Source organism: Lysinibacillus sp. NPDC097287 (assembly GCF_044761695.1).
Lineage (GTDB): Bacteria > Bacillota > Bacilli > Bacillales_A > Planococcaceae > Lysinibacillus.
This window is the reverse complement of the sequence record NZ_JBIWCX010000016.1, coordinates 1-95,983: the sequence shown is the minus strand read 5'-3', so window position 1 is coordinate 95,983 and position 95,983 is coordinate 1. Positions and strand designations below refer to the sequence as shown.

Sequence of the window (95,983 nt, the reverse complement as noted above, 5' to 3'; positions counted from 1 at the left end):
CTTTAGCGCCGATGGTAGTTGGGGGCTTCCCCCTGTGAGAGTAGGACGTCGCTAGGCACATGAAAAACAGTCAACTATATGTTGGCTGTTTTTTTTATTGTTTTAAACTAATAATTGAAGAAATTATAAGTACAAAGGTGAAGTAGAGATTCAAGAATTTCAATATACGTTGAAAATGCTCTAAAGCTAGCATATAGAGATTTCAGATATTATTCTTCCAAAGAATTTGTAGAAGACTTAAATAATCTGCCAGTAGCCTTAAAATGAAAGATGGTAAATGAGTGGAGAATTGCGTTCCACTCATTTTTATTAAGAAAAATTATCAGAATGTATTCTTGAATGATGGAGAAACACTTCGATTTGCTATACAGATCTATATTCATTTAATATGTCTTGCTAGTTGTATTAGTATTTTTCAAAAGAAATATAAGGCCTGCTTTAATAGTATTATTTTTAAAACTCCAATATAGTTCGGAGATTGTTAATATATGATTGGCTTATTGGCAGCTCTGTCCCATTCTTTAGGACGACAAGGAAATTAGAAGACAAGTCCCTTTTTATTTTTTTTATGAAGTGAATGTTAATAATGTAGGATCGATGAATACGAACATAGATGTTTGGTAATCGTGTTTGTAGTTCCTTTAATGTAATTGTTGTTTTATATTGTTCACCATTTACATAAAACCACGTACGTTTTTGAAGACTCTCTATATAAGATATGTCATTGACAGGAACCGGCGTCCAGTCTTCGTTTTGTTTGCCCGTTAGAAATTGATAAGGCTCTTGTTTCGGTTTAATAAAATTTGGTGGAAGTACTACAACTAAGGCAGCAGGCTGCTTAGCAATTTCAATAGGATAGCCTATGCCATAGTAAGGTGCATCAAATAGTGAGTTATCCATAATGGCATCTGTCTTACTACGTGTTGTTAAAACCTTTTGCGCAATACTATTCTCCTTTACACTTTCCCCCACAGCAAGCTTTATCTGATGATGACCTGAAGAAAAGAAAATGTACGCATCTTTAATGGCAATGGCTATTGATGCTGTTGCTGGAATCCAATCTTCTAAAATAATTTTGTACTGTAACAGTGCTTCTTTTTCTAAATCTTTATTATTGGTTTCCATAATCCAACTCCCCTTAAAATTGAATGTATTACCATTATTCATCCTGTCTATTCTTATTTCGTCATTATTTTCCAGTGTTTTATCTAAAAATAATGAAAATTTAGAATATCTGTTATATATTAATTTACAACAAATAAACCTGTTATGGAACAGCGGCTTAGAAAAGTTTTTTAACAGAGTATATTTAACACAATTGGGAAGGTGGAAATTTAAATGTCAACACGTCAAGAAAAGATTCAAGCTTTAGAAAAACAATGGGCTGAAAACCCACGCTGGGCGGGTATTGAACGCGCTTATACTGCAGAAGAGGTAGTTAAATTACAAGGTTCTGTAGTAATTGAACAAACTTTAGCAACTAAAGGTGCAACTCGACTTTGGAATTCTTTACACACTGAAGATTTCATCAATGCACTAGGTGCTTTAACTGGTAACCAAGCGGTTCAACAAGTAAAAGCTGGATTACAAGCAATCTACCTATCAGGATGGCAAGTAGCTGCTGATGCAAACCTTTCTGGTCAAATGTACCCTGACCAATCATTATACCCAGCAAACTCTGTACCAGCTGTAGTTAAACGCATTAACCAAGCGTTACAACGTGCAGACCAAATCGATCACACTGAAGGTCGTGATGATAACTTTGACTGGTTCGCGCCAATCGTAGCGGATGCTGAAGCTGGTTTCGGTGGTCCACTTAACGTATTCGAACTTGTTAAAGGTATGATTGAAGCTGGAGCTGCTGGTGTTCACTTAGAAGACCAATTAGCTTCTGAGAAAAAATGTGGTCACTTAGGTGGTAAAGTATTACTACCAACTCAAAACGCTGTTCGTAACTTAATCGCTGCTCGTCTTGCAACAGACGTAATGGGCGTTGATACAGTATTAATTGCACGTACAGACGCTGATGCTGCTGATATGGTAACATCTGATATCGACCCACGTGATGCTGATTTCATCACTGGTGAACGTACGCCTGAAGGTTTCTACCGCACTAAACCAGGTATTGAGCAAGCAATCGCTCGCGGTCTAGCATACGCTCCATACGCGGATTTAATCTGGTGTGAAACTTCTAAGCCATCACTTGAGGAAGCTCGTCAATTCGCAGCTGCAATTCACGCTGAATTCCCAGGAAAAATGCTTGCTTACAACTGCTCACCTTCATTCAACTGGAAAGCTAACCTTTCAGAAAATGAAATCGCTGAGTACCAACGTGAACTTGGTAAGTTAGGATACAAGTTCCAATTCGTAACATTAGCTGGATTCCATGCATTAAACCACGCTATGTTCGAGCTTGCGCATGACTACAAAGATAACGGTATGGCTGCATACTCTAAATTACAACAAGCTGAATTTGCTTCAGAATCAAAAGGCTACACAGCTACTCGTCACCAACGCGAAGTTGGTACTGGTTACTTCGATGACGTATCACAAATTATCTCTGGTGGTACATCTTCTACAACAGCAATGGCTGGTTCTACTGAAACAGAACAATTCGTATAAGTCTTTAATTAGTTAGTACGTCACTTCCTAAATTCATAATCATAGATCAGTCTCCTCCGCCCCTCCTAAGCGGGGGATGACTGCACTTAAAATCACATAGGGTGGGGGATTATACTTATGGAACAAGCAACAACAGGTAAACTTAAAATTGTTGGTGAACAAAACGAGCAAACAAAAGAAGTATTAACAGCGGAAGCCCTTGAGTTTGTTCTTGCCCTGCATGAAAAGTTTGATGCGCGCCGCAGAGAACTTTTAGAAGCTCGTCAAGTACGTCAAAAACGTCTTGATGAAGGTGAGAAACTAGACTTCTTATCAGAAACAAAAGATATTCGTGAGGGAGATTGGACAATTGCGCCACTTCCTGCAGATTTACAAGACCGTCGTGTAGAAATTACAGGACCGGTTGACCGCAAAATGGTCATTAACGCATTGAACTCGGGTGCGAAAATGTTCATGGCTTGCTTTGAGGATGCATCTGCTCCGACTTGGGAGAACATGATCAGCGGTCAAATTAATATGCGTGATGCTATTAATAAGACGATTGAATTTACGCAAGAGTCGAATGGCAAAACGTATGCATTAAACGAAGAAACGGCTGTGCTTTTAGTACGTCCACGTGGTTTACATTTACTTGAGAAACATGTACTTGTAAACGGAGAGCCGATTTCTGGTAGCTTCTTTGACTTTGGTCTTTACCTTTTCCATAATGCGAAAAATGCATTAGCAAAAGGTACGGGTCCATACTTCTACTTACCGAAGCTTGAAAGTCATTTAGAGGCACGTCTGTGGAATGATGTGTTTATCTTTGCACAAGATTATATTGGTATTCCACAAGGTACGATTAAGGCGACAGTTTTAATCGAAACGATTTTAGCAGCATTTGAAATGGATGAAATTTTATATGAACTACGCGAGCATTCGGCTGGTCTGAACTGCGGACGTTGGGATTATATTTTCAGCTATATCAAGCGTCTACGCAATCAACCAGACGTAATCTTACCTGACCGTGGTCAAGTAACGATGACTGTACCATTTATGCGTGCCTATACGTCTTTATGTATTCAAACATGCCACAAACGCAATGCACCTGCGATGGGTGGTATGGCAGCGCAAATTCCGGTTAAAGGTGATGACGAAGCGAATGCTGTAGCATTTGCGAAAGTTGCTGAAGATAAGCGTCGTGAGGCAACAGATGGTCATGATGGTACTTGGGTAGCACATCCAGGCATGGTTGCAACAGCTATGGAGCAGTTTGATGCGATTATGAAAACACCAAACCAAATCGATAAAAAGCGTGAAGATGTAAATGTTTCTGCGGCAGACTTAGTTGCTGTACCAGAAGGCACAATCACGCTTGAAGGTTTACGCTTAAACTGTAGTGTTGGAGTTCAGTATATTGCTTCTTGGTTACGAGGCAATGGGGCTGCTCCGATTCATAACTTGATGGAGGATGCTGCTACGGCAGAAATCTCTCGTACACAAGTATGGCAATGGATTCGTCATCCAAAAGGCATTTTAGATGATGGCCGTGGTATCACACTAGCATTCGTGCTAGAAATCTTGGAAGAAGAACTTGTGAAAATTAAAGAGGCTGTTGGGGAACAAGCTTATAATGGTGGTCGCTACGATGAAGCTGCTGAACTGTTTAAATCTTTAATTTCGCAAGATGAGTTCGTGGAATTCTTAACACTTCCAGGCTATGAAAGATTAAACTAATTGTTTAAAATCTACTAATTTACATGTCTAACTTTCCATGATTACAGTGGACTGACCTCGAATGCAGTCCACCTTATTCCACCAATGTAACGAGCGGGGTCTGTTCCCCCGTTCCTTACTGAAAGAAATGAGCGCAGTTTTAAAAAGGGGTCTACTTATATAGCATAAGTAAGAGATATTAAAGGGGTGAAAGATGTCTTGTGAGCTCAGATGGGGAGCTTGCAGGGCATCTTTTATATTTTGTAAGAAGTATTTAGAAATACATAAATGGATAGAAAAGTATTACATAAGAAAGTGGGAATAGTGAAGCGCGTCTTATTGCGTACGGATGTGCATTACGTATGGTACTTAATTATTACTGCAGTAGCTGTTATTGGTCCAGTGGAGTTAGCAATTTTAGTTTAATAGGCAAGATACGATTCGTCATTAGGCGGCTCGTTTTTTAATATGCATTCATCCTGTTTTTTTGTTATACTCAATATATAACAAATGTGGAGCTGATAAAGATGTTGATTCAAATAGAGCCGCAATCGGATGTACCGATTTATGAGCAGGTAACGAGACAAATTATTGAAGGTATTGCAAGAGGTGAGATGAAGCCAGGTGATATGCTACCATCTGTGCGTAGTTTGGCAGCAGATCTAGGCGTCAACATGCATACGGTGAATAAAAGTTATCATGAGCTTGAAGCAAAAGGTATTTTAACGATTCGTGCCAAGTCCGGCGCGATTATTCGCTCGGCGGAGGAACGTGCACTAACACCTGAACAGTTGAAGCAAATTGAAAAAAATTTAAAGCCTGTTGTTGCAGAAGGAATGGTGCTCGGCGCAACAGCAGATCAAATTGAGCACATGATGAAAAAGGTTTTTGCTGATTTACAGGTGCTAGCTGAAGGGATGTAAAGAACGATGCTACTAGGGATTTTTACTGTTATGTACATCTTTATATTGGCTCTACAAGTTTCTATACCGTATTTAGTGCGCGAGACGATTGTTTTTGGTGTGACTGTACCTGAACAAAATGTGAAGCATCCTGAGCTTAAGAGGGTGAAAAGGTATTATACTCAAACAGTAGGAAGCATTGGTTTTATGTTAATCATCATCATGCTTGTTGCGAGTTGGACAATGGAATTTTCGGAACAGGCACAAGGGATTTTACTAATTTCCTTTTTATTTGCTATTCTTGCGGTAAGTATGGCCATGTATTGGGTGAATCATCAAAAGGTTATGAAGCTGAAAAAAAGTGAACAGTGGGGCATGAATTTAAAGCAAGTGCGTGCAGTAGATTTAACAGCACGTAATCGTGATGAAATGTTGCCTTGGCCGTTTTTTATAGCACCAATGGGTGTAACAGCATTTCTAATAGTCTTTACCTTGTTGAATTATGAACGTATGCCAGAAAATATTGCAGTACACTGGGGGCCAAGTGGGGCTGCGGATGATTGGGTAGAAAAAACATATTTCACATCAATTGCACTGCTTGCAGTAATGCTGATGATTCAATGTATGATGTGGGGAATTGTAGATTCAATAAAACGTTCAGCCATTAAATTGTCTGTCAATCATAAAGAAGAGTCCTTAGAAAGTCAGCTGAAAACACGTAAATTTGCTAGTTGGAGTGTGCTGTTACTAAGCTATAGTCTAACTGGGTTATTGTCGGTACTACAGCTAAGCAATATTTATCCGGCGATGGCTGAAGGGAAGAAACTACTACCACTGTTTATTGCCTTTTTGGTGTTAGTACTTGGCGGGACGCTTGTTTTTATGTGGAAAATGCGTGAGTGGCGACTTGATTATACAGATAGTGTGGAATCTAAGGTGACCGATGTCGATGAAGATCGTTATTGGATTGGTGGGTTAATCTATATAAATCGCGAGGACCCGTCCATCTTTGTAGAAAAGAGATTTGGTGTGGGTTGGACGATGAATTTTGCCAATCCGCGTGGCTATATTGTGATTTTCTTACCATTAGTTATATTACTGTTGATTTCCATTTTTTCATTATAAAATGAAAGGGTTACTACATAGCATAGTAACCCTTTTTTGAATGGAGGGAAAAGAAAATGAAAATTTTAGTTGTGGATGATGATGTGCATATTTTGCAATTAGTAAATATTTATTTAACACGTGAAGGCTATCAAGTTATGCAAGCAGAGAATGGAGAACGGGCATTGCAATTACTTAAAAAGGACATCCCAGATTTAGCAGTTGTAGATGTGATGATGCCGGGGATGGATGGCTTTACGTTAACTGAGATACTCAGCCAAGATTATGACATTCCAGTATTATTGCTAACTGCAAAAGGGGAGCTCGAGGATAAAGAGCGTGGCTTTTTAGCGGGCTCAGATGATTATGTTGTGAAGCCATTTGAACCCAAAGAGCTACTATTCCGTATTGCGGCTATTTTACGTAGGCTTGATAAAACCAATCAAGTGACGATGCAGGTTGGAAAGTTAACGATTGATCGAAGAAGTTTTGAGGTCATGATAGGTGAAAATACGCTGGTGTTGCCGTTAAAGGAATTTGAGCTATTAGCACTTTTAGCGTCTCGTCCGAATCAGGTATTTACACGTGCAATGATAATGGAGCAAGTATGGGGCTATGATTATGATGGAGATGAACAAACGTTAAATACACATGTGAAGCGGGTACGCGAGCGTTTGCATCGTTATGATACGGGTGTCGAAATTACGACAGTACGGGGTGTAGGCTACAAACTTGAGGTTAAGATATGATGAAAACCTTATACAGTAAATTTGTTGTTACAACAATACTAATTATGATTGGAAGCCTATGTATTGGTTTTTTATTGACAAATACGTATTATCACCAAGTGATAAAAGAGCAAAATGATGCGAAAAATGTGGGGATCGCCAAAGATATTGCTGGATATATTGAGAGGGCTGCGCCAAACGACTTAGATAGTTATTTAATGACGTTGGGTGAAATCGGTTATCAAATTTATGTGTCAACTGGCAAGGATGAGCAGTATTATGGCGGTGAATATCGCGATAAAACATTATCAAAAAGTGTTGTTCAGCATGTACTAGATGGAGAAATTTATCACGGTATGAGAGATTTTCCGAAAGAGACATTTGTAACAGGCTTTTTTGCTAATGAGCTCATTAATACGATTGGTGTACCGTTTGTGTATGAGGGAGAGCAGTATGCACTGTTCATCAGACCGGATATTCGCTTATTATTTTCAGAGGTACATACGATTTTAGGTGGACTGGTTTTAGTGATGGCGATTATTAGTTTGTTGTCGATGTTGTTATTTGCGAAGGCGTTAATTCGTCCGATTACACAGTTAACCGAGGCGACACATCAATTAGCACATGAGAGATTTGATACACCTCTTGAAATTGACCGAGCGGATGAAATCGGGCAACTTGCCAATAGCTTTAATGTAATGACGAAAAAATTGCAGGAGAATGATGTGATTCGTAAAGAATTTATTAGCAATGTTTCGCATGATTTTCAGTCACCTTTATTGAATATTCAAGGGTATGTCGATTTGCTAAAGAACCCACAGTTATCCGAGCAGGAGCGGGCGGAATACACGAGGATTATTGAGATGGAGACGAAGCGAATGTCTACATTGACGAAGCAGCTGCTCCTACTTACGTCTCTCGACCAATCGACACGCCTACTCAAACGTGAGCCGTTTAGTCTAGACGAGCAATTAAAGGATACAGTGCGCAAATATCGCTGGCAATTAGAAGAAGCGGATGTGCAGTTGTCGTATCAGTTAGCGCCTGTGACGTTTAATGGAGATGCTAGTTTATTGCAAAATGTGTGGGATAATTTACTGACGAATGCAATTAAATATAATGTAGAGGGCGGGGAGATTCGACTTCACTTGCAAGAGCAGTCATCTTATGTGGAAGTACTGATAGCAGATAGCGGTATTGGCATAACAGAGGATCAACTATTAAAGGTGTTTGATCGATTTTACCGTGCAGATGAATCGAGAACAAAGCAAGGGACAGGACTTGGGCTTGCTATCGTAAAAAAGATTGCCGAATTGCACGATGGAGAGGTGCAACTAAAGAGTACGATCGGTTTAGGTACGACGGTAGTGATTCGATTACCAAAATTTTAATGAGCAGTTCATATAAAGTTCATATTCACACTATAGACTACTAAGTAAACAGTTGAAGAAACTTAGGGGGGTACTATAGTATGGAACAAAAATGGAGTCTGCGCCTTATTCGATTAGCGGCGATTTTTGGGTTAATCGGTACGTATTTAGGATCACATATGTCGGGGTCAGGTAGTTATGAATATCGACCACTTCACGCACACATTTTACTGGTCGGGTGGTTAAGCATGTTCGCATGGGGGATTTTCTACCGAGTATTCAAAGTGAAATCACAAAAATTAGTTACTGCACATGGCTGGACAGCTATTCTAGGTGTATTAGGTTTAACGATTGGTATGTGGTTATATAATTTAAATCCATTCAATTTAAATGAAACGTTTACAATGATTTTCTTCATCGTAGGGGGAACAACATTATTAATTAGTTTTGCTTTATTTATAGTTGTGACATTTATGGTTAATCAAAAAGAAGAAGCAAAAAATTAAGTAAAACCGCGTCAGTCTAACTAGACTTTGACGCGGTTTTATTAATTTGTTTCTTCTAGGGATTTTTTTAGCCAGCGTGTAGCTTCGTTATAATCTTGTGCGACACCCTGGCCTTTTTTATAGAGCATTCCAAGTTGGTATTGTGCTTTTTTATGGTTTTGTTTGGCGGCTAGGCGATATAATTTTGCTGCTTTTGCAAAATCTTTTGGCACACCTTGCCCGTTTATATGCATTTGTGCGAGTTGGAATTGTGCCTTTGCATGCCCTTTTTCTACGGCTTGTTCAATCCATTTTGCAGCTTCGTTATAGTCTTGTTCGACGCCTTTGCCTTTGTCGTATAGATTACCGAGTTGATATTGAGCGCCAGAATGACCTTGAATGGCAGCTAGTCGATAACAACGGCGGGCTTCTTCTAAATCTTGTGCTATACCCAGTCCCTGTTCATATAAAAGTCCGAGCTGATATTCTGCATGTAAATGTGACTGGTCAGTAGCGGCACGCCACCATTTCACAGCTTTACTATAACTTTGTGGGATACCAGCTCCAGTTGCGTAAAGTAAACCAAGCTCATATTGTGCTTCTGGTAAACCTTTTGCAGCGGCTTTCTCAAAAAAAGCTAGAGCTTTTTCAGATTGTTCGAGCTGAAGTGCATATAATAGTCCAAGTTCATAACCCGCACTAATATGCCCATTGTTAGCTGCAAGTGTCAGCCATTTTTCTGCCCGTTCTTTGTTTTTTTCTTGTGCATAAAGTACGCCAAGGCAATACTGAGCGTTCGTGTGCCCTTCATGGGCGGCTAATTTAAACCATTTCATTGCTTCTTCGGTATCTTGCGGTAAGCCTTTTCCACTGTTATAAAGCATAGCTAGCTGAAATTCTGCATTCGTATGGCTTTGCAGTGCTGCAAGATGAAACCATTTCACTGCATCTTCAAATCTCTGTGTGACTCCGCGCCCCTTCAAATACATATAGCCAAGGTTGTATTGTGCACTTGCATCACCAGCAGTTGCTGCTTTTTCAAAATAGGCTATTGCTTGCTCATAGCTTTGCGGTACCCCATTACCGTTATGATAAAGGAATCCGAGGTTGTTTTGCGCACTAGTATTGCCTTGATTTGACGCGAAAATATACCATTTAGCTGCTTCTGCAAAATTAACCGGCATTCCGAGACCCTGGTTGTAAAGCACACCAAGATTATATTGTGCATCTGCATTCCCTAAGTCTGCTGCTATTTTATAGTAGTGAGCTGCTTCTTTGTAATTCTGTACAACGCCATGCCCAAGATGATACAGCACACCTAAGCTATACAAAGCATTGGCATCATTTTGAGCAGCGGATTTTTCATACCACTTTATTGCTTCAGCATAGTCTTTCTTTACTCCACGTCCATGATTATAAAGTACGCCTAAATTGTATTGCGCACTCGCATTGCCTTTTGCAGCCGCTAATTCAAACCAACTAGCTGCTCGTTCATAATCTTCAGTAGGCTGATCATCATGCAAGAGTACATTAATAGCAAAAGGTGGCATTATATCCTCAATGGAAGAATGATTTTTGGCTGCTACAGATGCTTTAAAGCTACGATCATAGCGTTTGATAAACCACTCGACAATATCGCTCACATAATCAAGTACGATTTTAGCGGCCTTTGCTTCAACAACATCATTATTCGCGCCGCTTGTCATTTTACGTACAAGATTCATCAATAAATAAATGCGACGCGGATGAATTCTTGCCATAAAGTCTTTGTTATTAAGTAACGTACGGATATTTTTTAATCTTGGCTCAGTACGCATTTCAATTTTATATAATTCAAACAAAATATCTTCTAGTACAAGACGACTTTTTTGCAAGCTGATAGCAGGTTTTGAAATTGCATATGAACTAGCTTCTTGTAGATTCTCGGCTAGGCAATTGAAGGATAATGTGTGTAATTTAATGCATTGCTCACGTAGTATTTCGTATTGAATGACGATGGTACTCACTCCTTTTCTATCGGCTATCATAGAAACCGTCTCTTTTTATCATATATCGGGATAATATAGAGAATATTGATATTTTAGAATGGGGTATCTATTTGATATAGATACTGTCTATAGAAACGTTTATTGAATTGCTTACATAAGATGATAATATTTACATAGGGAGTATAAAGAAGTTTGGGGGCTTGAGTGATGAACAAAATTGCTGCGATTATTCCGGCTTTAAATCCACAACAGTCATTTGTGCTTTTTGTGCAAAAGCTATTTATGTTAGATATTGAGCGAATTGTTATTGTAAATGATGGCAGTGATGATAAGTACGATACGATTTTTGAAGAGTTGGCAATGCTTGAGAATTGCCATGTTATACATCATGATCGAAACTACGGCAAAGGGTATACTTTAAAGACAGCTTTTACATATATGCTAGCACATAGGGAGAACTATCAAGGAGTTATAACCTTAGGAGCACATGGGCAGCATACATTGCAGGACGTGAAATTAGTGCTTACGATGACAAAAGTATTCTCTGAGGGCATTGTGCTAGGTGTACGAAATTTTCATTCACCAGATTGTACATTTTCGACGTATTGGGGCAATTGGGCGACAAGTTTATTTTTTGAAGCATTATTTCACCGTAAGCTATTGGATACGCAAACAGGCTTACGATATATATCGATGAAAGAATTGCCTTGGCTGCTTGAAGTGAAGGGGGATCATTTTGATTATGATACAAACATGCTTGTTGCAGCACTCAAGCGAAAATGTCCCATCTTTGAAGTGGAAATAGGTACGTTACGTTTGAAGAAAAATTCAGTAATTCATTATGATGAAATTACTAATGCGAGGGAAATTATTACACAGATGCTCACAGATTATTTACAGCCATGGAAAAAGCAACGTTAAATCCATGTCCTTATGATAATATGTTAGGATAAATATAATTGTTGGATAACTGGATTTAGTGATTATTTCAGTGGAGGAGTCAAAGGAATGGAATATACAGACCAAGTGAAAAATCGAGTTAAGAGAATGGAAGGTCAACTTCGTGGTATTTTGAAAATGATGGAAGAAGAAAAAGACTGTAAAGCGGTCATTACACAATTATCGGCTGTCCGTTCAGCAGTTGACCGTACAGTTGGCGTGATTGTTAGTAATAACCTGCTGGAATGTGTACAAAAGGCAGAAGGAGACGGCGAAAAAATGAATGAGGTTATTCAAGAAGCCGTTAATTTAGTTGTGAAAAGTCGCTAATGATATTGATTATAGATGGAGATAGAAACTCACTGAAATCAGTGGGTTTTTTTGTTTCTGTATTGTGTTGAACAATACTCTATTTATGATGTTATATATTCTGCATTAGGTCTTATAGCCTTTTTATAATCTTTAATGATATAGAAAAAAGTCTTGAGTAGTGACCTTGACTTATAGCTTTAAAGATACAAATTTTCTATAATTATACATATGAGGGTGGTACGGAAAATAAAAGGAGTGTTTAATATGAAAAAATGGCTATTAAGTAGTGCTGCGTTACTAATGTTAAGCCCAACAGTTGCATATGGACACGGCACAGATTCATATGCAAATGAAGGTACATCGAAAGTTGCTTACAATGTGGTAGCTAGCTCAGCAATTACATCATGGGAGCAAGTAGCAAACGAAATAGCGAAACAAATGAATACATTCGCGACTGATATTAACTTATCCTACAAGGGTTCAATGGATAATTTTAGTGACAATGCGCTAGCGGCATTTGATAAAGCAAAACAACAGGCAGTGTACGCAGGCGAGCATATAGAGAGTACGTCCGTTTCGACTGACTCAGTAGGCAATATCAAACTTAAAATAAAATATTTAACCAATAAAGCACAAGAAGAGATTGTACAAAAGAAAGTAGACCAAGTACTAGCGAACATTATTACTCCTTCAATGACAACATTCGAAAAGGTGAAGGTTGTGAATGATTATATTGTGTCAAACGCAAAATATGGAGAAAGTACAAAGTCGAGTCCTCATAGTGCTCATGCACTGTTAATGGAAGGACAAGCAGTATGTCAGGGTTATGCATTATTAACTTATAAAATGCTCAATCAGATTGGTGTGGACGTGCAATACGTTGTTGGTTTTGTTAATGGGAACGAGGCACATGCCTGGAATTTAGTGAAGATTGACGGCAAGTGGTATCATCTGGATACGACTTGGAATGACCCACTACCAAACCGTGTAGGTGCATCTTCATACGATTATTTCCTAGTGACAGATACACAACTGAAAAAAGATCATACATGGGTGACATCCGATTATCCTGCAGCAACGAGTACTACCTACAGTTATATGCAAAATGTTCATTATGCGCATCAAATTAATAACTCGTTATATTTTAGTAATAAAGCCGATAATAATAAATTATATAAGCTAGATTTAGGGACTGGAAAAAAAGTTAAACTAGCAGATACACGTGTACTTTATATTGTTGGTGCAGGTGACGCAATTTACTACAGCGATTTCGGCAATGGCGGTTATTTAACTAAAATGAATATTAAAACGTTAAAAACAGAGGTGCTAGTAAAAAATGCAGTAACTGATTTAATGATAAAAGGAGAAAACTTGGTCTATAAAATTGCCTCTAAAGAACAAAAAATTAAAATTGACGTACCAACAAAATCTAGTGCAACACAAAAGAAATAGCTTGTATTATAAAAGTTCATAAAGATTTCTTAGCACAAAGGAGCCTCCGATGGATTTCTTTGTGCTTCTTTTGTATATAATGAAGAGAAGTGTAACAACGTCCCTAGGTGGTGTTGTTGCAAATGTAGAAAAGAAAAGTTTGTAGGGGTGAGGGATTTGTGGAAAAGGCTAGCGCTAATACTTATTATCGTTATTTTTATTGAACCGATTTATACTGTTGGAAAGTCGTCAGTTCAAAAAATTATAGATTGGGCAGGTCGTGAAGAAGTTGCTACGGTATTAACATCTACAAAAGAAAAAATCGCAGATGTAACTGCTGCTTTTTCTGAAGATGCCTCGATTGAAATAGCAACTCCAACAGAAAATATGGATGCCGTTGCGCAATTGCCAGCTTCTAATGCTCCAGTAATAGCTCCAGTTGCAAAGATTACTGTGACGAATGAAAAAGAGTTAGCAGATGCGATGTATTCATACTTTAGTAGTTTTTCACCTACGTTTGAAATTCAATATACAGGTAGTACCAAACGCATAGAGAAAATTATAGAAGAAGCATATGATGAAGCACTTAAACGGGATGGTTATGTATACGGTCATATTAGTGAACATGCCATTCGTTATGAATATAATAAAAAAACAGCGAAGATTTATGGTGAACAAACCTATTTAATGACACCTGAACAGGCAAATTATGTGGAGATGAATGTTCAAGATGTTTTAGCGTCCATTGTGACTAGTTCGATGTCAGATGTAGAAAAAGTAAAGGCTGTCAACGACTACATTGTGTCACATACAGCTTATACAGATGAAACTAAGTCTAGCCCTCACAGTGCTTATACAGTATTAGCTGAACGAGGTGGAGTTTGTCAGGGCTATGCATTACTTGCACATTCAATGCTACAAAAGCTTGGTATTGAGACGCAGTATATTGTTGGTTATGTTGGTGAGGTTGGACATGCATGGAATTTAGTGAAGCTAGGCGGTCAGTGGTATCACTTAGATACGACATGGAATGACCCATTGCCGGATCGTAAAGGTGCAGTGCGTTATCAGTACTTTTTAGTGGATGATCGTACAATGGCTCAGGATCATTCATGGATTGCTTCAGATTATCCGAAGGCAACAAGTACGAAATATAGCTATTATCATGATATTGATTTCCCAGCACAGGTTGACCAACAGTTATTTTACAGTAACGAGGCTGACAATAATAAGTTATATGTACTTGATATGAATACTGGCAAGTCCAAACGTGTGACAGGCTCACGAGCACAGTACATTGTATATGCAAATGGTTGGATCTATTTCAGTAATTACTCGCGAGGAGCTTACTTGTCAAAAATACGTCCAGATGGAACCGGTGAGGAAATTTTAAATCGCGAAGATACGAAAGATTTATATGTGAAGGACGGCTATTTATATTTCACAACGAACGAACTGAAGAAAATGGCGTTACAATAACATAGAAAGTGGTTGTACTACAAATGGAGGTAACTCAAGATTCTTGAGTTACCTCCATTTGTGTGCGTTTAATAATATAATCAATAGGCGCTTGCTGGCATAGAGAGATGCGGATTTTCGGATACATTGATGTCATTTCCTTTGTGAATGTATGAAGGATAAATGGATTATGCTTGATGGCGCCTCCGTTGCAGTACAGCGTAAATACATCACCGTTATAACCTATTTTCTTTAAGACTGCACATGCTAGTAAAACTAATTCATGTGCTGCCCTAGTGGAAATTTGTATGGCACAGGCGTCATTTTTGGATGTTGCTTCGGCTAAGAATGACCCCATTTTTGCTAAATGTGCGTTTGTATATGAGGGACGGAATAACCATGTTGCAAGCTCTGTCGCATGCTGTATATGTAAATAGTTGAACACAGCATTTTTTAACAGCGTTGGTTCGCCTCGTCCGTCTTCCATTTTAAAAATGGCCTTTACGACTTCCTGACCTAGCCAGTAACCACTACCTTCGTCCCCAGCTCGATGTCCCCACCCACCAGAACGTACAATTTTCTGTTTGCCATCACTCGCGAAGGCAATTGCACCAGTTCCAGCAATAAGTAGTGCGCCAGCTTGTCCAGCAGTAACACCATGTAATGTAGCTTCCGCATCATTTTCTATTATAAGGGTATTAATATCTAGTTGATGAGCAACGATTGCCTCGTTGACAATTGTTTCTACGATTTCGTAGTCTCTCGCCGAATCGATCCCTGCCATCGCAAAAGTAGCCGCTGTAATTTTCTGCGTGGTTTGCTGTTGTAAAAAATCGCGAACTTGTGATAATAAGGCTTGTAATATTTCTAGCGCATTATCAACGCCAATTGCTTGGTAGTTTGATCCACCTGCAGTTTTTATAAATTGTATTTCACCAGAGTCTGCATGTGCGACTGCACATGCAGTTTTAGTTGCGCCACCATCAATAATAAGTAGCCATTCTGTCATTGGTTCCACTCCTCAATAAAAGAAGTCAGTTGCTTTTCAGCATCTTTAATAGTGGATTCCTTTTGGTTGATCCATTCATAAAAACCATGTGCGTTCTCTTTAGCTCGATCAAGGGATGCCTGCATTGTAGCTGGGGCAGGACCGCCAAGCAATGTTCGGATACCGACAAAAAACTCTGGTTTTAAGGCATTATAGAAATCCTCTTCAGAAATCACTAAAGTTTTGCCGGTTACAAGTTTGGACTGCGTATTTGCTAGACCCCATGTAAGGCTTGCTAATGATTCTTCACCATGTGCAAGTAATACTTTGATGCACTTACTCACAATACTATGAGCTTGACGGAAGGAAATACCTTCAGAGCGGACTAACGTATCGGCAAGTTCAGTTACATTTGCAAAGCTATTCTCTGCGCGACTCAGTAGCTTTTTCTTATTTACATCCATAGTAACAACAAGCGAGCCAAATAGTTTATAGATACCAATTAGACGGTCAATAGCCCGCCATAAATAAGGTTGCATATCGTCCTCTGTGTCTACGATATCGCCAAATGGTGTATTATGTACCATTTGCAATACTGTGCTTGCATCGCCGACAACTGAAGATAACAACGAGCGTGTATGCTCGATGGAAACAGGATTGCGCTTTTGTGGCATGATAGAACTTATTTGCACATAAGGACTTGCTAATACAAATGCATTGAATTCTTGCGTCGCCCACAATAAGAAGTCCTGTGATGTACGTCCAAGATTTAATGCTGCAAGCTGCACCATACTTGCAGCTTCAGCAATGTAATCAGCCCCCGCAACGGCATCCCAAGCATTTTCGATAATATCATCAAAGGCCAATAAATCACGCATACGTTCACGGCTAATGTTAAAGCCTGTTGTCGTCAATGCTGCTGCCCCCATACTGCTACGGTTAACTGTTTTGTATACATGTTGCATCCGTTCAAAGTCGCGATCAATTTGGTCAATAACTGCTTTTAAATAGTGAGCAAAAGTTGTTGGCTGTGCTTGCTGTGTATGCGTATAGCCAATCATAATTGTATCAATATGTTCCTCAGCTGCTGCTACTAAATCATCTCGTAATTTAAGTAGCTCACGCATAAGCTCTAATAATTTTTTTCGTAAAGTTATTCTATAAATGGCAATGCCCATATCATTACGACTTCTACCAATATGAAGATTTCCAGCAACATCGCCAGCAAGTTCTATTAATTTATTTTCTATGCGGAAAAATAAATCTTCATATTGTGGACTGTAATCTTGTATACGATAATAGTTCAAATCAAGTTTCTTCAATGCTACGCCAATTTGAGTGGCTTCTTCTTTTGTTACAAGACTTTGTTCTTCTAACATTTTTAGATGTGCAATATTAATCTGTAGCATGATTGTTAAAAAGTTTTTCTTTGCTTCATCGTAGGCAGGCTGTAATACAACCTTTCGATAAATATTTGAAGGGAAAATCATCCCATCCTCTTGTTGTGTCTTGTTGCGGAAATCTTCAAACATATGATAGCCTCCTATAGATTGACAGTTAAATGGCTGAGCCAGCACTGCCTTTTGATAACTTTTCAGAGATAATAAGTACAATTAAAATTAAACAAATTTGTAAAACGCCGTAAGCACAGGCTGTTCCAAATTTAAAGGCATATAATTTTTGAAATATTGCTACAGACAGTGGAATGGTAGAAGTACTATAAATAAGAATGGACGCAACGAATTCACCTAAGCTTTGGACAAGTGCTAATAACGTACCTGCTAAAATCCCGGTAAACGTCAGCGGTATAACGATACGTCTGAATGTATACCACCAAGTAGCGCCTAAGCTTCGTGATGCCTCTTCGATGGACTGATCTAGTTGGACAAGTGATGCTGAGGTCGAACGGAAAATAAGTGGTAAATGTCTAATAAAGTAAGCTAACGGTAAAATCCAAAACGTTCCGATTAACACTTGGTTGAAAGCAAAAATATTCTCAGTGCTGAAGGCGGCGATTAAATTTACTGCTACTACAGTTCCTGGTAATGCCCAAGGCACCATGATTAAAATATCGAGTAATGTTTTACCTTTAAAATTCAAACGCACCATTGCATAAGCTGCTGCGACCCCGAAAATAATATTGCCAAACGTTGCGACAACGCCCATTTGAATGGAGTTCCAAATTGGTCGCCAGGTGCGTTCATCGGTAAACAATGCAATATAATGATCGAGTGTATAATCAGTAGGCAATATTTGTGTTTTCCAAGCGCCATCCACCGAAAAGGAAATTAAAATGAGCACTAGAATTGGTAATATTAAAATTAATGTGCCGATGAAAGAAGCAACAGTTGCGACAATTTTCATCCATTTTGAAGATACTTCCGAGCGATGAACGCTGATGCCCTTACTCAGATTTTGATAGTTACGGCGATTTTGGTACCAACGCATAATGATTAAAAATGAGATAGAAACAAAGGATAGTATCATCGATTGTGTCGATGCCATCTCTAAGTTACCATTTGTGCGAGATAAATAGATTTGCATCGTCATCGTACGCTCTACACCAAACATTAACGGAGCTGTGTACGATGCCATTGACACCATGAATACAAGTAGGGCTGAGGCAATAATAGAAGGTGTAAGCATTGGCAAAATAACCTTTGTCCATACACGAATACGCCCTGCACCTAAGCTAGTCGCTGCTTCTTCTAAAGAGGGATCGAGCCCTTTAATGGCAGCGGAAGCGGTTAAGTAGAAGTATGTGTACATGGTGAATGTATGTACGACGATGACTCCCCATATACCTTTAAGTGAAAAAGGTACTTGGTCTAGTCCGAATAAATGCTGAATAGCACGCGGGAAAATACCGCTTTCCCCGTATAAAAATGTAAAAGATAATACACCGACAAGGGGAGGGAGAGCCATTGGCACTAACACTAAAATTGATAGTAAACGTCTGCCAGGAAAATCATATCGTTCTAATAAAAATGCCATTGTCACCCCGACGATTGCACAGGTAAGGACACTAATGACGGAAATATAAATACTAGTCCAAAGTGCTTCTAAATTGGCAGGGCTAGCGAGATCGAAAAATTTTTTATAATTATAAAGTGCATCGTCTCCAGAAAAACTTTGTATAAACGTTTGATAGAAGGGGTAAATCACATAGGCAAACAAGACTAAGAATAAAGGTGAGATTAAGATATAAACAAACCACTTTGATTGGGTTAATCGTGTCCAGACATTTTCTTGATAAGAATTCACAGGTGGTTTTTCCATGTTGGTTCCCTCCTATTCTCCTAAAAAGTACAGTGATTCACTGGCAATATTCAAGGTAATGTCTTCGCCAATACTTTTTATCTGCCCATAAGTATTGATAATCATGACTTTTAACGAAAAACCTACACAATCTACGATGTAGTTCACACTGATACCTGTAAATTCGACAAATGAAATTTTTCCTGTAAGCGTGTTATCACCAGTACCTTGGTTAATGGACTCAGGACGAATGGAAAGAAATACTTTGTCACCAATCATATGCGTTAGTGTAGGGGAGCTATTGTGTTTTAGCCCAGTAAATACTAAGTCATTCGTTGTTTTTACACGAATGTCTTCGCCATTTATGGCTTCAATAGTCGCTTCAATCAGGTTCGTCTCACCGATAAAATCTGCGACAAAACGATTTAAAGGACGATTATAAATTTCTTGAGGTGTGCCAATTTGTTTGACGTATCCATTTTCCATGACCATAATACGGTCAGACATAGCCATAGCTTCCATTTGATCGTGTGTTACATAGATGGTTGTCACTCCAAGCTCTGATTGAATGCGTTTAATTTCAATACGTGTCTCTTCACGCAATTTAGCATCTAGATTGGATAGGGGCTCATCGAGTAATAAAATATCTGGCTCAATGACAAGTGCACGTGCTAATGCCACACGTTGCTGTTGACCACCCGATAGCTCATTAATTTTACGGCTACCGTATTCCGTCAAATGCACAAGCCCGCGAATACGGTCAACTTTTTGCTTTATTTCGGATTTAGACAGTTTGCGCACTTGTAAACCAAAGGCGATATTTTCGTCTACAGTCATATGTGGAAAAAGTGCATAGTTTTGAAATACCATACCGATATTTCGCCTATTTGGTTGGAGCAAAGTCACATCCCGATTATCAAAGTGAATTTTCCCTTCGGTAGGGTAGTAAAAACCAGCAATCATACGAAGCGTTGTTGTTTTCCCGCAGCCACTTGGACCAAGGAAAGTGAAAAATTCGCCAGCTTTAATATCCAGATTTAAATCTTTCACACCATGCACTTGCCCAAATTGTTTAGAAATATTTTTCATTTTGACACTTTTCATATGAAATGCTCCTTTCTGGCTGATACCTAGTTGTATAGGAAACCTCGAGTAAAAAAATCACTCGAGGTTAAAAAATGTTAATTATACAAATATTATTTACCTCGACCTTTTACGTTTGTATCCCAGTACTCCATCCACTCAGCCTCTTTTTCAGACATAAGCTGCCAATCAATATCAAACGTTTTTAAATCTAACTCTTGATACCATTCTGGCATTGCGGCTTTATCGATATCTGTACGTGTTGGAATTTGATAGTAATCATTTGCTAGTTTTGTAACCATCTCTTTTTCAAATAAAAATTCTACGAATAACTTTGAGTTTTCTAAGTTTTTCGCATTGTTCACGACACCTACACCATCAACTAAAATAGGGGCACCGCTCTTTGGATAGATGTAATCAAATGGATAGTCTGTTGTATGTTTTTTTAACAAAATATCTTGAAGGTTCCATAAAGAAACACTGCCTTCTTGGCGTGTTAATTTTAAATAAAGTGCATTTGGGTCCTGTGTATATTCTTTTGTATTTGCATCTAGCTTTAATAACCAGTCGTATCCTTTTTCAGGTGTATCTGCACCTTGGCGAACAATCATGGATGAATAAATTGTACGCATTGTGCCAGAGGCTAGTACGCCACGAATTAAAATTTGATCTTTCCATTTAGGGTCTAATAATTCATCCCAATCTTGGGGTCCTGTTTCTTTAGTTAGTGTATCGCTGTTTATCATAATAACTTCTGGTAATAGCATTTCGCCGAACCAACGACCTTTTTCATCTTTATGATTCGCGTTAATTGTATTGATAAAGCTCGGTTCCCATGCATGCAGTAAGTCTTCATCTGCTCCTACAATTAGAGCGGATTGTGTGCCACCCCACCAAAAATCTGCTTGAGGATTTGCTTTTTCACCGCGTAGACGCTCTAAAATTTGTTGTGCGCCCATTGTTAAAAACTCCACTTCAATGTCCGGGTACTTCTCATTAAACTGATCGATTACGCCTTGCACCATTTCTTCGTCGCGACCTGTGTATATCACAAGTTTTCCAGATGGAGCCGCTTGTGCATCGGTTTTTTCAGTGTCGTCATCTTTTGTATTATTTGCAGTATCCTTGTTGTCATCGCTACTACATGCAGCTAAGATCATAAGCATAAGTACAAGTAAAAAGCCGAAAATACGTGTTTTCTTCATAATCATCTTCCCCTTCCTTTATAGTGAGTAGCATACATATAGAAGTATAATACATAAGCCAGTCATTAATGTTAAGAATAATTAAAAAATTCTAACATTAATACCATCATAAACGAAGTAAACATTGGATATCAATGGAAATTGGGTGGAATTCAAAAAAACTCCTTAAAATGGATTGTAACCATTTTAAGGAGTTTTGAAATTCTTATATTCTTTGACGTCTAAGGTCGAGTAAGGTCGGGAGCATCATGCCGAGGATGACAAGAATGATACCGGCTACTTGTACCAATGTTAAAGGTTCATGCAGAACGATAACTGAAACTGTCACTGCAACTGGTAATTCCATGGCACTTAAAATGGAAGCAAGTGCACCACCGACTTTTGGTACTGCAATGGAGAATAAATAAATCGGTAAAATGATACCAAATAGACCAAGTGCTAGCCCATATTTCCATAAGCCTTCGCTAAATAATTTACCATTCCATACGATTTCAGGATTAAGGAAGATGCTTATAACAACAAGTGCAACGAAAGACATAATCAGTACACGAGACGTCGTTGTAACACCTTCAACTGGGCGAGAATTGAACTGAATGAAGCAAGCGAAACTGAAAGCAGCTGCTAAACCAAATACCCAGCCTTGCCATGCAATACCACTTAAATCAACATCAAGTACACCAGCTGCTAAAATTGTGCCAGCAAATAAGACAATAAGTGAAAGTGCTTCAGGGCGACTTGGTAAGCGTTTATGCAGGGCGCAATCTATAAATAAGCCAATCCATGTAAATTGAAATAACATGACAACGGCAAGAGAAGCCGGTAAATACTTCAGTGATTCGCCGTACACAATACCTGTAAAGCCGGTGAAAATCCCACCACAGATTAAAATAAGTAGACCTTTTTTTGAAAGTCTCGGCAATTGTCTTTGCGTAACGATAAAAATCGTTAAAATTAGCATAAAGCCAATAATATATTGACTCGATATCGCCTCTGATGATGTAAAGCCATGTAGCATCGCAACTTTAACAATTGTTGATAGAATTCCATAGCTACTTGCAGCGATGACAACCATTAGAGGATAAAGTAACTTGGTTTTCATAGAATATTTTTCACTTCCTATATTTCTTTTACCATATGATGAAACGGTTCGTCTATGATCGACCAAGGTTCTGTAATAACAAAGCCTGTACGTTCATAAAGACGGAGCGCTTTTTCCTTTTTTGTCTCAACATTTAATGACAATTTGCTAAAGCCTCGCTCTTTAGTTTGGTCAATTGCAAATTGTAATAGTAATGTACCGATGCCCTTACCACGAGCTTCAGGGGCAACACAAATCGTGTCAATATAGTATTCATCTTCGTGTGCTTCTTTATCAATGGTAATGTTTGGCGCGTTTTTTGCGGCAAGCCATTTTACTAAGTTGGCATCCATTTCTATAACTTCTTCACCGTTATAGTAAACGAGAATACCTAATATGTTTTCGTCCTCCACAGCAACGAATGTATTTAAATAAGAATGGCGATTATCTTCACGTTTGAATAGGACCGCAAGTTCACGTTCAATCGATTCTGGTTCTTGTTCCCCAGTTAAACGATTGGCAATATCACCAATGGCATCGATAATTAATGGTACCACGGCTTGAGCATCCTGTGGTTGTGCTTGTCGAATTGTAATACTCATGATCAAAATCCCTCCCTTTCTATAGGGAATTATAGCAGAAATGTAGAAGTTACATTAGTTTTTGGTAGTATTCAGAAATATGAAATTTCAATAGTGTTTAACTTATAAACAAATTAAGAACCTTCCATTAAAAGATATGGTTAACAAAATAGTTAGTACGAATTTGATATGCAGTGAAGCTTCATGTTAATCTAGGATTGAACAGACTTCCGGAGGTACTATAATGACACAGAAAGATAAAGATTTGATATTAGTTTATGGAGATGCCTTTATTGACTATATAGCGGACGATGTGACGAACACATCTTTTACTAAATTTATGGGTGGTGCAACAGTGAACGTGGCTGCAGGTATTAGCCGCATTGGAGCCCCATCTGCACTGATTACAATAACAGGAGATGACGAAACATCTCAATTTGTACGTGACGAGCTGGCTAAAGAGGGCGTTAACATGGATTATGCTATATTAGACCCTGCAAAACGAGTTAGTGGAGTATATGTCCATTTAACAGAGGCGTGTGAGCGCATCTTTAAAGATTATGTCGATGAGACGCCGGATTTACAAGTATCTGCTTTGCAATTAAATGAAGCAGCGTTTAAACAAGCATCTCTACTAAATGTGTGCTCAGGCACAATGTTCCATCCGACGGCACTAGAAACAACACGCGCTGCTGTTGAAATGGCGAAGGAGAAGGGTGCAATTATTGCAATGGATGCCAATATTCGCCCACTACGTTGGAGCAGTGAAGAGGTATGTCGAGAAACAATCGTATCTTTCTTTGAGGATGTAGATATTTTAAAAGTAACTGATGAAGAGTTATTTTTCTTAACAGAAGCGACTTCTTTAGAAGAGGGAATTAAGCAATTAGACAGCTATTTAGTGCCCATAATTTTAGTGACAGTTGGTAAAGATGGCACTTATGCAGTTTTAAACGGTGAAGTAGTGCATGTACCGACAGAAAAAGTAGTACCAGTTGATACAACAGGTGCTGGGGATGCATTCATGGCAGGCGTGTTACGTGACATACACTACAACGGCTTACCGACGACAGAAGATGAACTAGTGCGATGTGTTAGCTTCGGTAACAAGTTAGGCGCTATGGCAGCAACAAAAGCAGGTGCATTAACGGCGCTTCCATATTATGAGGATATTAAACACTTGCTACAAAAATAGTTCGGAGTGTGCATATGATGAAGAAAAGCTACGATGTGTTAGTAAAAGATCGATTATATTTTGGAGGCGCCAAGGATGCAGCAGCTGCATTTGACAATGAAGCAGTGGATGTTGTTATTGATGTTCGTGTGAATGGCTTAACTGATGAGGAACAGAAAGCAGTCGGCTATCAGTACAAGCATCTTCCTATTGCTGATGAGGATTTAACTGTGGCTACATCGATTGACAAGGTGGCTAAGGAAATTACAGCTGCTTATCATGAAGGAAAAAAAGTGTACTTCCATTGTGGGGGAGGCGGAGGTCGCGCAGGTGTTGCGGCGACAGCTGTATTATTGGAACTAGGGTTAGCAGACTCTTTAGAGGAAGCCCAGTCAGCTGTGAAGGCAGCTCGACCACAAGTGACGATTCGTCCAAATATGGCAACAGCTTTACAGAAATTGTATAAATAAATAGAATGCGACAGTTAGAACTCTTTACTCTAGCTGTCGCATTTTTTATTAAAAGAAAAAATTGTTATATACATGTTAGAACAAAATTTGTTATAGTTATGTTATAACAAAGAGCGAGGTGTTTCGTATGATGGAAGAATTATCGGCAATTCCATGGGCAGTCATTGCGCCGTTACTTGTTGTCCAATTTATATTATTGATTGTGGCGCTAGTTGATTTGCGAAAAATTCATGCAACGAACGGTCCGAAGATTTTATGGGTATTTATCATTATATTTGTTAGTTTGTTTGGACCAATTGCATATTTCATCGTGGGGAGAAAACAAACATGACAACTCTACTAGAGGTGACAGGACTTACAAAACGTTTTGCAGACAAAACCGTCGTAGATACATTGGATTTTAAACTTGAAGAACATACATCAACAGCACTTATTGGACCGAATGGGGCTGGAAAAACAACAACCTTGTCGATGCTAACTGGCTTGTTAAAACCAACGACAGGTAGTGTGAAAATGCTACGCGGAGATTTGCGTGCGAATATCGGCTTTTTACCACAATATCCACAGTTTCAGCCATGGTTAAGTGCACTGGAATTTGCAGAAATGGCTGCAAGATTAAGTGGTGTACCTGCAAAAAAAGCAAAACTAGAGGCGCAAAAAACATTAGAATTTGTGGGCTTAGAAGATGCTTTGCATAAAAAAATAGCTACATTTTCTGGCGGTATGAAGCAACGATTAGGTATTTCCCAGGCAATAGTGCATAGGCCTAAACTACTCTTACTAGATGAACCAGTATCTGCCCTAGATCCGGTTGGAAGAAGAGAAGTGTTAGATTTGCTGAAAGGTTTACAACAAGAGACGACGATTTTGTATTCCACACATATTTTAAATGATGCAGAGGAAATGACAGATCAGCTATTGTTTTTACGAGACGGTAAGCTTGTAGAACAAGGGACTTTACGTGAGGTACGTCAGCGCTTTGATGAGCCAATGTTTGTAGTAGAATTCGATTCTGAAGTGGAAGCGAGACTATTCGCCAGTCAGTCCGAGCTGCTTGTAAAGGCAGAAGGCTGTTATGCATATGTAGAAATACGTGAAGGAAATTCGAATATGCAACAGCTATTAGAGCGTCTTAGTGCATCACCGTATACAGTGCGGAAAGTGGAACGTAAAACAGCTTCCCTTGAAGAAATTTTTATGAAGGTGGCGAAAAGGACATGAATGAATTTAACGTACTTCTTCAGAAGGAATTTCGCGAGGCTTGGCGAAGCTGGAAATTTCTGTGGATTCCGCTGGTCTTTGCACTGCTTGGAATGAGTGACCCATTAACAAACTATTATATGATGGATATTTTAAATGCTGTAGGTAATTTGCCAGAGGGCTTTGCAATCTCAATGCCAGAGCTTGCACCAGCAGACTTATTACAAGCTTCAATTGGACAGTTTCAAACAATTGGTTTACTTGTGTTAATAGCAACTTTTGTAGGAACGATTAGTAAAGAGCGAGCAAATGGTATGGCGACCCTGTTATACGTACGCCCAATTTCGTTTGCGACATATTTTATGAGTAAGTTTGTAGTTATGAGTGCTGTTGGGTTAGTGAGTATTGTAGCAGGCTTTACAGCCAGTGTTTACTATACAATTGTATTATATGGAAATTTCGAAGTGACGATGCTCTTTGCCAGTTTGGCAACATATTTCGTGTGGTTATTATTTGTGATTGCGATAACATTACTAATGAGCGCAGCATTTAAAACTAGTGTGGCGACTGCTTGTACATTTATTATTATTTTTGTGGGGCAAATTGTGGATGCAATTGTGGGCACATTCTGGACAGTGTCTCCTTGGAAATTACCAGCGTATGGTGTTCAACTTATTCGAGAAACGATGGAGATGCCGGACTATTGGTGGAGCATGGCATCAACTATAGTACTGCTGGTAATGTGCATTGTCGTAGGTATTTTTGCAATGAAAAAAAATGCAGCTATGGCGAAAATATAAAGACGGAGAAAAGAAATTTGCTCCGTCTTTTTTTATGTACTCAATAACATTTAGGTTATGCTCTAGAAACTTAGGGGTTATTTTGCTATTTGATATGATGGAGAATTCCTTTGCTTTCGAAAAACTTCTTCCAGCACAGATAACTTGTTCTGGGTATATTTGAGACAGTCTATGACAAATAATTTTGCCTACTTGACCATATCCCCCAACTACTAAAATTTTATTTTTCATTTCTCCATCCTTTCGTCGAGACAGTGGACAATATCCTCCATTATTCATATCCCTTTATGTAATGTAAAATCCCTTTTTTGTGAAAATTATCGATAGGAGAGTTGGAATGGGAAGATACAATTGAATGAATAAGTATATACTGAGGAGCCCCTAATTCATTTTGATAAATCCCATTGCTTTTAATATTGTGAATGCATTATTGATAGAAACGTAACCGATTGTAATTTTTTTTGCTAATTTGCTCGGAAATAAAATCTGCTAAATCCTAGAATATATTTTTTAGGTTTATTTTGACTATTTTGCATTCATACATTAACTTTTCTTGGAATCTTTAGTACTTAAGAATATAATGTAGCTATAACTCGAAATTTGTCAAATAAATCAGAATAAAATTACTATAAGAAGGGAGTAGGTGTTGCGATTGGCTACACAAAATTCAGATCGCTTTCTCACTGCATTTAATCGAATTGATCATCGGTTACGAGATATTATTGGAGCGAAGGATTTTATGCCATTTTATCGACTCGTGGATCAGGCAAAGAAGAAGGATGTATTAGTACGCAAATATGAGGATGATTTACGTTCTTATGCGGATTTGCGTAATGCAATCGTCCATCATCGAACGTCGATGGAATATGTTATTGCCGAGCCACATCCAGATGTAGTGGAAAAGATTGAATATATGGATTCTACTCTTGCAAAGCCGACGCTTGTTGGGCAAATGTTCCGTAAAAAAGTACATGTTTTCCAAGAAAGTGATTCCTTAAAGCATGTATTGAAGGTTATTCGCACTCGAAAATTTACGCAGTTTCCTGTATATCATAAAGATCAGTTTAAAGGCCTTGTAACGACAGTAGGTATTACAAACTGGCTTGCGACTACAATGGCAGGAAATCATTTGCCAAAACATATTCCAACAATGCATGATATTCTATTGCATGAAAAAAATAAAGTGAATTACAAATTTGTTAGTAGATACATAACGATTTATGAGGCAGAGGAGATTTTTAAGCAAGGGGTAGAGCGTGGTCGCCGTTTTGAGGCGTTGCTAATTACTGAGCATGGAAAACCGCAAGAGAAGTTAATTGGTATGATTACACCACTTGATATTATGAAGGTAGACTGACAAAAAAGCGGGACAAGCTATTATGGATTGGCTTGTCTCGCTTTGTCTTTTAAGCTGATGTATAATGATCCGTTCGTTTGGACTTGTGCAAAATAGACGTCCGTTACAGTATGGATATTTTGTTTTTTTAGCTTTTTCATAAGCCATTCTTCTGTTAAATCAAGCTCCACAATGTTTTCGTAAATGAGCTGACCATCTGAAATAACTTCTGTGGGTATATAGGTTGCAGGTGTAATGTCGGCTTTGACATCTTGCTTCGTTGCAGCTTGCATAGCCGGTTTTGGTAAAATACTTAGCTTCCCATTTGTCTCGAAGAGTGCATATTGTACATCTTGTACAGAAAAAATGGATTGTTCACGAAGTAACATCGTTAACTCGTCCAAATGGAGACGACTTTTTTTCAATGCAGATTCAAGTAATAAGCCGTTTTGGATAACAATTGTTGGCTTATCATCAACAAGGACTCGCGCTTTTTTTGATTTGATGGTGATGATGGTCATTAGATAAGTTAAGACACTCCACCAAATCAGTGAAATGAGGCCGTCTAAAAATGGTGTTTCTGCCTGTGAGGCAATCTCAGAAGCGATAGACCCAAAAGTAATACCCGTAATATAATGGAAGAACGTGAGCTGCCCTAGCTGCTTTTTACCAAGTACACGCGCCAAAATTAGTAATGCGAAAAAGGAAAGCGTTGTTCGAAGAATCATTTCCCAAAAATTGACGTGAAAAAAACTTTCCATACATATCAACTCCTTTACTGCTGTCGAACTATAGCTTGTGCAAAAGGGAAAATAGTATGCGACAAATACTAACTATATGAAAAGCAAAGAAAGTGTGATGACAGCAATGAACAAACAAACAGCAAATTTTAATAATCCTGTCTATCCAATTATGATTGCAATTGGAATTGCCCATCTAATCAATGATACGATGCAATCGGTTATTCCAGCGATGTTCCCTTTACTAGAAAGAAATTTAGGATTAACCTTCACACAGCTAGGACTCATTTCTTTCGTGTTAAATATTTTTGCGTCTGTCCTACAACCAGTTGTAGGATTTGCTAGTGATAAAAAACCAATGCCGTATGCATTACCAGTCGGTATGATAAGCTCATTTATTGGTATAGCTATATTAGCGTTTTCGACACAGTACTGGGCTATAATTGTAGCGGTTTTGTTCCTTGGTTTTGGCTCAGCGGTATTTCATCCAGAGGGCTCGCGTGTATCGTTTATGGCTGCAGGTTCGAAAAGAGGACTGGCACAATCCATTTATCAGGTCGGTGGTAATTCCGGACAAGCGCTTGCCCCATTAATTAGTGCATTTATTTTAGATGTTTATGGTCAACGTGGAGTAGCACTTGTATTACTGGCTACAACAGTGGGCATCGTTTTACTGGGGAAAATCTCACAGTGGTATAAGCAGCAATTAGAGGAAGAGCTTGCTTCTAAGAAGAAACGAATATTAGTCTCATCATTACCCCCACTGACTAAAAAGCAAGTGGGCATTGCAGTAACATTACTTTTTATTATTATTTTTGCCCGGTCATTTTATACTACGAATATTACGAATTTCTATGTGTTTTATTTGGTGGATCATTATGATGTCAGCGTACGCATTGGACAAATGTTAATTTTTACATTTATGGCGTTTGGTGTAGTAGGGACATTTTTCGGCGGTTCGTTGTCAGATCGTATTGGTCGAAAAAATGTAATCCTACTTTCTGTAGTTGTGCCATTGCCATTTTGTGTAGCATTACCGTACGTACCGCTATGGGCAGCCACAATTTTTTTAATTATTATTGGAGCACTTATTATGATCAGTTTTTCTGTGACAGTTATCTATGCGCAGGAGCTTGTTCCGACGAAGATTGGCACGATGGCAGGCTTAACAACGGGTTTTGCCTTTGGTATGGGAGCAATTGGCGCGATTGTGATTGGTGTGTTAATGGATCATAAGGGCATAGACTTCACGATGGTTGTTGTATCACTATTGCCATTACTACTATTAGTTGCGTTGTTTTTACCGAAAGATAAGCCAGCCTATACTTTGTAAGGTTTAGACGGATAGAAAGAGGAAAGTGACGGATAGACGAAAAAACACGCCTTCTTTTTTATACGAGGGCGTGTTTGTATTTATTGACGTAATGGTGATAAGAATTCTTCAGGTAAATGTTTTTCATCGACAACAAGCCCCTCAACAATATGGACTTCGTGCATTTTGTCGTTATACGTAAATTTAAAGATACCATTATCGAAATCAGTACCAACTTCTTTAAAGAAAATCCCCTCAATTGAAACATATTTTGGACAAGTAAATGCTACTTTAAAGTGTTCGTTCTCTTTAACTAAGTAAGCACGTACGCCTTTTTCATATGTATCGTAGATTTCTTCTTCGGTAGGACGTTGCACTGCAACGATGTGGAAATCAACAAATGGGACTTCTTTTAACAATACATTCAAGAATGAACCTTTTGTAATTTCTTCCCAGCGACTTTGAGCGCTCTGACCTACGATAATTTGAGAAATGCCATAATTTTTTGCGACATCACTAATTACTTTCTGAATAGGACGTTTTTCATTATCTTGTAAAATAAACTGTTCTACCTCAAGCTCTTCCGACAAACTCTTCCATTGCTCAATGTAGCGAGATTTTTCCGCATCGAATGTATCGAATGGTTGTGAATCAACGGATAAAATATAAAGTGGACAATCTAGCATCGATGCAATTTTATGACCACGGCGAATTAATCGTTCACCATTCTGTCCATAATACACACATACTAAAATACTTTCGTCCAATCTTCCTTTTACATGCTTCATAAAAAATCACACCCCTTATCCTGTTATAATTTTGTTTTTTTTCGTGCAGTTTTGAGAAATTTATCCTAAAACAGCTAAAATCGATACTGTTACAGTGCATAATGGGTATTTATAATGTATACTTAAAATTGTATAAAATTATCTTGCAATATATCGGTTAAGCCTTGAATAATCAAGTTTACATCAATAATTTCTAGTTATTTATTTTATGCATACAGTGCATTTAAGAGGAAATGCTCCCTATATGCCACATTATTATGCAGTTAGTTAAATAGATAGTCAAGTGTCTTGACAAAAATCCGATATTTCAGGGAAATTTTGAAATGTCAGTACTATTAACTTAATTCACCACATGTTTTTGAGCGAAAACGACAGATATTTAAACGTCTGCTGAATTAAGTTAAAACCTCCCGGAATGTCGCTGATATGTTTAAAGAAAATAAAGCATCAATGGCAAAGTTGTGGAGGCAAATTTGAGTGTAGGAGGTTATCATTTGGTTACAGTTCTAATTGCGATATTTTTGCCATTTGTCTGTGCGGCTCTTATTCCGCTGTTGTATAGGCGACTAAGGCGTACAATCCATCTTGGCTGGTTTGTTTTGTCCGTTCCAATCATATTGTTTCTTTTACTTGCAAGGCATATTCCTCAAATTGCAGCTGGTAAAACATTTATCTATACATATGAGTGGATTCCCTCTTTTGATATAAATTTCACGACGTACCTAGATGGACTCAGTATGATTTTTGGTTTACTGATTACGGGTGTAGGTAGTTTAGTCATTTTATATTCTATTTTTTATTTATCAACGAAAGAATCACTTCATCATTTCTACTGCTACTTATTACTATTCATGGGCGCTATGCTTGGCGTCGTTTTTTCAGATAATTTAATGGTGCTTTATACGTTTTGGGAATTAACGAGTGTTTCATCATTCTTATTAATTGCGTTTTGGCATCATCGTAAAGCGTCTCGTGCAGGAGCACGAAAAGCAATGATGATTACTGTCTTTGGTGGTTTGTCGATGCTTGCTGGCTTTTTAATGTTATACGTAGCATCTGGAACATTTAGTATTCGTGAAATCATTGCAAACGTAGACACAGTGAGTGCGCACACTTTATTTGTGCCAGCTTTACTCCTCGTTTTGCTAGGAGCCTTTACAAAATCCGCGCAATTCCCATTCCATATTTGGTTACCAGATGCGATGGAAGCTCCAACTCCTGTTAGTGCGTACTTACATTCTGCAACGATGGTGAAGGCTGGAATATATCTTGTGGCACGTTTTTCACCGGTATTTGGTGGAGAGTTACTATGGTTCTGGCTTGTAAGTGGCATAGGTGTATTAACACTGTTTTGGGGCTCGTTTAATGCCGTTCGTCAGACAGATTTAAAGGCATTGCTAGCATATTCTACTGTTAGTCAGCTCGGGTTAATTATGAGTTTGTTTGGGCTAGGTTCTATGGGCCATTATTTTGGTTATGCAGAAAGCTCAATTATTTATACGCAGGCAAGTTTTGCAGCGTTATTTCATCTCATTAACCACTCCACGTTTAAGGGCGCGCTATTTATGATGGTTGGTATTGTCGATCATGAGGTAGGGACGCGTGATATTCGTCGTTTAGGTGGGTTAATGGCACTGATGCCAGTAACGTTTACCATTGCGGTTATTGGTGGCCTGTCCATGGCTGGTTTACCGCCATTTAACGGGTTTTTAAGTAAGGAGATGTTCTTTGCAGCTGTATTAGCGATTCGTGATGTCGAGGCGTTCTCTATTGCAGATGTAGGTGTTCTATTCCCAGTTGTCGCATGGGTGGCAAGTATTTTCACATTTGTTTATAGCATGATTCTTATTGGTAAAACGTTCTTCGGGAAATTACAGCCAGATAAAATGGATAAAAAACCACATGAAGCACCAATTGGTATGCTAATTTCACCGCTTATGCTCTGTACTTTAGTAGTGGGGATTTTCTTCTTTCCAAATATCTTAGGGCATTATATTTTAGAGCCAGCGATGGCAAGTATATATCCAACATTCCCATCTGCTAGTGAGTTAACGCCACATATTTCTGCATGGCATGGTCTTAATCCAGAGTTATGGATGACACTTGGTGTTGTTATAGTAGGTGCTATCTTGTTTAAAACGTTAAAAAGCTGGAAGCCAATATACCGGTTATTCCCGCAAAAATATTCATTTAACGCGTATTACAATAGCATGATTACATTTGGTGAAAATAGCTCGGCGAAGCTAACAAATCGTTATATGACGGGTAATTTAACGCATTATTTTGTATACATTTATGCATTCTTTGTTGCACTGATTGCCGGATATTTCGTTTGGTCGGAGGCATACGCATTTGATTTTGCGAAGGATTCGGCGGTAGAGTCTTATGAGTTAATTTTAATATTCGTTATGATGTTCGCGGCTGTTTTTATGTTGTTTGCCAAAGGGCGCGTTACGGCAGTGCTATTAAACGGAGTACTTGGTTATTCCATTGCGTTCTTCTTCGTAATTTTCCGCGCCCCGGATTTAGCATTAACACAGCTCGTGGTGGAATCCATCACAACAGCATTGTTCTTACTGTGCTTTAAATATTTGCCGGATTTAATGCCGGAAAATTCACGAAAACGTGTGAAATGGTCGAATGCTATGATTTCGATTTTCGTTGGCGCAACAGTGACATTGATCGGCTTAGCGGTCGTGCATTACGACAAGTTTAAGCCAATATCGATATATTTTAACGACGCGTATGAATTAGCGGGGGGCTCGAATATTGTGAACACGATATTAGGGGATTTCCGTGCATTCGATACGATGCTCGAAGTTGTTGTGCTTCTCATTGCGGGCTTGGGCGTGTATACGCTCATAAAGTTAAAGCCGCGAAAGGAGGAGGCAGACCATGAAAATTAATGATGTGATATTACGTACCGTAGCGAAAGCGGTCGTATTCATTATATTAACGCTTGGTGTGTATTTGTTCTTTGCGGGGCATCATGCACCGGGTGGTGGGTTCATTGGCGGGCTTGTCCTTGCTTCGGGTATTGTCCTTTTGTATTTAGCGTATGACATTGAAACGGTGCATAAAGGGATGCCATTTGATTTTAAAAAGGTTGCTGCTTTAGGTGTGCTTCTTGCTACTGGAACAGCAGTTGGTTCACTTTTCTTTGATGCCCCTTTTTTGACACAAGTCTCTAACTATGTAGAGGTGCCGATCTTTGGCAAGATGGGTTTTTCCACTGTGACAATTTTTGAAGCAGGTGTTGCTTTAACTGTTGTAGGTGTTGTAGTGACGATAATTTTAAGTATAAGTGAGGATGAATAGCCTATGGAGTCTTTAATACTAATTTTAATTGGCGTATTAGTAGCTGTAGGAACGTATTTAATCCTCTCGAAGCAGTTATTACGTGTCATTTTAGGAACAGCTGTATTATCGCATGCGGCGCATTTACTCATTTTAACGATGGGTGGACTGAAAAAAGGTGATGTACCGTTGCTAGGTGAATCAGAAGGTCCATATACAGATGCGTTGCCACAGGCGTTAATATTAACAGCTATTGTTATTAGCTTTGCAGTGACGGCGTTCGTCCTCGTTCTTGGCTACCGTGCTTATAAAACAAATGGTACGGGGGATTTTGATGAATTGAGAGGTACGTCAGATGAGTAATATGATCGTTTTACCATTAATTGTACCTGTTATAACAGCTATTTTACTTGTATTTTTACGTGAACATGTTGTGTTGCAACGGATTATTAGTTTAGTAACCTTGGTTTTTGTAGCGATTGTTAGCATGGTTTTACTGCATGAAATTCAAGTTCAGGGTGTACTACGTATTGATTTTAGTGGCTGGCTACCGCCGTTTGGTATTTTGTTTGTAGCAGATTCTTTTGCCGTATTACTTGTTCTTGTGGCAAATGTTGTTTCTGCCATCTGTGTGTTATATGCAATTTTCACAATTGGTGAGCGGCACGAAAGAATGTATTTTTATTCGTTTTTGTTACTTATGGTGGCAGGGGTTAATGGTTCATTTTTAACGGGTGATATCTTCAATTTATTCGTGTGCTTTGAAGTCATGTTATTGGCATCATACGCATTGATTAGCCTTGGTGGCGAAAAAATTCAACTACGAGAATCGTTAAAATATGTGCTTATTAATGTTGTCGCTTCATGGATTTTCCTTGTGGCACTAGCTTTTCTATATGGCACAATTGGCACATTAAATATGGCACATATATCAGTGCGTGTAATGGAAGCCGGTGCTGATCCGCTTATAACAACTGTAGCACTTATATTCTTAGTGGTATTTAGTTTAAAAGCAGGTCTATTATTATTCTTTTGGTTACCAGGTTCGTATAGTGTACCACCGACTGCGGTGGCAGCATTATTTGCTGCACTCTTAACAAAGGTTGGTATTTATGCACTAGTGCGTACGTTTACATTATTATTCCCAAATAACACTGAAGTGACACATACGGTACTAGCAGTTATGGCTGCAAGTACAATTATTGCAGGCTGTGTGGGTGCATTAGCTGGTCGCGATGTTCGTACGATTGCTTCTTATAATGTATTAATTGGCGTTGGATTTATTGTAGCGGGTCTTGCAATTGGCACAGAGTCGGCACTACAAGGGGTAACGTATTATTTAATGCATGATATGGTGGCCAAGGCGATGCTATTTTTAGCAGTTGGCACGATGATTTATGTAACAGGGGAAACAATTATCGACAAAATGAGCGGACTTATTCGAAACTATCCGTTATTTGGGTGGTTGTTCTTTATAGTCATGTGTTCTCTTGCAGGAATTCCACCGCTTAGTGGCTTTTTAGGCAAGGTATTAATAGGGCAAGGTGCGATTGAAGGCGGGAATTTTGCCCTTTTAGGATTAGGTTTCTTCTCGAGTTTAGTTGTCTTGTATTCACTATTACGTATTTTCCTTTCGTCGTTTTTTGGAGAAACGATTATTAGCTTGGAGGATGAAAAGCCATTACCGAAGCGGATTGTGCTTCCGTTGGTGCTACTAGCGGTTGGTATGGTTGGTTTAGGTACGGGTGCGGAACTGATGGCACCTTACGTTACAGATGCAGCAGAAACGCTCTATAATCCTTCTATTTACATTGATGCAGTGTTAGACGGTGAAACATGGCAAGGTGAGGTGAATGAATAGTGGCAGCTCAATTTATTTTGAATTTATTTATCGCAGCACTTTGGCTGTTGTTACAAGATGAAATCACACCAACATTTACGACATTTTTAATGGGCTTTATCGTCGGTATTGGTATTTTGTATGCGATGCACCGTTTTTACGGTACGCAGTTTTACTTGCGACGTGTATTTTCAATAATTAGGCTTATGATGTTATTTAATTGGGAGCTTCTAATATCGAGTTATAGTGTGTTGAAGCAAATTACGACACCAAAATTAAATATTACACCGGGTATTTTCACGTATAAGACGGAGCTAAAAGGTGATTGGGAAGTGACAGCATTAGCTTTATTGCTGACGTTGACACCGGGCTCAGTTGTGATGGAAGTGTCTGAAGAAGGTGACTTGTTTTATATTCACGCAATGGATATGGAAGAATCAAAGGATGCCGTTATTCGTTCTATCGGCAAGTTTGAGCAGGCAATTATGGAGGTGACACGCTAATGATTGATAAAATTTTGCTACTGGCACTTGCGCTTTTTAGTGTGTCGATTGCACTGTCCTTATACAGGGTAATCCGTGGACCATCAATGCCTGACCGTGCAATTGCTCTTGATACGATTGGCATTAACTTAATATCGGCGATTGCGATTGTGTCGATTGTATTAAAAACGAAGGCTTATTTAGAGGCTATCTTGATTCTTGGCATTTTAGCGTTTATCGGGACGATTGCCTTTACGAAATATATCGAAAGAGGTGTGATTGTTGAACGCAAATCAAATGATTGAATGGGCAGCGGTCATCCTCATACTAATTGGCTCGATTGTTAGTGTCATTAGTGCATTTGGCATGATTCGTTTACCTGATGTGTATACACGTTCCCATGCAGCGACGAAAAGCTCAACATTGTCGGTGTTGACGTGCTTGCTCGGAGCATTTATTTATTTTTGGGTGCATGATGGTTATGTTAGTGTACGTTTAATTTTGGGCATATTATTTGTTTTTGTAACCGCACCAGTAGCAGGGCATTTAATTTGCCGAGCTGCTTACCGTTCACGTGTACCGTTAGCTGAAGGTTCTGGTGAGGACGAACTCAAACCAAAACTATTCCCAAGTGAAAAATAATATATAGCAGATCTCTTTAAACGGAGATCTGTTTTTTTGTATTTTGAGCAAGTTAAATTGTGCAAATATTGCAGGGGTTAGAATATTAATTGATTATTCACAAAATTTCGTGTAATGTATTTTGTTAAAAAAATTAAAATACTACTTGAAAAGTATTTTAAAAGAGTATATCTTAATTAGTAGATAGAATATTTATTATTAATAGTGAATAAATATCCAAACTTTTATTTTAAGAAGAAAGATTTTCTCAGTTATTATAAAACATCACACAAGGGGGATTTTCAACATGAAGAACAAATTATTCATATTTATGCTTGTATTAGTCATTGGTGTTCTTGCAGCATGTGGCACAAAGGATTCAGGCTCAAACGCTGATTCGGGTTCAGATATTGATTCAGGTAATGAAGGCGATAAAAAAGTTTTAGTAATGGGTACATCAGCGGATTACAAACCATTCGAATTTGTAGACTCAGCAAAAGGTGAAGAAATTATCGGTTATGATATCGATCTTGCATATATGATTGGTGAAAAATTAGGATTTGACGTAAAAATTCAAGATATGGATTTCAACAGTTTGGTACCAGCTTTACAAGCAGGTAAACTTGACTTCATTATTTCTGGAATGAGCCCAAATAAAGAACGTGAAAAAGTAGTCGATTTCTCAGAACCATACAATGAAACGCGACAAGTTCTTATTGTGAAAAAAGATAGTGGTATTAAAACAACTGCTGATTTAGCAGGTAAAATAGTTGGTGTACAAACGGCTTCTATTCAAGAAGAAATGGCAAAAGAAATGGCGAAAACAATTGATTTTAAAAATGAAAGTCGTACGCGTGTTCCTGAAGTCGTACAAGATATGATGGCCAAACGTATAGATGCAGCCATCGTTGAAAGTGGCGTAGCTGAAGGTTATGTGAAAAAGAACGATAAATTAATGATGTTGCCTATAAAAGAACAAGTAGCAGACTATAAAGCAATCGCAGTAGCTGAAGGTAGTGAATTGAAAGCCCAAATTGACAAAGCTTTAAAAGAGTTAATTGAAGAAGGGAAAATTAAAGAGCTTGAAGAAAAATGGCTTCAATCAGCTGAATAATTTCAGTGAAATTAATAAGAAGAAACGAGAAAGGAGGGATGCACTGTGAATCTTGATTTTACAGATGTAATTCCCTCTATTCCTTATATATTAAAAGGAATAGGTGTTACACTCCAAATTGCCATTGGTGCAGCAATCATTGGGTTTATATTTGGTATTTTATTAGCATTATGCAAAATCGGGAAGATTACAGTCCTCCGCTTGTTTGCTGATCTCTATACATCAATTTTCCGTGGTACACCGCTTGTACTACAGCTAATGATTATTTACTATGCAGTCCCACAATTATTAGACATTCAAATTGATGCTTTGCCAACGGCGATTATTGCATTCGGTTTAAATTCCGCGGCTTATATTTCTGAAATCATCCGTGGGGGAATCAATGCTGTCGATAAAGGGCAACAGGAAGCAGCGATGGCGCTTGGTATTCCTTATTCTAAAATGATGAAGGATATTATTATTCCACAGGCATTGAAAAATATTTTACCATCATTAGTTAATGAATTTATCACGTTAAACAAAGAATCTGCGGTTGTAACGGTCATTGGTGCGCTCGATATTATGCGTCGTGCGTATGTTGTCGGTGGTGCGACGTACCGTTATTTGGAACCATTACTGATTGCGGGGTTAATCTACTATATTATGACGCTTCTTTTAACGTTCCTTGGAAAACGAATCGAGAAAGGAATGAGAAAAAGTGATTAAAGTTACAGATTTACACAAATCATATGGACAAAATGAGGTCTTAAAAGGTATTTCAACTGAGTTTAAAGAAAAAGAAGTAATTGCTATTATCGGACCATCCGGCTCTGGCAAGTCAACTTTTCTTCGTTGTTTAAATTTACTCGAGCAGCCGACAAGTGGCGAAGTGAAAATTGGCGATGCTATTTTAACTGACAAAGGCACAGCTATTATGAAGGTACGTGAAGAGGTCGGCATGGTGTTTCAGCATTTTCATTTGTTCCCGCATAAAACAGTACTCGAAAACTTAACCTATGCACCGATTAACGTCAAAGGTATGGATAAAGTAGTTGCGACAAAAATGGCAGAAGAGCTATTAACAAAGGTTGGACTTTTTGAGAAACGTAATGAGTACCCAAATCGTCTTTCAGGTGGTCAGAAGCAACGCGTGGCAATAGCACGTGCGCTTGCAATGGATCCAAAAGTAATTTTGTTTGATGAACCTACGTCTGCACTTGACCCTGAAATGGTAAAAGAAGTTTTAGCGGTGATGAAAAACCTAGCGGACTCTGGTATGACGATGTTAATCGTTACGCATGAGATGGGCTTTGCACGTGAAGTGGCAGATCGTATTTTATTCCTAGATGGTGGTAAATTGATTGAGGATGCATCACCAGCGGAGTTCTTCTCGGCGCCAAAAACACAGCGTGCGAAAGATTTCTTGGAAAAAGTATTATAAATAAAACGCATTTAGACGCTCTGAAAAGGGGTGACTAAATGCGTTTTTTGTTTTGGTTGAGGTGTAACAATAGATAATTTACGCAATTCATCACGAACTAGAAAACTTTTTATTTATTTTTAGTTTTTAACCTAATTTTAACCTTTACAGTTTAATATAGGGGTAAATGGGTGAGGTGCGTAAAGAGGGGGGGTGTAACAATGGAGGCAACCATATCTAGTAATGAATTTCACCATTTTTATAGACGGAGCATTTCGATCTAAAGAATAAATAATTGTAATATAAATGAAAGAGGTGCAAGGATGATTTCGAATTCTTCCAAAAGTAAAACACTATATAAAAGCTTTGTACTGACCGTTATACTATTTCTAATTTTCTCTACGCTTGGGATTCAACCAGCAAATGCGAATCCGGCTCAAATACCGATGATGGTATCGTTGTCACCAACTGACGATGCAACGAATGTTCCTGTTGATGCGAATTTGACACTGACCTTTAGTGAAATTGTCACGAAAGCCGCTGGAAATATTTATATATATAGAACGAGTGATAATTCGGCAGTACAAACCATTGATGTAAATTCAAGTGTTGTCATAAACAGTGGATTAACTGTTACAGTTAACTTACCAGTGGATTTACAATATGACGAAGCGTATCATGTACAAATTGATGCGGGTGCATTTGTGAATGCTGCCCAGCAAGGTTTTCTAGGTATTGCAGATTCCACGGTATGGAATTTTAAAACTATAGCCCAGAGTTTAAATACGGATTTAGCAGGTTTAGCCCTTTCGGAAGGCACATTAAGTCCAGCCTTTGCAACGGGAACAACAAGCTATAATACAAGTGTTGGAAATAGTGTAACGAGTGTCGATGTGACTCCGACGGTAGCCGATAGCAATGCAACAGTAAAGGTGAATAGTGCGCTTGTCGTTAGTGGATCTGCGAGCAATATTACCCTAAATCCGGGTGATACTACAGTAACCATTACTGTCACTGCTCAAGATAACTCAACTAAAACTTACACAAATACTATTCATCGCGCGTTATCTAATGAGTCTGCGCCGACAGTTCCAGCTAGTATCGTAACGCCAGAGGATAAGATGACAAGTGAAATTATCATTACAGAAGGTGCTTCCACTACTCAGTACTTTAAAATGAGTAACATCATAGGTGGTAAATTGTATAAAGCAGATAGTGCGACAGAAATTGTGAATGGTGGCTTTATTACAAAAGCTGAGGGAAATGCGGGTTTGAAGTTTATGCCTGATGCCGATGCTAATGGAAGCACAGGATTTGGCTTCAACGTACAAGCAGCAAGTGACAACGTTGGTGCAGGGTTAAGTAGTCCAACATCAGTGGCGATAAAAGTCACGGAAGTCAATGATGCACCAATTGCTGTAGATGACAGGCTTAGTGATATGGAGGTAAATGGTGAACCTAGAATTATACCGCTTTCCACTTTACTAGCAAATGATTCACTAGGACCAGCTAATGAATCTGGGCAGAAATGGAAATTACTATCACTTAGCATTTCAACCAAATCCGGTGGATTGAAACTTAAGGACAATAATATAGAATTTATCCCCGCTCTTAATTATCAAGGGAAAGTAGTAATACATTATAGGATACAAGATAATGGTACTACAAACGGTGTAAATGACTTTAAAGATGCAATTGCAAGTGCAACTTTCAACATTGTAGGGAATATGAATAAGCCGACAGTTACACCTGCGACTACGGATGAAGATACACAGTCTACATCGGGTCTTGTTATTAGCCCTACAAATACAGGGAGCACAGCAACTAACCACTATAAAATTTCAAATATTAAAAACGGCAAACTGTATTTAAATGATGGGACATCGCCAATTACAGATGGGTCATTTATTACGGTTGCACAAGGTAGTGCTGGCTTGAAATTCACACCAAATGCTAATTTATTTACGACACCAACAACTACATTCGGTTTTGATATTCAAGCCGCACCGGGGACGGATGGGCAATCATTAAGTGATGCTGTTCTAGCAAGTATCACCGTAAATCCAGTGAATGATGCGCCTTTTCTTGCAAATCCAATAAGCAATCAGACAATTATTGCAGGAAAAAGCAAGAGTATCGATCTTAGCAATACGTTTTCGGATGTAGACGGGGATACATTAACGTTAACAGCTACATCCAGTCCACCAAATGTTGCATCCGTGCAGCTCGATAATTCACAGCAATTAACTATACAAGGGCTAGCGGATGGCACAGCAGTTATTAAAGTAACGGCGAGTGATGGCCACGGAGGAACAGCGGATATTACAGTGAATATAACGGTGACAGTAACAGATACGGATGCGGTAGCGAAGGCGAAAGCTGCATTAGCAATCGGTTATAGTACAGGGGATAGTGCAACAAGTGTCACGCAAAAACTGACACTTCCAGTAACAGGTATAGAAGGTACGACGGTAAGTTGGGCATCTAGTCACCTAGCTGTTGTGAAGAATGATGGAACGGTTGTGCGCCCGAGTCATGCAACAGGTGATCAACCAGTCACGTTAACAGCGACAATCATGAAAGGCACTGTAACAGAAACAAAGACCTTTTCGCTTATAGTTAAAGCCAATAAGCAAACGGATGCAGAGGCAGTGGCGAAAGCAAAGGCAGCGTTAGAAATAGGCTACAGTACAGTGGATAGTGCAACGAATGTAACACAAAAACTGACACTTCCAGTAACAGGTATAGAAGGTACAACGGTAAGTTGGGCATCTAGTAACCTAGCTGTTGTGAAGAATGATGGAACGGTTGTGCGCCCTAGTCATGCAACAGGTGATCAACCAGTCACGTTAACAGCGACAATCATGAAAGGCACTGTAACAGAAACAAAGACCTTTTCGCTTATAGTTAAAGCCAATAAGCAAACGGATGCAGAGGCAGTGGCGAAAGCAAAAGCAGCATTAGAAATAGGCTACAGTACAGGGGATAGTGCAACGAATGTAACACAAAAACTGACACTTCCAGTAACAGGTATAGAAGGTACAACGGTAAGTTGGGCATCTAGTAACCTAGCTGTTGTGAAGAATGATGGAACGGTTGTGCGCCCGAGTCATGCAACAGGTGATCAACCAGTCACGTTAACAGCGACAATCACGAAAGGCACTGTAACAGAAACAAAGACCTTTTCGCTTATAGTTAAAGCCAATAAGCAAACGGATGCAGAGGCAGTGGCGAAAGCAAAAGCAGCATTAGAAATAGGCTACAGTACAGGGGATAGTGCAACAAGTGTCACGCAAAAACTGACATTGCCAGTAACGGGTATAGAAGGTACGACTCTTCGCTGGACATCTAGTCATCCAGCGGTTGTGACAACGGGTGGGGTTGTACAACGTCCGTCAGTAGGCGATAGCACAGTAATATTGACAGCTACGATTGTCAAAGGTAGTGTGACGGAAACGAAGCAGTTTACAGTTATAGTGAAGGGCTACAATGATAGCTATCCACCTGTGACATCAACACCAGATTCATCATCATCTGATTCCACACCAGTACCACCGTCAAATACACAGCAGATTGTTGTGGATGTCGAGAATGGCAGCGGTGGGGTTGTTTCTAAAGCAATTATTAAACGCACAAAGAACGCGAATGGGACATTTAACGATGTCGTGACGTTAACTGAGCAAAGTGCGAGAGAAGCGGTTGCGAAGTTAAAGGAACAAGGATTAGTTACAGCGCGTATTATTCTTCCTGATCAGCAGGACAACGTAAATGAAATCTACGTCTCCATTCCAAAGAGTATTGTATCGATTCTTAAAAATGGAGGAGTGAATCTGGAGATTGTCACAAGCAATGTCCGAATTCTAATTCCTACAAGATCATTTGAGACATTTAATGATGATTTATATTTCCGTGTCATCCCGATGAAAGCACAGAAAGAGCAAAGTGAAGTTGAAGAACGTGCAAGAAAAGAAGCGATGGCACTTGATGGTGTGGATAGCACAATGATTAATGTGCTAGGGCGACCGCTGAAAATTGAGACGAATATGCAAAATCGTCCAGTAGAAATGACATTGACACTACCAACAGATGCGACGCAGGAACAGTTAAATCACTTAGCCATCTTTATCGAGCATAGTGATGGAACGAAGGAAATCGTAAGTGGGAAAGTTGTCACATTAGCAGATGGCAAATTGGGCATTCAATTTACGGTACAGAAGTTCTCAACATTTAGCGTGCTGTACGCACCAAAAAAAGTGGTCGTTGAGGAAGTGCCAGTAGAAATAGTGCCTACACCAATAGTAGATGTGCAACTTCCTTATATTCAAGGTTACACAGATGGCACATTCCGACCAAATGCACACATTACACGTACGCAAATGGCTACAATGCTAGCACGTAACTTAAGTGACAATGATGTACCAGTTTCATCCAAGGCGTCTTATACGGATACTACAGCATCATGGGCAAAAGATGAAATTGAGTATGTTCGCGCACAAGGTATTATGACTGGACGCGAAGACGGTAAGTTTGGTCCGAATGAGTCCATTACACGTGCACAAATGGCTGCAATTGCCATTCGTTGGATTGACAAGCAATGTGTAGCAGATGACACGGCCACATATTGCACAGCGGGTACAACAAAAATTACTTTCAATGATGTGGACCGTCAGCACTGGGCTGCGTCATACATTGAGAAAATAAGTGCATTAGGCATTATGACAGGCATGAATTCGTCTATCTTTAATCCAGATGAGCAGTTAACACGTGCGCAAGCGGTGAAAGTGTTAAATCGTTTGTTTGAACGAGAATTAACAACAGAAAGTATAGAGCAGTTTTTCTTGGATGTACCAAGCGATCATTGGGCATTCGGTGAGATTCAAGCCGCTGCAACAAAATAAAGCATGATCTAAAAGGTTGGCGTGATACTTTGCGTCAGCCTTTTAGATTTTCTCTGGATTAGACTTACAATTTTCCGGCATGGTGTTCCAGTATTTTCACCTGTCCCCACACAAAACGGTGCTTGAAAACTTAACGCTCGCGGCGATTAATGTCAAAGGGATGCCAAAAGAGGCTGCAACGAAAAAGGCTGAGGATTTACTGACACAAGTTGGGTTGTTTGAAAAACGCAATGAGTATCCGAGTCGTCTATCTGGTGGTCAAAAACAACGTGTGGCGATTGCACGCGCGCTTGCAATGGATCCAAAAGTAATTTTGTTTGATGAACATACGTCTGCACTTGACCCTGAAATGGTAAAAGAAGTTTTAGCGGTGATGAAAAACCTAGCGGACTCTGGTATGACGATGTTAATCGTTACGCATGAGATGGGCTTTGCGCGTGAAGTGGCTGATCGCATCTTATTCTTAGATGGTGGAAAGCTGATTGAGGATGCATCGCCAGCTGAATTTTTCTCGGCACCAGTAACGCAGCGTGCGAAGGATTTTTTAGAAAAAGTATTATAAGCAAAAAGCATTTAGACGCGCTAAAAGGGGCGGCTAAATGCTTTTTTTAACTTTAATTAATGTAAATGGTTAACACGTTTAATAATAAGAATTTATGATCAAACATGAAAACACTTCCGGAGTGATGGGATACCGATTGTCTAATGTGGGTTACCAACCATTAAATCTGCACTTAAGTTTCTTCTATATGTTTTGTAGATGTTTTAATTTTTTACCTACCAACTTGAATGTACTGAATATCTGTATCTTATTGTGAATAATATACAGAAAAAAGTCATTACAGTAGAATCTCGGTGTATAACGCTTACAATCTGATACTTTTTTGCTTATAATATAGAGAGACGTGTGTCTTAAAAAGAAGCCGTGAAATGAGCGATTACGAGTGAAAAAATTATTATATTTATGTTTATTTGTTGTTTTTATAGTTATTTTTTTGTACGTAAACAATCATTGGATTATTGTGAGTGAGCATGTTTATGAATCCGAGCGTGTTCCGGCAAGCTTCGATGGCATGCGGATTGTACAGGTGTCCGATTTGCATGATGCGCTCTTTGGTGAGAAGCAGGAAAAGCTTGTGCGAAAGGTTAAGGCCGCGAATCCAGATGTAATCTTTATAACGGGCGATTTAGTGGATAGCAATCGATATAATTTAGAACAGAGTTTGCAGGCAGTAAGGCATTTTGTAAAATTAGCGGACGTATATTATGTACTAGGCAACCATGAAGTAGCGACGAATAAGGTGAACGAAATTTATGAGTCGTTGTCATCGTTAGGTGTACATGTGATGGCCAACACATCGACTGTGTTAGAGCGCGACGGGGAGCGCTTGTCGATTGTTGGTATCGAAGATCCGTTAATGGGTATGGAGACGAAGGATATGCTGGCAATGGCTACTGCATATATTCCACAAGATCGTTTAACATTGCTGTTGGCGCATCGCCCTGAATTTTTTGATGTGTATGTAGATCATGAAATTGATGTTGTATTTTCTGGTCATGCGCATGGAGGACAAATTCGTATTCCTGGTGTTGGAGGGCTTGTAGCACCTGGGCAGGGACTATTTCCTAAATATACAGCAGGTATTTACGAGAGAAAAGCAACAAGTATGGTTGTTAGTCGAGGATTAGGCAATAGCTCAGTCCCTTATCGTATATTTAACTTGCCGGAAATCGTTGTGTTTGAATTGCAAAAAAAATAAGAAAGCACTGCATGATGGGAAAATTCCTATGCAGTGCTTTCTTATTTTTTAAATCGTTTCATAATGAGCTTATAAAATCGGCAATTAATAGGTTGAGCATTGTTAGAAAAGATAGCAACAATTAGTAGCTCAAATATAAGTCCAAATGGGATTGTTATGATAAAGAAATGCAGGTATGCATTCGCAGTAAAATTGAAGAATGGGTTCGCAACTAAATAACCAAATGACAGTACTAAAAAGAATTGTAAAAGCAAAATAGGTGCGAAAAGCTCCAAAAATCGACTTTCATCTTGTAGTAAGGCAGGTTTTTCAGACGTCCAAATAAAGTGAATGACAAATGGTAGGCATAGACCGAGTGCCAGGGTTGTTGAGAAGACCATAAAAAATCTCATGACTTCAAGGGTCTCTAAAAATAAAGGTAAATGCCCATGTGTAGCATATGGAAACCAACTGTTGATTGTTGAAAAGACGATGAAGAGGAATGCTAGAAACACAGATAGAGCTTTAATAATTTGTTTGCGAAGCCCCAAAGTATACGCTGTTTTTGATTCATTCGGAATACTTAGTTCTTCCATAACTACAACTTCTATTATTGTTGCCTCGTCATTAACAGTTTGGACAGAAGCTTCAACAAGTTTTAGATGTTTTCCTCTTTTCTTGCCCAGTCGACTTAAGTGTTTTCCTTGTTTATGTGGATCCATAGGAAACCTCCTACGAAACGTTATTTTTCGATGATTTATCAGTAAAAACTCTGTAGATTGGATTAGTGCAGTACTACATTTTATGATTAACAAAAAAAGTAAATAATAATCATGGGGCCAATAGCAAAATTTTTATTATTACTTTACTTTAATCCCTATGTGCATAGTGTTAATATACAATTTTATACATTTATTTAATTGATTGGGAAAGTTCTATTGACAACCTATTCTAATAAACCTACTCTGAATAAGAAGGGGAGAGCGCAATATTTTATTAAATTCAGATGAAAAGTGGGCAGAGTGAATATGTGGATAAAGGGTATTGGTGGTAAATTAATTGTCGCAATTATCTCACTTGTTTTAGTGACTTGTGGCACGCTTGGAATATTTACATGGATTAACAGTACAAATGCGGTAGGCGAACAAGTCAGATCGAACTTAGAGTCTAAAGCCGAAGATGTTTCAAAATACATAGAAAAGCATTTCCAATTAACATTAGTTGAGGTAGAGGCGATTGCTGAGCAAGCAGCGATTCAGAGCATGAATATCGAAGAACAGAAAAAATACTTAAGTAGTCGCTTAGAAGATAATGAAAATTATTTAAGCTTTGGCATAATTACAGCTGACGGTACAGCACATTATTTAGATGATACAACCGCCGATTTAGGCGATCGTGATTATGTAAAGGCTGGTTTTACTGGAAAGTCAGTTATGTCAGAGATTACAATTAGTCGCGTGACGGGTGAACCGGTTATTTTAATTGTGTCACCAATTGATACGGTGACAGGTGAGGACGCGTTGTTACTAGCCCGTATTGATGGTTATTATTTATCAGAAATTGTTGAAGATATTACGGTTGGTAATAGCGGATATGCAATGATGTTAGATGCTAAAGGTACTATCATTGGTCATAAAAATCATGCACTTGTGAAGGAGCAAAGTAATGCCATTTTAGCGGCTAGTGAATCAGGTGAATCGACGGGTGAAGCATTAGCTGCACAAGAAATGGTCGATAATACAAATGGTTATTTTACGTTTGATACAAAGGATACCGGTACAAATTTAATGGGCTATCATACATTGAATAATGGTTGGAAAATGGGCGTTATCGCAATCGAAGATGAAATGCTTGCAGGACTTTCCCGTCTGAAAAGCGACTTTATGTTGATGACAATTATTGTATCGATATTAGGACTACTCATATCGTTTGCTATTTCTCGTTCGGTAAGCAGGCCAATACGTCACGTTGTACGTATTAGTGAAGGCTTATCAGTGGGGGATTTTACGCAGGAAATTCCTGAGAAATATTTAAAGCGCATAGATGAGATGGGAACAGTGACGCGTGCACTTTCCCGTATGACAGATAATATGCGTGAGATGATTTCACAAGTAGAGAAAGAAGCGACAGCAGTAAGTGAAGCATCCTGTGATTTAATGGGTGATGTACTAGCTGTTACAAAGCATTCTAAGCAAATAGCAGGGGCAATTGAGGAAGTAGATCGTGGTGCACAAAGCCAAACAGTTATGTCTGAAGAAAGTGCTTCGGCCATGGAGCAAATGGCTTTAGGTATTCAAAATGTAGCAGAGGTAGCTTCTTCTGTAGCCTCAAATACAGAGTTTATTTCTGAAAAAATAAGTGAAAGCAACGGTGCTGTACAACAGTCTATTTCACGTATGAACGAGATCCAAGCAGGTACGAATATTGAGTTAGATGTTATTCGTAAGTTAGCGCAAGAGTCGAAGGAAATTGGATTAATCTCAAAAATGATTACTGATATATCTGACCAAACAAATTTACTTGCACTCAATGCATCGATTGAGGCGGCACGAGCTGGTGATGCAGGAAAAGGGTTTGCAGTTGTTGCGGATGAAGTACGTAAATTATCTGAGCAAACAGCGGAGTCTGCAGCGAAAATAAATGTACTAATTGATAAAGTGCAATTGTATACATTAGAGGCAGTGAAGGCAGCAGAATCGGGCGAGGAGAACGTAGGTCGTGGTTTGACAGCGATTCAAGCAGTAGGTGAACGCTTCGAAGAAATGGTGCATGCAGTAGGATCTATTGCTAGTCAAATTGAAGAACTGAATGCTTCAGCGGAGCAAATGTCAGCCAATACGGAAGAGGTCTCAGCTTCAATGGAAGAAATGGCAGCAACCGCAAATGCAGCAAGTGAATACGTCCATGAAGTCAAAAATTCAACAGAGGAACAGATTACTACTGTAGCCGAAATGAATGATCAAACCGTGGAACTCTCCGAAATGGCAAAGCGATTATACAGTGCTGTGCAGAAATTTAAATTATAAAATGAAAGAACCTCGCAAGCGTCAGTTTGCAAGGTTCTTTTTATGTTTTTTTAAGGTTCATGTCGATAAATTTGAATAGTTGGGCGATAAATGAAGAAATGTGTCTGATAAAATCAGTGCTTATGTCGATATAGCTCCAAAGATGGTCAATAATTAAGCGCATCCTGCATTGCAACGAGTAGTTGTTCGGCAGACATGGTAAGCTCACCGCCACCTTGCACCATTTGGTCACTGCCCCCACCTTTACCGTTTATGAGTGGCAATACCTTTGTGGCTACTGATTTCATGCTTGTTTCCACCTGTGTACCGCGAGTTGCAACGAACTGCAACTTGTCTTCATTTCCAGAGGCAAGTAATACAATAGCGTCAGGACGTTCAGTAGCTGTGAAACGGGCTAGTTTTTGTAGTTCTTGCACAGAGCGTTGACTAAAATGTGCAGCTAAAACATGGCTATCAGAAATAGCTAACGCCTTCGCTTCAAAAGTAAGTAGTTCTTCTTTTACATGAGCAAGTGCTTTCTCTGTCATTTTTTGCGTAGTTAATACTTTTGTTAGTGCTGTTGCGGCCTCGATTTCTGGAACACTTAGCTGACGAGCGACATCGGTTAATACTGTTTTACGCATTGCAAGTTCTTCTAGTACGCGACGACCACAAACGAATGATACACGTATATTCCCTTTCATTTTTTCAGTACCGAGAATTTTAATGGCACTGACTTGTCCGGTAGATGTAGGGTGTATACCGCCGCAGCCATTGTAATCATAATCTGGAATAATAACGAGGCGAATATCGCCAGTTATTGCAATATCTTTACGTAAGTTATAATCACTGAGCTCATCTTCTGTCACCCATTTAGTGTGAATCGGACGGTTTTCTAAGATAATATCATTCGCGCGAGCTTCTGCAGCAGAAAGTTGTTCATCGGATAAGGTATCGACAGCAATATCAATCGTCACCTGCTCACTGCCTAAGTGAAAGCTTACTGTCGGTGCGTCGAATAATCCCACAAAAGCGGCTGTTAAAATATGCTGACCTGCATGCTGTTGCATATGGTCGAAACGGCGTTGCCAATCCAGTCTGCCGTGAATATCACCTGTGAGGGTAGCGATATCACCGTCTATATAATGACGGATTTCATCGCCGATTTTTTCTACATCGATTACGGGAATACAGTTTAATGTACCTGTATCATGTGGCTGACCGCCACCTGTTGGATAAAAGGCTGTGTTTGATAGTACGATAAATTTCCGTCCGTCTTCTTCAATACCTGTACGAGTCACTGTTGCATCAAACTCGCGTAGCATAGCGTCTTGATAGTATAAGTACTCTTTCAATTTGAGATGCCTCCTCTTAGTGCGTTGTGTTTCTATTTTGGCATAATTGCTAAAGGCTGTATATGAGTTTTCAATTGACCAACGCTGAAATTGCTTTATTATTAAAAGGACAGGTCATGCTAAAGGAGCTACAAAAAATGAACATTACACAATTTTCAGTTGAAGAAATTTTAGACCCAACAAATATTATTGAAGGCAAACGCTACGAATTTATTTTAGATGTAGAAATCGATGAAGAAGATGAGTTATATCATGAAGCTGGTATCGAAATTCGCGTCTTACTTGGTGAAAAGGACGGCGAGCCATTTATCCTAAATTATTTCATCATTGAAAAAGCGGAGAACGAGTATTTGGATTTTGCGTTAGAAGATGATGAATTAGCAACGATTTTGGCGTTCTGCCAAGAGGCTTTAACAAAAGAATAAGCTACAGGCTTTTAAACAAAAAACCGTCTCTGCTTAGAGGCGGTTTTTTTATTGCGAAAAAAGGGGAAAATGATTGCTAAGAGAGAAAAGAATTAAAAGTGTCCATTGGTATTTGATTAGTACCGTTACGATGTGTAATGATATGTTTAGAATTATCATGAACGTTATTTCATATTGTAATAGCCGGACTTTTACATGGATGGCACGCAATATATTTATAATAACAATTGTGAGTACAAGATTTAATAACCAAAAGGTTGGGATACATTTGGTTAAAGATTATAACAATATTAGAATGCTCGTTGATTGACTAGTAATAGTCATGTTTGTAGATTTTGTACATATTAGGGCGAGTAGAAGAGCTAGTATGATACAAGAAAATTGAGGAGGCATGTAAGATGAAATACGTAATTATCGGAGGAGATGCGGCTGGTATGTCAGCTGCTATGGAAATTTATCGTAATGTACCGGGTGCAGAAATAACATCGTTAGAACGTGGATTTATTTATTCATATGGGCAATGCGGTCTACCATATGTGGTGGATGGACGGATTTCATCGACAAAGCGCCTCATTGCCAGAGATGTAGCAACTTTTCGTGATAAGTATGGTATTGATGCGCGAGTTGGGCATGAGGTTGAGCGTATCGATGTTGAAAAACAATTGGTAACGGGTACTGACCTAGCATCTGGAGAACAGTTTGAAATTCCATATGATAAGTTACTTATTGCTACCGGGGCAGATCCTGTAATGCCAGTAGAAAAAGGTAGTGATTTAGCGGGAGTGCATGTGGTCAAAACAATTCCTATGTTGGAAGATTTATTGGCCGATTTAACACCGAATATTAAGCATGTGACAGTCATCGGTGGTGGCTATATTGGACTGGAAATGGTGGAAACGCTACATGCAAGCGGTAGGGAAGTGCGGTTGATACAACGTAGTGGATATTTGGCGAATTTTTTAGATAAAGAACTTGCACAGCATGTCCATGATGAAGCGAAGAAGCAGGGTGTCGAGGTCTTATTAAATACATCAGTGGAGGCGTTTGATGGCGATAAACGTATCGAGCGTGTGGTCACAGATAAAGGTACATTTGATACTGATCTAGTCATTGTAGCGGTAGGAATTCAACCTAATACAAAGTTCTTAAAAGATACAGGCATTGCGCTAGCGAAGAATGGTGGTGTCATTGTTAATCGTCACTTAGAAACATCCATTGAAAATGTTTATGCTGCGGGTGATTGCGCGATGCATTTTAACATCGTGAAGGAACGTCTAGATTATGTGCCGCTGGGTACAACGGCGAATAAGCACGGACGTGTGGCTGGACTCAATATGTCGGGCAAATTTGCACGATTTCGCGGGATTGTTGGAACATCCATCATGAAATTTTTCGATCTGACAGTCGCAACAGCAGGCATTAATGAAGGAACTGCGGAGGAGCTGGGTTTTGAATTTGAGGCGTATAAATTATCAGCACGCCATATTGCAGGATACTATCCAGGAGCACAGCGGATGTTCATTAAAGTAGTGGTTCGTAAGCGTGACCAGCAGCTTCTAGGTGCACAAATTATTGGACCAGCAGGTGTGGATAAGCGAATTGATGTCTTTGCAACAGCTCTATACAACAAAATGACTTTACCCGATTTACTTGATCTGGATTTGGCGTATGCTCCACCATTTAACGGTGTGTGGGATCCATTACAACAAGTAGCGAGGATGCACGGGAAATTATAAAGAGAGAATGCCGTATAAATGATACGGAGGGGAATCTAGATGAGTATTTATGATATCAATGTGAAATTAGAAGACGGAACACAGTATAGCTTAGAGCGCTACAGGGGCCAAGTAATGCTCATTGTGAATACGGCGTCAAAGTGTGGTTTTACCCCACAATTCGACGGATTAGAAGCATTATATAAGAAATATAAGGATGAAGGTTTTGTTGTACTTGGCTTCCCGTCGAATCAATTTAAGCAAGAAGTAGCAACAGCCGAGGAAGCGGCTGCAAATTGCCGTTTGACGTATGGTGTCACTTTCCCTATGCATGAAGTTGTAAAGGTGAATGGTAAGGATGCGCATCCGATTTTTGACTATGTGACATCCCATTCAAAAGGGATTCTTGGAAAGAGCGTTAAATGGAATTTTACAAAGTTTCTAGTTAATCGTGAGGGTGAAGTTGTGGCCCGCTTTGGTTCAACTGATAAACCTAGTAGTTTTGAGGATGAAATACAAAAAGTATTAGCTTAAGAAAATGATGGGTTCATGCACTGATTGTGTATGGACCCTTTTTGTTGTTCTTTGTAAGGTTGATGACGATAATTTTAAAAAGTTGGGCGATAAAACGCAAAAGTTGTCTGATAAACCTGTCGATAAACCTCAAAAACTTTTCGATAACCGTAAAATTATTTAAGGTTCTTGTAAGCTTGCCACAATTTTAATGTAAGTTTGGGTGGATATACTGTAGTCAAATGCAAATCATAGAAGAGGTGAGCGACAAATGACTCCATTATTAAAAGTACAAAATGTAGGGAAAGTTTATGGAAACGGCGCAAACACATTTACTGCGCTTTCGAATATAACGTTTGAAGTAGAAAAGGGTGAGTTTGTAGGCGTTATGGGGCCTTCGGGCGCTGGGAAATCAACGCTACTGAACGTGCTCGCAACAATTGATACGCCAACGACAGGTGATATCGTAATTGGCGAAGCAAATTTAGCACTTATGAAAGATGCTGAGCTAGCAGACTTCCGCCGTGATAATTTAGGGTTTATTTTTCAAGATTATAACTTACTCGATTCGTTAACTGTACGTGAAAATATTGTGTTGCCACTGGCGATTGCAAAGGTGCCAGCGAAAGAAATTAATACACGTGTAGCGCAAATTGCAGGATTATTTGGTATTAGCGATCTACTAGATAAATATCCTTACCAGATATCGGGTGGGCAAAAGCAGCGAACTGCATCATCTCGTGCGCTTGTGACAGAGCCACAGCTTATTTTTGCCGATGAGCCAACGGGTGCGCTCGATTCAAAATCAGCAACGGATTTACTGGAAAGACTGAGTGATTTAAATAAATCGCAAGCTTCAACAATAATGATGGTGACTCACGATGCATTTGCGGCAAGTTTCTGTCAGCGCATTCTATTTATCCAAGACGGACAGTTATCGAAAGAAATTCACCGAGGGACGCAAACACGTAAGCAGTTTTTCCAAGAGATCCTGCAGGTGCTAGCAGATATCGGAGGTGAGGTTAATGACGTTATTTAGTCTTGCGCAAAAAAATATTCAACGAAATTTATCGAATTACTTTTTATATATTGCTTCTATGGTGTTCAGTATTGTTATTTACTTTACGTTTGTGACGCTTAAATACAATGATGAAATTTCAGCATTAACGGGCACATCGCAAAAAATTCAAGGGCTGATGAACGCATCGTCCATTATATTATTGTTCTTCATTGTTATTTTCATAGCGTATTCCAATTCATTTTTTATGAAGAAGCGGAAAAAAGAAGTGGCACTTTATTCATTGCTCGGAGTACGTAAGCAAAAGATTGGTTTAATGCTCTTTTTTGAGAACCTTGTTATTGGGCTTATATCACTTGTGCTAGGCATTGTTATTGGATTTTTTATGTCGAAAATTTTACTAACAATTTTAGTGCGATTGATGGGCTATGAGGTTGTGGCGAACTTCACGTTTTCAGGACAGGCTGTACTGAATACAGTAGTAATTTTCGCTATATTGTTCCTGTTCACCTCACTACAAGGGTATCGTGTAATCTATCAATTCAAGCTTATTGATTTATTTCACGCTGAAAAGCAGGGTGAAAAAATGCCTCGTGCCTCTGTTTTTGCAGCAATGGTAGGTACGATACTTGTCGGATTTGGCTACTACACATCCGTTACGGATATTTTTACAAGCTCGATTTGGCGCTTTTTCACGATACTCGGCACACCGTTATTAGTGATCGCCGTAACAATTGTTGGGACGTATTTATTGTTCCATAGTGTGAGTGTATTCGTGTTAACGGCGCTCAAAAAGGCGACGGCATGGTCATGGAAGGGACTTAATTTGATTGGGGTATCTCAGTTACTTTACCGCATTCGTGGCAACGCAAAGTCGCTATCCATTATTGCGATTTTAAGTGCCACAACGATTACAGCAGGCGGTGCAGTTTTTGGGATTTACTACAACACTGAGAGTTCTGTGCGGCTAGCAATGCCCAATACATTCATGTGGAAGGGGGACACAGTCGACTTTTCACAGAAAGACGTCGTGTATAACGAGGCGTTAAATGTGAAAAATTTACGTGTCGATAATGACTTTGCCTTCTTTGAATACACATTGTTGAAAGAATCGGATTACAATCATTTAGCGAAGTTGCAAGGTGTAGACCGTGAGCTTCATGTTGCAGATGGTTCAACGATTTTACTAGATACTACGTATGATGAACGCTTTTCACATGATTTTACGGGTGAGGCATTTACATTAGAAAACGGGGAGTCTTTCTATGTTGAAAAAATGTATACGGAAAGTGTACTGAATTTTTTCCCGGCAGGTACAGTACTTGTAGTAAATGATCAAGAATTTGCGAAGACAAACGCTGAAGACATGGTCATGCAAGCTGTTGGCATGAAAAATGATTTAAAACAGCAAGAGTTGTCTAAGGTCATTTATAATCAGTTGTCACCAGAGCAGCAAGAATCGTTTTCGAGTGTGCCTCAAAGCTATGAAGATAGCATGGCTGGTGTTGGTTCATTACTGTTTGTTGGTAGCTTTTTAGGGCTTGTATTCCTAGCAGCTACAGGTAGTATTATTTATTTCAAAATATTAACTGAAGCGGAAGAAGACCAAGCAAAGTATGCAATATTAAATAAAATCGGGGTTAATGGCAAGCAAATGATCAAAACAATTGCAGGGCAGGTAGCTGTTATTTTCGGTGCACCACTTCTTGTCGGAATACTGCATAGTGCCTTTGCTTTAACAGCACTTTCACAGCTATTTAACATGGATATTACAAAGCCGGTCATTATTGGGATGCTTGCATATACAGCAATTTACGCCATTTACTACGTATTTACGGTACGTTCATTTTATAAAATTGTTAAACAAGGAGCAAAGTAATATGAAAAAAGTATATATTGGGATTGGTGCTGCACTTATTCTATTTGTTGCAGCGCTGGTGGCATTAATGACTGTCGATTTTAATCGTATAAATAAGGATACGTACTATCTACAAGTGACGACAGACGGCGAATTAGAAGAATATAAATTAAATACAGGTGAGATAGCTAAGACTTATTGGTATGAGCTACCGTCTTACGATGAGCGTGGAAAAGAGCAAACATTGAAATTTTCTGCTACTAAAAACTTACGTAAAGATGCGTATTTAAAACTGTATGTGAAAAATGGCAATGAAGTAACATCTTACAATGAAGTACAGTTTGATGAAATTCCACCAAAAGCACAGGAACAACTGAAATAATGAATGAAAGTGCCCCGATTATGCCGGGGCATTTTTTTATGGGAAAGCTATATCGTTGTTAAATAAATGCTAACTGTAGTGCCTTCATTCTCTTTTGAGGTGATGGAAACAGTACCGCCATGTGCTTCAATGATATCTCGGGCGATGGCGGTGCCAAGACCTGTGCCTAAAGTATGGGCTGTATTTGTGCCACGGTAATAACGTTCGAAAATATGCTCAAGGTCTTCTTCTGCGATACCCTTACCGTTATCAGAAATGGTGATAGAGTCTGTATCGACATGGACTTTTATCTCAACATCATGTGGATTGTGCAGCAATGCATTATATAAAAAATTCACAACAGCACGTCGCATAAAATGAGCATCAATGCTCTGTGTAATGGTATCTGCGGAGGCGTCGAATTCGATATTTGCCTGCTCGTACTGTGGCATATTGAGCGTATCAATCACAATTTCACGTACAAATTGTACGATATTGGTGTCATTCAGTTGCAATGGTAATTGCTGATGACGGAGACGCATAGTTAAATTTAAATCATCTAGGAGGTCCTGCATATGGAGCGATTGTTTTTCAATAATACGAGAGTATTCAGCTTGCTCGCTTTCTGTTAAATTGCCTTCACGTAATAGTTCAGAATAACCACGGATAGAAGCGAGTGGTGTTTTCATATCGTGCGATACGTTACTAATCCATTCCTCACGCATTATTTCAAGACGCTTTCGTTCCATTTCATGTGCGGCAAGTTCGTTCGACACCTCATTTAAATTTGAAATAACAGGTTTATACAGACCTTTTGGCGTTTTTACTTGTGTATGCTTGCGATTTTTTAAATGCTGAATTTGCTCGATTAGCGCATAGAGTGGTTTCGTCAGTGCACGACCAAAAAACCAACCAACAAGCGCTGTCACAAGTAAATCAGCAATGACTATAGCTAAGCCGAACTTTCCAAGAAGCTGCAAAAAGGATGAGGGTGAAAAGTTCCATACCACGCGCGACACGCTTCTATCTTGAATCCCAACTAAATAGTTAAATTCATCATTACCGCCAATATAAACAGTTGTCGATGGATCGATTTCTCGGTATTTATAAGTTTGGATTAAATCGAGTGGCGAGTAGTGTGCTAAGGCATTGTCTGGCACATTATGTCCGCCAATCATGTCGCCGTTTTGATTTAGCACTTGTACCCACGCGTTATGTTCCTTTAATAGCTGCAAACCCTTGTCATCAAAGGTGATATCGCCATTATGATATTGAATGTACTGCTCAAATTCTCGTGTGAATTGCTCGGTGTTAGTAACTTCAGGTGTTTGAAAATTTGTTGTTTGCTGATAAAAGAACAAGCTAATAAAAATTGCTGTATTGACGAAAATCACAATGATAGCGATGGATAACACAGATAATAAAAACTGTGCAGTGAGTCTCCATTTCATAAATGACGAGCCTCCTTACTTTGCAATGACAAATTTATAGCCTAAGCCTTTTACGGTAGTGATGAAAATTGGATTAGAAGGGTCGCTCTCCACTTTTTCTCGTAGTCGTCGGATATGCACCATGACTGTATTATCGGAGCCGTAAAAATCTTCGCCCCATACACGTTCAAACAAAGTCTCCTTACTTAAAATTCTGTTTGGATTGTGCATGAAGCAAGCCATTAAGCCGACTTCCTTAGCCGTTAGCTCTAGCAACACACCATCTTTATGTACTTCCGTTTCATCAGCATTCATTGAAAATGGACCATTTTCTAGTACGTCTTTTTTTGTTTCAAGAATAGATGTAGTGTCTTGAGTTTGATAGCCCGCTCTACGTAACTGTGCTTTCACACGATAAGCAACTTCTTTCGGGCTAAAGGGCTTGGTAATGTAATCATCCCCTCCGATTGCAAGACCTAAAATTTTATCGATTTCCTCTGTTTTAGCCGACATAAAGAGTACCGGCACATGTGAAATTTCACGAATGCGACGACATAAATCATAACCTTCACCATCCGGAAGCATAACGTCGAGTAATACGATATTTGGGGTTTTCTTTTGAAAGCTCGTCCATGCCTCGGAAAGGGTACCAGCTGTGTGAATATATTTGAATCCCTCTTTTTGAAGGCTTGATTTTAGGAGATTAGCTAAATCAGCCTCATCATCTACAACTAAAATGATTGGTTCTTGCATATCGTTTCGCTCCATTCCTTATGATGTTTGATTATAAACGAAAATTTTCTGAAATACGAAGTGTAGACATAGTCTTAAATGCCAACTTTCTAAAGTATCTCCCTACTTATTAATATTTAAAAATTTAGCAGGCAAGCTTTGATCAACTTTGTTATCGAGTCGCTCAAGCTGATGGTGAAGTCGCTCAAGTGAGGCAAAGAGTCGCTCAACTTGGTGATGAGGTCGCTCAAGTGTGGTCAAGATTCGCTCAATTAGGTCATGAAGTCGTCCCCATATATCCACCAAACCACTCCGACCAATAAAAATATATACTTTTACATAGGAATGAAACTTTTTCCAATTTCGAAACGTAGAGAAAGTTAATGATGATTTAGGAGGAATGGCGATGTTTAAAAAAATAGCAGCAGATGCACTTGGACTTTCGGATATTGGAGTAGTAGTACCACGTGAGGACTTCGATAAAACAGATGCAGATGATTTTATCCTACAAGAGATTGACGAAAAAATTTATTTTTTAATTAAAACAAAGGCAGATGAATACTGCTTTACTAATCGTGCCTTGATTCATGTAGATGGTGCAAATGCGATGAGTAAAAAACGTATGCTCCGCCGCTACGACTATTCAATGCATACAATTGGTGATGTTTTTCTGGAAACAGCAGGAACTATTGATCTTGATGTCGAAATTAAGTTTACAGTAGGCAATATTCCGCTTTCTATCGACATCCATAAGCGTTTTATTGACGACATTAAAGATTTATATAAGGCGATGCATGCTATTAGTTATGAGCAAAAGCAAAATGCCTACAAGTTAGAAGTTGCGGAGAAAAGTTTATCGATTGCTTCAGCATCACTTGGTCGCATAGGGAACGATAATATAACACCAGCTGCTTCATTCAAGGAAATAACGAGCTTTTCAAACAAATGGATGCTCGATCATAAGGATAATTATGTGAAGGAAGATTTCTCTCATATTTTTGATTTATACATCAATAATTAATCGACGTAGCTCTCTGCTTTGGAAGTAGAGGGCTCTCATTTTAGATTCTAGTAAGGCGTATTTGAAATATTTACATATGTAAAATAGAAATTACACTATTAGGAGCGTGTCGAAAAATGATAAACGAATTACAAGAGCTAGATAAAAATCAACAAATTGAACGAGAAGAAATAATAGAGCAACCGCAAGCCGTCGAGACATTATTCGTAAATGAATTTATAGATGGCATTTTAGATCCACATCAGGAAATGCTAGGGCCAGTAAAGAATGGCGGTACGATTATCGCAAATACAACGCCAGGCTGCTGGGGACCGATGATTACGCCGACGATTCGTGGTGGTCATGAGGTAACAAAGCCTGTATTTATCGAAGGTGCAGAAGTAGGCGATGCAATCGTCATTAAGATTAAGTCAATTCAGGTCACTTCTATGGCGACTTCTTCGGGACATGATGAAGCGATTTTAGACCGTTTCATCGGTGATCCGTTTGTATCTGTGAAATGTCCTGGCTGTGGGAAATTACATCCACGTACAGTTGTCAGTGGAATTGGTGCACAGGCAATTCGTTGTGCAACATGTAATACAGAGACATCACCATTTAAAATGACAAATGGCTATACGATGGTGCTCGGTCATAATAGTGACATAGGCGTAACGGTTGGACGTGAAGGGGCCCGACGTATTGCATTAGATGCGAAAAATTATATGCGTACACCTGAAAACTCTGTGCAAAATCCAGTCGTGGCATTGGCACCGAGTGATTTAGTCGGAGTTATGGCGAGAATGCGTCCGTTTTTGGGGCAGCTTGGTACAACACCTTCGAAGGCAATGCCAGACTCGCATAATGCCGGAGATTTTGGTTCATTTTTGGTGGGTGCACCGCATGAATATGCATTTACACAAGAGGAGTTAGACCTGCACCGCACAGACGGACATATGGACATTAGCCGCGTTCGCGAAGGTGCCACAATTATTTGTCCGGTAAAGGTACCTGGAGGAGGCGTGTATATTGGTGATATGCACGCGATGCAAGGTGACGGTGAAATTGCTGGTCATACGACTGATGTAGCAGGCATTGTGCAACTACAAGTGAGTGTTTTGAAAAAAGTAGCCCTTGAAGGTCCAATTCTTCTTTCGAATGAAGATGATTTACCATATACGGCAAAGCCATTTACAAAGGAAGAAAAACGTCGGGCACGTGAATTGGCAGAAGAGTATGGTGTGAAGCAGGTTGAGGATGTATTCCCAGTGTCTGTCGTGGGATCAGGTACAACGTTAAATGAGGCAACAGATAATGCGTTAGGTCGTGCTGCTCGATTATTCGAAATGACAGTACCTGAGGTCATGAATCGTGCAACAATAACGGGATCTATTGAGATTGGTCGTCATCCTGGTGTTGTGACAGCAACTTTCCAAGTGCCGAAAGCAACTCTAAAAAAGGCACGTATTTTTAAGCCAGTGAAAAAACAATACGATTAATTATCCTAACCTATTCACAATTGTGGATAGGTTTTTTATATGAAGTCTTACCGTACACAGTAGCTATTTTTGGCGAAAATGTGTCGATTGGAAATTGAAATCTACCAAAATATCGGTATAATAAGAGAAATAAACATAATGTACTGGAAAAAATGCATGTAAAACAGAATTTTGTATGTGGGAGGTGACGATAAGTGAGAGAAGTTGCACACTTACAGGAAAAAGTAGAGAAGAAAAACCTGCTGAAGAGTTATATAGCGAAAATGTATGGTGGTGGGCATGCACCTTCTAGGACCAATTTTGCAGATGCAGCAACGGGTGCTGTAGGTGGGCTGATTTGTATTTTTTTATTGTTATGTTTGACGAATTATACAGGAGCCCCGTGGTTAATGGCATCACTTGGTGGTAGTTGTGTACTTGTTTTTGTTGTGTGGAATGCGCCGTTATCACAGCCACGGAATATTATTGGGGGACATTTTATTTCTGCCTTTATCGGTTTGGCGATGTACTCGTTGTTTGGGACAAGCACGTTTTCGATTAGTTTAGGTGTGGCTTTGACAATTTTCTTCATGGCGTTTACGGGTGTAATTCATCCACCAGCTGGAGCGAACCCAATAATCATTATTCTCGGAGGATATGGATGGAGTTATTTAGTGGTACCAGTGCTAATTGGCGCCGTATTGATTGTTGTTTTGGGACTGCTCATTAATAATCTTCGCGGGACAAGAAAATATCCAGTATTTTGGTGAAAATGCACTGCTGATATGACATAATTGATCACTGTTTTAATTGTTATAAAAATATCTAACTTAAATTATCTTTTTTGAGAAATTTTTTGTAACTTTTTTTGAGTTGATGCGTCTACTGTTTTAGGATGCGGTAAGAACTACATTTTATTAAGCTCCATAAGAGAAATGGCACTAATAAGATTAACCTTTTATTCCGCAATGCATGTAATTATACATAATTATGTGTTATAAATTTTCTTGAGAGATATGATTTCAAGAGGCTAACCATTTGTTAGCATAGATAAATGGACATACTGTGTTACAGCTTACTCGGGCTACCAACCAAGGGACTAGCTGTTTTGTAGTATATGCTGTTTATCCAATAACAAATGAGTTGATGTAAAAGCCATCTAAGAAAGTGAGTGATCACCATTTTCTTAGATGGCTTTTGTGTGTGGATAAATATAAACAGCTCGATACATATCAATTATTTTCTCGCATATTATGGAGAGAATTTGTTATATTGAAGAAAGAGTGTTATTTAAAGGAGGCACTAGTTGTATGTTGCTGCGTTGTGATGAGCAATTATTAACTGCGTATCGTCATAATGGTGAGTTAGGTGCTGAAGAGTTACTGTCGAAGTGGGCGGAGGATTCAGCTAATCCACAAAATAATCCACAGATTTTTGGACAAACCTTATCACCTGATTTGTTTTTGGTTAGTGAGGAAGTGGCAATGAATATTGCATTTTCGACTGCCCGTAAATATTGGGGGCGTGTACCTGTGGAGGCCCAAGTTTTTTTTGAGAACCAAGGCTTAGATTCAATGTTTATGAATGAACGGCTCGATTCTTTTTTCTATTCACAGAAAGGGAAGGAGACGTTCTTTGAGCAGCTTTACGCACAGCATACAATGAATGTAGAGCAATTAATTTGGTTAATTTTCGGGAAACGCCGAGACGTTAATATACAAACAACAGAATTACAGACTATCTTTTTATATAAAATTGAAAATGAGTACATTGTACACATGATTTATAAAGAGGATATACAATTTTGGCATTGGCTTTTTATGAAAAAAATTTATTCATTACTTATCCACAAACAATTAGAACAATTAACATTTATCCATGAAATTATGCGTCACTTTGAATATTCGGCACAGAAAAGTTATACACATGTGCGTAACTTTTCGTATAATTATAAAAAAAATCTGGATAAGTGTATAACTTATGTGGATAATAAAAATCCTTCGTGTTTAGCAAAGAAGCAATTGCAGCTGTATCAAATCGTTGCACATTACAAGTGGGCAGAAAATGATTTTAGGAAAGTGAGAGAGCTAATTGTTTCCTTTGAAATAGAGTGGCGTTATTCGATGTATGCGCTAACGGAAAAAGAAAAAGTATTAATCGCTTATATTTTATTTAATGTCGCACATCAGGAGAAACATGCGGATGATGTTATTCAGTATGGTGAATATTTATTAGATGATGAACGATTGAATAATTATGCGATTGAAATTATGTTGGAATATAAAGAACTTTTACCGAATATTAAACCAACACCACAAGCAATTGTAAAAAACTATGCAAATAATTATTTGGAAAATCTATATGCAATGCTGTTACAAAATTACGTGCAGACCGGAAATTACACGAAGGGATTAAAGTTGTTAAAAGAACAAGCACTTGTCTCAAGTAAGAAAATCCATGAAGCATTGGTGCATAAGAAATATAGCCATGAGCAGTTCATAGCTATTGAGTCAGCGATTCAAAAGGATATCGCTATCCAGGTGAACAATTCATTGCAACAGATTGGCGCATCGTTGGAAGAATGGCGTCGGAACTATCGTGATCCAGAGGCACCTTATTATTTCACTGCGCAAAGTAGTTCCTTGAATATGATGAATATCTTGAAAGTGTTATTTGTTACGGAGCAGTATGAGTTGTTTGAAAAATTAATGGAAATGTATAAAAAATATTTGCTCGTCGACGAACATTTTGAGGAAATGCGTTTGTTTATCAGCGCTTATGTTTGAAAAATCTCGAAAGTCGTTCATAAATAAAAAAGCGGGATGGCTCAAGTACTATTGAGTCATCCCGTTTCACTTTATCCCGCCCAAACAGACGCTAATATTCCATTTCAAAATTTTTGAAAAACAAAGCAGGTTGGGTGAGATGTAAGGGTCCGATTGATTCAACTAACCAACAGTAGGGTGAAGAAAATCCCTACTGTTGGAAGTTTCACTTTATTCCAGTACACCTTTTTCTTGTAATGCAGCGATTTGTTCTTCACTGTAGCCAATGGAAGCTAGCACTTCATCGTTATGTTCGCCAAGTTTGGCGCCGACATGCCTATAGACTGGCTGCGTTCCTCCGAATTTGAAGGCAGAAGCAATTTGTTTTTGCGTTGTCCCATCATTTTTCGGAATATCAACAATCATGCCCCTTGCTACAAGCTGTGGATGCTCGCAAGCTTCTGGGAATGTTAGTACAGGCTCTACACAGCCTTCAAAGTCATCATTGAAGATCTCAAGCCATTCCGCATACGTTTTCGATAAAAATGCATCATGTACTGCCTCTTTAAAACGAGTCTGTGTATAGAAGGAATCATTAAATGTATTATCTATAAGCTCTGGAATATCAAGCGCTTCACATAGTAGTTTACGGAATTGTGGCTCCAAACTACCTACAGAGAAAAAGCGACCATCCTTTGTTTTATAGAAATCGTAGTAGCTACCGCCATTTAAAATTTCTTGCTCAGGCTGTGGAATACGCCCACCACCAATGTAAGCTGAGCCATACATCGCATTGAGCGAAAATACTGCGTCAGTCATGCTAATGTCCACATATTGGCCTTCACCTGTTTTTTCACGATGAAGCGCAGCAGCAAGTATCCCGATTGCCGCATGCATCGTACCACCTGCCATATCAGCGAGTTGAATCCCCATTGAAACAGGTTTTTTGTCCTTATGGCGTGAATAGTCGAGCACGCCAGCAAGTGATAAGTAATTATTATCGTGTCCAGGGCGATTGCTAAATGGACCTGTTTGTCCGTAGCCTGTAATAGAGCAATAGATCAACTTCGGATTCACTTCTTTTAACGCTTCATAACCAATACCAAGGCGTTGCATCACCCCAGGCCGGAAACCTTCAATAATAATGTCATACTCTTCTACAAGTGATTTAACGATTTCTACAGCTTCCGGTGATTTTAAGTTTAATGTTAATGACTTTTTTGAGCGATTCAAATGCTGATGAATATACGCTTCTCTATCCTCATCATAAGGAGGCATAATGCGTGTTAAATCAACGCGCTTGGAGGATTCTACATGAATAACCTCCGCCCCTAAATCAGCAAAAATCATTGTTGCCATTGGTCCCGGTAATAACGCAGAAAAATCGAGAATTTTTAACCCCTTTAAAATACCCAAATCTCCTCAACCCCTTTTGTTTAGACATTGCGCCACATCATCGAATATGTAGCGTAAATACAATTTTCTAATATCCCCATATTATAAAAAAAGCGTTTGGTAAACCATCTGTATTAATACAGATTTTATAAAATTTAACAGTATTATAACAGAATTACACTCTGTTTGACTACGTATTTTTCATTATAATGCAAGTTATCAGAAAATTATATGTTGTAAAAATATAAAAATTTTGAATATAGATTTCTTGTCAAATTTCAGACAATAAGAATCTGTTATTAGAAAATTTAAAAAATATAATGCAAGAAAACAATATTATATTACACATTTTATAAGAAGATACTAAAATTTACTTTGGTCATGCTATGATAGACTGTATGAGGAAATTTACATAGGAGACTGGGATGGATAATGACAAAATACCAATATCTTAAGCTGAAGCATTTGATTATAGGGGTAGCACTAGCGGCATTTCTAATAACGCTTGTTAGTAGTTTATGGAGTGGCTATCGCGTGAATGTGAATACGATTAAAGCAAATTCGCTTGAAACGAATCGTGTCTATGCACAAAAACTCGCAGAGACAGCTAACGCATATTTAGATGGGTCATTTCAAATACTAGGTTATAGTGCCGAGACTATAGCCGATGATATGGACGATGAACAGATATTAATTAAAGAAACAGAACGTATTAAAATGCAAAATGATATGTTTAATTCGGTGCTTATTACGAATGCAGATGGACTTGTGTTATCGGTATCGCCACCATCGATTGAAGTTCAAGGCGAGGTGTTAACGTCTCCTGGAGCAACTGAGGCATTAGAACAAAAAGTGCCACTAGTATCAAAACCGTATGAAGGTATTACAGGTCGACTACTTATTTTTATCTCACATCCAATTTTCAATGATGCGGGACAGTATGTAGGTTTAATTGGCGGCACCATTTACTTAAAGGAAGAAAATGTGTTTTATAAGTTATTAGGTAAGCATTATTACGATGATGGGTCATATGTGTTTGTCGTTGATGAGGACGGGCGCATTATATACCATGAAGACCCAACACGTATTAATGACGAAGCGATTGAAAATAAGGTCGTGCAGGATGTGGTTGCTGGTAATAGTGGTGCACAGCAGATTGTGAACACAAAGGGTGTGGAGATGCTCGCTGGGTATAGTGCGATTCCATTATCAAAATGGGGCGTGGTATCTCAAAGACCACTTGAAGTAGCGTTGAGTCCATCGATGGATCATGTGAAAAATATGACATTTGTCGCGATGCCATTGCTTGTGTTTTGTTTAGTGTTGGTACTGTGGGCAGCGACAAGAATTGCTCGTCCATTGCAACAACTAGCTACTTTCACGGAAGAAAGCTTAGATACAAAAAATGTGAGCAGTTTAGAATCGGTATCAGGGTGGTACTATGAGGCATCTAGTCTGAAAGGTGCGCTCGTACGTAGCTTGTCTTTTTTACAGGGACAAGTATCGTTCTTTAAAGATCAGTCTATAACGGATCCATTAACAGGTGTAACAAATCGTCGGACGATGGATGCATTGTTAGCAGAATGGACAGATAAAGAGTTACCACACTCGATCATTTTACTAGATTTAGATCATTTTAAGAGCATTAATGATACTTATGGGCACGCTGTTGGTGACAAAGTGTTGAAGTTTTTAGCAGAAAATATGCAAGCTGTCGCCCGTGATGTAGACATATGCTGTCGTTATGGTGGAGAAGAATTTATCTTGCTACTACCAAATACAACAGTAACAGAAGCAGAGTATGTAGCAGAACAATTGCGAGAAAAATTAGCAACTACAGTGAGTCCATGTGGTCGAGCTGTGACATTATCTGCGGGGGTTGCAGAGTATCCGATAATGGCTGCTACAACAGAAGAGCTTTTTGAAGCGGCAGATGCAGCTTTATATCAAGCAAAACAAGCAGGACGAAATTGTGTCATAATTGCAGGACAAGAACAAACGCAACAAATATAATAGCATGTATTCATCGGTAAACTCTTCAATGTGATAGATGGTTAAATTGGGTTTATGATCTGTTGTTTAGGTTATGTGAATAATGGAGTGTCATGTTGGGCAAGCTATTCTTGAGTTATCCACTAAGTGAAAACAGTGAAATCTATATGATGCGTAAACTCGGGACACATCCCTCAGCCGATTTGAAAAGATATAAGGTTACCCCCCTTTCCCTTATGACAATTCAAGTACGATGAAGATGTATGCCTATATATTGTAAAAGCCAAGAGAGCACCGATGCTCCTTGGCTTTAAATTTGTGGTTTGAATTTAGATGGTTTTGGGAATAAGATGTGTGATTGTTCGCTGAACAGTTTGGTACGCCGTTGTAGGCAATGTCCAAACTGTTTTTTTTATTGCCAATACATAGCATTATTTTAGGGTTATCTATGAAGGTAGCCTACTAACCTGTCGATATAAAAGGTATGATGAATATAGAAAAAGGTTCATTACCAAAATATGTACTTGATTTAGAGTAAACTTTACTATAGGTAAGCGCCTGTAGTGGAATGTACTGTCAAGTACAGATTTTAGTGTAGAACTTAGAAAAATATTGCTTATCTTTTTTCAGGAGATTTCAAAATGCCCGCTGAATGAAGATAAAATCTGGTATCAATCAGATAGGAAAGGAAGAGTGAGATGGATAAAACTAAAATCCAAAAGGTAAACAAGGCACTAATTGCTACTGTGTTTGCAACTAGTGGGATTGCTGTTGTTGTACCGCCACCACAAAAAGCTGCAGCAGCCACTTCACCATTCATAGATATCGATCAATATAATAGTCACTATGACAACATTCTGAAATTATACAAACAAGGTGCAATTGGCGGTTTTCCTGATAAAACTTTTCGCCCAATTCAAAATGTAACACGTGGGCAAGCAGCAAAAATGCTAGCGACAGTACTAGACCTTGATCTGAAAAATGTTGATAATCCATATTTCACAGATGTACCTAAGAGCAATGAATACTATAAATACATTGCAGCCTTAAAAAATGCCGGCATTATGTCAGGCTATTCCAATGGTACATTTATGCCAAACGAAATTATTACACGCGGGCAATTATCAAAAATGCTAGTGCTTGGCTTTAAATTTGAAGTAGCTTCTAGCTATGATCACAATTTCCAAGATGTGAATAGCCAAACGAGTAATGCGGCGTATATTCAAACATTAGTGAATTTGAAAATTACCGAAGGAACAACACCTGTCACATTTTCTCCGTATAATGCGGTAACACGTGGACAAATTGCATCTTTCATTGTACGTGCTCAAGATAAAAAAGAGAATGTAACGTCTTACAAAATTACAAGTATTGAAGACGATATTGTTTACATAAATGCTGTACCTTATACTGTGTCTTCAAACCTTGCAAATATTTTCAATGAGGATAACGAAGAAGTGCTTAAAGGGGCTGTCATAGAGGGGACATTCACGGGAGGCAATTTAAGCTATGTTTCAAAGCTGACATTGAATGCGAGTGGTACGTATACAAATTTCTTAGAGCTAAATGGTGCTAACAGTTCCTTTGGTGCTTCGATTGTGGTGAACGGTAATTACATTCGGTTTGCAGACGTAAATTTGACAGGCACCATGTTCATCAACGAAACGGTGCGTCCACCGCTACATATGAATGCATCAGCAGGCAACAGTCCACGCTCTTTAGGACGTGTGGCAAGCACGAATCTAGGATTTATCAACTGGTCAAACCCAGATCAGCCAGAAGATCAACCAGCGAAAGAAGACTCTTCAAATGGGTTGCAAAACTGGACGAATGAAAACAAGAATCCTGGTTCTAAAGAAGAACCAAAAAAAGATGACCCATTCGTGAACTGGTCGAAGGACCGAGTTGTAATGGAAAATGTGGAGAAGTATGTGGAGTTTTACAATAGCTCAACACCGCATCTAGTCGTGTCACAAAATGCGACAAGAATCGAAACAAATACGACATTACCTCGTGTGGACATCCGTGGCTACGTACGCGAATTTGAGATTATAGGTAATATCACGACATTAAATTTAAATACAGAAACAGACCTAACTATCTACGGGGAAAGTAATATTTTCCGCATTAACAAATATAGCTATACCGATTTACAGCTATACTTTGATGGTCGCGTGGGTACATTGTTCGTCGATAATTCGTACGGTTGGATTGATATAGGTGACTATACGTATATTGATAGAGTAATTTTACCGAAAGATGAAGGGCCAAATAATATCTTCGATGATTTCCTAGATGATAAAGATAATATTGGTGGAATTACCGATCCAGACGGCAAACCAGTCGATAAAGATGATATTGAAAACCAAAAACCAGCAGATAAAACGAAACCACTTGTTACTATTACAAATCTTGAGTTACTAAGTGGCAGTGATATTAGTTTCGATTTCACGTCTACTGAAGTCGGTACGTACTACTACATTATTCGTGAAAAAGATGAAGATCCACCGACTAAATCGGAGATGGTGAATCGTGTATCTTCCGACAATGTTGCAAGTGGAACAGGTTCAGCAGCAGTAGGGAAAAATACTGTCAAGGTTTCAAACTTAGGCGAGAAAACAGAATATGTTCTTTATGTAATGGTCGTAGATGGTGCGAAAAACGTATCTGATCTTGCAACTAAATCGTTCCAAATGAAAGATGGTTCACCACCATCAGTGAAATCATTAACGGTTCTACCTTTACATGGTGGTAAGCGTGCAGAAATGAAATTCGTGGCGAGTGAGCCAGGCGAGTATTACTATTATGTACGCCCAAAAACATCGGCTCCGGAGCCAACAACGAAAGACATTATCGCGAACCCTACAGGTAAAGGGGAGGCGAAATCAGGTGAATTAGCGATTACGGAAATTTTAAAAGATTTAACGCCTGAAACAACGTACCAAGTTTATGTTGTAATGAAGGATAAATCGGGCAACTTATCAATCGATCCACCTATTTCAAAAGAGTTTACAACAACCGCACCAGATAATGAGCATCCGTATGTGGAAAATCCAAAACTGGAGCGAGCAGGTAAGGAAAATCAGTTCTATGTATATTTCAGTGAAGCATTAGATCCTGAAACGGCAAGAAATGTGCAAAACTACGACTTATCGGGAACAGTTATTGTCAATACAACTGGTCAACCACGTATTAAGCCATCTTCAGTTGAATATAAAGAGGGCGATAAAAAAGTATTACTAACGATTCCTTCTGAAACAGGTTTCGTTTTAGGCGATACATTACGAGTAACGGTATTACCAGGCGTCAAGGATTTAGCAGACAATGAATTTGAAAATGCCACTACAGTTAAAGAGAATGAGTCTGTTCGTAACTACGCTGAATACTTACATGACAAGCAGGATTTACCGGTTATGTCGATTGAAAATGTTGTTAGTAAGCCAGACCAATCAGATGGATTTAATCGAGTGGAAGTTGAATTTAAACCAAATAAGGCGGGGACTTACTATTATATGGTACTACCTGACACAGTTATGGACGGGGGCATCTCAAAATCCTTTAAGAAATATTTAGAGGAAAAGGGGATTACACAGCGCGATTTCGTCAATGAATTCGAATCGGATACGAGCCTACACTCTGGCTATTTCCAAATCAGCGGTAAGGATATCTATGTTGTAAAAGGTAATGGACCGGCAACATTAGAAGAAAAGACACAAAAGTTCCCGATTTCTATTCCAAAGGATAAACTAAATCCATTTGTGAGTTATTCAGTATATATGGTATTAAAAGACCGTGGTGGGGAACTTTCTATCATTAACTCAAAATCTATAATTGGGGATTCAAAAGCGCCGCTTATTAAGAATTTAGAAATTAAGCCTAAATTAAATGATGATACGAAGGCTGAAGTGAAATTCAGTACAGACGAAGCAACGTTGCTTCACTACTGGGCAGTACCGAAGAAAAATGCAGACGGTACACCAAACCCAGATGCCAATTTACCACTTACGACAGAAGCGGATCGCAAGGCATTAGAGGCGACGTTAAAGAGCAAGCCGTACTTTGAAACGACTGGCTCAGGTGAAAGTGGAATAAAAGAAATTACGGGCTTAACAGCCCATACTGATTATGTTGTTTATTTTGGTGCGGAAGATACGTATGGTAATATGACTATCTATAGTGCCAATGCTGCTGGAAATGACCATGATACATCGGCGACTGGATGGATGAAGAAGAATCTATATTCAGATGGTACACCACCGCGTATTGAAATGACGGTTGATGGTAAAAAGAAACATAATATCGTGTATCGTAATCCAGATAATACGTTTGCGATTACTTTTAGTGAAGCGATTATGCGTGATGTTGATGGCAATTCTACGCTTAGCGATTTAAGTCTGCTAACAATTACAGATGAAAGTGGTGCAGACATTTCATCACAATATCAATTTGTATCCTACACAAAGGGTGCAAAAACTACGGATGAAAGTAAATTAATAATCAAGCCGGTTGGTTCGGGAACAGCAAATAAAACATTTACTGTGAAGATGAAAGATACAGCAGTAGACTATAACATCACAGGCTATACAGGTAATAAGTTTGACGTTGCCGACTTTGGTAAGTATGTACATCAAAATTCGGGTGTGGCATTCAAATCAGCTACATTAATGGGTAATATGTCTGTTGGCGCAGTACCATCATACCGAGAGCTTGAATTTATGTATCAAATTGCAAATGCCAAAGATGATTTAGAATTCTATTATGCAGTTCGTGTTGATATTGTTACTGGTGATTTAACAGCAGAGGAAATTATCTTCGCAGGTAAACATGCTTCACAAATCGCTGCTGGACAAGCAGTACCTGGTATCGCAAATGGGATTACAGTTGCTGGTATAGGAAAACCTGAAAATTCATCTGATAACTCACAGAGATCTATATTAACAACAAATTCAACTAACCCGAATAAAGTATTCATGGAAGGCGACCGTATTTACTTTGCAACAGTTGATAAATACGGAAATATTTCTCAAGGTGTGTTGGATTCCAATTCAACACAGAAATACATTAAAATTGTTCGTCGTCCATAAGGATGCTTTATACCAAAATATTTTAGCAAGTTAAATAGAAGATTTAAAATGTTGCAGTACAACGATCAATTATAATAAAGTATTATTTAACCTGATTTCTTCCAATCATTAAGTAAGCAAAGCTTCGAAAAACACCAATTTCTCTTATATGAGATGCTGGTGTTTTTTGTCTTTATTTTAGTATTTGCAATATCCCTTAATTCATTTGAATAACCTGCATCATCATTAATAGAGTCGATTGAAGGAGCACTAATTGTTTATGGAGGTTCATTGTTTCTTTTGCTATATCGGTATCAGTTAGATTATCCATAACCTAAGTTAGATCTCTCATTCCGCACTTCTCAGAAGCGAAAAAGTAGGATTTCTTCATTCGTTTGTAGAATTGAATCGTAACTTGTAAAAAGGGGCTATGGATTCTGTTACAAGGCAAATTATTGCGATATACAATGCCATGTATTAAATATCATAAGTGAGATTATGAAAGAACTGAAATTATCACAACTTATCGACAAATCGGTACCTGTCTCTGAGCAGTGTAAAACACTGCCAAGTGATATCGTGCTATTAAGTGGTCCTCGACATTTTAAGTGACTGGCCAAGGCGGCCAATCAGTTGTACACGACAGTCTATACGATACGACAAACATTGTAAAGGTATGGATTAATATCTATTAGCATTTCAAGTCCTTTGTTTATTTCGGACTATAAGTTAACAATCGACCATGTTCGTTTTAATGTGGAGGATTGGTTGGAACAATTGAAAGCGTTACAACCGCTCCAGCGCAACAGGTTAGAGGCGCATGAACATGTTTTACATGCGTATAAGGGTAGCTATCTTGGAGAGCAGGCTTATATATGGGGGGGAAGTGAAAGAGAATGACTAAAACGGTTATGGTTGCAACATAGGCAATAACTGAGCGAGTTTTACATAAATGAACAAAACTACGATGCTGCTGTAGGGGGAGAGGAAAAGCGCCAGGCTATTTACCTAGAGGAAGAAAGAAGTTATTTTATGTTAATGAAGCTTTATTATATCTTTAATAATCTGAAAGATGTTGAGAGACAGTATTTGCTGTTACAGAAAATGCTTCAGGAGCAATTTGAGGTGGGACCAAGTGTGGAAATAGAGGATTGGTATTAAGAATGGCCATGTCCCAAGATGAGTTTTTGTGCTGAGATATGCATTTATGTGAGATTGGAAAAGGACCCTGCATATGCAGGGTCCTTTTGATTAATTTAAGCCTGGGCGTTTGGCTTCGTTGTAAGTGTTAATGGCATTGGTTAAGTAAGTGATTGCGTTTGTCACATCATGCTGTGTAGTAGAATGATCATATGCTATAGTTCGAGCATATGAAACAGCGTTATCAAAAATGGTTCTTACATCTTGCGTTGTCCAATTTGTCCAATATGATAAACCATATCCATTATTCCAAGAAACTTCAGCATACTGGATATTATCGATGAGCGACGTAAGCGTTGATCTATCACCATAGTATCCATTTCCAGAGTTACCATATTTATAATTGTTCTTATAAGTCGTGATAGCATTATTTAAATTGTTGATGGCATTTGTAATCTCATACTGTGAAGCGTTGTAATTATTCACGACATTTCGAGCGGTTGAAACAGCGTTCACTAGCGCATCTTTTTCTGCTTGAGTTGTCCAAGCTGTATTAGGATATTGATTACTGCCATTCCAATAATAATAAACATCTACATACTGAACGGAATTGATAAGATTAGTCAGTGTATTTTTATCGCCAGCGTAAGACTTTTGAGCGTTTTTGTAGATAGCAATGGCGTTATTTAATTGCGTGATAGCGTTTGTTACTTGCTCTTTTGTTGCTCTTGTATCATTGGCTACCGCTTGAGCACTCGCAACGGCAGTGTCGAATATTGTTCTATCAGCTTGTGTCGTCCATTTTTCAGTAGTGTAAGTATTGTATCCATTGTAATATCCATTATTGTATCCATTATTGTATCCATTGTAATATCCATTATTGTATCCGTTGTAATATTCATTATTGTTTACAGGAACGTACTGAATAGAGGCAATTAATGCAGTTAATGCAGTCTTATCCACAACAGCATAAGTAACTTTTGCATTATTATCGTCTACTTGCACCTTGCTGAAATGATGGGAAGAATCTAAAGCGACATTATTGCCACCTTTGACTGTAGCTTGCTCAATTTTACCGTTTCCTTGAAGACTAAAATCATTTTTAACATCAATAACAAGTTTCCCAACATCTGCATCAACTTCTAGTAAAGGAACATCATCAGTTACCTGAATATTAGAAATAAGTTTATCTGAATCTAGCATTATCTTATTGCGTTGTACGTTAATATCTGGCGTAAGCATATCTTTGAGTGTAACATTTAGCCAACTTATTTTCTTCAGTCGTAAAGGTTGGAATGTGATCGTATCACCAACTGTGACGCTTTCGATTGTGATCGCTTTCTTTACTCGAGCAGTCACAATTAGTTCTTTTGAAATCGTTAGATTCTGTACTTTATTATAATCGCCAGTAACTGTAAGATTGCCGGAAATCTTAGCATTACCACCATCGAATACCACTGGTTTTTTGCTAGTACCCATTTTACTTAATGTCAGCGCTATGATATCTGTAACTTTACCATTAACTACATTAACTGTAGCTTTCGCATTAGTAAGTGCCTGACGATTTGTAGTTTTAAAGATAGGCTTTAGAGATTCGCTAATTGTTAATTGCCCTTTTGAAGTTTGGATTGTATTACTTGAAAAACTTGTAATTGTTAGTGAAACTTCTCCAGAAGGGATTACTTCTTCAGATGACGCGACTTTTTCAGTTGTTTGTACCGTATTGTAATTTGAATGATTTACAGTTAAATCATTCAAAGCTGCACTTGCAGTTGTTCCTGGTAACACCATGGATGCTGTTATAGCTGTTGCCATTAACGTAGTTAGCGCTTTATTTTTCAATATGACCACTCCTAATTAATGTATTTAGTAACTAATATAACATATATTCCTATAATTTAGTAGTTTTTCAAAAGGCTCCACATCAGCAGAGCCCTTAAATTACTTACAACAAATCTGCAGATTGCAGGGCTTTGTATAAAATTTTCGCCAATTGTGAGCGAGTTAATTTGCCTAGTGGATCAAATGAGCCGTCAGCTTTTCCTGATACAATGTCAAGACTTTGCATAAGTGCAACTGCATTAATGGCACTGTCTGCGATTAGATGAGCATCCGTAAACTGTGGAGACTCCCATACATTCGTATCAACGTTAACGTAATCTAGCATCCGTTCTACCATCATCGCAGCTTGTTGGCGCGTTAGGGTGCTATTTGGATTGAAGGTCGTCGAATTAACGCCTTGGATGATACCAGCTTCATATAGTGCCTGAACTTCACTTTCATATGATTTTCCTCTAATATCGTTAAAGTTTGTGTCTGTTGACGGTTGAATATCTAAAGCGCGAGCCATCATCACGGCAAACTCTGCGCGTGTGATGTTTTGATTTGGATTAAATTTACCATTACCATCGTTTTGGATAATGTTACGAGCAGCAAGCTCCTCGATGTATTCCCTATGACTATCGTTTTGAATATCCGTAAATGTTGTATTTGAACGTGTAATTATAAATGTATCGGATCCATTCGTTTTAATCGTATATTGATCGCCGTCTACTGTGTATGTTGCTGGTACACGGTTGCCGAATTGGTCAACACGTAGAATAACTGAATTTTTCGGTACAGACTCTATGATGATGTCTACCTCTGTCGCAAAAGTTACAGGTTTTTTGTCCATTGTAGCTTTAAACGAAACTCGACTCGATGTTGCTTGGATTTCAATTGCTATTGTGCCTGTTTTATCGCCGACAACTGTCACTGTTGGTGGGATAATGGCTGTTACATTGGCTCTTGTTGTCAGTATAAAGCGCTCTGAGTTACCAACTTCATTAGATACAAAGATTTGTGCTGTGTAAGTGTCACCTTTTGATTTAGTCATCGCGGTTCTTTCTCCTGGGATAGCCGCAAAGTCTGGTAAAAGATTTGTTTCCTCAGTGTTTGTATCTTTGTCATCGGTATCTACGCCATCTGGAATGCCGCTTGTATTGTAACTTAACTTGCCTGTTTCAAAGTCTATAAGTGTTTGCAGATTTGTCACTAGCGGTCTTTGTAAAGCTGTTAAGTTGTTATAAACGCGGCGTGCACGATCTATTTCTTTACGAATGGAGTCACTTGATAGCGAGTTAATGGCGTTTACTACCTTACGTGCAGCAGTCTTGTCCTTTTCTACAAGTGCTTCGGCCTTCTCAAGAGCCTCCTCTAAATAAGCAGCTAAATAGACCCCGTGATTTTTTATGAGTGCATTGTAAGCGGCACGAGCATTTGCTACATCCGCATGGAATGTCAGCCTAGATGGATTTAGTGCCAAAATCATATTTGTTACGTTGCGTACTGCATCGATCCCCGATTGAGCAGCGTTTAAAAGCTTCACAGCATACTCAGGCACAAATGCTTTTTGTGCGGCGTTGAAGGCATTGTACTCACTTTGCAATGCTGCTAATGCCGCTTGATAGCCAGGACTTGTGTTACTAAGCGCATTAATTTTATCTTCTAATTTCTTCGCTTGCGCTGCGTATGTGTCATAGGTTACTAGGTGTTCCTTTAATACGTTGTAGTTATTGATAAGTGCTTGCTGCTCTTCTGGTAGTGCGGCATAGGCACTTTTTGCTGCCTCGACATCTGCTTTGAATGACGCGCTTGTGTTGTTGATGGCCGCGATTTGCGCAATTAACTTTTGTGCAATATCGCTCGTGCCTGCAAGGTCAGCCACTTTTTTCTCGGCTGCTAAAAGGTCATCATAATTTGTGACATACTCTTTTTGTTTGTCGGAGAGTTTATTGTATGCCTCCCGCGCTCTTTTTACATCAACAGCAAAGGTTTTCTTTGTTTCATCGAGCTTGTCAATCATGGCGATCACAGCTTCAGCCTGTTCTTTGCCGTTCGTCTTATCAACTAGTGACTCTAGCTTCGAATAATTTGTTACGAGCTTCTTCTGGAATTCTTCTAAGGTATCATACTTAGCCTTCACAGCTAAAATGGCTTCTTCTGTAGAATCTTTTGATAAAGTATCAATTTCCGCAATCACAGCTTTTGCTGCATCGATGTTGGCCTTTGCCGTGTCGAGCTTGTCCCTATTTGAAATAAGCGGTTTTTGATCTTCATCCAATTTCGTATAAAGGGCTTGGGCAGCATCATAATTTGCAATGTAATTTTTCACATCTTCTTCAGATATGGCTTCAATGGCATTGTACACTTTCGTGAGGTTTTCTGAAGCTTTTTCTAGATCTATCAGTTTTGTTTTGGCTTCGTGACTAACAAGTGCTTCTTGTGGGTCTGTTAACGCATCATATTCCTTTCTTGCCTCCTTTAGTTTAGCAAGGAAGTCTTGATCTGTTTGTTTTAATGCCAGAATGAGTGCAGTTACTTCATCCGCAGCTTTTTGGTTTGTTCGAGTTTCTTGTGCCACTAATTTTGCTAAGGCAGTAGGTTCCACGAATTTTTTACCGATGTCTGTTAATTTGTCATAGGCAGCACGAGCCGCTGTGATGTCTGCTGGTGTCGATGCAACACTTAGTGCGTTAAGCTGATCATTTGCTTTGTTCCCATCCGTAATGTTTCTCTGGGCAGTATTATATAGCTCCATGGTTTGAATTGAAATGTGCTTTTCAGCATGGTTTTCCATTAGTAAATCTTCAGGAATAAGGTCTGAACCAACAAGAGTTTTGCCTTTCAACGCATTAATTTTGTCAGTTACTGAATTCACAACGTTTGTATAATCCACTGTAAATGTATCTGCCGATGTTGTTGTTGATGGGGCAGATGTTGGAATCGTTGTAATAGCTGTAATGATTGATTTAATGTCTACAACAAGATCCTCTGCGATAGTTAAACGTGGTGTAACAGCGTCAAGTTTGTCCTGGTCTCCTTGTGGCAAAGATGGATATGCGGCAATAAAAGCCTCATAAGCTAATCTAGCGTCGTTTACGTCCGATACGAAATTGGTATTCTCCGCCTTTAATGCATTGATTTTATTAACAACTGCATCAACTGTATTTGTTTTCGCAAAATCAGCAGCCATAGCGGTGTGTAATGCATCCAGTGGATTTGGAATAAGATCCACAAACATTTTTCGTTTTGCAGGATTAAATGCTAAGTATCGCTTGTAAAGTGCTTCTAATTGCGCATCTGTTGGATCACCTGAGATTGCTGTTTCAATGTCTGTTTTAAGCGAATTAACTTCTTTTGTATAAGTTGTATATGTTGCTCTTGCTTTATCGAAAATGCTCTTATTCGTGATTAATGCTTTTTTGCTATCGGAAAGTGGCTTTATGAGCGCATCTAATTGAGTAAATGCAGCTTCAAAATTAGCTGCCTGATCGTTTAGTAAGCTAAGTTGATAAATAATGTTTGAGACTTCATTCTCCGCAGCGATCATTGCAGCAACTGCCGTATTCAATTTCGCTATATTATCAATTGGTACTTGTTGCGCAGGTGTAAGTCCATCAAATGCTTTTTTTGCTGCTTTAACATCAGCAAAATAGGTTGCTTTTGTTGAGTTTAAGTTCTTAATCATATCCCATACAGCTTCAGATTTTGCAGCAATTTCCTCTTGTTTTTTTAACTCGTTTACAAGAACACCATAGTTGTATACGATTGTTTGATCTTCTGTTGTTGTTAATGCTTGATAGGCAGCTAGTAAATTATTTGCTTTAGTGACGAAATCAACATCGGTTTCATCTAATTGTGCAATTCGTAAGGCAATATTACTAGGACCATCGGGAACTGCTTGGATTTCGTCAATTTTTTGTTTAAGGATATTGCGATTGCCTACAAATACCTGTTGTGAAACTGATAATTTATCAAAAGCTATTTTTGCCTTGACGATATCTTGCAGAAGCGGTGGTGTAGAAGTAGCGAATTTAGTGATTAATGCAACGACTTTAGAGCCGGCGCTACTATCATTAACAAGTGAGACTGTCACTGGCGTACCATCTGCCTTTTTGTATGTCAATGTTGTACCAGAAATATCTAAATCAGTAACATAGGTTTTAACAACAGGTGTAAGATCTGTGCCATCTGTTTTAACTTTATAAAGATAGCCTTTTCCATCAGTCAAGTTACTAAAATATAACCAGCCATTTTCTTTATCCAGTACTAAGTCCTTTGCTTTAATGTCGACAGACGCAGTATCGGCGGATGTGAAAATTACCTCTTTTAAACTTTCAGGAGTAGCGGCATGGCCCACATTTGGCAATGGCTTTAAGTCTAAGCTTGCTAGCTCTCCTGTGTTTTTCACATAGTAAAGCATATTTTCATCGGTAATCGGTTTGATGACATTTTGCAAATCTTTAAAGCTTGCATCGGCATTAGGAGCTATTGAAACACCATTAGGAAGCGTGAAATTTGAATGCGTGTTAAACCCAGTACTGTCTCGTAGGAAATATTGATAGCTAATCGCCTTATCATCAGTGTTGCTCGCATTGCGAATCGCTGGCTCATCCCAAGCTGTATCTAAGTGATAATACGCATTATTATATTTCACAACGTTCCAAGCGTGCGGTGTGCCAGCAGCTGTACCTGTTACATAGTGTGCCTCAATACGAGCTTCCTTTAATAAATAGTATGTTACGAGTGCATAAGCTTGGCTAACACCTTTTTTCTCTGTTAGTAGTGTATGTGCGGCATGTGGGCTACCTTTTGAATCCTTCGTAAATGTTGCATTTTTTACTACATAGTCATGAATCGCTTTGATTTTTTGGAGCTCTGACATTTCAGATGTGATATTACTATTTATAATGTTTGTTATTTCCTTTTTGACTTGTTCTTCCTGTGCTATTGTCGTGTTGTATTTTATGTCAAAGGCAATCGTTACATTATTGACATAGCCTGAATATGTGTAGTCACGAGAAATCGTAGCAGCTGTGTAAAATTGATTTCCTGGGACCTTATCGAAATCTGTATAAATTTCAGTTAGGGCTGCTTGTAATCCTGCTGTAGGACCTGTGTATTTCACAGTAAAGGTTGTTTCATAGTTTTTAAATTTAGCTGTTAAAATACTTTCCAGCTCATTCTTAGTTGAAGCTGTATCGGCACTAGTCGTAGTTGTAGAAAGTGAACGCAAGCTCGGTTGTGGCTGTCCGTCAAATATATGCTGTGGATTGACCCAAGAGCCTGACCTTGTTGGAGTTGTCTGTTGCGCTGCATCTACACTTGGCACTAACGTAACCATTGCAGGAAGGGCTGCTACCGAGAGTAGTGCTATTTTTCGTTTATGTTTCATATGGATATATCTCCTTCTCTAGTAAATAGGGTTATATATATCCTTATTTTATCATTTATAGTAATGTGATGGATTTTATATTGTCGAAATTTTCACTAATAAGTAGAAAGTAGTGGCTTAATGGCGTCTTTTTAAAATTTTTTGTACACAAATAGAAAAAAATCCCTATATATACAGGTGGCAGAAGTCTTATAAAGGGATCAGCCTTGAGTGGTGGCTAGTTTTAATTGTAGTGGGACGTCGGACTAATAAAGAAGTGGCTCAGTATGCACATTTGGAATTTAAGATGAAGGTAATCCATTCGCTTGGAAAGTTTCAACTTTTATGTATACTGTTTTGAAAAAAAAGATTTCAGACTTTTCAAAGATTTATTGACCTGTCGTACAAACAGTCCTACTATGAAGACATAATAATTCAAAGAAGGGGGCAGTTTTTATGATGTATCTCGGCATGATTTTCTTTCAAATTGTTGCCCCAATATTAGTCCTGCTTGTGTTAGGAGCTATTTTGCAAAGGAAGTTTCAATTTAATTTAAAGGCATTATCTCAGCTCATTACATATTGTTTTATGCCAGCGGCGGTGTTTGTGAATATATATGAAACGAATGTCGAGGTCTCGGTGTTAGGGCAAGTGGCGTTATTCATACTGCTTTTTATCGGCAGTCAAATGGTGTTGAGTCACTTCATAGCCAAAGTTCTTGGACTTGCGAAAACAGAAGCGGCGGTCTTTAAAAATAGCGTGGTGCTCATTAACTCCGGCAACTATGGTATTCCGGTTGCGCAAATGATTTTTGTGACGCAGCCGATTGGTGTCGCTATTCAAGTGATTCTTGTCATCTTCCAAAATATGACGACGTATACTTATGGGCTGTACAATCTTATTTCTTCTACTAAATCGGGATTAGCGATCGTGAAGGATTTCCTCAAAATGCCGATTATCCATGCACTTATGATTGGTGTGGTGATGAATTTCTTCAATATTGGTATTCCGCAGTTTATCCGTATTCCAATTGATCATGTGGCAGACAGCTTTATCGCGATAGCACTTATTACGCTCGGTACACAGCTATCACAACTCGAATTAAAATCGATGTTCAATAAAACGGTATTTGTCAGCTGCTTTACTAGATTGATAATTGGACCAGCTGTAGCGCTACTTATTATTTTTGCTTTAGGTTTAGACGGTGTTGTGGCACAGTCGCTCTTAATCGCAAGTGCATTTCCGACGTCTCGGAATAGCTCAAGTCTCGCTTTAGAATATGATGTGGAATCGGAAACAGCAGCGCAAACTGTATTGTTTTCTACGATTGTGAGCTGTCTAACAGTGACAGTTGTTATCTATGTAGCTGAAATATTATTTGCTTGAAAAATAGTTCTATAACTTCCATATCTTAGTGCATTCTGCTACACTATCATCAAACTGAATAGCCTTAACTAGGGGAGTCCGATGAGTCGGGCTGAGAGGGAAACACATAGAAGTTTCTTGACCCTTTGGACCTGATCTGGCTCATACCAGCGTGGGAAAGTTAATGATGACTACAACGTTTTTTTTGTGGTCAATACAACCTTTACATTCGTAGCCGGATCCAATATTTTTTTGGATTCGGCTTTTCTTTTGTAGTAGTGTAACTCGCTTTCGTGAGCTGGGTTCGGTCCTGAAAATTCATTTTAAAAGGGAGCGGGAAAAGTTCATGACAACAGTTAACGAGAAAAACATTACGATTATGTCAAGCTTTGATGGTAGTAAGAAAGTATATGTGGAAGGGTCAAGACCGGATATTTTAGTACTGATGCGTGAGATTGCGCTTAGTCCGACGACGGGTAGTTTTGGGGAAGAAGAAAACCCACCGGTGCGTGTTTACGATACGAGTGGTCCCTACACGGATCCGGCGTACAACATTGACATTACAAAGGGATTGCCAGCGTTACGTAGTGCTTGGATTAGAGAACGCGGTGATGTAGAAGAGTACGAAGGTCGTATGATTAGACCTGAAGATAACGGCTTCAGAAATATGGATGATCCACGGATGAAAAATAATGTTTTTCCAGTTCTTTATCGTAAGCCAATACGTGCGAAAAAAGGGCATAATGTGACACAGCTGCATTATGCAAGAAAGGGTATCATTACGTCGGAAATGGAGTTTGTAGCAATTCGTGAAAACATGGAGCCGGAATTTGTGCGTGCTGAAATTGCGGCAGGTCGTGCGATCATGCCATCTAACATTAATCATCCAGAAGCAGAGCCAATGATTATTGGGCGGAACTTTCATGTGAAAATTAATGCGAATATTGGAAATTCTGCAGTATCCTCATCCATTGCGGAGGAAGTCGAAAAGATGACGTGGGCGACACGTTGGGGTGCGGATAATATTATGGATTTATCCACGGGTAAGCATATTCATACGACACGTGAATGGATTATTCGTAATGCGGCTGTGCCAGTAGGGACGGTGCCGATTTATCAGGCACTTGAAAAGGTCAATGGTGTAGCAGAGGATTTAACGTGGGAAGTTTATCGCGATACGTTAATCGAACAAGCCGAGCAAGGTGTGGATTATTTCACGATTCATGCGGGAGTATTGTTGCGCTATGTACCGCTGACAGCAAGTCGTGTTACAGGCATTGTGTCACGTGGTGGTTCGATACTGGCGCAGTGGTGCTTGTTCCATCATCAAGAAAACTTCCTATATACACATTTTGAAGAAATTTGTGAAATTATGAAAGCGTACGATGTGGCCTTTTCACTAGGGGATGGCTTACGCCCGGGGTCGATAGCGGACGCCAATGATGAGGCGCAGTTTGCGGAGCTTGATACGTTAGGGGAGCTGACGCAAATTGCCTGGCAGCATGATGTGCAGGTGATGGTAGAAGGACCAGGGCATGTGCCGATGCATTTGATTAAGGAAAATATGGATAAGCAATTGGAAGTATGTAAGGAAGCTCCTTTCTATACATTAGGGCCTTTAACGACAGATATTGCACCAGGTTACGATCATATTACGTCTGCTATAGGTGCAGCAATGATTGGCTGGTTCGGTACAGCAATGCTTTGTTATGTGACACCGAAGGAACATCTAGGCTTACCGAATCGTGAGGACGTACGTGTGGGCGTGATTACGTACAAGATTGCAGCACATGCGGCGGATTTAGCGAAAGGTCATCCAGGCGCACAAGTACGTGATAATGCATTGTCAAAGGCAAGGTTTGAATTCCGTTGGCGTGATCAATTCAATTTGTCGCTAGATCCAGAGAGAGCAGTGGAATACCATGATGAAACATTGCCAGCTGAGGGTGCAAAAACTGCGCATTTTTGTTCTATGTGCGGGCCAAAGTTTTGCAGTATGAGAATTTCACAAGATATTCGTAATTATGCAAAAGATAAGGATTTGAATACAACGGAGGCTATTCATCAAGGGATGCAGGAGAAGGCGAAGGAATTTAAAGAGGCGGGTAGTCAGATTTATAAATAAAAAATGAGGCTTGTATCTATGGATAATTTTTCATCTTAGACACAAGCCTCGTATTTGTTAGATTTTAAACTTATTGACTTCTTGTTGTACTTTTAATGCGCCATCCGTTAGTAATTTTGCGACATTGCTAATTTCTTGAACTGTGGCAGATTGTTCTTCAGTGGCAGCTGCAATTCCTTCAGATTCAGAGGAAGCTTGAGTCGCAAGGTTGGCCATTTCATTGATGGAAGCGGCCACTTCTTCAGTCGAAGCAGAAATTTCCTCGGTCGAAGCGGATACCTCTTGAATTTGGCTAGTCATTTCTCGAATGGATTGCATGATATTATCAAATGAAACTTGCGCATCTTGAATGTAGTTTACGCCATCCTCCACATTATGTGCTGTTGTCAGTACGGCTTGTTCCACTTCTTTTGTGTCTTTTTGAATAAGAGAAGTTAGGGCAACAATTTGATGAGCTGATGCTTTAGATTCTTCTGCTAGTTTGCGTACCTCGTCAGCGACAACTGCAAAACCTTTACCGTGTTCACCAGCTCGTGCGGCTTCAATCGCTGCGTTTAGTGCCAGTAAATTCGTTTGCTCTGTGATATCTGTAATGACTTTCACAATACTTTCAATTTCAGCAGATTGTTTGCTTAGCTGTTGAATGCGGTCGCTTGTTTCAGATGAAGATTGCTGAATGATCGTCATTTGCTGCTCCGCTGTTTGTAATGTTTTCTCACCAACGGAAGCCACTGACTGAGTATCTGTCGCGATTGTGTGTAATTCTAGTGTAGCCTCTGCTATTTTCAGCACACCTTGTGCAGTTTCCTCCATAGCTGCAGAGCTTTCTTGTCCAGTGGCTGCGGAGTGGTTGGCACCTTCTGCTAAACTTTCAGTGCGTTTCGCTACCTCCATAGAAGTGATAGAGACTTCCTCCGTGCTAGCTGTTAGTTGTTGTGCCGCTGCGGATGTTTGTTCAGCGTTTACTGTGACGCTTTGAATGAGTGTATGTAAATTGAATTTCATGGTATTAAAGGCAGTCGCTAAATCCTTAATCTCGTCTTTCAATTTCACTTCGACATCTTCATGCGTTAAATCACCTTCAGCAATGCTTGTCGCAGCGGTTACTAAACGTGTTATAGGTCTAGTAATCGAACGAGTGATGAAAGCAGAAATAAGTATCGCGAAAATTATGGTAAAAATAGCAATGGCTATAATGAGTTTTGAACTGACTTCGGCTATTCTTTGTACTTCTGCATATACACGGTCAATCTCAGACAATTGGGACTCTGAAATGGTGTTTGTAGCGTCCTGAATGCTCTCATTTGCAAGGCGGGCTTTTGTTGATAGTAAGTCTATGGCCTTTTGCGTATCACCACTATCGAACGCAGCTAAAATTTCCTGACCAGTTTCTTCAAATTGCTGCTGATGTTCGAGCAAAAGCTGAAGCTGTTCTTTAATAGCGGGCTCAGTAACGAGTGTATCGAGATTTTCGGCTAATTTATGGATGATAGTTTGTTGCTCAAGTAATTTATCTAAAGTTACGTTTTCTGGTTCAAGTAAGTAGGAACGAATGTAAACACCTTGAAGTGCAGAAGCATTGGCAATTCGTTCGACGATAAAAGCTTTATTGATATGGTCGTCAACTAAAAATGTGTTTTCTTGGCTAATCTTATTAATTTGTGAATAAGAGATGATGGAACTAATCAGTAAGAATAAAATAATGACGCTAAATGCACTGACTAACCTTTTACGAATGGACATAATTCATACCTCCAGAGTCTTCAGATATTTAAGAGTGAATTGCTATGTATTGAAAGATACTTTACATGATAAAGAGAGCTTTATTTGACGTATAATAGCATATTTTGTAGAAAGAATACATAATCATTAGCAAATTCAGTATTTTCTATCTAAAAATAGATGTCTACATTGGATAAATTCTATTCCTCGAATTTCCCTTTTGATATACAACAACATGTAGCGGGGTAGAGACATCCGTAGGACCATAAAACCCATGTGAAACGTTAATTTCACATGGGTTAGACTGTAGACAAACACTGTGTTGTTGTAATACCGGCAAGCCTCGCCACTTCGCTTTTCATGGGCGAACGTCGAGCTTTCCCACATAAGTCTACGTGGCGGAGCTTGCCTTCCCTTGCATAAAAAATGAGCAACTTCATAGTCTTATGAGTATTTTATAATAGCCGTAAAAGAATATTATTTTTATTTCAGCTTGGTACATCGTACATTATATGAGAAATAGTAGATTTTTGCGGAAAGCGTCCACTCGGAGCAAAAATCAACTACTGACAATTTATACACCTTAGTAGATAAACTGACCCATGTGAAATGTTATTTTCACATGGGTCAGTTAATTGGATTTGGATATCAATAAAAGTTGTTTACTTAAACGTTTGTTGTTTGTTTTGTGTATGGGTTTGAAAGGTCCATGCCTTCTAAAGAAAGACCCATAGCTTTTGCTACACCTTCACCGTAAGCTGGATCAGCTAGGTAGCAGTGTAAGATGTGACGACGTTTAATGAACTCTTCAACCGGCGCCATATCAGCAGCAGTTGTTTCGAATAGACGTTGTTGTTGTTCCGCAGTCATTAAGCGGAATAGTTTACCTGGTTGTTCGAAGTAATTGTTGTCATCTTCACGGAAGTCGTGGATGCCAGCATTACCGTCGATTTGTAATTCAGGCTCTTTATAGTCAAGGTTATGTTCCCATTCACCGTAGCTGTTTGGCTCGTAGCTCATTGTTGAGCCTAAGTTGCCATCGAAACGCATTGCGCCATCGCGGTGGAATGTGCGGAATGGACATTTTGGTGCATTTACTGGCAGCATGTAGTGGTTAACGCCTAAACGGTAACGTTGTGCATCTGCATAAGCAAAGATACGTGCTTGTAACATTCTGTCTGGAGAGAAGCTAATACCAGGCACAATATTAGAAGGCGCGAATGCTGATTGTTCTACTTCAGCAAAATAGTTGTCTGGATTTTTGTTTAATTCGAATTCACCAACTGGGATAAGTGGGAAGTCGCCTTTGTACCAAACTTTTGTTAAGTCAAATGGGTTATATGGCAATTCACGAGCTTGCTCTTCAGTCATTACTTGAATAGACATTTTCCATTTAGGGAAGTTGCCAGCTTCGATGTTTTCGTAAAGGTCACGTTGTGATGACTCACGGTCGCCACCAACTACTTCAGCAGCCTCAGAGCCAGTATAGTTTTCAATCCCTTGTTGTGATTCAAAGTGGAATTTTACCCATACACGTTCGTTATCAGCATTGATGAAGCTGTATGTGTGAGAACCGAAACCGTGCATTTGACGGTAGTTTTTGGGAATGCCACGGTCAGACATAACGATTGTCACTTGGTGTAATGCTTCAGGAAGTGAAGTCCAGAAGTCCCAGTTTGAGTTAGGGTTATGCATATTCGTACGTGGATCGCGTTTTACCACGTGGTTTAAATCAATGAAGTGTAATGGATCACGGAAGAAGAATACAGGTGTGTTGTTACCAACTAAATCCCAGTTGCCTTCTTCAGTGTAGAATTTAAGTGCGAATCCGCGGATATCGCGCTCCGCATCTGCAGCTCCACGTTCACCAGCTACAGTTGAGAAACGTGCGAACATTTTTGTTTTTTTACCAACTTCAGAGAAGATTTTTGCTTTTGTATATTTAGTAATATCGTGCGTTACAGTGAAAGTACCGAATGCGCCTGAACCTTTTGCGTGCATACGACGCTCAGGAATTACTTCACGGTTGAAGTTAGCTAATTTTTCAAGCATCCATACGTCTTGAAGTAAAAGTGGGCCGCGTGGACCTGCAGACATTGAGTCATGGTTACTTACTACTGGTGCGCCACCTGCTGTTGTAAAGCGACGGCTACGATCATTTGTGTTTGTCATAATGGTTTTCCCCCTAAGAATTTTTCGAGTCAAACTCTTCGTTTCTAACTATAACAAATCTAAAATAGAATTGCTAGTACATTATAATTATTATCGTTAAAGAATTTATATCCATAAATAATCACTATTGGAATAAGCATAATCGAAGGTGGCTTTATTCATACTCCAAATGAATAAAACAATGAGTCTCAATAATGAAAAATGTATTTCTGTTCAGAAACACAGGTACAATAAGGTTTCTTTCGGAATTTTTTTGTCTGAAAATTTTTTGATTATTTTAATTATATCGAATTCAAGCATTAAGTCTTGTGTCAAAAAGAAGGGCATTTTCGTTTACACTATGCGCGTGTTGAAAATAAGGGGTGTTAATTGAAAATGGTGGGTGGATTCAGTTATCACATCCTAACTATATATATATTTATTCGAAATCTGTAAGTTGATAATCTCTAAATCATGTTCTTTAACTAATTTTTATCGTATTACTATATATGATTCTTCAAATTCCTCGAAACTCCTCTCGAAATTTATGAAAATCTAATGTCAAAAATGAGTTTTCGCATAGCCTTCCAAATTAATCATATTATTTTAGTACCAACAATTTTAAGGCTAAAAATAGAGTTATTGCGAATGACAGAAGAATAGGGTGATGGAGGATGACAAGAATCATTGAACTGGATGGCCATACATTAACTAGGCAACAGGTAATGCAAATTGTGAAGAGAGCTGCCTTAGTCGAGCTATCTCCTGAAAGTGAAGAGCGTGTAAAGCTAAGCAGAGCGCGAATTGAAAAGTGTCTAGCTGAAGGGCAAGTGATTTATGGTGTCAATACAGGTTTTGGCAAGTTAAGCCATATACGCATTGAAGAATCGGATAATGAGTTGCTTCAGTTAAATTTACTTCGTTCAGATGCAGCGGGAGTAGGTAATCCGTTTTCGACAGAAATTGTACGTGCGATGATGGTTTTACGTGCTAACGCATTAGCGCGGGGATTTTCGGGAATTCGTCAGGAAACATTGAAACTCTTACTCGATTGCATCAATAAAGGTGTGCATCCTCTAGTGCCGTCGCAGGGCTCAGTAGGGGCAAGTGGTGATTTAGCGCCGTTATCGCATTTGGCATTGGTGCTTGTAGGGGAAGGTAAGGCAGAGTTTGAAGGGGATATTGTGAGCGGGGCTGTGGCGTTAAAGCGAGCAGGACTAGTACCGGTAAGATTGCAGGCAAAAGAAGGTTTAGCGCTTGTGAATGGCACGCAAGCAATGACGGGTATAGGTGTTGTGACGTTGAATGAAGCAGAGCGTATCGGGTTAGCGGCAGATATGGCAGCGAGTCTTTCGATGGAAGCGCTAAAAGGCATCATATCCGCATTTGAACCGGCACTTTTAGCGGTTAGACCACATACGGAATTAGAGCTTGTCGGTGGGCGTATTCGTAAGTGGCTGGATGGAAGCAAACGTGTGACGAAGCAAGGGGAGGTACGTATGCAGGATGCCTATTCTCTACGTTGTATTCCACAAGTGCACGGAGCTTCCTGGCAGTCTTTTTTCTATGCAGAGGATCGTGTACAAGTTGAGATAAATGCTACAACAGACAACCCAATTGTGCTAGAAAGTGGCGAAGTATTATCTGGCGGGCATTTCCATGGTCAGCCGATTGCATTTGCGATGGACTTTTTAAAACTGGGGGTATGCGAATGGGCAAATATTTCAGAGCGCCGTACAGAGCGAATGGTTAACCCACAACTTAACGATGGTTTGCCACCATTTTTAGCTACGAATCCTGGGATTGAGTGTGGGCTAATGATTGCACAATATACAGCAGCTTCAATCGTGTCAGAAAATAAAGTATTAGCACACCCTGCAAGTGTAGACTCTATCCCCACTTCAGGTAATCAGGAAGACCATGTTAGCATGGGCACAATAGCTGCTCGTCAGGTACATCAAATTGTCCGCAATACAGCAAGGGTCATTGCGATTGAACTAATATGTGCGTCGCAAGCTATTTATTTGGAAAAGGCAGAAGAACAGCTGGCAACAACGACAAGTGCCTTTTTAAAAAAGGTGCGCCAATTTTGTCCACCACTGACGACGGATCAGCCAATTGGAGATGAAATTGAAGCGTTGGCAAATTATCTTTTAATATCCGATGAGCTAGTCGAATTAGCAGAGTAAAGGGGATGGCATATGGAGACAAAAAGAATAATTCGTGCACCAAGAGGTACATCGCTTTCTTGTAAGGGGTGGACACAGGAAGCGGCGATGCGTATGTTGATGAATAATTTAGATCCAGAAGTAGCGGAAAATCCAGATGAGTTAGTCGTTTATGGTGGGATTGGCAAAGCGGCTCGTAATTGGGAGAGTTACGAGCAGATTATTGCTTCATTGAAGGAATTAGAGGATACAGAGACTCTACTTATACAGTCAGGAAAGCCAGTAGCGATATTTCGTACACATGAAAATGCCCCTCGTATTTTGATTGCTAATTCCAATTTAGTACCCGCTTGGTCCAACTGGGAGCACTTTTATGAATTAGAGGATCGAGATTTAATGATGTACGGTCAGATGACGGCAGGCAGCTGGATTTACATTGGTGCACAGGGTATTTTACAAGGAACGTATTTAAGTTTTGTGGAAGCAGGGAAAAAAGTATTTGGCACAGCAGATTTGCGAGGGAAGTTCATTTTGACTGGTGGTATGGGTGGCATGAGTGGAGCGCAGCCATTAGCTGGGAAAATGACGGGGGCTGTTATATTGGTAGTTGAAGTAGATCGGGCACGCATCGAACGTAAAATCAAGGAAGGGTACTGTGACTACATCGTTGAAACGGTAGATGAAGCCATTCAGTTAGTAAATGAGCTGAGTGAGAAGAAGGAGCCATCATCTATTGGGCTCATTGGCAACTGTGCAGATGTACATCAGGAGCTATTTCAACGTGGCATTATTCCTGACTTTGTGACCGACCAAACATCGGCACACGATCCTATAAACGGTTATGTTCCGAACGGTATGACATTTGAAGAAGCGCTAGAATTGCGTAAAACAGATGTGGAAATATATGAGCAAAAAGCGAAAGAAACAATGGCGCAACATGTACGTCTTATGCTGGCATTCCAACAGGCGGGAGCGGAGGTGTTTGACTATGGTAATAACATTCGTGCATATGCCAAAGAAATGGGTGTGACCAATGCTTTTGACTTCCCGGGGTTTGTACCAGCGTATATTCGCCCATTATTTTGTGAAGGGAAGGGACCGTTTCGATGGGCTGCGCTTTCAGGTGATCCAAAAGACATTATGAAAATGGATGCACTTGCAAAAGAGATGTTTGCCCAGGATGCCAGCTTAGTAAACTGGATCGATATGGCGCAAAAGATGGTGAAGTGGCAAGGGTTGCCGGCGCGTATTTGTTGGCTTGGTTACGGTGATCGCCATCGTTTTGCTTTAAAGGTCAACGAGATGGTTGCGAGCGGTGAATTATCTGCACCGATTGTCTTTGGTCGAGATCATTTAGATTCGGGCTCCGTTGCCTCACCAAATCGTGAGACAGAAGATATGTTAGATGGGTCAGATGCTGTGTCAGACTGGCCAATTTTAAATGCCCTCATCAATACTGCAGGTGGTGCGAGTTGGGTAAGTGTGCACCACGGAGGTGGCGTGGGGATGGGGTTCTCGCAACATGCGGGTCAAGTATTAGTGGCAGATGGCACACAGCTTGCAGCAGATAAAATTAACCGTGTGTTAGTGGCAGATCCAGGAATAGGAATAGTACGACACGCAGATTCGGGCTATGAAATTGCTATTAAAACAGCCCGAGAAAAAGGTGTGCGCATGCCAATGCTAAAGGGTGATGTGAAGTGACGATTTTAATGAAAAACGCCAACGAAGTAATTACATTAAAAAGTGATTCAGAAGGTCCGCGCATTAAGGAGAATATGCAGGACATCAATGTATTGGCGAATACGAGTATTTTAATTGAGGGAAATCGTATTGCTGCTATCGGCCCTTTAGCTCAAGTTGAAGCGGAATTTCCGTATTTAATAGCAGAAGCAAAGGTTATTGATGCGGAGGGGAAAGTGGTAATGCCTGGTCTTGTCGATTGCCATACACATTTAGTGCATGGGGGTACACGTGAGCAGGAGTTTATGATGCGTTTAAATGGGGCAACCTATATGGAAATTATGAATGCGGGCGGCGGGATTCACGCAACGACTAAGCAAACAAGAGATGCTAGTTTCGAGGAGTTATACAGAAAAACATCCCGCCATTTAGATACGTTTTTGAAGTATGGTGTGACAACAGTTGAAGCAAAGTCAGGCTATGGCTTAGATTGGGAAACAGAAAAAAAGCAATTAGAAGTGGCAAGAAAGTTGCATGAAACACATGCTATAGACATTGTTAGTACATTTATGGGGGCACATGCAGTACCACGAGATTATAAGGGGCGTGAGGATGAATTTGTCGATGTTATTATCCGTGACATGTTACCGAAAGTAGCTGAACTGCATCTTGCTGAATTTAATGACGTGTTTTGTGAAAAGGGAGTATTTACGCCGGTACAATCTCGTCGCATTCTAGAGGCAGGGAAAGCGCTTGGGTTAATGCCTAAAATCCACGCTGATGAAATTGAGCCTTATAAAGGAGCGGAATTAGCTGCTGAAGTAGGTTCAATTTCAGCCGAGCATTTGCTAGTTGCTTCAGATGCAGGCATTCGGAAAATGGCGGCTGCACGTACAATAGCCGTATTACTTCCTGGAACTGCATTTTTCTTACGTGCTCCTTTTGCAAGAGGACGTTTGATGATTGATGAGGGGGTGCCCGTTGCGATTGCGACTGACTTTAACCCTGGTTCATCTCCTACAATGAGTTTGCCATTTATGATGAATTTAGCTTGTATGCATATGGGCATGACACTCGAAGAAGTATTAGTAGCAACCACCATTAATGCTGCTTATGCGATTAATCGAGGAGATCAGCTTGGTTCACTGGAAGTTGGTAAGCAAGCGGATGTACTTATGCTAGATGTCGAAAATTACAAACAGCTTCAGTATTTTTATGGCATGAATCATACAAATACGGTCATAAAAAATGGTCGAGTTGTAGTAAGAAATAGCTTTCTTATTTGATGAAACAATTAAAGATAAGAAGTTTTCGATTTATTGGCATCGTAATGATTATTCGTAATAACGAGCGGATTTGTTGAAATTCGACTACTAAAATGAAGTTGTGTCCTGAAGTGTGTAGTTGGAATTATTAATAGGGCACAAATAGGGTGAAATTTCATTATTTGTGTCCTTTTTCGTATAGAATGATACTGTTACTTCATGGAAAGGAAATTATGGATGTGCAACTAACTTTAACATTTCTTATTTTAGGGGCTACGATTTTTGCATTTATGACGAATCGTGTGCGATCAGATCTCGTAGCTATTATTTCACTACTTGCGTTTGTCATTACGGGTATTTTGACACCAGCAGAAGCGCTTGCTGGGTTTTCAAACTCTGTTGTCCTCATGATAGCAGGGCTTTTTGTAGTTGGTGCAGGCATTTTGCGCACAGGCCTTGCTGGGATGGCCGGTCAGCTATTGCTCAAATGGTCAGGCGATAGTGAGCTGAAATTATTTGTGCTACTTCTTGTTATTGTTGGCTCAGTTGGCGCTTTTATGAGTAATACGGGTACCGTGGCACTCATGATGCCGATTGTTGTCAGTATCGCAATTAGTATGAAGGAAAGTCCTTCAAAATTTTTACTACCGCTTTCTTATGTAGCGAGTTTATCAGGGTTGATGACCTTGATTGCGTCTCCGCCAAATCTGATTGTCAGTCAATTACTTGTGGATCGGGGCTATGACAAACTAAGCTTTTTTGAAATGACACCCATTGGTATTGTCGGCATGATTGTCGGGATTACGTATTTGGTACTTATTCGTAACGTACTGTTGCCAAATGATAAGAGCCGTACGCAAACGAATACAGGTTATAAATTATCACCGAAGAAAATTATTAAACAATATGATCTAGGTAATCGTTTATTTAAAGTCTATGTGCCGGAGAATTCAGAGATTATCGACACGCCTTTAGCAGAGCTGAAGCTACCAGCGAAATACTCACTCTTTATTATAAAAATTCACCGTAAGTCGCATGAGGGTATTAACTTATTGCCGATGACGTATCAGGAAATGGCTGGTCCGACAAGCGTTATTCATGTGTCCGATGAGATATATGTGCAGGGTGAAGAGTTGGATATTAAGCGTTTTGTAGCGGATTTCGGCCTACAGATGGAAGAACTAGTTGAAGGTGAAGAGGATGAGCTTGTATCGAAGAATCTAGGTATTGCAGAAGTATTATTGACGCCTAACTCAAGCTTCATCAACGAAACAGTTAAGTCACTTGGCTTCCGCGAAAAATACAATCTTAATATTCTCGGCATCAACCGCAGAGGTGGCTATAAGTTAGAAGACATGGCTGCGCATAAACTGAAATTTGGTGATGCCATTTTAGTGCAAGGTGCTTGGGATGAAATTGTGCTCCTCGCACGTGAGACGCAGGATGTTGTCGTTGTCGGTCAGCCTAAGGAGCATGCTAGCATTGCTGCAGCAACTGGCAAGGCGGGTATAGCAGGTGCGATTATGCTACTTATGATTGGATTAATGGCATTTGAAATTTTCCCAGCAGTTATTTCCGTCATGATTGGTGCAGTACTTATGATTTTGACTGGATGTCTGCGCAATATGGAAGATGCGTATAGCAATATGAATTTTGAAAGTATTGTTTTGGTAGCGGGGATGCTTCCAATGGCGACAGCACTTGAAAATACAGGTGGTATGGTAATTTTATCGAACGGTATTATTGAAGTCCTCGGAGGTTATGGACCTTACGGAGTTTTAATCGGAATTTATGTACTTACAGTTATTTTTGGTCAGTTTATTAGTAATACAGCAACGGCTGTTTTGTTTGCACCAATTGCTATGAATGCGGCAATTGCGATGGATGCTTCGCCGACAACATTTATGGTGGGTGTAGCAGTGGCAGCAAGTATGGCGTTTGCAACTCCAATTGCTTCCCCGACGAATTCACTTGTCATGACGGCAGGAGGCTATAAATTTATGGACTTCGTAAAGGTCGGTGTACCGTTGCAAATTGTGATGTTCATCGTAATGATGCTTGTTGTGCCATTTTTCTTCCCGTTTTAAAAAACTCGGCGCCTATGCCGAGTTTTTATTAAATATAGGAGATTGTAGAAAATATAAATTCTAAACGTTTATTCTTTAGAAAAAATTCTTTAAGAATTAATTGTTTTTTTTATTCATTTGTAAGTTAAATTAGATTTCCTAAAAGTAATAAGTATAGTGAAATGATTGTCAAAAAGAGTATAGAACAAGTAAATCTTAAAAAATTAGTAGGGGATATTATATAGGAAGTTTTTCTATAATATAAAAAAGGATAAAAAAGTTTCAAAAAAGCTATTGACCTTTCAAACTTAAGTGTGTAATATAATAGGAGTCGCCAAGAGGTGATGCACTAAACGAAACAAAATGAACCTTGAAAACTGAACAAGCAAAACGTAATCAATAACGTTTCTAGTAACTAACTTCGTTAGTGAATGAAACACAAGTAATAAATAGATATCAACTTTTATAGTTGATACGCTAGCAAAGCTAATGAGCTTTCAAACTACTTTTATGGAGAGTTTGATCCTGGCTCAGGACGAACGCTGGCGGCGTGCCTAATAC

General features: G+C 39.1%; 70 protein-coding genes, 1 pseudogene and 1 riboswitch. Of the genes and pseudogenes, 51 read left to right on the top strand and 20 right to left on the bottom strand.

Annotation, left to right across the window (positions count from 1 at the left end; translation table 11 throughout):
* Positions 1-453: 453 nt before the first annotated feature.
* On the bottom strand, positions 454-1,125 hold the full coding sequence (locus ACIQ2D_RS18620; protein ID WP_402866795.1) for a LytTR family DNA-binding domain-containing protein: 672 nt from the start codon (positions 1,123-1,125) through the stop codon (positions 454-456).
* A gap of 213 nt (positions 1,126-1,338) precedes the next feature.
* On the opposite strand from ACIQ2D_RS18620, the gene aceA reads away from it, so the two are divergent.
* From aceA to ACIQ2D_RS18580, 8 genes are all read left to right on the top strand, one after another.
* Positions 1,339-2,622, top strand: a complete 1,284-nt coding sequence (gene aceA / locus ACIQ2D_RS18615; RefSeq protein WP_402866793.1) for an isocitrate lyase — start codon at positions 1,339-1,341, stop codon at positions 2,620-2,622.
* 117 nt (positions 2,623-2,739) lie between these two features.
* The gene (aceB, locus tag ACIQ2D_RS18610) at positions 2,740-4,338 is read left to right on the top strand and encodes a malate synthase A (protein ID WP_402866791.1); all 1,599 of its coding nucleotides are present in this window, start codon (positions 2,740-2,742) and stop codon (positions 4,336-4,338) included.
* Positions 4,339-4,605: 267 nt separating this feature from the next.
* A complete protein-coding gene (locus ACIQ2D_RS18605; RefSeq protein WP_402866789.1) occupies positions 4,606-4,743 on the top strand; it encodes a hypothetical protein in 138 nt (45 codons plus the stop codon).
* A gap of 101 nt (positions 4,744-4,844) precedes the next feature.
* Positions 4,845-5,240, top strand: a complete 396-nt coding sequence (locus ACIQ2D_RS18600) for a GntR family transcriptional regulator (protein ID WP_402866787.1) — start codon at positions 4,845-4,847, stop codon at positions 5,238-5,240.
* 6 nt (positions 5,241-5,246) lie between these two features.
* Complete coding sequence (locus ACIQ2D_RS18595; protein ID WP_402866785.1) at positions 5,247-6,344, top strand: DUF1648 domain-containing protein; 1,098 nt, start codon at positions 5,247-5,249, stop codon at positions 6,342-6,344.
* A gap of 56 nt (positions 6,345-6,400) precedes the next feature.
* A complete protein-coding gene (locus ACIQ2D_RS18590; RefSeq protein ID WP_402866783.1) occupies positions 6,401-7,072 on the top strand; it encodes a response regulator transcription factor in 672 nt (223 codons plus the stop codon).
* Complete coding sequence (locus ACIQ2D_RS18585; protein ID WP_402866781.1) at positions 7,069-8,442, top strand: sensor histidine kinase; 1,374 nt, start codon at positions 7,069-7,071, stop codon at positions 8,440-8,442. The genes ACIQ2D_RS18590 and ACIQ2D_RS18585 overlap by 4 nt, the downstream gene beginning before the upstream one ends.
* An 80-nt stretch (positions 8,443-8,522) precedes the next feature.
* Complete coding sequence (locus ACIQ2D_RS18580; protein WP_402866779.1) at positions 8,523-8,927, top strand: hypothetical protein; 405 nt, start codon at positions 8,523-8,525, stop codon at positions 8,925-8,927.
* Between the two features lie 41 nt (positions 8,928-8,968).
* Here ACIQ2D_RS18580 and ACIQ2D_RS18575 read toward each other — a convergent pair whose 3' ends face one another.
* On the bottom strand, positions 8,969-10,933 hold the full coding sequence (locus ACIQ2D_RS18575) for an SEL1-like repeat protein (RefSeq protein ID WP_402866777.1): 1,965 nt from the start codon (positions 10,931-10,933) through the stop codon (positions 8,969-8,971).
* Between the two features lie 168 nt (positions 10,934-11,101).
* On the opposite strand from ACIQ2D_RS18575, the gene ACIQ2D_RS18570 reads away from it, so the two are divergent.
* From ACIQ2D_RS18570 to ACIQ2D_RS18555, 4 genes are all read left to right on the top strand, one after another.
* The gene (locus ACIQ2D_RS18570; RefSeq protein ID WP_402866775.1) at positions 11,102-11,815 is read left to right on the top strand and encodes a glycosyltransferase; all 714 of its coding nucleotides are present in this window, start codon (positions 11,102-11,104) and stop codon (positions 11,813-11,815) included.
* An 87-nt stretch (positions 11,816-11,902) separates the two neighbouring features.
* A complete protein-coding gene (locus ACIQ2D_RS18565) occupies positions 11,903-12,163 on the top strand; it encodes a metal-sensitive transcriptional regulator (protein WP_402866773.1) in 261 nt (86 codons plus the stop codon).
* A gap of 246 nt (positions 12,164-12,409) precedes the next feature.
* On the top strand, positions 12,410-13,597 hold the full coding sequence (locus ACIQ2D_RS18560) for a transglutaminase domain-containing protein (protein ID WP_402866771.1): 1,188 nt from the start codon (positions 12,410-12,412) through the stop codon (positions 13,595-13,597).
* A 156-nt stretch (positions 13,598-13,753) separates the two neighbouring features.
* Positions 13,754-15,055, top strand: coding sequence for a transglutaminase domain-containing protein (locus ACIQ2D_RS18555; RefSeq protein WP_402866769.1), 1,302 nt, complete (start codon positions 13,754-13,756; stop codon positions 15,053-15,055).
* A gap of 34 nt (positions 15,056-15,089) precedes the next feature.
* Here the strand turns inward: ACIQ2D_RS18555 and ACIQ2D_RS18550 are convergent, their stop codons facing one another.
* The 7 genes from ACIQ2D_RS18550 to ACIQ2D_RS18520 form a co-directional block, all read right to left on the bottom strand.
* Positions 15,090-16,043 (bottom strand): N-acetylglucosamine kinase, encoded by a 954-nt coding sequence (locus tag ACIQ2D_RS18550; RefSeq protein ID WP_402866767.1) that lies wholly within the window; start codon positions 16,041-16,043, stop codon positions 15,090-15,092.
* On the bottom strand, positions 16,040-17,554 hold the full coding sequence (argH, locus tag ACIQ2D_RS18545) for an argininosuccinate lyase (protein WP_402866766.1): 1,515 nt from the start codon (positions 17,552-17,554) through the stop codon (positions 16,040-16,042). Before argH ends, ACIQ2D_RS18550 begins: the two co-directional genes overlap by 4 nt.
* 25 nt (positions 17,555-17,579) lie before the next feature.
* Entirely contained in the window at positions 17,580-19,301 is a 1,722-nt protein-coding gene (locus ACIQ2D_RS18540; RefSeq protein WP_402866764.1) for an ABC transporter permease, read from the bottom strand.
* A gap of 12 nt (positions 19,302-19,313) precedes the next feature.
* Positions 19,314-20,384 carry an ABC transporter ATP-binding protein gene (locus ACIQ2D_RS18535; RefSeq protein WP_402866762.1) on the bottom strand — a complete coding sequence of 357 codons (1,071 nt, stop codon included), beginning with the start codon at positions 20,382-20,384 and terminating at the stop codon, positions 19,314-19,316.
* A 92-nt stretch (positions 20,385-20,476) separates the two neighbouring features.
* On the bottom strand, positions 20,477-21,568 hold the full coding sequence (locus ACIQ2D_RS18530) for an extracellular solute-binding protein (protein ID WP_402866760.1): 1,092 nt from the start codon (positions 21,566-21,568) through the stop codon (positions 20,477-20,479).
* 205 nt (positions 21,569-21,773) lie between these two features.
* Positions 21,774-22,667 (bottom strand): EamA family transporter, encoded by an 894-nt coding sequence (locus tag ACIQ2D_RS18525; protein WP_402866758.1) that lies wholly within the window; start codon positions 22,665-22,667, stop codon positions 21,774-21,776.
* Between the two features lie 17 nt (positions 22,668-22,684).
* The gene (locus tag ACIQ2D_RS18520) at positions 22,685-23,248 is read right to left on the bottom strand and encodes a GNAT family N-acetyltransferase (protein WP_402866756.1); all 564 of its coding nucleotides are present in this window, start codon (positions 23,246-23,248) and stop codon (positions 22,685-22,687) included.
* 223 nt (positions 23,249-23,471) lie between these two features.
* Here ACIQ2D_RS18520 and ACIQ2D_RS18515 point away from each other — a divergent pair, with 223 nt between their 5' ends.
* The 6 genes from ACIQ2D_RS18515 to ACIQ2D_RS18490 all read left to right on the top strand — a co-directional run bounded on the left by ACIQ2D_RS18515 (position 23,472) and on the right by ACIQ2D_RS18490 (position 28,228).
* The gene (locus ACIQ2D_RS18515; RefSeq protein ID WP_402866754.1) at positions 23,472-24,422 is read left to right on the top strand and encodes a carbohydrate kinase family protein; all 951 of its coding nucleotides are present in this window, start codon (positions 23,472-23,474) and stop codon (positions 24,420-24,422) included.
* Positions 24,423-24,436: 14 nt separating this feature from the next.
* Positions 24,437-24,871: a protein-tyrosine phosphatase family protein gene (locus tag ACIQ2D_RS18510; protein WP_402866752.1), complete on the top strand. Its 435-nt coding sequence runs from the start codon at positions 24,437-24,439 to the stop codon at positions 24,869-24,871.
* 127 nt (positions 24,872-24,998) lie between these two features.
* Positions 24,999-25,202, top strand: a complete 204-nt coding sequence (locus ACIQ2D_RS18505; protein ID WP_402866750.1) for a PLDc N-terminal domain-containing protein — start codon at positions 24,999-25,001, stop codon at positions 25,200-25,202.
* Entirely contained in the window at positions 25,199-26,092 is an 894-nt protein-coding gene (locus ACIQ2D_RS18500; RefSeq protein ID WP_402866747.1) for an ABC transporter ATP-binding protein, read from the top strand. Before ACIQ2D_RS18505 ends, ACIQ2D_RS18500 begins: the two co-directional genes overlap by 4 nt.
* The gene (locus ACIQ2D_RS18495; RefSeq protein ID WP_402866744.1) at positions 26,089-26,871 is read left to right on the top strand and encodes an ABC transporter permease; all 783 of its coding nucleotides are present in this window, start codon (positions 26,089-26,091) and stop codon (positions 26,869-26,871) included. Before ACIQ2D_RS18500 ends, ACIQ2D_RS18495 begins: the two co-directional genes overlap by 4 nt.
* A 652-nt stretch (positions 26,872-27,523) precedes the next feature.
* On the top strand, positions 27,524-28,228 hold the full coding sequence (locus ACIQ2D_RS18490) for a CBS domain-containing protein (RefSeq protein WP_402866741.1): 705 nt from the start codon (positions 27,524-27,526) through the stop codon (positions 28,226-28,228).
* A gap of 20 nt (positions 28,229-28,248) precedes the next feature.
* On the opposite strand, the gene ACIQ2D_RS18485 is transcribed toward ACIQ2D_RS18490, so the two are convergent.
* The gene (locus ACIQ2D_RS18485; protein WP_402866738.1) at positions 28,249-28,968 is read right to left on the bottom strand and encodes a YetF domain-containing protein; all 720 of its coding nucleotides are present in this window, start codon (positions 28,966-28,968) and stop codon (positions 28,249-28,251) included.
* 106 nt (positions 28,969-29,074) lie between these two features.
* Here ACIQ2D_RS18485 and ACIQ2D_RS18480 point away from each other — a divergent pair, with 106 nt between their 5' ends.
* Positions 29,075-30,280: an MFS transporter gene (locus ACIQ2D_RS18480; protein ID WP_402866735.1), complete on the top strand. Its 1,206-nt coding sequence runs from the start codon at positions 29,075-29,077 to the stop codon at positions 30,278-30,280.
* 80 nt (positions 30,281-30,360) lie between these two features.
* On the opposite strand, the gene ACIQ2D_RS18475 is transcribed toward ACIQ2D_RS18480, so the two are convergent.
* On the bottom strand, positions 30,361-31,047 hold the full coding sequence (locus ACIQ2D_RS18475; RefSeq protein ID WP_402866732.1) for a histidine kinase: 687 nt from the start codon (positions 31,045-31,047) through the stop codon (positions 30,361-30,363).
* A 494-nt stretch (positions 31,048-31,541) separates the two neighbouring features.
* Here ACIQ2D_RS18475 and ACIQ2D_RS18470 point away from each other — a divergent pair, with 494 nt between their 5' ends.
* The 13 genes and pseudogenes from ACIQ2D_RS18470 (at position 31,542) to ACIQ2D_RS18410 (ending at position 46,458) form a co-directional block, all read left to right on the top strand.
* Positions 31,542-33,953 (top strand): Na+/H+ antiporter subunit A, encoded by a 2,412-nt coding sequence (locus tag ACIQ2D_RS18470; protein WP_402866729.1) that lies wholly within the window; start codon positions 31,542-31,544, stop codon positions 33,951-33,953.
* Entirely contained in the window at positions 33,943-34,365 is a 423-nt protein-coding gene (locus ACIQ2D_RS18465) for a Na(+)/H(+) antiporter subunit B (RefSeq protein ID WP_402866727.1), read from the top strand. Before ACIQ2D_RS18470 ends, ACIQ2D_RS18465 begins: the two co-directional genes overlap by 11 nt.
* Before the next feature lie 3 nt (positions 34,366-34,368).
* The gene (locus tag ACIQ2D_RS18460) at positions 34,369-34,707 is read left to right on the top strand and encodes a Na(+)/H(+) antiporter subunit C (protein ID WP_402866724.1); all 339 of its coding nucleotides are present in this window, start codon (positions 34,369-34,371) and stop codon (positions 34,705-34,707) included.
* Positions 34,700-36,205 (top strand): Na+/H+ antiporter subunit D, encoded by a 1,506-nt coding sequence (locus tag ACIQ2D_RS18455; protein WP_402866721.1) that lies wholly within the window; start codon positions 34,700-34,702, stop codon positions 36,203-36,205. The genes ACIQ2D_RS18460 and ACIQ2D_RS18455 overlap by 8 nt, the downstream gene beginning before the upstream one ends.
* Positions 36,205-36,687 carry a Na+/H+ antiporter subunit E gene (locus tag ACIQ2D_RS18450; RefSeq protein ID WP_402866718.1) on the top strand — a complete coding sequence of 161 codons (483 nt, stop codon included), beginning with the start codon at positions 36,205-36,207 and terminating at the stop codon, positions 36,685-36,687. Before ACIQ2D_RS18455 ends, ACIQ2D_RS18450 begins: the two co-directional genes overlap by 1 nt.
* Positions 36,687-36,971, top strand: a complete 285-nt coding sequence (locus tag ACIQ2D_RS18445) for a Na(+)/H(+) antiporter subunit F1 (protein ID WP_402866715.1) — start codon at positions 36,687-36,689, stop codon at positions 36,969-36,971. The genes ACIQ2D_RS18450 and ACIQ2D_RS18445 overlap by 1 nt, the downstream gene beginning before the upstream one ends.
* Positions 36,949-37,308 carry a Na+/H+ antiporter subunit G gene (locus tag ACIQ2D_RS18440; RefSeq protein ID WP_402866712.1) on the top strand — a complete coding sequence of 120 codons (360 nt, stop codon included), beginning with the start codon at positions 36,949-36,951 and terminating at the stop codon, positions 37,306-37,308. Before ACIQ2D_RS18445 ends, ACIQ2D_RS18440 begins: the two co-directional genes overlap by 23 nt.
* Before the next feature lie 286 nt (positions 37,309-37,594).
* Positions 37,595-38,401, top strand: a complete 807-nt coding sequence (locus ACIQ2D_RS18435; RefSeq protein ID WP_402866709.1) for an ABC transporter substrate-binding protein — start codon at positions 37,595-37,597, stop codon at positions 38,399-38,401.
* A 45-nt stretch (positions 38,402-38,446) separates the two neighbouring features.
* A complete protein-coding gene (locus tag ACIQ2D_RS18430; protein WP_402866706.1) occupies positions 38,447-39,106 on the top strand; it encodes an amino acid ABC transporter permease in 660 nt (219 codons plus the stop codon).
* Positions 39,099-39,821: an amino acid ABC transporter ATP-binding protein gene (locus ACIQ2D_RS18425; protein ID WP_402866704.1), complete on the top strand. Its 723-nt coding sequence runs from the start codon at positions 39,099-39,101 to the stop codon at positions 39,819-39,821. Before ACIQ2D_RS18430 ends, ACIQ2D_RS18425 begins: the two co-directional genes overlap by 8 nt.
* 302 nt (positions 39,822-40,123) lie before the next feature.
* The gene (locus tag ACIQ2D_RS18420; protein ID WP_402866701.1) at positions 40,124-44,698 is read left to right on the top strand and encodes an immunoglobulin-like domain-containing protein; all 4,575 of its coding nucleotides are present in this window, start codon (positions 40,124-40,126) and stop codon (positions 44,696-44,698) included.
* A gap of 76 nt (positions 44,699-44,774) precedes the next feature.
* Positions 44,775-45,260 (top strand): annotated as a pseudogene (locus tag ACIQ2D_RS18415) (amino acid ABC transporter ATP-binding protein); the annotation flags it as partial.
* 382 nt (positions 45,261-45,642) lie between these two features.
* Positions 45,643-46,458 carry a metallophosphoesterase gene (locus ACIQ2D_RS18410; RefSeq protein WP_402866698.1) on the top strand — a complete coding sequence of 272 codons (816 nt, stop codon included), beginning with the start codon at positions 45,643-45,645 and terminating at the stop codon, positions 46,456-46,458.
* A 41-nt stretch (positions 46,459-46,499) separates the two neighbouring features.
* Here ACIQ2D_RS18410 and ACIQ2D_RS18405 read toward each other — a convergent pair whose 3' ends face one another.
* Positions 46,500-47,159, bottom strand: a complete 660-nt coding sequence (locus ACIQ2D_RS18405; RefSeq protein ID WP_402866695.1) for a twin-arginine translocase subunit TatC — start codon at positions 47,157-47,159, stop codon at positions 46,500-46,502.
* Between the two features lie 306 nt (positions 47,160-47,465).
* On the opposite strand from ACIQ2D_RS18405, the gene ACIQ2D_RS18400 reads away from it, so the two are divergent.
* Positions 47,466-49,463: a methyl-accepting chemotaxis protein gene (locus ACIQ2D_RS18400; protein WP_402866801.1), complete on the top strand. Its 1,998-nt coding sequence runs from the start codon at positions 47,466-47,468 to the stop codon at positions 49,461-49,463.
* Between the two features lie 146 nt (positions 49,464-49,609).
* On the opposite strand, the gene ACIQ2D_RS18395 is transcribed toward ACIQ2D_RS18400, so the two are convergent.
* Positions 49,610-50,797, bottom strand: a complete 1,188-nt coding sequence (locus ACIQ2D_RS18395; protein ID WP_402866693.1) for an alanyl-tRNA editing protein — start codon at positions 50,795-50,797, stop codon at positions 49,610-49,612.
* Positions 50,798-50,934: 137 nt separating this feature from the next.
* Here ACIQ2D_RS18395 and ACIQ2D_RS18390 point away from each other — a divergent pair, with 137 nt between their 5' ends.
* The 6 genes from ACIQ2D_RS18390 to ACIQ2D_RS18365 all read left to right on the top strand — a co-directional run bounded on the left by ACIQ2D_RS18390 (position 50,935) and on the right by ACIQ2D_RS18365 (position 56,708).
* Complete coding sequence (locus ACIQ2D_RS18390; protein WP_402866690.1) at positions 50,935-51,222, top strand: DUF6509 family protein; 288 nt, start codon at positions 50,935-50,937, stop codon at positions 51,220-51,222.
* A 398-nt stretch (positions 51,223-51,620) separates the two neighbouring features.
* Positions 51,621-52,958, top strand: coding sequence for an FAD-dependent oxidoreductase (locus ACIQ2D_RS18385; RefSeq protein WP_402866687.1), 1,338 nt, complete (start codon positions 51,621-51,623; stop codon positions 52,956-52,958).
* Positions 52,959-52,997: 39 nt separating this feature from the next.
* Positions 52,998-53,471, top strand: a complete 474-nt coding sequence (locus tag ACIQ2D_RS18380) for a glutathione peroxidase (protein ID WP_402866684.1) — start codon at positions 52,998-53,000, stop codon at positions 53,469-53,471.
* Between the two features lie 250 nt (positions 53,472-53,721).
* Positions 53,722-54,489 carry an ABC transporter ATP-binding protein gene (locus tag ACIQ2D_RS18375; protein ID WP_402866681.1) on the top strand — a complete coding sequence of 256 codons (768 nt, stop codon included), beginning with the start codon at positions 53,722-53,724 and terminating at the stop codon, positions 54,487-54,489.
* Complete coding sequence (locus ACIQ2D_RS18370) at positions 54,476-56,347, top strand: FtsX-like permease family protein (protein ID WP_402866679.1); 1,872 nt, start codon at positions 54,476-54,478, stop codon at positions 56,345-56,347. The genes ACIQ2D_RS18375 and ACIQ2D_RS18370 overlap by 14 nt, the downstream gene beginning before the upstream one ends.
* Before the next feature lies 1 nt (position 56,348).
* The gene (locus tag ACIQ2D_RS18365) at positions 56,349-56,708 is read left to right on the top strand and encodes a YxeA family protein (protein ID WP_402866677.1); all 360 of its coding nucleotides are present in this window, start codon (positions 56,349-56,351) and stop codon (positions 56,706-56,708) included.
* A 47-nt stretch (positions 56,709-56,755) separates the two neighbouring features.
* Here ACIQ2D_RS18365 and ACIQ2D_RS18360 read toward each other — a convergent pair whose 3' ends face one another.
* Together ACIQ2D_RS18360 and ACIQ2D_RS18355 are read right to left on the bottom strand one after the other, a co-directional pair.
* Entirely contained in the window at positions 56,756-58,138 is a 1,383-nt protein-coding gene (locus ACIQ2D_RS18360) for a HAMP domain-containing sensor histidine kinase (protein WP_402866674.1), read from the bottom strand.
* A 15-nt stretch (positions 58,139-58,153) separates the two neighbouring features.
* Positions 58,154-58,870, bottom strand: a complete 717-nt coding sequence (locus ACIQ2D_RS18355) for a response regulator transcription factor (protein WP_402866671.1) — start codon at positions 58,868-58,870, stop codon at positions 58,154-58,156.
* Positions 58,871-59,255: 385 nt separating this feature from the next.
* On the opposite strand from ACIQ2D_RS18355, the gene ACIQ2D_RS18350 reads away from it, so the two are divergent.
* From ACIQ2D_RS18350 to ACIQ2D_RS18335, 4 genes are all read left to right on the top strand, one after another.
* Positions 59,256-59,870: a PH domain-containing protein gene (locus ACIQ2D_RS18350; protein WP_402866668.1), complete on the top strand. Its 615-nt coding sequence runs from the start codon at positions 59,256-59,258 to the stop codon at positions 59,868-59,870.
* A 116-nt stretch (positions 59,871-59,986) separates the two neighbouring features.
* Positions 59,987-61,348 carry an acetamidase/formamidase family protein gene (locus tag ACIQ2D_RS18345; protein WP_402866665.1) on the top strand — a complete coding sequence of 454 codons (1,362 nt, stop codon included), beginning with the start codon at positions 59,987-59,989 and terminating at the stop codon, positions 61,346-61,348.
* 263 nt (positions 61,349-61,611) lie between these two features.
* Positions 61,612-62,097 (top strand): HPP family protein, encoded by a 486-nt coding sequence (locus ACIQ2D_RS18340; RefSeq protein WP_402866799.1) that lies wholly within the window; start codon positions 61,612-61,614, stop codon positions 62,095-62,097.
* A 540-nt stretch (positions 62,098-62,637) separates the two neighbouring features.
* Entirely contained in the window at positions 62,638-64,113 is a 1,476-nt protein-coding gene (locus tag ACIQ2D_RS18335; RefSeq protein WP_402866662.1) for a hypothetical protein, read from the top strand.
* A 210-nt stretch (positions 64,114-64,323) separates the two neighbouring features.
* On the opposite strand, the gene ACIQ2D_RS18330 is transcribed toward ACIQ2D_RS18335, so the two are convergent.
* Positions 64,324-65,508, bottom strand: a complete 1,185-nt coding sequence (locus ACIQ2D_RS18330; RefSeq protein WP_402866659.1) for a CaiB/BaiF CoA transferase family protein — start codon at positions 65,506-65,508, stop codon at positions 64,324-64,326.
* A gap of 411 nt (positions 65,509-65,919) precedes the next feature.
* Between ACIQ2D_RS18330 and ACIQ2D_RS18325 the strand changes: the two genes are divergently transcribed.
* Both ACIQ2D_RS18325 and ACIQ2D_RS18320 read left to right on the top strand, forming a co-directional pair.
* On the top strand, positions 65,920-67,500 hold the full coding sequence (locus tag ACIQ2D_RS18325; protein ID WP_402866656.1) for a sensor domain-containing diguanylate cyclase: 1,581 nt from the start codon (positions 65,920-65,922) through the stop codon (positions 67,498-67,500).
* Positions 67,501-68,177: 677 nt separating this feature from the next.
* A complete protein-coding gene (locus ACIQ2D_RS18320; protein WP_402866653.1) occupies positions 68,178-72,563 on the top strand; it encodes an S-layer homology domain-containing protein in 4,386 nt (1,461 codons plus the stop codon).
* Between the two features lie 1,230 nt (positions 72,564-73,793).
* Here the strand turns inward: ACIQ2D_RS18320 and ACIQ2D_RS18315 are convergent.
* Positions 73,794-75,497, bottom strand: a complete 1,704-nt coding sequence (locus ACIQ2D_RS18315) for an S-layer protein (RefSeq protein WP_402866650.1) — start codon at positions 75,495-75,497, stop codon at positions 73,794-73,796.
* 130 nt (positions 75,498-75,627) lie between these two features.
* A complete protein-coding gene (locus tag ACIQ2D_RS18310) occupies positions 75,628-80,898 on the bottom strand; it encodes an S-layer homology domain-containing protein (RefSeq protein ID WP_402866647.1) in 5,271 nt (1,756 codons plus the stop codon).
* Between the two features lie 435 nt (positions 80,899-81,333).
* Here ACIQ2D_RS18310 and ACIQ2D_RS18305 point away from each other — a divergent pair, with 435 nt between their 5' ends.
* Both ACIQ2D_RS18305 and thiC read left to right on the top strand, forming a co-directional pair.
* Positions 81,334-82,263, top strand: coding sequence for an AEC family transporter (locus ACIQ2D_RS18305; RefSeq protein ID WP_402866644.1), 930 nt, complete (start codon positions 81,334-81,336; stop codon positions 82,261-82,263).
* Positions 82,264-82,323: 60 nt separating this feature from the next.
* Positions 82,324-82,438, top strand: a riboswitch (TPP riboswitch).
* Between the two features lie 150 nt (positions 82,439-82,588).
* Entirely contained in the window at positions 82,589-84,367 is a 1,779-nt protein-coding gene (gene thiC / locus ACIQ2D_RS18300) for a phosphomethylpyrimidine synthase ThiC (protein ID WP_402866641.1), read from the top strand.
* A gap of 57 nt (positions 84,368-84,424) precedes the next feature.
* Here thiC and ACIQ2D_RS18295 read toward each other — a convergent pair whose 3' ends face one another.
* The gene (locus ACIQ2D_RS18295; protein ID WP_402866638.1) at positions 84,425-86,110 is read right to left on the bottom strand and encodes a methyl-accepting chemotaxis protein; all 1,686 of its coding nucleotides are present in this window, start codon (positions 86,108-86,110) and stop codon (positions 84,425-84,427) included.
* Between the two features lie 645 nt (positions 86,111-86,755).
* Complete coding sequence (locus ACIQ2D_RS18290) at positions 86,756-88,261, bottom strand: catalase (protein WP_402866636.1); 1,506 nt, start codon at positions 88,259-88,261, stop codon at positions 86,756-86,758.
* 653 nt (positions 88,262-88,914) lie between these two features.
* On the opposite strand from ACIQ2D_RS18290, the gene hutH reads away from it, so the two are divergent.
* The 4 genes from hutH (at position 88,915) to ACIQ2D_RS18270 (ending at position 95,443) form a co-directional block, all read left to right on the top strand.
* Positions 88,915-90,429: a histidine ammonia-lyase gene (gene hutH / locus ACIQ2D_RS18285; protein ID WP_402866633.1), complete on the top strand. Its 1,515-nt coding sequence runs from the start codon at positions 88,915-88,917 to the stop codon at positions 90,427-90,429.
* A 12-nt stretch (positions 90,430-90,441) separates the two neighbouring features.
* The gene (gene hutU / locus ACIQ2D_RS18280) at positions 90,442-92,112 is read left to right on the top strand and encodes a urocanate hydratase (RefSeq protein WP_402866630.1); all 1,671 of its coding nucleotides are present in this window, start codon (positions 90,442-90,444) and stop codon (positions 92,110-92,112) included.
* 8 nt (positions 92,113-92,120) lie between these two features.
* Positions 92,121-93,377, top strand: coding sequence for an imidazolonepropionase (hutI, locus tag ACIQ2D_RS18275; protein WP_402866797.1), 1,257 nt, complete (start codon positions 92,121-92,123; stop codon positions 93,375-93,377).
* Positions 93,378-93,589: 212 nt separating this feature from the next.
* Positions 93,590-95,443: an SLC13 family permease gene (locus ACIQ2D_RS18270; RefSeq protein WP_402866627.1), complete on the top strand. Its 1,854-nt coding sequence runs from the start codon at positions 93,590-93,592 to the stop codon at positions 95,441-95,443.
* Positions 95,444-95,983: the final 540 nt, after the last annotated feature.

Coding starts and splice junctions, on each gene's coding strand:
- ACIQ2D_RS18620 (WP_402866795.1), bottom strand. CDS start 1,125: ATGGAAACCAATAATAAAGATTTAGAAAAAGAAGCACTGTTACAGTAC.
- aceA (WP_402866793.1), top strand. CDS start 1,339: ATGTCAACACGTCAAGAAAAGATTCAAGCTTTAGAAAAACAATGGGCT.
- aceB (WP_402866791.1), top strand. CDS start 2,740: ATGGAACAAGCAACAACAGGTAAACTTAAAATTGTTGGTGAACAAAAC.
- ACIQ2D_RS18605 (WP_402866789.1), top strand. CDS start 4,606: ATGGATAGAAAAGTATTACATAAGAAAGTGGGAATAGTGAAGCGCGTC.
- ACIQ2D_RS18600 (WP_402866787.1), top strand. CDS start 4,845: ATGTTGATTCAAATAGAGCCGCAATCGGATGTACCGATTTATGAGCAG.
- ACIQ2D_RS18595 (WP_402866785.1), top strand. CDS start 5,247: ATGCTACTAGGGATTTTTACTGTTATGTACATCTTTATATTGGCTCTA.
- ACIQ2D_RS18590 (WP_402866783.1), top strand. CDS start 6,401: ATGAAAATTTTAGTTGTGGATGATGATGTGCATATTTTGCAATTAGTA.
- ACIQ2D_RS18585 (WP_402866781.1), top strand. CDS start 7,069: ATGATGAAAACCTTATACAGTAAATTTGTTGTTACAACAATACTAATT.
- ACIQ2D_RS18580 (WP_402866779.1), top strand. CDS start 8,523: ATGGAACAAAAATGGAGTCTGCGCCTTATTCGATTAGCGGCGATTTTT.
- ACIQ2D_RS18575 (WP_402866777.1), bottom strand. CDS start 10,933: ATGATAGCCGATAGAAAAGGAGTGAGTACCATCGTCATTCAATACGAA.
- ACIQ2D_RS18570 (WP_402866775.1), top strand. CDS start 11,102: ATGAACAAAATTGCTGCGATTATTCCGGCTTTAAATCCACAACAGTCA.
- ACIQ2D_RS18565 (WP_402866773.1), top strand. CDS start 11,903: ATGGAATATACAGACCAAGTGAAAAATCGAGTTAAGAGAATGGAAGGT.
- ACIQ2D_RS18560 (WP_402866771.1), top strand. CDS start 12,410: ATGAAAAAATGGCTATTAAGTAGTGCTGCGTTACTAATGTTAAGCCCA.
- ACIQ2D_RS18550 (WP_402866767.1), bottom strand. CDS start 16,043: ATGACAGAATGGCTACTTATTATTGATGGTGGCGCAACTAAAACTGCA.
- argH (WP_402866766.1), bottom strand. CDS start 17,554: ATGTTTGAAGATTTCCGCAACAAGACACAACAAGAGGATGGGATGATT.
- ACIQ2D_RS18540 (WP_402866764.1), bottom strand. CDS start 19,301: ATGGAAAAACCACCTGTGAATTCTTATCAAGAAAATGTCTGGACACGA.
- ACIQ2D_RS18535 (WP_402866762.1), bottom strand. CDS start 20,384: ATGAAAAGTGTCAAAATGAAAAATATTTCTAAACAATTTGGGCAAGTG.
- ACIQ2D_RS18530 (WP_402866760.1), bottom strand. CDS start 21,568: ATGAAGAAAACACGTATTTTCGGCTTTTTACTTGTACTTATGCTTATG.
- ACIQ2D_RS18525 (WP_402866758.1), bottom strand. CDS start 22,667: ATGAAAACCAAGTTACTTTATCCTCTAATGGTTGTCATCGCTGCAAGT.
- ACIQ2D_RS18520 (WP_402866756.1), bottom strand. CDS start 23,248: ATGAGTATTACAATTCGACAAGCACAACCACAGGATGCTCAAGCCGTG.
- ACIQ2D_RS18515 (WP_402866754.1), top strand. CDS start 23,472: ATGACACAGAAAGATAAAGATTTGATATTAGTTTATGGAGATGCCTTT.
- ACIQ2D_RS18510 (WP_402866752.1), top strand. CDS start 24,437: ATGATGAAGAAAAGCTACGATGTGTTAGTAAAAGATCGATTATATTTT.
- ACIQ2D_RS18505 (WP_402866750.1), top strand. CDS start 24,999: ATGATGGAAGAATTATCGGCAATTCCATGGGCAGTCATTGCGCCGTTA.
- ACIQ2D_RS18500 (WP_402866747.1), top strand. CDS start 25,199: ATGACAACTCTACTAGAGGTGACAGGACTTACAAAACGTTTTGCAGAC.
- ACIQ2D_RS18495 (WP_402866744.1), top strand. CDS start 26,089: ATGAATGAATTTAACGTACTTCTTCAGAAGGAATTTCGCGAGGCTTGG.
- ACIQ2D_RS18485 (WP_402866738.1), bottom strand. CDS start 28,968: ATGGAAAGTTTTTTTCACGTCAATTTTTGGGAAATGATTCTTCGAACA.
- ACIQ2D_RS18480 (WP_402866735.1), top strand. CDS start 29,075: ATGAACAAACAAACAGCAAATTTTAATAATCCTGTCTATCCAATTATG.
- ACIQ2D_RS18475 (WP_402866732.1), bottom strand. CDS start 31,047: ATGAAGCATGTAAAAGGAAGATTGGACGAAAGTATTTTAGTATGTGTG.
- ACIQ2D_RS18465 (WP_402866727.1), top strand. CDS start 33,943: ATGAAAATTAATGATGTGATATTACGTACCGTAGCGAAAGCGGTCGTA.
- ACIQ2D_RS18460 (WP_402866724.1), top strand. CDS start 34,369: ATGGAGTCTTTAATACTAATTTTAATTGGCGTATTAGTAGCTGTAGGA.
- ACIQ2D_RS18455 (WP_402866721.1), top strand. CDS start 34,700: ATGAGTAATATGATCGTTTTACCATTAATTGTACCTGTTATAACAGCT.
- ACIQ2D_RS18445 (WP_402866715.1), top strand. CDS start 36,687: ATGATTGATAAAATTTTGCTACTGGCACTTGCGCTTTTTAGTGTGTCG.
- ACIQ2D_RS18435 (WP_402866709.1), top strand. CDS start 37,595: ATGAAGAACAAATTATTCATATTTATGCTTGTATTAGTCATTGGTGTT.
- ACIQ2D_RS18420 (WP_402866701.1), top strand. CDS start 40,124: ATGATTTCGAATTCTTCCAAAAGTAAAACACTATATAAAAGCTTTGTA.
- ACIQ2D_RS18405 (WP_402866695.1), bottom strand. CDS start 47,159: ATGGATCCACATAAACAAGGAAAACACTTAAGTCGACTGGGCAAGAAA.
- ACIQ2D_RS18400 (WP_402866801.1), top strand. CDS start 47,466: ATGTGGATAAAGGGTATTGGTGGTAAATTAATTGTCGCAATTATCTCA.
- ACIQ2D_RS18390 (WP_402866690.1), top strand. CDS start 50,935: ATGAACATTACACAATTTTCAGTTGAAGAAATTTTAGACCCAACAAAT.
- ACIQ2D_RS18385 (WP_402866687.1), top strand. CDS start 51,621: ATGAAATACGTAATTATCGGAGGAGATGCGGCTGGTATGTCAGCTGCT.
- ACIQ2D_RS18380 (WP_402866684.1), top strand. CDS start 52,998: ATGAGTATTTATGATATCAATGTGAAATTAGAAGACGGAACACAGTAT.
- ACIQ2D_RS18375 (WP_402866681.1), top strand. CDS start 53,722: ATGACTCCATTATTAAAAGTACAAAATGTAGGGAAAGTTTATGGAAAC.
- ACIQ2D_RS18370 (WP_402866679.1), top strand. CDS start 54,476: ATGACGTTATTTAGTCTTGCGCAAAAAAATATTCAACGAAATTTATCG.
- ACIQ2D_RS18365 (WP_402866677.1), top strand. CDS start 56,349: ATGAAAAAAGTATATATTGGGATTGGTGCTGCACTTATTCTATTTGTT.
- ACIQ2D_RS18360 (WP_402866674.1), bottom strand. CDS start 58,138: ATGAAATGGAGACTCACTGCACAGTTTTTATTATCTGTGTTATCCATC.
- ACIQ2D_RS18355 (WP_402866671.1), bottom strand. CDS start 58,870: ATGCAAGAACCAATCATTTTAGTTGTAGATGATGAGGCTGATTTAGCT.
- ACIQ2D_RS18350 (WP_402866668.1), top strand. CDS start 59,256: ATGTTTAAAAAAATAGCAGCAGATGCACTTGGACTTTCGGATATTGGA.
- ACIQ2D_RS18345 (WP_402866665.1), top strand. CDS start 59,987: ATGATAAACGAATTACAAGAGCTAGATAAAAATCAACAAATTGAACGA.
- ACIQ2D_RS18340 (WP_402866799.1), top strand. CDS start 61,612: ATGTATGGTGGTGGGCATGCACCTTCTAGGACCAATTTTGCAGATGCA.
- ACIQ2D_RS18335 (WP_402866662.1), top strand. CDS start 62,638: ATGTTGCTGCGTTGTGATGAGCAATTATTAACTGCGTATCGTCATAAT.
- ACIQ2D_RS18325 (WP_402866656.1), top strand. CDS start 65,920: ATGACAAAATACCAATATCTTAAGCTGAAGCATTTGATTATAGGGGTA.
- ACIQ2D_RS18320 (WP_402866653.1), top strand. CDS start 68,178: ATGGATAAAACTAAAATCCAAAAGGTAAACAAGGCACTAATTGCTACT.
- ACIQ2D_RS18315 (WP_402866650.1), bottom strand. CDS start 75,497: ATGGCAACAGCTATAACAGCATCCATGGTGTTACCAGGAACAACTGCA.
- ACIQ2D_RS18310 (WP_402866647.1), bottom strand. CDS start 80,898: ATGAAACATAAACGAAAAATAGCACTACTCTCGGTAGCAGCCCTTCCT.
- ACIQ2D_RS18305 (WP_402866644.1), top strand. CDS start 81,334: ATGATGTATCTCGGCATGATTTTCTTTCAAATTGTTGCCCCAATATTA.
- thiC (WP_402866641.1), top strand. CDS start 82,589: ATGACAACAGTTAACGAGAAAAACATTACGATTATGTCAAGCTTTGAT.
- ACIQ2D_RS18295 (WP_402866638.1), bottom strand. CDS start 86,110: ATGTCCATTCGTAAAAGGTTAGTCAGTGCATTTAGCGTCATTATTTTA.
- ACIQ2D_RS18290 (WP_402866636.1), bottom strand. CDS start 88,261: ATGACAAACACAAATGATCGTAGCCGTCGCTTTACAACAGCAGGTGGC.
- hutH (WP_402866633.1), top strand. CDS start 88,915: ATGACAAGAATCATTGAACTGGATGGCCATACATTAACTAGGCAACAG.
- hutU (WP_402866630.1), top strand. CDS start 90,442: ATGGAGACAAAAAGAATAATTCGTGCACCAAGAGGTACATCGCTTTCT.
- hutI (WP_402866797.1), top strand. CDS start 92,121: ATGAAAAACGCCAACGAAGTAATTACATTAAAAAGTGATTCAGAAGGT.
- ACIQ2D_RS18270 (WP_402866627.1), top strand. CDS start 93,590: ATGGATGTGCAACTAACTTTAACATTTCTTATTTTAGGGGCTACGATT.